This is a genomic window from Sphingobium jiangsuense (assembly GCF_014196495.1).
In the GTDB taxonomy this organism is placed as follows: Bacteria; Pseudomonadota; Alphaproteobacteria; order Sphingomonadales; family Sphingomonadaceae; genus Sphingobium; species Sphingobium jiangsuense.
The window spans coordinates 53,997-157,045 of the sequence record NZ_JACIDT010000011.1 but is presented as its reverse complement, the minus strand read 5'-3'; the positions used below and the strand labels follow the sequence as shown (position 1 = coordinate 157,045).

102 protein-coding genes and 1 tRNA gene (1 of these 103 only partly in view) are annotated in these 103,049 nt (G+C 67.6%); 37 read left to right on the top strand and 66 right to left on the bottom strand.

Annotated features, from left to right (window positions below; translation table 11 throughout):
- Positions 1–401 precede the first annotated feature (401 nt).
- Genes GGR43_RS15635 through GGR43_RS15620 form a run of 4 tightly spaced genes read left to right on the top strand, consistent with a single transcriptional unit; the run spans position 402 to position 3,962 of the window.
- Positions 402–1,025 (top strand): nuclear transport factor 2 family protein, encoded by a 624-nt coding sequence (locus GGR43_RS15635; RefSeq protein ID WP_188072916.1) that lies wholly within the window; start codon positions 402–404, stop codon positions 1,023–1,025.
- The gene (locus GGR43_RS15630) at positions 1,022–1,924 is read left to right on the top strand and encodes a DUF8021 domain-containing protein (RefSeq protein WP_246343799.1); all 903 of its coding nucleotides are present in this window, start codon (positions 1,022–1,024) and stop codon (positions 1,922–1,924) included. The genes GGR43_RS15635 and GGR43_RS15630 overlap by 4 nt, the downstream gene beginning before the upstream one ends.
- Entirely contained in the window at positions 1,921–2,724 is an 804-nt protein-coding gene (locus tag GGR43_RS15625) for an SDR family oxidoreductase (RefSeq protein ID WP_188072915.1), read from the top strand. The genes GGR43_RS15630 and GGR43_RS15625 overlap by 4 nt, the downstream gene beginning before the upstream one ends.
- Complete coding sequence (locus tag GGR43_RS15620) at positions 2,721–3,962, top strand: MFS transporter (RefSeq protein WP_343054503.1); 1,242 nt, start codon at positions 2,721–2,723, stop codon at positions 3,960–3,962. Before GGR43_RS15625 ends, GGR43_RS15620 begins: the two co-directional genes overlap by 4 nt.
- A gap of 57 nt (positions 3,963–4,019) precedes the next feature.
- Here GGR43_RS15620 and GGR43_RS15615 read toward each other — a convergent pair whose 3' ends face one another.
- The 4 genes from GGR43_RS15615 to GGR43_RS15600 all read right to left on the bottom strand — a co-directional run bounded on the left by GGR43_RS15615 (position 4,020) and on the right by GGR43_RS15600 (position 9,355).
- Positions 4,020–4,466 (bottom strand): hypothetical protein, encoded by a 447-nt coding sequence (locus GGR43_RS15615; protein WP_246343797.1) that lies wholly within the window; start codon positions 4,464–4,466, stop codon positions 4,020–4,022.
- Between the two features lie 83 nt (positions 4,467–4,549).
- Positions 4,550–6,940 carry a TonB-dependent receptor gene (locus GGR43_RS15610; RefSeq protein ID WP_188072914.1) on the bottom strand — a complete coding sequence of 797 codons (2,391 nt, stop codon included), beginning with the start codon at positions 6,938–6,940 and terminating at the stop codon, positions 4,550–4,552.
- Between the two features lie 255 nt (positions 6,941–7,195).
- The gene (gene nov2, locus GGR43_RS15605) at positions 7,196–8,680 is read right to left on the bottom strand and encodes a lignostilbene-alpha,beta-dioxygenase NOV2 (RefSeq protein ID WP_188072913.1); all 1,485 of its coding nucleotides are present in this window, start codon (positions 8,678–8,680) and stop codon (positions 7,196–7,198) included.
- A gap of 123 nt (positions 8,681–8,803) precedes the next feature.
- Positions 8,804–9,355, bottom strand: a complete 552-nt coding sequence (locus tag GGR43_RS15600) for a TetR/AcrR family transcriptional regulator (protein ID WP_188072912.1) — start codon at positions 9,353–9,355, stop codon at positions 8,804–8,806.
- Positions 9,356–9,454: 99 nt separating this feature from the next.
- Here GGR43_RS15600 and GGR43_RS15595 point away from each other — a divergent pair, with 99 nt between their 5' ends.
- Positions 9,455–10,501 (top strand): aromatic ring-hydroxylating oxygenase subunit alpha, encoded by a 1,047-nt coding sequence (locus tag GGR43_RS15595; RefSeq protein ID WP_188072911.1) that lies wholly within the window; start codon positions 9,455–9,457, stop codon positions 10,499–10,501.
- A 60-nt stretch (positions 10,502–10,561) separates the two neighbouring features.
- On the opposite strand, the gene GGR43_RS15590 is transcribed toward GGR43_RS15595, so the two are convergent.
- The 3 genes from GGR43_RS15590 to GGR43_RS15580 are packed head-to-tail and all read right to left on the bottom strand — an operon-like array spanning position 10,562 to position 15,340.
- On the bottom strand, positions 10,562–12,193 hold the full coding sequence (locus tag GGR43_RS15590) for a GMC family oxidoreductase (protein WP_188072910.1): 1,632 nt from the start codon (positions 12,191–12,193) through the stop codon (positions 10,562–10,564).
- A gap of 16 nt (positions 12,194–12,209) precedes the next feature.
- On the bottom strand, positions 12,210–14,399 hold the full coding sequence (locus tag GGR43_RS15585; RefSeq protein WP_188072909.1) for a PQQ-dependent dehydrogenase, methanol/ethanol family: 2,190 nt from the start codon (positions 14,397–14,399) through the stop codon (positions 12,210–12,212).
- 26 nt (positions 14,400–14,425) lie between these two features.
- Complete coding sequence (locus GGR43_RS15580) at positions 14,426–15,340, bottom strand: SDR family oxidoreductase (RefSeq protein WP_188072908.1); 915 nt, start codon at positions 15,338–15,340, stop codon at positions 14,426–14,428.
- A 107-nt stretch (positions 15,341–15,447) separates the two neighbouring features.
- Between GGR43_RS15580 and GGR43_RS15575 the strand changes: the two genes are divergently transcribed.
- A complete protein-coding gene (locus GGR43_RS15575; RefSeq protein WP_188072907.1) occupies positions 15,448–15,942 on the top strand; it encodes a nuclear transport factor 2 family protein in 495 nt (164 codons plus the stop codon).
- Positions 15,943–16,159: 217 nt separating this feature from the next.
- On the opposite strand, the gene GGR43_RS15570 is transcribed toward GGR43_RS15575, so the two are convergent.
- From GGR43_RS15570 to GGR43_RS15540, 7 genes are all read right to left on the bottom strand, one after another.
- Positions 16,160–16,693 carry a hypothetical protein gene (locus GGR43_RS15570; protein WP_188072906.1) on the bottom strand — a complete coding sequence of 178 codons (534 nt, stop codon included), beginning with the start codon at positions 16,691–16,693 and terminating at the stop codon, positions 16,160–16,162.
- Positions 16,690–17,109, bottom strand: coding sequence for a c-type cytochrome (locus GGR43_RS15565; RefSeq protein WP_188072905.1), 420 nt, complete (start codon positions 17,107–17,109; stop codon positions 16,690–16,692). Before GGR43_RS15565 ends, GGR43_RS15570 begins: the two co-directional genes overlap by 4 nt.
- Positions 17,106–18,668 (bottom strand): FAD-binding oxidoreductase, encoded by a 1,563-nt coding sequence (locus GGR43_RS15560; protein WP_188072904.1) that lies wholly within the window; start codon positions 18,666–18,668, stop codon positions 17,106–17,108. The genes GGR43_RS15565 and GGR43_RS15560 overlap by 4 nt, the downstream gene beginning before the upstream one ends.
- Positions 18,669–18,682: 14 nt before the next feature.
- Positions 18,683–19,456 carry an SDR family NAD(P)-dependent oxidoreductase gene (locus tag GGR43_RS15555; RefSeq protein ID WP_188072903.1) on the bottom strand — a complete coding sequence of 258 codons (774 nt, stop codon included), beginning with the start codon at positions 19,454–19,456 and terminating at the stop codon, positions 18,683–18,685.
- A 295-nt stretch (positions 19,457–19,751) separates the two neighbouring features.
- Positions 19,752–21,464, bottom strand: coding sequence for an acyl-CoA dehydrogenase family protein (locus tag GGR43_RS15550; protein ID WP_223177475.1), 1,713 nt, complete (start codon positions 21,462–21,464; stop codon positions 19,752–19,754).
- A 100-nt stretch (positions 21,465–21,564) separates the two neighbouring features.
- Positions 21,565–22,425 carry a p-hydroxycinnamoyl CoA hydratase/lyase gene (locus GGR43_RS15545; RefSeq protein ID WP_188072901.1) on the bottom strand — a complete coding sequence of 287 codons (861 nt, stop codon included), beginning with the start codon at positions 22,423–22,425 and terminating at the stop codon, positions 21,565–21,567.
- A gap of 113 nt (positions 22,426–22,538) precedes the next feature.
- Positions 22,539–23,990 carry an aldehyde dehydrogenase gene (locus GGR43_RS15540; RefSeq protein WP_188072900.1) on the bottom strand — a complete coding sequence of 484 codons (1,452 nt, stop codon included), beginning with the start codon at positions 23,988–23,990 and terminating at the stop codon, positions 22,539–22,541.
- 93 nt (positions 23,991–24,083) lie between these two features.
- Here GGR43_RS15540 and GGR43_RS15535 point away from each other — a divergent pair, with 93 nt between their 5' ends.
- Positions 24,084–24,539: a MarR family winged helix-turn-helix transcriptional regulator gene (locus tag GGR43_RS15535; RefSeq protein ID WP_188072899.1), complete on the top strand. Its 456-nt coding sequence runs from the start codon at positions 24,084–24,086 to the stop codon at positions 24,537–24,539.
- Between the two features lie 11 nt (positions 24,540–24,550).
- Here the strand turns inward: GGR43_RS15535 and GGR43_RS15530 are convergent, their stop codons facing one another.
- From GGR43_RS15530 to GGR43_RS15510, 5 genes are all read right to left on the bottom strand, one after another.
- Positions 24,551–26,107 carry an MDR family MFS transporter gene (locus tag GGR43_RS15530; RefSeq protein WP_188072898.1) on the bottom strand — a complete coding sequence of 519 codons (1,557 nt, stop codon included), beginning with the start codon at positions 26,105–26,107 and terminating at the stop codon, positions 24,551–24,553.
- Positions 26,108–26,217: 110 nt separating this feature from the next.
- Positions 26,218–26,949 carry a GntR family transcriptional regulator gene (locus GGR43_RS15525; RefSeq protein WP_188072897.1) on the bottom strand — a complete coding sequence of 244 codons (732 nt, stop codon included), beginning with the start codon at positions 26,947–26,949 and terminating at the stop codon, positions 26,218–26,220.
- Positions 26,950–27,005: 56 nt separating this feature from the next.
- Complete coding sequence (locus GGR43_RS15520) at positions 27,006–28,403, bottom strand: aminomethyl transferase family protein (RefSeq protein ID WP_246343794.1); 1,398 nt, start codon at positions 28,401–28,403, stop codon at positions 27,006–27,008.
- 164 nt (positions 28,404–28,567) lie between these two features.
- Positions 28,568–29,362 carry an amidohydrolase family protein gene (locus tag GGR43_RS15515; protein ID WP_188072895.1) on the bottom strand — a complete coding sequence of 265 codons (795 nt, stop codon included), beginning with the start codon at positions 29,360–29,362 and terminating at the stop codon, positions 28,568–28,570.
- A 22-nt stretch (positions 29,363–29,384) separates the two neighbouring features.
- Positions 29,385–30,656 (bottom strand): Rieske 2Fe-2S domain-containing protein, encoded by a 1,272-nt coding sequence (locus GGR43_RS15510; RefSeq protein ID WP_188072894.1) that lies wholly within the window; start codon positions 30,654–30,656, stop codon positions 29,385–29,387.
- Between the two features lie 164 nt (positions 30,657–30,820).
- Between GGR43_RS15510 and GGR43_RS15505 the strand changes: the two genes are divergently transcribed.
- Positions 30,821–31,105, top strand: coding sequence for a hypothetical protein (locus tag GGR43_RS15505; RefSeq protein WP_188072893.1), 285 nt, complete (start codon positions 30,821–30,823; stop codon positions 31,103–31,105).
- A gap of 21 nt (positions 31,106–31,126) precedes the next feature.
- Here GGR43_RS15505 and GGR43_RS15500 read toward each other — a convergent pair whose 3' ends face one another.
- From GGR43_RS15500 to GGR43_RS15475, 6 genes are read right to left on the bottom strand one after another with little or no spacing between them, the layout of a single operon-like run.
- Entirely contained in the window at positions 31,127–31,417 is a 291-nt protein-coding gene (locus tag GGR43_RS15500) for a YciI family protein (protein ID WP_188072892.1), read from the bottom strand.
- A 44-nt stretch (positions 31,418–31,461) separates the two neighbouring features.
- Positions 31,462–32,127, bottom strand: a complete 666-nt coding sequence (locus GGR43_RS15495; RefSeq protein WP_188072891.1) for a 4-carboxy-4-hydroxy-2-oxoadipate aldolase/oxaloacetate decarboxylase — start codon at positions 32,125–32,127, stop codon at positions 31,462–31,464.
- 5 nt (positions 32,128–32,132) lie between these two features.
- The gene (locus tag GGR43_RS15490; RefSeq protein ID WP_425502233.1) at positions 32,133–32,801 is read right to left on the bottom strand and encodes an RraA family protein; all 669 of its coding nucleotides are present in this window, start codon (positions 32,799–32,801) and stop codon (positions 32,133–32,135) included.
- Between the two features lie 10 nt (positions 32,802–32,811).
- On the bottom strand, positions 32,812–33,471 hold the full coding sequence (locus GGR43_RS15485; RefSeq protein WP_188072890.1) for an RraA family protein: 660 nt from the start codon (positions 33,469–33,471) through the stop codon (positions 32,812–32,814).
- 35 nt (positions 33,472–33,506) lie between these two features.
- Positions 33,507–34,499: a DODA-type extradiol aromatic ring-opening family dioxygenase gene (locus GGR43_RS15480; protein WP_188072889.1), complete on the bottom strand. Its 993-nt coding sequence runs from the start codon at positions 34,497–34,499 to the stop codon at positions 33,507–33,509.
- Positions 34,499–35,572, bottom strand: coding sequence for an amidohydrolase family protein (locus GGR43_RS15475; RefSeq protein ID WP_246343792.1), 1,074 nt, complete (start codon positions 35,570–35,572; stop codon positions 34,499–34,501). Before GGR43_RS15475 ends, GGR43_RS15480 begins: the two co-directional genes overlap by 1 nt.
- A 128-nt stretch (positions 35,573–35,700) precedes the next feature.
- On the opposite strand from GGR43_RS15475, the gene GGR43_RS15470 reads away from it, so the two are divergent.
- The 3 genes from GGR43_RS15470 to GGR43_RS15460 all read left to right on the top strand — a co-directional run bounded on the left by GGR43_RS15470 (position 35,701) and on the right by GGR43_RS15460 (position 38,884).
- The gene (locus tag GGR43_RS15470; RefSeq protein ID WP_188072888.1) at positions 35,701–36,849 is read left to right on the top strand and encodes a WD40/YVTN/BNR-like repeat-containing protein; all 1,149 of its coding nucleotides are present in this window, start codon (positions 35,701–35,703) and stop codon (positions 36,847–36,849) included.
- Between the two features lie 20 nt (positions 36,850–36,869).
- Complete coding sequence (locus tag GGR43_RS15465) at positions 36,870–38,087, top strand: acyl-CoA dehydrogenase family protein (protein ID WP_188072887.1); 1,218 nt, start codon at positions 36,870–36,872, stop codon at positions 38,085–38,087.
- Positions 38,088–38,212: 125 nt separating this feature from the next.
- The gene (locus GGR43_RS15460; RefSeq protein WP_188072886.1) at positions 38,213–38,884 is read left to right on the top strand and encodes a GntR family transcriptional regulator; all 672 of its coding nucleotides are present in this window, start codon (positions 38,213–38,215) and stop codon (positions 38,882–38,884) included.
- A 7-nt stretch (positions 38,885–38,891) separates the two neighbouring features.
- Here GGR43_RS15460 and GGR43_RS15455 read toward each other — a convergent pair whose 3' ends face one another.
- Positions 38,892–39,731: an amidohydrolase family protein gene (locus GGR43_RS15455; RefSeq protein WP_188072885.1), complete on the bottom strand. Its 840-nt coding sequence runs from the start codon at positions 39,729–39,731 to the stop codon at positions 38,892–38,894.
- 224 nt (positions 39,732–39,955) lie between these two features.
- Between GGR43_RS15455 and GGR43_RS15450 the strand changes: the two genes are divergently transcribed.
- From GGR43_RS15450 to GGR43_RS15440, 3 genes are read left to right on the top strand one after another with little or no spacing between them, the layout of a single operon-like run.
- Positions 39,956–41,164, top strand: a complete 1,209-nt coding sequence (locus GGR43_RS15450; protein WP_188072884.1) for an MFS transporter — start codon at positions 39,956–39,958, stop codon at positions 41,162–41,164.
- Between the two features lies 1 nt (position 41,165).
- A complete protein-coding gene (locus tag GGR43_RS15445; protein ID WP_188072883.1) occupies positions 41,166–42,278 on the top strand; it encodes a zinc-dependent alcohol dehydrogenase in 1,113 nt (370 codons plus the stop codon).
- Positions 42,279–42,309: 31 nt separating this feature from the next.
- Positions 42,310–42,990: a GntR family transcriptional regulator gene (locus GGR43_RS15440; protein WP_188072882.1), complete on the top strand. Its 681-nt coding sequence runs from the start codon at positions 42,310–42,312 to the stop codon at positions 42,988–42,990.
- Here the strand turns inward: GGR43_RS15440 and GGR43_RS15435 are convergent.
- The 4 genes from GGR43_RS15435 to GGR43_RS15420 all read right to left on the bottom strand — a co-directional run bounded on the left by GGR43_RS15435 (position 42,972) and on the right by GGR43_RS15420 (position 46,943).
- Positions 42,972–44,375: an MFS transporter gene (locus GGR43_RS15435; RefSeq protein ID WP_188072881.1), complete on the bottom strand. Its 1,404-nt coding sequence runs from the start codon at positions 44,373–44,375 to the stop codon at positions 42,972–42,974. The two genes, GGR43_RS15440 and GGR43_RS15435, sit on opposite strands and share 19 nt — an antisense overlap.
- Positions 44,376–44,442: 67 nt before the next feature.
- The gene (locus GGR43_RS15430; RefSeq protein ID WP_188072880.1) at positions 44,443–44,943 is read right to left on the bottom strand and encodes a nuclear transport factor 2 family protein; all 501 of its coding nucleotides are present in this window, start codon (positions 44,941–44,943) and stop codon (positions 44,443–44,445) included.
- Positions 44,944–44,974: 31 nt separating this feature from the next.
- Positions 44,975–45,724, bottom strand: a complete 750-nt coding sequence (locus GGR43_RS15425) for an SDR family NAD(P)-dependent oxidoreductase (protein WP_188072879.1) — start codon at positions 45,722–45,724, stop codon at positions 44,975–44,977.
- Positions 45,725–45,839: 115 nt separating this feature from the next.
- Entirely contained in the window at positions 45,840–46,943 is a 1,104-nt protein-coding gene (locus GGR43_RS15420; protein WP_188072878.1) for an aromatic ring-hydroxylating dioxygenase subunit alpha, read from the bottom strand.
- A gap of 175 nt (positions 46,944–47,118) precedes the next feature.
- Between GGR43_RS15420 and GGR43_RS15415 the strand changes: the two genes are divergently transcribed.
- The gene (locus GGR43_RS15415; protein ID WP_223177474.1) at positions 47,119–47,874 is read left to right on the top strand and encodes an SDR family NAD(P)-dependent oxidoreductase; all 756 of its coding nucleotides are present in this window, start codon (positions 47,119–47,121) and stop codon (positions 47,872–47,874) included.
- 27 nt (positions 47,875–47,901) lie between these two features.
- Complete coding sequence (locus GGR43_RS15410; protein ID WP_188072876.1) at positions 47,902–48,786, top strand: MBL fold metallo-hydrolase; 885 nt, start codon at positions 47,902–47,904, stop codon at positions 48,784–48,786.
- A 4-nt stretch (positions 48,787–48,790) separates the two neighbouring features.
- Here GGR43_RS15410 and GGR43_RS15405 read toward each other — a convergent pair whose 3' ends face one another.
- The 4 genes from GGR43_RS15405 to GGR43_RS15390 form a co-directional block, all read right to left on the bottom strand.
- Entirely contained in the window at positions 48,791–49,339 is a 549-nt protein-coding gene (locus GGR43_RS15405; protein ID WP_188072875.1) for a nuclear transport factor 2 family protein, read from the bottom strand.
- A gap of 21 nt (positions 49,340–49,360) precedes the next feature.
- Complete coding sequence (locus tag GGR43_RS15400; RefSeq protein WP_188072874.1) at positions 49,361–49,963, bottom strand: DoxX family membrane protein; 603 nt, start codon at positions 49,961–49,963, stop codon at positions 49,361–49,363.
- A gap of 76 nt (positions 49,964–50,039) precedes the next feature.
- A complete protein-coding gene (locus GGR43_RS15395; protein ID WP_188072873.1) occupies positions 50,040–52,280 on the bottom strand; it encodes a TonB-dependent receptor in 2,241 nt (746 codons plus the stop codon).
- Between the two features lie 339 nt (positions 52,281–52,619).
- A complete protein-coding gene (locus GGR43_RS15390; RefSeq protein WP_188072872.1) occupies positions 52,620–53,426 on the bottom strand; it encodes an SDR family NAD(P)-dependent oxidoreductase in 807 nt (268 codons plus the stop codon).
- Positions 53,427–53,557: 131 nt separating this feature from the next.
- Here GGR43_RS15390 and GGR43_RS15385 point away from each other — a divergent pair, with 131 nt between their 5' ends.
- Positions 53,558–54,016, top strand: coding sequence for a MarR family winged helix-turn-helix transcriptional regulator (locus tag GGR43_RS15385; RefSeq protein WP_223177473.1), 459 nt, complete (start codon positions 53,558–53,560; stop codon positions 54,014–54,016).
- Positions 54,017–54,112: 96 nt separating this feature from the next.
- On the opposite strand, the gene GGR43_RS15380 is transcribed toward GGR43_RS15385, so the two are convergent.
- On the bottom strand, positions 54,113–54,649 hold the full coding sequence (locus tag GGR43_RS15380) for a hypothetical protein (RefSeq protein WP_188072871.1): 537 nt from the start codon (positions 54,647–54,649) through the stop codon (positions 54,113–54,115).
- A gap of 338 nt (positions 54,650–54,987) precedes the next feature.
- Here GGR43_RS15380 and GGR43_RS15375 point away from each other — a divergent pair, with 338 nt between their 5' ends.
- Positions 54,988–57,447, top strand: a complete 2,460-nt coding sequence (locus GGR43_RS15375) for a TonB-dependent receptor (RefSeq protein ID WP_223177472.1) — start codon at positions 54,988–54,990, stop codon at positions 57,445–57,447.
- Positions 57,448–57,729: 282 nt separating this feature from the next.
- Here the strand turns inward: GGR43_RS15375 and GGR43_RS15370 are convergent, their stop codons facing one another.
- From GGR43_RS15370 to GGR43_RS15355, 4 genes are all read right to left on the bottom strand, one after another.
- Positions 57,730–58,380: a hypothetical protein gene (locus GGR43_RS15370; protein WP_188072869.1), complete on the bottom strand. Its 651-nt coding sequence runs from the start codon at positions 58,378–58,380 to the stop codon at positions 57,730–57,732.
- Positions 58,380–58,880, bottom strand: coding sequence for a nuclear transport factor 2 family protein (locus tag GGR43_RS15365; protein WP_188072868.1), 501 nt, complete (start codon positions 58,878–58,880; stop codon positions 58,380–58,382). The genes GGR43_RS15370 and GGR43_RS15365 overlap by 1 nt, the downstream gene beginning before the upstream one ends.
- 37 nt (positions 58,881–58,917) lie before the next feature.
- On the bottom strand, positions 58,918–59,424 hold the full coding sequence (locus GGR43_RS15360; protein ID WP_188072867.1) for a DoxX family membrane protein: 507 nt from the start codon (positions 59,422–59,424) through the stop codon (positions 58,918–58,920).
- Between the two features lie 193 nt (positions 59,425–59,617).
- Positions 59,618–60,940, bottom strand: a complete 1,323-nt coding sequence (locus GGR43_RS15355; protein WP_188072866.1) for an MFS transporter — start codon at positions 60,938–60,940, stop codon at positions 59,618–59,620.
- 106 nt (positions 60,941–61,046) lie between these two features.
- Here GGR43_RS15355 and GGR43_RS15350 point away from each other — a divergent pair, with 106 nt between their 5' ends.
- Complete coding sequence (locus GGR43_RS15350) at positions 61,047–62,240, top strand: multidrug effflux MFS transporter (RefSeq protein WP_188072865.1); 1,194 nt, start codon at positions 61,047–61,049, stop codon at positions 62,238–62,240.
- Positions 62,241–62,303: 63 nt separating this feature from the next.
- On the opposite strand, the gene GGR43_RS15345 is transcribed toward GGR43_RS15350, so the two are convergent.
- From GGR43_RS15345 to GGR43_RS15330, 4 genes are all read right to left on the bottom strand, one after another.
- Positions 62,304–63,356, bottom strand: a complete 1,053-nt coding sequence (locus tag GGR43_RS15345) for a Rieske 2Fe-2S domain-containing protein (RefSeq protein ID WP_188072864.1) — start codon at positions 63,354–63,356, stop codon at positions 62,304–62,306.
- A gap of 268 nt (positions 63,357–63,624) precedes the next feature.
- The gene (locus GGR43_RS15340) at positions 63,625–64,596 is read right to left on the bottom strand and encodes a nuclear transport factor 2 family protein (protein ID WP_188072863.1); all 972 of its coding nucleotides are present in this window, start codon (positions 64,594–64,596) and stop codon (positions 63,625–63,627) included.
- Entirely contained in the window at positions 64,593–65,195 is a 603-nt protein-coding gene (locus GGR43_RS15335) for a nuclear transport factor 2 family protein (protein WP_188072862.1), read from the bottom strand. Before GGR43_RS15335 ends, GGR43_RS15340 begins: the two co-directional genes overlap by 4 nt.
- Positions 65,196–65,299: 104 nt before the next feature.
- Positions 65,300–65,788, bottom strand: coding sequence for an Lrp/AsnC family transcriptional regulator (locus GGR43_RS15330; RefSeq protein ID WP_188072861.1), 489 nt, complete (start codon positions 65,786–65,788; stop codon positions 65,300–65,302).
- A 115-nt stretch (positions 65,789–65,903) separates the two neighbouring features.
- Here GGR43_RS15330 and GGR43_RS15325 point away from each other — a divergent pair, with 115 nt between their 5' ends.
- Entirely contained in the window at positions 65,904–66,860 is a 957-nt protein-coding gene (locus GGR43_RS15325; protein ID WP_425502230.1) for a DMT family transporter, read from the top strand.
- On the opposite strand, the gene GGR43_RS15320 is transcribed toward GGR43_RS15325, so the two are convergent.
- The 3 genes from GGR43_RS15320 to GGR43_RS15310 form a co-directional block, all read right to left on the bottom strand.
- Positions 66,827–67,456: a class I SAM-dependent methyltransferase gene (locus GGR43_RS15320; protein ID WP_188072860.1), complete on the bottom strand. Its 630-nt coding sequence runs from the start codon at positions 67,454–67,456 to the stop codon at positions 66,827–66,829. The two genes, GGR43_RS15325 and GGR43_RS15320, sit on opposite strands and share 34 nt — an antisense overlap.
- A 78-nt stretch (positions 67,457–67,534) precedes the next feature.
- Positions 67,535–68,440: an NAD(P)H-hydrate dehydratase gene (locus GGR43_RS15315; protein WP_246343790.1), complete on the bottom strand. Its 906-nt coding sequence runs from the start codon at positions 68,438–68,440 to the stop codon at positions 67,535–67,537.
- Positions 68,437–69,204 carry a histidine phosphatase family protein gene (locus GGR43_RS15310; protein WP_188072859.1) on the bottom strand — a complete coding sequence of 256 codons (768 nt, stop codon included), beginning with the start codon at positions 69,202–69,204 and terminating at the stop codon, positions 68,437–68,439. Before GGR43_RS15310 ends, GGR43_RS15315 begins: the two co-directional genes overlap by 4 nt.
- Positions 69,205–69,392: 188 nt before the next feature.
- Between GGR43_RS15310 and GGR43_RS15305 the strand changes: the two genes are divergently transcribed.
- Complete coding sequence (locus GGR43_RS15305) at positions 69,393–69,905, top strand: hemerythrin domain-containing protein (protein WP_188072858.1); 513 nt, start codon at positions 69,393–69,395, stop codon at positions 69,903–69,905.
- A 134-nt stretch (positions 69,906–70,039) separates the two neighbouring features.
- Here the strand turns inward: GGR43_RS15305 and GGR43_RS15300 are convergent, their stop codons facing one another.
- The 3 genes from GGR43_RS15300 to GGR43_RS15290 form a co-directional block, all read right to left on the bottom strand.
- Entirely contained in the window at positions 70,040–70,225 is a 186-nt protein-coding gene (locus tag GGR43_RS15300; protein ID WP_188072857.1) for a hypothetical protein, read from the bottom strand.
- Between the two features lie 83 nt (positions 70,226–70,308).
- A complete protein-coding gene (locus GGR43_RS15295) occupies positions 70,309–70,506 on the bottom strand; it encodes a hypothetical protein (RefSeq protein ID WP_188072856.1) in 198 nt (65 codons plus the stop codon).
- 76 nt (positions 70,507–70,582) lie between these two features.
- On the bottom strand, positions 70,583–71,032 hold the full coding sequence (locus GGR43_RS15290; RefSeq protein WP_188072855.1) for a hypothetical protein: 450 nt from the start codon (positions 71,030–71,032) through the stop codon (positions 70,583–70,585).
- A gap of 104 nt (positions 71,033–71,136) precedes the next feature.
- Here GGR43_RS15290 and GGR43_RS15285 point away from each other — a divergent pair, with 104 nt between their 5' ends.
- Positions 71,137–71,811, top strand: a complete 675-nt coding sequence (locus tag GGR43_RS15285; protein WP_188072854.1) for a spermidine synthase — start codon at positions 71,137–71,139, stop codon at positions 71,809–71,811.
- Here GGR43_RS15285 and GGR43_RS15280 read toward each other — a convergent pair whose 3' ends face one another.
- The 4 genes from GGR43_RS15280 to GGR43_RS15265 all read right to left on the bottom strand — a co-directional run bounded on the left by GGR43_RS15280 (position 71,812) and on the right by GGR43_RS15265 (position 76,349).
- The gene (locus GGR43_RS15280) at positions 71,812–72,381 is read right to left on the bottom strand and encodes an rRNA large subunit pseudouridine synthase E (RefSeq protein ID WP_188072853.1); all 570 of its coding nucleotides are present in this window, start codon (positions 72,379–72,381) and stop codon (positions 71,812–71,814) included.
- Between the two features lie 6 nt (positions 72,382–72,387).
- Entirely contained in the window at positions 72,388–73,539 is a 1,152-nt protein-coding gene (locus GGR43_RS15275) for a cupin domain-containing protein (RefSeq protein ID WP_188072852.1), read from the bottom strand.
- Between the two features lie 93 nt (positions 73,540–73,632).
- Positions 73,633–74,244 carry a class GN sortase gene (locus tag GGR43_RS15270; protein ID WP_188072851.1) on the bottom strand — a complete coding sequence of 204 codons (612 nt, stop codon included), beginning with the start codon at positions 74,242–74,244 and terminating at the stop codon, positions 73,633–73,635.
- Complete coding sequence (locus GGR43_RS15265; RefSeq protein ID WP_188072850.1) at positions 74,241–76,349, bottom strand: marine proteobacterial sortase target protein; 2,109 nt, start codon at positions 76,347–76,349, stop codon at positions 74,241–74,243. The genes GGR43_RS15270 and GGR43_RS15265 overlap by 4 nt, the downstream gene beginning before the upstream one ends.
- Before the next feature lie 178 nt (positions 76,350–76,527).
- Between GGR43_RS15265 and GGR43_RS15260 the strand changes: the two genes are divergently transcribed.
- Complete coding sequence (locus GGR43_RS15260; RefSeq protein ID WP_188072849.1) at positions 76,528–77,256, top strand: helix-turn-helix domain-containing protein; 729 nt, start codon at positions 76,528–76,530, stop codon at positions 77,254–77,256.
- 23 nt (positions 77,257–77,279) lie between these two features.
- Here the strand turns inward: GGR43_RS15260 and GGR43_RS15255 are convergent, their stop codons facing one another.
- Positions 77,280–78,011 (bottom strand): arylesterase, encoded by a 732-nt coding sequence (locus GGR43_RS15255; protein WP_188072848.1) that lies wholly within the window; start codon positions 78,009–78,011, stop codon positions 77,280–77,282.
- Positions 78,012–78,028: 17 nt separating this feature from the next.
- Here GGR43_RS15255 and GGR43_RS15250 point away from each other — a divergent pair, with 17 nt between their 5' ends.
- The 3 genes from GGR43_RS15250 (at position 78,029) to GGR43_RS15240 (ending at position 81,673) form a co-directional block, all read left to right on the top strand.
- Positions 78,029–78,718, top strand: a complete 690-nt coding sequence (locus tag GGR43_RS15250; RefSeq protein ID WP_188072847.1) for an ABC transporter ATP-binding protein — start codon at positions 78,029–78,031, stop codon at positions 78,716–78,718.
- Positions 78,718–81,249 (top strand): ABC transporter permease, encoded by a 2,532-nt coding sequence (locus GGR43_RS15245; RefSeq protein ID WP_188072924.1) that lies wholly within the window; start codon positions 78,718–78,720, stop codon positions 81,247–81,249. Before GGR43_RS15250 ends, GGR43_RS15245 begins: the two co-directional genes overlap by 1 nt.
- Before the next feature lie 82 nt (positions 81,250–81,331).
- Positions 81,332–81,673 (top strand): antibiotic biosynthesis monooxygenase family protein, encoded by a 342-nt coding sequence (locus GGR43_RS15240; RefSeq protein WP_188072846.1) that lies wholly within the window; start codon positions 81,332–81,334, stop codon positions 81,671–81,673.
- Positions 81,674–81,790: 117 nt separating this feature from the next.
- On the opposite strand, the gene GGR43_RS15235 is transcribed toward GGR43_RS15240, so the two are convergent.
- A tRNA-Leu gene (locus GGR43_RS15235) sits at positions 81,791–81,877 on the bottom strand.
- A 148-nt stretch (positions 81,878–82,025) separates the two neighbouring features.
- Positions 82,026–82,895: an MJ0042-type zinc finger domain-containing protein gene (locus GGR43_RS15230; RefSeq protein WP_188072845.1), complete on the bottom strand. Its 870-nt coding sequence runs from the start codon at positions 82,893–82,895 to the stop codon at positions 82,026–82,028.
- Between the two features lie 166 nt (positions 82,896–83,061).
- Here GGR43_RS15230 and ftsE point away from each other — a divergent pair, with 166 nt between their 5' ends.
- From ftsE to GGR43_RS15205, 5 genes are read left to right on the top strand one after another with little or no spacing between them, the layout of a single operon-like run.
- Complete coding sequence (ftsE, locus tag GGR43_RS15225; protein WP_188072844.1) at positions 83,062–83,802, top strand: cell division ATP-binding protein FtsE; 741 nt, start codon at positions 83,062–83,064, stop codon at positions 83,800–83,802.
- Positions 83,799–84,728 carry a cell division protein FtsX gene (locus GGR43_RS15220; RefSeq protein ID WP_343054500.1) on the top strand — a complete coding sequence of 310 codons (930 nt, stop codon included), beginning with the start codon at positions 83,799–83,801 and terminating at the stop codon, positions 84,726–84,728. Before ftsE ends, GGR43_RS15220 begins: the two co-directional genes overlap by 4 nt.
- Complete coding sequence (locus tag GGR43_RS15215; protein ID WP_188072843.1) at positions 84,725–85,255, top strand: YdcF family protein; 531 nt, start codon at positions 84,725–84,727, stop codon at positions 85,253–85,255. Before GGR43_RS15220 ends, GGR43_RS15215 begins: the two co-directional genes overlap by 4 nt.
- Before the next feature lie 17 nt (positions 85,256–85,272).
- Positions 85,273–86,010 (top strand): lysophospholipid acyltransferase family protein, encoded by a 738-nt coding sequence (locus tag GGR43_RS15210; RefSeq protein ID WP_425502237.1) that lies wholly within the window; start codon positions 85,273–85,275, stop codon positions 86,008–86,010.
- A 14-nt stretch (positions 86,011–86,024) separates the two neighbouring features.
- Positions 86,025–86,771, top strand: coding sequence for a prephenate dehydrogenase (locus GGR43_RS15205; RefSeq protein WP_188072841.1), 747 nt, complete (start codon positions 86,025–86,027; stop codon positions 86,769–86,771).
- Positions 86,772–86,783: 12 nt separating this feature from the next.
- On the opposite strand, the gene hisC is transcribed toward GGR43_RS15205, so the two are convergent.
- Positions 86,784–87,899 (bottom strand): histidinol-phosphate transaminase, encoded by a 1,116-nt coding sequence (gene hisC / locus GGR43_RS15200; protein ID WP_188072840.1) that lies wholly within the window; start codon positions 87,897–87,899, stop codon positions 86,784–86,786.
- A 202-nt stretch (positions 87,900–88,101) separates the two neighbouring features.
- Here hisC and GGR43_RS15195 point away from each other — a divergent pair, with 202 nt between their 5' ends.
- A complete protein-coding gene (locus GGR43_RS15195) occupies positions 88,102–88,740 on the top strand; it encodes a PilZ domain-containing protein (protein ID WP_188072839.1) in 639 nt (212 codons plus the stop codon).
- A 36-nt stretch (positions 88,741–88,776) separates the two neighbouring features.
- Here GGR43_RS15195 and GGR43_RS15190 read toward each other — a convergent pair whose 3' ends face one another.
- Positions 88,777–90,357, bottom strand: coding sequence for a peptide chain release factor 3 (locus GGR43_RS15190; RefSeq protein ID WP_188072838.1), 1,581 nt, complete (start codon positions 90,355–90,357; stop codon positions 88,777–88,779).
- 144 nt (positions 90,358–90,501) lie between these two features.
- Here GGR43_RS15190 and GGR43_RS15185 point away from each other — a divergent pair, with 144 nt between their 5' ends.
- Positions 90,502–91,044 (top strand): hypothetical protein, encoded by a 543-nt coding sequence (locus GGR43_RS15185; protein ID WP_188072837.1) that lies wholly within the window; start codon positions 90,502–90,504, stop codon positions 91,042–91,044.
- A gap of 36 nt (positions 91,045–91,080) precedes the next feature.
- On the opposite strand, the gene pheT is transcribed toward GGR43_RS15185, so the two are convergent.
- The 5 genes from pheT to rpmI all read right to left on the bottom strand — a co-directional run bounded on the left by pheT (position 91,081) and on the right by rpmI (position 96,144).
- Entirely contained in the window at positions 91,081–93,474 is a 2,394-nt protein-coding gene (gene pheT / locus GGR43_RS15180) for a phenylalanine--tRNA ligase subunit beta (protein WP_188072836.1), read from the bottom strand.
- On the bottom strand, positions 93,471–94,580 hold the full coding sequence (gene pheS / locus GGR43_RS15175; protein ID WP_188072835.1) for a phenylalanine--tRNA ligase subunit alpha: 1,110 nt from the start codon (positions 94,578–94,580) through the stop codon (positions 93,471–93,473). The genes pheT and pheS overlap by 4 nt, the downstream gene beginning before the upstream one ends.
- A gap of 96 nt (positions 94,581–94,676) precedes the next feature.
- The gene (locus tag GGR43_RS15170; RefSeq protein WP_188072834.1) at positions 94,677–95,297 is read right to left on the bottom strand and encodes a LysE family translocator; all 621 of its coding nucleotides are present in this window, start codon (positions 95,295–95,297) and stop codon (positions 94,677–94,679) included.
- Positions 95,298–95,562: 265 nt separating this feature from the next.
- Entirely contained in the window at positions 95,563–95,925 is a 363-nt protein-coding gene (gene rplT / locus GGR43_RS15165; protein ID WP_188072833.1) for a 50S ribosomal protein L20, read from the bottom strand.
- A gap of 15 nt (positions 95,926–95,940) precedes the next feature.
- A complete protein-coding gene (rpmI, locus tag GGR43_RS15160; protein ID WP_007689506.1) occupies positions 95,941–96,144 on the bottom strand; it encodes a 50S ribosomal protein L35 in 204 nt (67 codons plus the stop codon).
- 234 nt (positions 96,145–96,378) lie between these two features.
- On the opposite strand from rpmI, the gene GGR43_RS15155 reads away from it, so the two are divergent.
- Positions 96,379–97,314 (top strand): 1-phosphofructokinase family hexose kinase, encoded by a 936-nt coding sequence (locus GGR43_RS15155; RefSeq protein ID WP_188072832.1) that lies wholly within the window; start codon positions 96,379–96,381, stop codon positions 97,312–97,314.
- A 10-nt stretch (positions 97,315–97,324) separates the two neighbouring features.
- Here GGR43_RS15155 and hisN read toward each other — a convergent pair whose 3' ends face one another.
- Positions 97,325–98,110 carry a histidinol-phosphatase gene (hisN, locus tag GGR43_RS15150; protein ID WP_188072831.1) on the bottom strand — a complete coding sequence of 262 codons (786 nt, stop codon included), beginning with the start codon at positions 98,108–98,110 and terminating at the stop codon, positions 97,325–97,327.
- Between the two features lie 97 nt (positions 98,111–98,207).
- Between hisN and GGR43_RS15145 the strand changes: the two genes are divergently transcribed.
- Positions 98,208–98,450 (top strand): hypothetical protein, encoded by a 243-nt coding sequence (locus tag GGR43_RS15145; RefSeq protein ID WP_188072830.1) that lies wholly within the window; start codon positions 98,208–98,210, stop codon positions 98,448–98,450.
- Positions 98,451–98,496: 46 nt separating this feature from the next.
- On the opposite strand, the gene GGR43_RS15140 is transcribed toward GGR43_RS15145, so the two are convergent.
- Positions 98,497–99,432, bottom strand: coding sequence for a ribose-phosphate pyrophosphokinase (locus GGR43_RS15140; RefSeq protein WP_188072829.1), 936 nt, complete (start codon positions 99,430–99,432; stop codon positions 98,497–98,499).
- 159 nt (positions 99,433–99,591) lie between these two features.
- Here GGR43_RS15140 and GGR43_RS15135 point away from each other — a divergent pair, with 159 nt between their 5' ends.
- The gene (locus GGR43_RS15135; RefSeq protein WP_188072828.1) at positions 99,592–101,262 is read left to right on the top strand and encodes an NAD+ synthase; all 1,671 of its coding nucleotides are present in this window, start codon (positions 99,592–99,594) and stop codon (positions 101,260–101,262) included.
- Positions 101,259–102,626 carry a glutamate--tRNA ligase gene (gene gltX, locus GGR43_RS15130; protein ID WP_188072827.1) on the top strand — a complete coding sequence of 456 codons (1,368 nt, stop codon included), beginning with the start codon at positions 101,259–101,261 and terminating at the stop codon, positions 102,624–102,626. Before GGR43_RS15135 ends, gltX begins: the two co-directional genes overlap by 4 nt.
- Positions 102,627–102,688: 62 nt before the next feature.
- On the opposite strand, the gene GGR43_RS15125 is transcribed toward gltX, so the two are convergent.
- Positions 102,689–103,049, bottom strand: the 3' portion of a protein-coding gene (locus GGR43_RS15125; RefSeq protein ID WP_188072826.1) for a nitroreductase family protein. The gene runs 224 nt beyond the window's last position; the window shows 361 of its 585 coding nt (coding positions 225–585); its start codon lies off the right edge, out of view; it ends in the stop codon at positions 102,689–102,691.

The following is a 103,049-nucleotide window of genomic DNA, read 5'->3' as shown; positions in this document are numbered from 1 at the left end:
CGCGCCGCCGCCACCGCCCGGTCCATGTCCTGCTCGTCCGCCTCGGCCACATGGCCGATCACTTCCTCGCTGTTAGGCGATACCAGCTCGATCATGCGTCCGCTCGCGGCCTCAACCCACAAACCCCCTATGTAAAGCCGATCCGCATGACCAACCTCTATCCCTGATGGCGTCATCCTATATATCCTCTCTTGCTGCGAGACGGGACGGCGCGGCCGGTCCCTGCTTCCTTCATGACCATCATATTAACGTCCGTTACTATTATGCGCAACGTCCCGCGGCAAAATTTTGTGCGGGCGGCTTTACGATCCGGCTCCGTCATTTATAACATGTGTTACGATCAAGCCGCGATCCGACACAATACGGACACCATCTCACCATCATCCGGCCGAGGAGAGAACATGCCGATGGAACAGGAACTGGACGCGCTGCGGCGGGAAGTCGCCGCGCTGCACAGCGAAGCCCGCGCCGCGAGCGACCATATCGCGATCTGCAACCTTCAGGCCGCCTATGGCTATTATGTCGACAAGGGCCTGTGGGACGATGCGGCGGACCTGTTCGCGCCGGACGGCACGCTGGAGATCGCCGGGCGCGGCGTCTATATCGGGCGCGAGCGGGTGCGGCGCTATCTCCATGCGCTGCCCGCCCATGGCCGGGGCACGCTGTTCAACCATATGCAGTTGCAGCCCGTGATCCATATCGCCCCGGACGGCGAGACGGCGCAGGCGCGCTGGCGCACCTTCATCCACATCGCCTTTCTCGGCAAGGAAGCGCGCTGGGGCGAAGCGACCTATGAGAACGCCTATCGCCGCATCGACGGCACCTGGCACATCGCGAAGCTGCAAGGCTTCGTCACCTATTATTGCGAGTATGACAAGGGGCTGAACCATGGCGGCGTGCCGCTGCTGCGCCGCACAGACGGGCTGGAGCCGGACCTGCCGCCGACCCATGACTATGAAGCCTTTCCGGAGGTATTCATCCCGCCCTTCCATTATGAACACCCGACACGGGGGGCGGGCCGATGACCGCGATGCGCAACGCCCGCCCCGCCCCGCACAGCCGGGAAAGCCTCTATGCCGCGCTCGACGGCTGGCTCGACGCGCTGCTCGCCCGCGATCCCTCCCGCGCGCGCTGGGCGCCGGTGGTGCGCAACAGCGAGAACAATGTCGCGCTGCATGTCGGCGACGGGCTCTGGAACACCGTCACCGGGCGCGGGGACTATGACCTGCGCTTCGCCGACCCGCTGACCGGGCAGGTCGGCCTCTTCACCAGCTTCATCGAGACGAACGACGAATCGGGCGCGGCGGTGCGCCTCGGCGTCGATGCGGGCGGCGCGATCGCCGAGGTCGAGCTGGTGATCGTGCGCCAGGCGGACGAGGCGCTCAAATTTCCGAACCCGCGCTTCTACCGCAAACCGGTGCTGGAGGAGATCGTCCCGCCCGAAGAGCGCATGAGCCGCGAGCGCCTCATCAGCGTCGCCAATGGCTATTTTTCGACGCTGGAGCGGAATGACGGCCAGCTCTTCACCCGCTTCCACCCCGACTGCAACCGGGTCGAGAACGGCACGCAGACGACCAACAACCCGGATTTCATGCTGCCCATCGCGAAGCTGGGCTGCGAGGAGCAGTTCCGCACCGGCTGGTATCGCTATGACGACCGGCTGCGCGGCCGCCGTTTCCCGCTGGTGGATGTGGAGCGTGGGCTGGTGCTGGCGCACGGCTTCATCGATCACAGGGGCGCGCTCACCGATTATGAGCTGACCGACGGCACGCGCGTCGAATCGCATATCCGCCGCCCGCACAGCTTCTACCTGTCGGAACTGTTCAAGATCGAGCGGGGCGCGATCCGGCAGATCGAGGCCGATTTCATCACCGTGCCCTATCATATGCCCTCCCCCTGGGACGCGCCGGAGTGGCGGGCATGAGCGCGCGCCTGGACGGCGAGGTCGCCTTCGTCACCGGCGGCGGGCGGGGGCTGGGGCGCGGCATGGCTGAGGCGCTGGCGCAGGCCGGGGCGGCGGTCGCGGTCACCGCCCGCTCCGTCGGCGAGATCGAGGCGACGGCGGCGGCGATCGAGGCGGCGGGCGGCCGCGCCATCGCCATCCGCTGCGACGTCACCGACCGCGCCAGCGTCGAGGCCGCCTTCGCGCGCACGCGCGAGCAGTTGAGCGCGCCGACGCTGCTGGTCAACAATGCCGGGGTGCAGGGGCCGCTCGGCCCGATCGGCGATGTCGACCCCGCCGGCTGGTGGGCCGCGCAGCAGGTGCATGTGCTGGGCGCGCTCCACTGCATCACCGCCGCGCTGCCCGCGATGCTGGCGGCCGGGCGCGGGCGCGTCATCACCGTCGCCTCGCAGGCGGGGACCTTCGTCGCGCCCAATGCATCGGCCTATGCGATCGCCAAGGCGGCGCTGATCCGCCTGACCGAACATGTCGATGCCGAGCGGCGGGCGGCAGGGATCCGCGCCTTCGCGATCCAGCCCGGCACGATCCTGACCGACATGTCGGCGCAGACGCTATCCTCCCCCGATGCGCGCAGCCATGCCGCGCCGCTCGTCGCGCTGCTCGAAAACGTGACGCCGGAGGCGAGCGAGGCGGCGATGCGCAAGTTGCAGGCGCTGACCGTCGATCTGGCGAGCGGGCGCTTCGACGCGCTCGCCGGGCGCTATCTCGACGTCGACTGGGATCTGCCCGCGCTGCTGGCGGCGGAAGGCGGCGAGGCGTGACCGCCACCGCCCTCCCGGCGTCCGGCGCGGCGGAGCGCTTCACCCCGCGCACGCTGCTCAGCCTTCTGCTCTGCGCGCTGGTGATGGTGATCGACGGCTATGATCTGGCGGCGATGCCGCTCGCCGTGCCGCATGTGACCAGGGCTTTCGATCTGCCGCCCGCCGATTTCGGCCTCGCCCTGTCCGCCGTGCTGCTGGGCCTGGGGCTGGGCGCGGTGCTGCTCGCGCCGCTGGGCGACCGACTCGGCAGGCGGCGCGTGATCGTGCTGGGCGCGGCGGTGCTGGGGCTGACGATCCTCGGCGCGGCGAGCGGCACGACGGTCGCGGAATTCGCGCTGTGGCGGCTGGTCAACGGCATGGCGCTCGGCGCCTGTCTGCCCAATGTCACCGCGCTGACCGCCGAGCTGGCGCCCGCCGACCGGCGCGCCAGCACGCTGACGGTGGTGTCGCTCGGTATCTCGGTCGGCGCGATCCTCGCCGGGCTCATCGTGCCGCCGCTGGTCGCGCTGGCGGGCTGGCGCGCGATCTTCACCATTCCCGGCGCGCTGACGCTGCTGCTGGCGGTGGCGCTGCGCCTGTGGCTGCCCGCCGACGCCCCGCGCGGGGAGCGGCCCGCCAGCCCCGGCAAAGGCGCGATCCCGCTCGCCCGGCTGCTGCGCCCGCCGCTGCTCTGGCCGGCGGCGGTCTTCGCTTTGCTCTACGGCATCAACGCCTTCGCGCTCTATCTGGTGACGAGCTGGCTGCCCACGCTGCTGCCGCAGGCGGGCTTCGCGGTGGATGCCGCCGCGCGCTATCTCTCGCTCCAGCAGTTCGGCGGCTTCGTCATCGGCCTGATCCTCGCCCGGCTGCTCGACCGCGGCCATGCGGTGAAGGCGCTGGCGGGCACCTATGCGCTGATCGCCGTCGCCTTCACGCTGTTCGGCGTGGTGAAGCCGGACGCGATCGGCTGGGGCGCGCTGATCCTGATCGCGGGCGGCGGCATCAGCGGCGCGCATCTGGCGATATTGGCGGTGGCGACGGGCTTTTTCCCGCGCGAGCTGCTCTCCACCGCCATCGGTTTCGGCGTCGCGGTGGCGCGGATCGGGGCGATCGGCGGGCCGCTGCTGGGCGGGGCGATCATCGGCGCGGGGATGAGCGTGCCCGCCTTCTTCCTGATCGCCGCCATGCCCGCCCTCGCCTGCCTGGCGATGACGGCGCTGATCCCGGTGGCGCAGCGATACGGCCGCGCCGCCGCATGAAAAAAGCCGGTCCGACCATCGCCGGACCGGCCTTTTTCCATCCTTCCTCGCCGAAAGTCAGTCGCCGCTGTCCGGTGCCGGGCTTTCCGGCATGAGGCGATATCCGAAATCGCGTCGCCCCTTCCACGCCGTCAGCATCGGCCAGTAATAGGCGCGATAGGGCCAGAGCAGCGCCGCGTTGAACAGGATGGTCAGCGTGCCGAACACGACCTCCACCACGCCCCATTCCAGCACGAAATTCCAATAGGCGATGACGATGGTGAGCGGTACCGAGGCCGCCGCCGCCAGCGGCATCGCCCGGTCGGCCAGCACCGCCACCGCGATGGCGATCTCGGCGACCTTGATCCAGGCGAACAGGCCGCTGTGGATCAGCGCCAGCGTGAATTCCTGCCCCAGCGGCGTGTTGCCCAGCGGCTGGAGATTATAGGGCAGGAAATATTCGATGCCCGAAAACAGATACCAGCCGCCATAGACGATGCGGCTGACATGATAGAGTGGCTTCATGGTCCCGATCCCCGATTTGTGTCTCGAAAATGAAAATGCCCCGAAGCACGGGCTCCGGGGCATTGGACGACAGGTGATTGCGATCAGAAATTGCGCTTCAGGGTCACGAACCATTCGCGCGGACGGCCCAGAGCACCGGTGTTGAGGCCGTAATTGCCGACATTCTCGCTCTTGCCGACATAATAGAATTTGTCGAACAGGTTCGTCGCGCCCGCGCTCAGCTCCCAACTGCTCTCGACATCGCGATAGCTGACACGCAGGTTGAACAGGCTGCGCGCCTCGATCTGGTTGTCCGCATTGTTGACCGAGTTGAAATAGAAGCTCGACTGATAGTTCCAGTCCAGACGCGGTGTGATCGAACCGGCATTGCCCAGATCGACCCTGTATTGCAGGCCGGCCGAAGCCTGCCAGCTCGGATTGAACGGGGCCACCATGTCCAGCGTGACGCCGGTGGTGGGATCGACATCGGTATATTTGAAGTCCAGATAGCCGACCGACGCGTCGAACATCAGGCCATCGACCGGCTGGGCGCTCAGTTCCGCTTCGAACCCGAAGACCTCGGCATTGCCCGCATTGGCGGGCATGGAGCAGGTCGAGCTCGCCGTTTCCGGGCAGAAATAGCGGTTGATCTGAAGGTTCTTGTAATCGTTGAAGAACACAGCGCCGTTGAGGCGGACCTTGCGGTCCAGCAGGTCGGCCTTGAACCCGGCCTCATAGGCGTTCAGCGTTTCCGGGTCGAAGGTGGTGATCTGGTCCACCGTATAGGGACGCGGGTTGATGCCGCCACCCTTGTAGCCGGTGGAGAACTGCGCATAGACCATCAGTTCCGGGCTGAAACGGTAATTGGCGCCGATACGGTAATCGACCCGGTCGCCCTTGTAGGTGCCGGTCTCGCCGTCCAGACCCGCCAGCAGCCAGTTCATGGTCAGCGGGATGCCCGACGGCAGCGAGCCGTCCAGATTGCGGCGGGAGAATTGATAGGTCTTCTTGTCGTCGGTGTAGCGGATGCCGCCGATGATGTTGAAATCGGGCGCCGGATGCAGTTCGACATGGGCGAAGACGGACTTGCTCCTGTTCGTCACCGGATCGTTGAGCAGGAAGTCGAACAGCGGCGAAATGATCTGGTTGCGGCCGGTCTGGAGATCGTCGGCGTCATAATAATAGCCGCCCACGGTGTAATCGGCGAAATCGCCCACCTTGCCGCTCAGCCGCAGTTCCTGCGTGAACTGCTTGTGGCTGTAGCTGAACTGCTGAAGCACGACGTTGAGCGGCGAACCGTCGAGATCGATGCCGCTGGTGCCGCTCGCCTTGCGATAGGAGGTGATCGACTTCAGGCTGAGCGTATCCGACAGCGCATAGTCGATGGAGCCGGAAATGCCGTAGCTCTTGGCCGTGCTGCGGGGGCTGGACACGAAGTCGCCGGGCTGCACCTGATAGGGGGTGCCGAACACGGTCGTGTAATTGCCGCCCGAAACATAGCTGGCATAGCTGGTATAGCTCTTCGATCCAGTGATGAAGCGGCTGTCCATCGGCACGCCGCCATTGGGATCGGCCGCGTCATAGCTGCGCACCGCCGGGTTGTTGGCGTAGATCAGCTTGGTCGCGACCTGTTCCGAATTATTCTGCGCATAGTCGCCGATCAGGTTGATTTCCAGCGGCGAGCCGGCGGGCGCATAGCGCAACGCGGCGCGGATGCCCTGCACGTCGATGCCGCCCTCGGTGCCGGTCTGGCAATCGGTGCCGCCGCGCGTCGACGCAATACCTTCGCCCGGATTGACGCAGCCATAATCGAGCAGCTTCATAAAGCCGTCGGTACGCTTCGAAACGCCTGAAATACGCGCATAAAGGCCGTCGGCGATGGTGAAGCCCGCGCTGGCGCGCAGGTCGAGCCGGTCATAGGAGCCGGTGCTCGCCTCGACGAAGCCGCCGCCATTCTCGTCCGGCTTGCGGCTGAACAGCTTGACCGAGCCGCCGATGCTGTTCTTGCCCGCCAGCGTGCCCTGCGGCCCGCGCAGCACCTCGACGCGGTCGAGGTCGGTCAGGTCGAGAATGGCGCCGAAGGTGGTGCCGTAATAGACATCGTCGATATAGATGCCGACGCCCGGCTCCAGCGCGAAGTTGGAGTCGTTCTGGCCGACGCCGCGAATATAGGCCTGCACCGCGCTGCCGTTGAGGCCGGTCGCCGCCGTCAGGTTGACGTTGGGCGCCACGCCGGTGAGGTCGGTGACGCTTTGCAGGTTCTTCGCCTCCAGCGTTTCGCCGGTGGTCGCGGTGATCGCGATCGGCGTGTCCTGAAGGCGCTGGCCGCGGAACTGCGCGGTAACGACGATATCCTGCATGCCGACGGCCGAAGCCGCCGCGTCATCGGCCTGCGCGGCTTCCTCCTGCGCATGAGCCTGCATGGAAACAAGGGCGAACGCGACCGCCGCCCCTGCGACGCTCCGTCCGAAATAAGTCTTTAGACCGGCATTCATTGTATCTTATCCTCCCACCACGAAACGGGCTGCGCGGAACGAGCGGACCCATGCCTTGCGAACCGCTTCGCAAGACCCCCGATCCTGGGACAGGAGGATACCCCCGGCCCCTCTCCGTTCAGCCGAAATGGCCTGATAGCGGCTCCCGTCGAGCCCTTGTCTTTGGAGGAGGACGCCATGGTTGACGGCGCCCTCTTCTCCCTTCGATCCTAACGATCGTTACAACTGTGTCAAGCCGTCTCGATGCATCATCGATCAGGCCGCGACTTCTTTTTGCCGTGCGCGGGCGCGGGCCAGCTGGTCGGCGGAAACCCACGCGCCATGGACCTGCGCCCGCATCGGCAGCGGCATCGGCACGCGGGCGATCGGCCCCTTGCCGATGTCGCCCGCCTCCACCACCCAGAGTTCGGAGCGAAAGCCATCCTCGCCCGCGCGGCGATCGACCATGGCGAGCAGCCAGCCGTCATGGTCCGGCGCGGAGGAGGGGACATGCACCGGCTCGTTGATCGCCATCTCCGGCTCCAGCGCCATCATGTCGAGCCGGCCATTGCCCGGCTCGACCCGGAAGAGCGCGTTGAACGCCACGCCGACCGGCCCGCCCGGCAGCGGCGGCCCGCCCTGCGGGTTCATCGACAGATACCAGGCGGCGCGATAGGCGCGCCCCTGATCGGCGTCGCGCAGGCGCGGCATGTCGCCCGGCGGGCCGATAATGCGCGACTCGAAGCTCTCCCCTTCCTTCGACATGTCGAAAGTCCAGCGGGTGAGGCCGCCCTGTATCTCCTGTTGCGCGCGCTGCACACCGCCCGCCTCGCGCATGAAACCGAAGGCGTTGGTGTCGGACAGGCAGAGGTCGAGATGGATGAAATCGCCGTCATCATAGGCGTTGACCAGATGGAAGGCGGAAACGCCCTTCGGCCCCTTGAACCAGCGCATCTCCTCGACCTTGCCGTAGCGCGGCATGATGCCGACCCAGCTTTCCAGATCCTGCTGATGCGCCCAGTGCGGTCCGCCCGCCTTCAGCCGGTCGAGATCGGCGGTGGTCGGGAAGATCGGGAACAGCGCATAATGCTCGGTGATCGCGAAATCGTGGATGGTCGAGCAATAGGGCTGCCGGAACCATTGCTCCGACACCAGATTGCCGTTCCGGTCGGCGATGCAATAGGCGACGTCGGTGGTGGCGAGGCCCCCCGCCTCATAGCCGAAGAAGAACATCTCCCCAGTCTCCGGGTCGACGCGCGGATGGGCGGTGAAGGTTTCGGATTTCAGCGCGCCATAATAATCCCACCGCCCGATGGTTTCGAGCGTTTCGGGGTCGATCTCATAGGCGAGGCCGTCCTCCTTGGTCATGAACAGGCGGCCGCCGTGCCAGACCGGCGTGGTGTTGGCGACGGTGCGATCCTTGCCCGCGACGGCGGGATCGTCGGTGAACGGGTTGCGATATTGGCCGAACAGCGCGCGGCGCGCCTCCTTCTCCAGCCGGTAGCGCTCCGTCTCGACATAGCGGATCGCATAATCGACCGTGCCGCCGTGGATCGAGAATTTGGCGACCATGCCGTCGCCGGACAGGACGATGTCGTCATCGAACATCGGCGCATGCGCGGGATCGGGCACGGCGCGGAAAAAGGCGCCGTCTATCTCCGCCGGAATTTCGCCGACGACATCCAGATTGCGCGCGGACCATTCGATGCCCACCGGCGTATTGAGGCCGGTGAAGTGAATGGTCCGGGGGAAATTGGGCATTTCTCGCTCCTCTCCTCATTCATTGGCCGCAATAGTAACAATCGTTATTGTTATTGCCAAGAGGCCGATGCGGAAAAGGAGCGTCATTTGCCGGAAAGTGCGGCGGAAATGTCGCAATCGGGTTTAGCCGGGAGGTTCCATCTCCCGCACAAAGCCATCCACCATCGCGGCGAGGCTGGCCTCCACCGCCTGTTCGACCGGAATCAGCGCCTCGATCGCCGCGCCCTTGGGGCCGGTGACGAACCCCGTCCAGCCGGTCACCAGCGCCTGCACCGCCGACTGCACGATCATGCCGCGATCGACCGGCAGCCCCATCGCCGCCAGCCGCTCCGTCAGGGAGGCGACGGTGCTGTCCTGCACCTCCTCCTGCGGCGGCGCATAGGCGATCAGCTTCGCGATATCGCGCGTTTCCCGCTGCTTGCGCCAGAGCGCCCGGCCGAAGTCGAGCATCCAGCGCCGCCAGTCCGCCCCGTCCGGCACGGCTTCCAGCGCGTCGCGGAACAGGCGGTTGGACATCAAAGCGAGCAGCATCTGCTTGTCGCCGACATGGCGGGCCAGCGACGGCGCCTTCGCATCCAGCCGGGCGGCGACGCGGCGCAGCGACACCGCCTCCAGCCCTTCCTCGCGCAGGATGGCGATGGCCTCCGCGACGATCATCTCCCGATTCAGTTTCATGGCGCCCCTTGTCGCAAGGCGGCGGCGATGTTTCCAGCCCCTCTTGCATCAAAAAGCTTACAGTGTAAGTTTCTGCGGAAGAAGAGAGGAGACGAATCGATGTATCCATTCACCCAGGGGTCGTTCGCGGTGCGCAACGGCTGGTATGTGGCCGCCTTCGCGCGGGACGTGACGCGCGATCTGCTGGCGCGCACGATCCTCGGCCAGCCGGTGGTGCTCTACCGCAAGCAGGACGGCACCGCCGTCGCCGTGGGCGGGCGCTGCCCCCACCGTCATTATCCGCTGGGTGAAAGCTGCCTGAAGGGCGACAGCATCGAATGCGGCTATCACGGCATCGCCTTCGGCCCGGACGGCCAGTGCACGAAGGTGCCGTCGCAGGCCCATGTGCCGCGCAGCTACCGCATCCCCACCTATCCGCTGGTCGAGCATGGGATATGGATGTTCATCTGGATGGGCGAGCCCGACCGCGCCGACCCCGCGCTGCTGCCCGACCTCGCGGAAATCGGCGCGGACGGCGGCGGCATGATCCTGCGGCCCTTCTATTCCGAGCATGTGAAGGGCCGCTATCAGCTGCTCAACGACAATCTGCTCGACCTCACCCATCTCGCCTATCTGCATGCGTCCAGCATCGGCACCGAGGACAATGCGTCGGTGCCGGAGGAGCTGACACGCGAGCCGGGCGTGCTGCGCAGCCGCCGCCACATCCGCGACGCCGCGCCGCCGCCGGTGGTGCGGACCTTCCATGGCGAGGATATCGAGCGGATCGACCGGGTGGTCGGCATGGATTTCTACCTGCCCGGCTTTCACGCCGGCATCGGCGACATGGCGGTATCGCGCAGCAACCCGGTACGCGGGGGCGAGCAGCTCAACCGCAGCCGCGTCTATCATGCGGTGACGCCGGAAACGCCGACCAGCTGCCATTATTTCTTCGCGATGGCGGCGGAGGACGAGGCCGGGCTGGACCGGATGGACGCCTATCTGCGCCCCGTCATCGCCGAGGACAAGTTCGCCACCGAGGAGATCGAGAAGATGCTGGCGATCGTCGGCGAAAACCCGGAGGAGCTGCTGCTCAGGAGCGACCGCAACGCCGTCGAGGGGCGACGGATGCTGCAACAGATGATGGACGCCGAACGCGCGCCCGCCTGAGGCGGATCGGGGGCGGGCCTGTGGAACCTGAGACCCGCCCCCGCCCTTCGACCGCATGGCTCAATTGCGGCGAAGGGCTTTCAGCACATGGTCGGCGCCCTTGTCGCCGATCATGATCGCGGTCGCATTGGTGTTGCCCTGCGGCAGGCTGGGCATGACGGAGGCGTCCGCCACCCACAGCCCGTCGAGGCCGATAACCTTGAGGTCGGGATCGACCACCGCCATCGGATCGTCCGCGCCGCCGATCTTCGCGGTGCCGACCGGATGATAGAGCGGAATCGACGCCATCCGCACATAGTCGCGCAGCTGCTCCGGCGTGGAGAGGGCCGCGCCGGGGCGCACCTCGCTCTTGACGAAGCGGGCGATCGGCGATTGCGCCATGATGCCGCGCGCGATGCCGATGCCCTCGACGATCTGCTCGACATCCTCCTCGTGCGAGAGCTGCTGGTGGAAGATGGCGGGCGGCGCGAACGGATCGTTGGAGCGCAGCTCGATATGGCCGCGATGGCCCGGCCGCATCAGCCCGATCAGCGTCGAGACGGCGGCATCGTTGCGCAGCACCAGCCGGCCCCGCTCGTCGAAATCGAAGGCGAAGGCGGCGAAGCTGATCTGGAGATTGGGCGCGGGCAGGCCCGGCCGCCCGCGCACGAACGCCTGCGCATGGCCGATGGAGGTGGTCAGCGCGCCCTTGCGCGCCAGGGCGAATTGCAGCACCTGCCACGCCCCGCGCAGCCCGTGCGCGTCGTTGTTGAGCGTGTGCGTGTCCCTGATGCCGTTGACCAGATGGGTGCCGACATGATCCTGAAGGTTGCGACCGACGCCGGGCAGGTCGTGCACCACCGCCACGCCCTTGTCGCGCAGATGCGCCGCCGGGCCGATGCCGGAGAGCATCAGCAGGCGTGGCGTGTTCATCGCCCCCGCGCTCAGCACCACGCCCTGCTTCGCGCGCAGCACCCTGTCCTGCCCGTCCTGGCGATAGGCGATGCCGGTCGCCTTGCCGTCCTCGATCAGGATGCGCGTCACCTGCGCCTCCAGCAGGATCTGTGGCGCATTCCCGCCCTTGCGCCCCTCCAGATAGCCGCGCGCGGTCGAGCAGCGCAGGCCGCCGCGCTGCGACACCTGCACATAATCGACGCCCTCGGCCCGCTCGCCGTTGAGGTCGGGCGAGCGCTCGATGCCCGCCGCCTGCGCGGCCTCGATCCAGCTTTCGGTGATCGGGTAGCGCGCGCGCCCTTCGGAAACCGCGACCGGTCCGCCGGTGCCGCGCCACGCATCGGCGCCGCGCTCATTATCCTCCATGCGGCGGAAATAGGGGAGGACCGACTGATACTCCCAGCCTTTCGCGCCCAGCTCCGCCCAATGGTCGTAATCCCAGCGATGGCCGCGAATGAACATCATGCCATTGAGCGCGCTGCCCCCGCCCAGCAGCTTGCCCGCGGGCCAGATGTCGGCGCGGCCGCCCAGCGACGGGTCCGGCTCGACCTGATAGCACCAGTCGAAATCGGGGTTCTGCACCACCGCGCTGGTGAGCGCCGGAATGCGCGAGCGGTAATGGCGGTCGGTCCGCCCCGCCTCGACCAGCGTGACGCGCACGCCCGCCTCGGCGAGGCGCCCGGCCATGGCGGCCCCGGCGGACCCGCCGCCGATGACGATGATGTCGGGCGTTTCGGGGGTATCGGAAATTTCGGGCATTAAAGGGATTCCCCGGTCAGAAATTGGACAATATGGCGAGGCTGGGCGCATCGAGCGGCTTGCCCTCGGCCTTGAGCTTCAGTTCGCGCGCGCGCAGTCTGCCCTGCTCGTCGATCAGCCAGGCGTGGATCGCATCGGCGTCGGCGGGAGAGAGCAGGTCGTCCCAGCGCGGCATGCCGTTGGGCAGCAGCAGCCCTTCCAGCACGATCTGGCGGAATGCCTGATGCGTGCCCGGCTCCATCCGCCGCAGGTCGGGCGTGGCCGAGCGCAACTGGTTCGCATGGCAGATCGCGCAATTGGCGAAGAACAGCCCCTGCCCCTTCGCGATCGTCGCCGGGGTGGCGCCCGGCAGCGGCGGCGGCGGGGCAGCGGCGACCTCCAGCGGCGGCAGCGGGTCGGGCTTCGCCACCGGTCCGCCGTCGAGGCGGAAGACGAGGATGCGGTTGGCGTTGCCATGGCTATAGGCCGCCGAATAGCGCGGCACATAGGCCCAGCCGCCGCCGCCGAAGCCGGTCGCGACCGCCACATATTGCACGCCCTTGACGCGATAGGTCATCGGCGCGGCCATGATCGAGCTGCCGGTGTCGATTTCCTTCAGCAGCTTGCCGTTGTCGGCATCGCGCACGACCAGCTTGCCGCCGATGGTGCCGTGGAACAGCAGGCCCGATTGCGTCGCCAGCATCCCCATCCGGTCCTGCCAGCCCTCGGCCGAAACCGACCAGCGCGCCTTGCCGGTCAGCGGATCGATCGCCCGGATTTCGGAGCTGTAGGGCTTTTCCTTCACCCATTGCCATTCGCGCAGTTTCTTCACCTGCTCCTGCACCGGCGGCGGCAGGGTCGGCAGCGCGGCCTCCAGATCCGGCGTGAAGATGAGGCTGGTACGGATGTTGAGCGCCTTGGGCCGCCGCGTGTCGGGCGTGCCGTCCGACGGCGGCACGAACATCAGATTGCCCATGTCCAGCACCGCCGCATAATAGAGGTTGCGGCCCGGATCATAGGCGGGCGGATACCAGTTGCGCGCGCCGGGCGAGCCGGGAAAGACGATCTTCGGCCCGTCGTTCCAATAGTCGGAGCCCTTGGGATTCATGCGGGGGCGGCCGGTCTTCAGGTCATAGCCGTCGGTCCAGCTCGTCCGCACCAGCGGGTTGATGCGCAGCGGCTTGCCGGTTTCGCGGTCGATCACGAAGAGGAAGCCGTTCTTCGGCGCGTGCAGGATCACCGGGCGGCGGGCGCCGTCGACCTCGATATCGGCCAGCACCATCGGCTGGGTCGCGGTATAGTCCCACCCGTCCTGCGGCGTTTCCTGATAATGCCATTTCATCCGCCCCGTCTTCGCGTCGAGCGCGACGATCGAGGAGAGATAGAGATTGTCCCCGCCGCCGGGCGAGCGGGTGCCGACCGAATAGGGGCCGCCATTGCCGACGCCGATATAGACGGTGCCGAAGCGCGGGTCGTAATTGATCGCATCCCACACCGATCCGCCGCCGCCGATGTCCCATCGGCTGTTCGCATCCCATGTCCCGACCGCCTGCTCCAGTTCCGGCGTTTCCTGCGGGCCGAGCTTCGGGTCGCGGGGCACGGTGAAGAAGCGCCACGCCTGCCCACCGTCGGACAGGCGATAGGCGGTCACATAGCCGCGCACGTCATATTCCGCCCCGGCATTGCCGATCACCACCACGTCGCCCGCCACCTCCGGCGCGCCGGTGATGGTGTAGCCGCGCGTGCGATCGGTGATCGTGTCCGCCTTCCACGCGACCTTGCCGGTCTTCGCGTCGAGCGCATAGAGCCAGCCGTCGAGCGTGCCGACCAGCACCTTGCCCCGGCTGACGGCGACGCCCCGGTTCGCCTGGTCGCAGCAGGCGGCGCGGTTGGCCTGCATGTCGACCTCCGGCTCGAAGGTCCAGAGCGGCGCGCCGGTCGCGGCGTCGAGCGCGTAGACGCGGCCGAGATTGCCGCTGGTGTACATCACGCCGTCGACGACGATCGGCGTCGCCTCCTGCACCCGATTGGTGCCGAGGTCATGGGACCAGGCGAGGCCGAGCCTGCCGACATTGCCCTTGTCGATATCGGTCAGGCGCGAAAAATGGCTGCCCTGTACGTCGCCGCCGCGATAGGGCCAGTCGTCGCCCGCGCCCGCGTCGCCCGCCTGCCCCCCGCCCGCCAGCGAGCAGCCGCAGAGGGCGGCGGGGGCCAGCAGGAGGGTCATTATCCTTTTAAAACGAAACGCCTTCTTCACAGCGGCCACGCCGCCTTGTGCCGGATCATCACCTCGCGCAGCGACACGGGCCTGTTGCCGGTGATGCGCTCGACCGCGTCGGACAGCCGGTTGAAATAGCCCTCGCGGATCGACTGGCCGAAGGTCACCATGTCGTCGCTCGACCACGGGATCGGCCCGTCGGGCACGATGTCGGACGCATGGCGCGGCACGCCGAGCGAATCGAAATAGGCGATCATCCCCTCGTCATCGACCTGCTCGACGGTGATCGGCTTGCCGGACAGCTCCGTCACCATCGCCATCGCTTCGGGGATGGAGATCAGTTCCGGCCCGGTCAGCGTATAGGCTGTGTTGCCGTGCCCGTCCTGCGTCAGCACGCCCACCGCCGTCGCGACGCAATCGTCGCGGCTGACGAAGCCGACCTTGCCGTCGCCGCAATTGTCGGGCTTATGCCCCATCTGGATCGCCGGGATCGCCATGGCGAGCGCGATCGCCTCGGCATATTGGCTGTCGCGCAGATGCGTCCATTCCGCGCCCGACGCCTCGATGATCTCCTCGGTCGCGCGATGGTCGTGCTTGACGATGGCGGGGTTGCCCGGCTCGTCGGCGGCGATCAGCGAGGTGTAGACGATGTGGCGCACGCCCTGCGCCACCGCCGCCTCCACCGCGTTGCGATGCTGGCCGACGCGCGATCCGACCCGCGCGGTGCTGATGAGCAGCATGCGCTCCCCGCCTTCCATCGCGGCGGCGAGGGTGGCGGGATCGTCGAAATCGGCGGCGCGCACCTGTGCCCCGCGCTCGGCGAAGGCCTGCAATTTCGCGGGCGTGCGCGACAGGAAGATCAGGTCCTGCGGGGCGCACCGCTCCAGCAGCATTTCGGCGGCGGCACGGCCGAACGAACCCGACGCGCCTGTTACGATGATCTTTCCCATGCCATCCTCTCGTCAAATGTCCCCGGCCCTTGCATCGCCGGCTTGCCGAAAATAATAACGACTGTTACTATTGCGTCAATAGACACCCTGTCGGAAGAGGATAAGAAGTGACCCTGCCCATCGAAGACCGTCTCGCCCTGCAAGACCTGATCGCCGCCTATAGCTGGGCGCTGGATACCGGCGACGTGGAGGGGCTGGTCGCCTGTTTCACGCCCGACGCCCGCATGGTCGAGGAAGTGTTCGACGACCCGGACATCTGGGAAGGGCATGAGGGCATTCGCGGCATCGCCGAACATTATCGCAACGCGGCGGGCTTCCCCGGCCGCCAGCATCATGTGACGCAGATCCAGTTCATGCCGCAGCCGGACGGCAGCTGCAAGATGCGCAGCTTCGCCTTCGTCACCGAATGCGAGGGCGAGCCGCCCTATCTGCTGCGCTTCACCGGCTGGTATGACGACCATGCGGTGAAGGGCGAGGACGGCCAGTGGCGCTTCCACCGCCGCACCGTGCGCCTGTGGGACGGCGAGGTGCTGAAGAACTTCCCCGGCCGCGGCCAATGGGTGCCGCGCAAGCGCCCGGAGTCGCTGATCATCAAGCGGTGAAAAAGACAGGGCCGCCGGATCGTGGGATCGGGCGGCCTTTTCTTTGGGTCATCAATCCTCCCCTCTCCTTCAGGGGAGGGGACCGAGGGGTAGGGTGGCGCCGCTGGACGCAAATGCCGGATTTCGAAGCGAGACCCCGCCCCAACCCTCCCCTGAAGGGGGGCTTGATGCCGGCTTCCTGCCTAATTTGTCGCCAAAAAACGCGGCGGCAGCCCCTTCACCCCCGCTTGGTCAGTACCCAGCTCATCGCAGGCTCGACGGCACCCCGTCCCTTCTCCGCGCCGCAGCGTTCCACGCCACCGATCGCCAATTCGGCAAAGGCTTCCGGCCAGCGGCTGCCCGCGATGCCCGCCACAGTGGCGATCGCCGCCGCGCCGGGCTGGCAGTCCGGGGTGATGCCGCCATCGGCGCGATGCTGGATGAGCGCGATGGCGCGATAGCCCGCTTCGCGCGCGACCTCGCCCAGCAGCAGCTGGTCGCTGTGCCGGGTGACGCCGTAGAGCGCCGCCGGTTGCCCGGTCAGCAGCGCGCGCATGAAACGGATCCGGTCCCCCTCCAGCGCGATCGCGCGCCCTTCCAGCCGCGCGGCATGGGCGGCGAAACGGCGGCCCGCCGCCAGCGAGGGGTCATGGAGCAGCACCGTCCCCGCCGTCGCCCGCGCCGGGACGGAAAGACCCGCGCCCGCCAACAGCGGCAGCGCCGCCGCGCCAGCCGCGCCCATCACGAAAGTGCGCCGGGAAATCGCGGTCATTGCGCGCCTCCGTTATCCTGGGCATTGCCCTTGGAAAGATAGTCCGCGATCTGCTGGAGATCGGCGTCGCTCACCTCGCCGCGCGGGACGGCGGGCATGTTGCCGATGCCCATGCGCGCGGCCTGAATGACCAGTTCGGGCGTCAGGTCGGTGCGCTTTTCCAGCAGCGGCTCGTCGCTGCGGCGGGCGAGCAGGCCCGCGCCCATGCCGCCGGGGCCATGGCACATCGCGCATTTGGCGAGGAACAGCTTCTCGCCCGGCCCGGCATCGGGGCGGGAGGAGACGGTTTCCGGCGCGGGCGGCGGCGGAGGGCCTTCCCGCTTCGGCGCCGCGGGCGCATCGCCCTTGCCGCCCGAACAGGCCGCCAGCGCCATCGCCGCGCCCAGCGCCAGGGAGAGGAAAAGCCGGTGCGTCATGCCGCACGCTCCTTCGCATAGCGGCCGGGCCAGATGCCGCTCTTGCCCGGCGCCAATATGCCGTCCGGGTCCAGCGCGTTCTTCACCTGCTCGTTGAGGCGGCGCAGCGCATGGCCGTTGAAATCATAGGTCGCCTCGACCGCGTCCATATAATCGAGATGGGTGCGATACTCGCCATAGCCCTGCGCCTTCGCATCGGCGATCAGCGTGCGGATGAACGGATCGACGCGCTGCATCATTTCCGGGTCGTCCTTGTCGAGCAGGATCGCGTTGACGTTGATGAGGTGCCGCTCGCCGAAGGCGAAGCTGGCCTGATAATCCATCCCATATTCCTTGTAGCGGTCATAGGTGCGCCTGAACTGCGCCATCGCGGCGGAACCGGATTGCGGCAGCACCGGGGAAAAGCCGATATGCCCGCCGCGCCCGCCATGCCAATTGGCGTTCTGCATCGGGAAGGTCAGCGGCGTGCCGGTCCAGCCGGTCGCCTCCAGCGGCTCGCCGCGCTTCCATGTGGTCGGCACGACGCTCATCGGCTTCAGCCGGTTCATCGCCTCCTCAAGGATCGCATAGGCGGCCTTGTTCACCGATTCCCGCCCGTAGAGGCGCAGGCTCACGCCCCACCAGCCGACGTTGAACTTCTTGCGGATCGCAGCGATCACATCGTCGGAGAGGGCGCCGGGCTTGTCCGTCCACTGGTCGCGCGTCGTCACCACGGCGGCGGCGCGCAGCCAGTTGCCGATGGTGGGCGACTGCTGCAACAGCCCCTCGCGCCGCAGCGGCGCGATCGCGTCGATCAGCGGGCCGAGATCCTCCGGCTTGTCGAATTCCAGGTCCATGCCCATCAGCGATTCCGGCTCCGGCATCAGCCACAGGCCCATCTTGGTGACGATGCCGAAATTGGACTGGACGAACAGCTGGTCCCAGCACGGGCCGAAGCCGTAGCGGTAAAGCTGCCATGTCGGCGAATTGCTGAGCGCGCCCATGCCGGTGCGCACGACCATGGCGTCGGGCATCACCACCTCCATGCCGCAGATGCGGGAGGTGTGCTCGCCATAGGGGGTATAGCCGACGCCCCGGTCGAGCGCGTTGCCGACCACCGACCCCCAGCTGTTGCCCGGCACCGACAGCCAGTGCTTCATCCCCTTCGACTTCAGGAAATCATAGAGATCGTAGAAGCTGACGCCCGGTTCCAGCAGCACGGTGCCGTTTTCCTCGTCATATTCGATCTTCTGCATGCGCGAGAGGTCGAGGATGACCGACCCCGCCAGCACCGGCGCGGAGCCGCCATAGCCCAGATTCTTGCCCCGGCTGATCGGCCAGAGCGGCACCTTGTTCTCGCGCGCGATGCGCACGATGCCCTGAATCTCCTCGACCGTCGCGGGCGCGACCGCGCCAGCGGGATGATGGCCTTCGTCGCGGACGGCGAACTTGTCCTGATAGCTCGCCTGATCCTCTTCGGTGAAAAACACGTTCTGCGCGCCGAGCAGGCTTTCAAAGCTGCGGCGGGCGGCGGCCAGCGCGGCGGCGGCAATGGGGGAAGGGGTGGTTTCTGTTGCCATGTCTCACATCTTCGTCAAAGGGCGCCGCCCGCGCTCCAGCGGGTGCGGGCCGGGGGCCGCGTGGCCCCGTCCATGCGGATGACCTCGCCGTTCAGCATCGGGCTGCCGATGATCGTCAGCGCGAGGTCCGCGAATTCCTCCGGCCTGCCCGGACGGCGCGGAAACTCCACGGTTTCGAGTAGTTCGTCGACCAGCGCCGGGGGGATGGTGGCGGTCAGCGGCGTTTCGAAAAAGCCGGGCGCTATCGCCATGCAGCGGATGGCGTGGCGGGAAAGGTCGCGCGCCCAGACGAGCGTGAGCGCCGCCAGCGCCGCCTTGGAGGCCGCATAGGGCCCCATGCCCTCCTGCCCCTCGAACGAGGCGATGGAGACGGCGTTGAGGATGATGCCGCGCTCGCCATCCGGCCCGTCGGGCGCGTTCGCCATCATGCGATGGGCGGCAAGGCGCGTCACATTGACCGCGCCCAGCAGGTTGACGTCGATCACATGGCGAAAGGCGGCCATGTCGCCCGGCCCCTCCGGCGTGGCGATGGGTTCGATGCCACCGATCCCGGCGCAATTGACGCAGATGTCGATGCCGCCCAGCGCGGCGGTAGCACTGTCGATCGCGGCCTCGACCTCGGCATCCCGCGTGATGTCGCAGGGGAGGGAGAGCAGGCCCTCATGGCGCGCGCGCTGGCGATCCAGCACCGCGACCCGCGCGCCCGCAGCGGCGAGCGCCAGCGCTACCGCCTCGCCCAGGCCGGATGCACCGCCCGTGATTATCGCCCTCTTGCCCCTCGGTTCCATCGCACCTCTGCCGCGCCGCGCATCGCGGCCGCCTGATTTTATTAACGATCGTTATAGTTCCATCGGCGGAGAGCTTTGTCAAGGGCATGGGAAAAAGGAAAAAGCCCGTGGCGGGACCATGGGCTTGATCGGAAGCGGACCCAGGAAAACCGTTCGGACCGGGCCTGTCGAAGGGTTGCCTTTCTCTTGGAGCAAAGAAGGACAGGGCTTCGACAAGCTCAGCCCGAACGGAGTGAGAATCTGCTTCCCCTGTTAAATTCGCGGTCCGCGCGGAACGGAATCGTCAGGGAAAGCCTCAGCCCGCCCGTGCGAAATCGTCCAGCAGCGCCGCGCCCGCGCTCGCCCTGCGCGCTTCCAGCGCCGCCCGCGCGGGCAGGGTGCGGAGCCAATAGCGCCCGCGCGCCGCCAGCCGCTCGCGCACCGGATCGCCCGCCGGGTCGCCCGACAGCCCCGCCAGCCGCAGCGCGACCCAGCCGGTGGCGGCGAGCGAGGCCAGTTGCAGATAGGCATAGGCGCCCGCCTCCGCATCGGCGGGCGCGGCCTCCTTCATCCAGCCCGACACGCGCAGCAATTCGGCGACCGCCTCCTCCAGCGACGCGGCGGAAGCGGCGTCGGGCGAGGCGGCGATGTCCGCGCGCGCGGCGCGAACGAAGGCGTCGAGCGCGCCCGTCTCGTCGCGCAGCAGGCGGCGGTACAGCAGGTCCTGCGCCTGCATCCCGCTCGTCCCTTCATAGATGGACAGCACGCGGGCATCACGCAGATGCTGCTCCGCCGCCCATTCGCGGGTATAGCCCGCGCCGCCCAGCACCTGAATCGCCTCACTGGCGGAGGCGAAGGCAGCCTCGGCGGCGAAATTCTTGGTGATCGGCAGCAGCCAGCCGAGCAGCGCGCCGGCCTCCGCCCGCGCCGCCGCATCCTCCTCCCGGTCGGCCAGATCGGTCAGCAGCGACACCAGCAGCGTCAGCCCGCGCACCACCTCGCCCCGCGCGGCCAGCTCCATCAGCTGGCGCCGCACATCGGCATGATGGTCGATCGTCACCGGCGGCTGGTCGGGCCTGCCGCCCTGCCTGCGCTCGGCCGCATAGCCCCAGGCGAGATCGCTCGCCGCATTGGCCAGCGCCGCGCCCTGACTGCCCACCGAGATGCGCATGCGAATGATCATCGTGAACAGCTGCGGCAGGCCGCGATGCAGCGTGCCGATCAGCTGCGCCCGCGCCTCCTCGAAACCGAGGCAGCAGGTGGGCGAGGCGTGCAGGCCCAGCTTCTCCTCGATCCGGCGCACGACGACGCCGTTGGGCTGACCATCGATGGCGGACGGCACGAGGAACAGGCTGAGCCCCCGCGTCCCCGGCGGGGCGTCGGGCGTGCGGGCGAGCAGCATATGGCCGATCCGGCCGGTCAGGTCCTGATCGCCGAAGGTAATCCACATCTTCTCGCCGGTGACGCGCCACCAGCCGTCCTCGCCCGGCCGGGCGACGGTGCGGATGCGCGCGACGTCGGACCCGGCGTCGGCCTCCGAAATGCAGATGGTCGCGCCCCATTGGCCGGAGACGATCGGCGCCAGCCATTCCGCCTTCATCGCCTCGTCGGCATGATCCTCCAGCAGCCGCGCGGCGCAGCGCGAGGACGTCGCCAGCATGCCGAAGGCAGGCGAAGCGCGGTTGAACAGCTCCTCGCAGGCGCTGTGCAGCACCAGCGGCAGGCCCGCGCCGCCGAATTCGGCAGGCGCGTTGAGCGTCGGCCAGCCGCCCTCGACAAAAGCGTCCCACACCGCCTTGTGCCCCGGCGCGGTGCGTACCCGGCCCTCTTCCATCCGGCACCCGGCGGCATCGGCGGCGCGGCCGAATGGCTCGATCACCTCCTGCGCGAAGACGCCTGCGGCGGAGAGGATTTCGCCGACCGTCGCCTCGTCCAGCCCGGCATCCGGCATCAGTTCATTCAGCCGATCCCAGCCGGGAAGCGCCGCCAGATGCGCGCCGATCGACTCCACCGCATTATCGAAACCCAACGGTCCTGCTCCTGCTCTGCTTCCAGGGACGAAGCCCCGCCTTCGCATGACGAAGACGGGGCCTGTCGATCCGGTGAGGCGGACGCGCCCGCGCCGCGCCTTACGCCTTCTGCTTGGTCTTGTCGTAGGCGCCAAGACCGGGCTTGTAGCTCTTGTCGTCGATGAACTGCTTGATGCCTTCCTTGCGGCCCTCATTGTCGAAGCTGTTGGCCGCTTCCTGCGCGCGGACGAGGAAATCCTCGGCATTGTCGTAGGTCATTTCGCGCACGCGGCGGATGGCGTCCTTGGTGGCCTTCAGCGCGACCGGGTTCTTGGTCAGCAGCACCTTCGCCACCTCGGTCACGCGATCCTTCAGCCTGTCGAGCGGCAGCGCCTCGTTGACGAAGCCCCATTCGGCGGCTTTCCTGCCGTCGACATTCTCGCCCATCAGCGAATGATACATGGCGTTGCGGAAGTTGGTCAGCTCGGTCGCCACCTTGGCCGCACCGCCGCCGGGCAGGATGCCCCAGTTGATTTCGCTGAGGCCGAATTGCGCCTCTTCCGCCGCGAAAGCGAGGTCGCAGGCGAACAGTGGGCCATAGCCGCCGCCGAAGCACCAGCCGTTGACCATCGCGATGGTCGGCTTCTGGTACCAGCGCAGGCGGCGCCACCAGCCATAGCTTTCCCGCTGCGCGCCGCGCGTGCCCTTGAGGCCCTGCGCCTCGGTCTCGCGGAAATATTCCTTGAGGTCCATGCCCGCCGTCCACGCGGTGCCCTCGCCGGTCAGCACCAGCACGCCGACATCCTCGCGAAACTCCAGCTCGTCGAGCACGCGCATCATCTGGCGGTTGAGGCGCGGCGACATGCAGTTGCGCTTGTCGGGGCGGTTCAGGCTCACCCATGCGACACCGTCTTCCACGGTATAGGCGACGGTTTCGATTTCGACGGGATCGACACCGTCCACATGCAGAAATTGGGTCATGCAAATTGTCCTTTTTGAACCGTTCGCCCTGGGCTCGTCGAAAGGCTGCCCTTCTTTTCAAAGAAGAACAGGGCTTCGACAGGCTCAGCCCGAACGGGGAGGTAATGGAAAAATCAGATTGGATAGTGGCCCGGCTCGGTCTCCATCGTGATCCAGCGCAGTTCGGTGAAGCTCTCGATCCCGGCCTTGCCGCCGAACTTGCCGTAGCCGGATGCCTTGACGCCGCCGAAGGGCATCTGCGCCTCGTCATGCACGGTCGGGCCGTTGATGTGGCAGATGCCGGACTGGATCTGCCGCGCGACGCGCAGGCCGCGCGCGGTGTCGCGGGTGAAGACCGAGGCGGAAAGGCCATATTCGGTGTCGTTGGCCAGCTCGATCGCATGCGCCTCGTCCCGCGCGCGCACCACCGCGACCACCGGGCCGAAGCTTTCCTCGCGGAACAGCTTCATGTCGGGCGTGACCTTGTCGACCACATGGGCGGGCATCAGCACGCCGTTCGCCTCGCCCCCATTGGCGAGCACCGCACCGGACGCCACCGCATCCTCGACCAGCCCCTGCACATGGCCGACGGTCTTGAGATCGACCACCGCGCCCAGCGGCGTCTTGCCCTCGCGCGGGTCGCCCACCGCCATGGTCGCGACCTTGGCGCGGAACTTCTCGACAAAGGCGTCGGCGACCGCATCGACGACGATGATGCGCTCGGTCGACATGCAGATCTGGCCCTGGTTCATGAACGCGCCGAACGCCGCCGCCTTCACCGCCTCGTCGAGATCGGCGTCGTCCAGCACGATCAGCGGCGCCTTGCCGCCCAGCTCCAGCACCACCGGCTTCAGATTCTCGGCGCAGCGCTTCGCGATGATCCGGCCCACGGCGGTCGATCCGGTGAAGTTGACCCGGCGCACCGCCTTATGGTCGATCATCGCGCCGACCACCTCGCCCGCATCCTGCGGCGCATTGGTGATCAGGTTGACGATGCCGCCGCCGAAACCGGCCTCGACGAAGGCCTCGACGATGAGGCCATGGGTGCGCGGGCATTGCTCCGACGCCTTCAGCACCACGGTGTTGCCGCAGGCGAGCGGCACCGCGATCGCGCGGGTCGCGAGGATGATCGGCGCGTTCCACGGCGCCATCGACAGCACCACGCCCGCCGGCTCGCGGATCGCCATGGCGAGGCAGCCCGGCTTGTCGGACGGGATCACCTCGCCGCCTATCTGGGTGGTGAGGCCGGCCGCCTCGCGCACCATGGAGCTGGACAGCATCAGGTTGAAGCGCGCCCAGCCCTCGGTCGCGCCGATTTCCTCCATCATCGCGTCGATGAACGCATCGGCCTTCGCATCGAGCGCGTCGGCCGCCTTCATCAGCAGCGCGCGGCGGGCATTGGGCCCCTGCGTCGCCCAGCCGGGGAAGGCGGCCTGCGCGGCATCGACCGCCGCCACCGCATCGGCCACGCTCGCCGCGACGGCGCGGGTGGCGACCGCGCCCGTCACCGGGTTCACCCGCTCGAAATGCGCGCCCGACTCGCGCGCTTCGCCGCCGATGGAAAGAGAAATACTGATACCAGACATTGCCAATCTCCCGATTATTGTTATGATACATAACTATCAAGCCGACGCGTTGCAATATGAAATTGATCGGCCCGTCAGCGACGGATATGGGAGATGACGATGGACACACCCGCCTCTTCGGCCCCGCTGGCCGATCCCATGGCGCATCGGCTGGGCTATTTGCTGCGCCGCGCCTCCTCGACGATGATGGCCGATCTGGGCGGCGCGCTGACGCCGTTCGGGGTCAGCCCGGTCGAGGCGACGGTGCTGGCGGTGATCGGCGCCAATCCCGGCTGCACGCAAAGCGACATCGCCCGGCTGCTCGGCATCAAGCGCGCCAATATGGTGCCGATCATCGCGCGCCTAGGCGCCGAGGGGCTGGTGGAAAAGACGCCGATGAACGGCCGCTCCAGTGCGCTGCGGCTGACCGCCGCCGGGGAAAGCAGCCACCGCGCGGTCGAAGAGACGATGGACCGGCACGAGGCCCGGTTCGAGGCGATGCTGGCCGGGCACGACATCGCCGAACTGCGCGCGACGCTGATGCTGATCATCCAGCCGCAGGAAGACTAACGTCCGGGCCGCTATCCGTGCGGCGGGTGATCGCGCAGGCGCACCTGCGGCATCATCAGCGCGATGGCGAAGCCCGTGCCCACCACCAGCAACGCCAGCGTGAAACCGTGGGTGACGGCGGCGGCGACGATATCCTGCACCGGCGCGGGCAGCACCAGCGCGCCGCCGTTCCCGCCCTCCGCCGCCACGGCCTGCAACTGGTCGAGGCTGGCGCCGGGCATCACCTGCGCCAGCCCGGTGCTGAGCCGGTTGGTCAGCGCCGTGCCGAACAGCGCGACGCCGATGGTCGAGCCGATCTGGCGGAAGAACTGGCTGGAGCTGGTCGCCACGCCCAGCACCTCGCGCGGCACCGCATTCTGCACCGCGAGGTTGAACAGGCTCTGCCCCGGCCCCAGGCCAATGCCCAGCACCAGCATGCGCAGCGACAGATCGACCCCGCCGGTGGACGCATCCATCCGGCTGAGCAGCCAGATGCCGATGAAGGTCAGCGCCATGCCCGACAGGATGACCGGCTTGTAGATGCCGGTCTTGCTCACCATCCGCCCCGCGAGCGAGGAGCTGACGATCAGGCCGATCATCAGCGGCAGGGTCGCAAGGCCGCTGGTGGTGGCTGGAACGCCTTGCCCCAGCTGCATGAACAGCGGCAGGAAGGCGATCGTGCTCATGAACGCCATGGCGAGGAAGAAGCTGGCGAAATTGGCGGTGGTGAAGGTGCGATTGCGGAACAGGCTGAGCGGCAATATCGGATCCGCCGCGAACCGCTCCGCGACGATGTAGAGCACGAGGCCGGCGGCGGCGGCGCCGAACAGCGACAGGATCAGCGGCGAATCCCAGGCATGGTCATGCCCGCCGAAGGTCAGCGCCAGCAGCAGCGGCACCACCGCCGCGACGATCAGCACCGCGCCGATGAGGTCGATCCTGCCCTTCGCCTGATGCGCCAGATGCGGCATCCTGGTCAGCACCAGGAACAGCGAGACGAGGCTGAGCGGCAGGTTCACGTAGAACACCCAGCGCCAGCCCGCCACCACATGCCCGGCGATCTCCACCGTGCCATGGTCGGTGAAGAAGCCGCCGATCACCGGGCCGATGGCGCTCGCCAGCGCGAACACCGATCCGAACAGCCCGCCCAGCTTCGCCCGCTCGCGCGGGGAATAGACGTCGCCGATGATCGCGAAGGCGGTGGTGAACAGGCCACCGCCGCCCACCCCCTGTATCGCGCGGAAGAGGATGAGCTGCGTCATCCCGTCGCCCACCACGGGCAGCGAGCCGAACTCGCCGGAAAGGCCGGAAAGCCACGAGCCGATAAGGAAGATCGCGATGCTGGCGAGCAGCATCGGCCTGCGCCCGTAAAGGTCGCCCAGCTTGCCCCAGATCGGCACCGACACGGTGGAGGTGAGCAGATAGGCGGTCGTCACCCAGGAATAGAAGGCCAGCCCGTGCAGATCGGCGATGATGCGCGGCATCGCGGTGGCGACGATCGTGTTGTCGAGCGCGGACAGCAGGAAGACGATCAGCACGGCGGCCATCGTGATCCTGCGCTCGGCGGGGGTGAAGCGGGGTGCGTCCATGGAAATACTCGCGGGGCCTCCGAAGGGAGCGGACGTTCTTTCCGTCCGGAGGAAGTCTGTCAAGCGGAGGACGCGGCGCGGCGGGCGGCTCGCCTGCGCCCCGACCTGCCTCAGCCCCGCTTTTCCGGCCGCTTGCCCCTTTTGCGGGCAGGCGGCGGCGCGTTCCCCTCGTCGCTGCCCTTGCGGCGCTCGAACATGCTGACGCGTTGGTGGTTGGCATGGTCGCGCAGCAGGAACTCGGCGCGGAACGCATCCCGGTTGCGGATCGCCTCGACGACCGCATGATGGCAGCCATGGGCGCGGTGCAGCAGGTCGAAGGCGCGCCTCAGGCCGATGCGGTCGAACACGATCACCGACGGCGCGACGAACGGCACGACGTTCAGCCGCTCAATGAACTGGGCGAGCATCGGGATGCCGCACGCCTCCACGATGATGCGATGGAACCGGGCGTTCATCAGCCCATATTGATGCTCGTCCTCCAGATCGAGATGGCGCTTTTCGAACAGCCTGTCGCCCTCGGCAAGGCAGTCGTCCAGCGCCGCCAGCACCTCCGGGTCGGCGCCCTGCTCGGCCAGCTTGCGCGCGGCCCATCCTTCCAGCAGCGCGCGCAGGTCGAGCGCGTTGAAGATCTCCTTGTCGCTGAACCGGGCGACCGCGAAACCGCGCTTGCCCACCGGCGTCAGGAAGCCTTCCGACGCCAGCCGGGGCAGCAGGGTGCGGATGGGCGTGCGCGACACGCCCAGCCGTTCCGACAGCCCGATCTCGGTCACCCGCTCTCCGGGGGCCAGTTCCTCGCGGAGGATCATCTCCTTGAGGATGTTTTCCAGCGATCCGTTGTTCATCCCGCGCAGATGGACAGGCTCGGCCCGGCGAAGTCAATGCTCAATGCGCGCGCCCGTCAGGCCGGGACGCGGGGCGGAGAGGCCGGGCGGGCGGACTGCGGGCGATAGCCCTCGCGGACATGCGCCTCCACCGGGCTGGGGGCGATGCGCGCGCGCACTATCGCCTGCCGGTGCCGCTCGACCAGCGGACGGCGCGTTCCGCCGTCCGGCTCGCCCCAGATCACCTCGACCTCGCCGCCCGTCTGCGCATGGCGCTCGTCGATCAGCGCCAGCGAAATCCAGCGGCGCAGGTTGGAGCTGTAGACCACATAGGTGGAAAAGCCGATCCGCTCGCCGTTCAGCATCACCGCGTCGAACGGGAAGGTCGCATAATAGGCCGCCGGGGCCTCCATGAACTTGCACCGCGCGTCGCCCTCCTCGAATTGCGAGCGGAAGATGGCGACGACATCCTCGATGTCCCAGACCAGCGTGACCTTGCGCAGCCGGGGTTCGTCCCGCCGGGCGAGCAGCGCGTCGCGGCCGACGAACTCATGGTCGAAATCCACGAAGTCATAGCCGCAGTCCCACGGGGTGACGTAATAGTCCTCGATCCTGTCCGAAACGTAGCTGCCGCCTAGCGACGCATTGCCCTCGAACGAGGCGGCGGGCAGCCATTCGCGATAGCCGGCGAGCTTCGGGTCGTTGTAGATGGCGGGCAGGACGGAGGCGAACCAGCCCGATTCCGTGCTCGCGGTCGAATAGGCGCGGCCGCCGCCCTGCACCAGGCCGAGGTCGCGCCCCGCCTCCAGTATCGCGGCGCGGACTTCCTCCGCCTCCGGCGCTGGGCCCCAGAGTTCGAGGCCGGGCGCGGCCGCCATACCGTGCTTGAGCGCGCGCACGCGGCGTCCGGCGATGGTGATCTGCCCCATGGAAAAGAAGCGGATGTCGTCGATCGGCCCGCCGTTCAGCTTTTCCAGTAGCGCCCAGGCGTTCGGCCCCTGCACCTCGAAGCGGTAGCTGCGGCGGCCGCGCCCATTGTCGAGGCTGCGCTCGTCGCGCTCCACCACCACGTCATAGCCCCAGTTCAGCGCGTTATATTGGATCCAGTTCGGCACATGCGGACGGCCGACCAGGTTGACGCGGAAATCGTCGAGCCCGAACAGGATCGCATCGCCGATGACATGGCCGTCATGGTTGCAGGCGACGAACTGCTTCGCCTTGTTGCGCCGGAAAGTGCGGAAATTGTTGATACCGAAATCCGCGAACAGGCGGATGGTGTCGAGGCCCTCGATATAGAGGTCGGTCATATGGTGCGACTGGTCGAGCAGCACGGCGGAACGCGTCCATGCCTCCTGCTCGTCCCGCCAGTTGGAGAATTCGGGCGCGACAGGGAAGACATATTGGCCGATCGGCGATGTCCGGAGCATCTCCAGCGCCCCTCCGGCGCGATCCATTTTCTCCTGCAGGCTGGTCATGGGCATCCTCTCCTTCGCTGTTGCCGGTGGTGCGCCGACCATAGCGAGGGAAAGGGCGGATCGCAATAATTGGATCCAATTTATCTATTATTGGCGAATATCTGCCCCATTCAGTCCGCCAATGCATCCATTTTCCCGGTGGGATAACGACGAATCGGCGGCTGCTACAAGCGGAAGATCGTCCGCGCCGTCTCGCCCATGCAGGGGCCGACCGCATCGGGCCAATACTCGGCGAGGAAAGCGCGGGTCCATTCCAGCGCATTGGCATAGCCCTCGCGCGCGGCGACCGGGGGGAAATCGCTGCCCCACATCAGCCGTTGCGGCGTGAAAGCGCGCAGCACCGCATCGAGCAGCGGCCGCACCCCGTCGAGGTCGAGCGGCACCGGCGCAGCGTCGAGATCGGGCAGGCGCGGCGCGAGTTGCCCCAGCCCCGGCAGCTTCACCGCGATATTGGGATGGCGCGCCAGATCGCACAGCGCGGGCAGCGCGGCGTCGCGGTCGCCCGCATCGGGCCGCGCCAGCCCGCCCAGATGTTCGAGGAGGATCGGCAGCCGGGGGCAGGCGGCGGCGACCTCGGCCAGCTTGCCGTCGATGAAGCCGGCCACCGGGCCGACCAGCGACACGCGCAGCCCGGCCCGCTCGGCCGCGCGCCACGGCGCCAGCGGGTCCTCGCCCGCGGCGCGCCATGCCGCGCGCAGGCGCAGCCCGGCCGCGCCGCTTTCGGCCGCCCGCTCCACCGCCCCCACCGGGTCGGCCGCCCGCGGATCGACGGCGCCGACGAAGACGAAGCGGTCCGCATGCGCCCGGCACGCCGCCTGCATCTCGGCGCTGTCGGTGCTGCCCAGCATCTGCACCAGCACGGCCTTGTCGACGCCGCACCGGTCCATGGCGAACAGCAGGGTGTCGACCGGCTCGTACCAGCGGGACGAGGCGTGGCAATGGGTATCGACCACCATCATGGCGCGCCTGCCGTCCTCAGGATCAGGCGGCGCTGGACAGATGCGGCTGCAACTCGGCGGGCAGCGGCATCACGTCCTTCCAGCTTTTCTCCTGCATCGGAAAGACGAAGGTTTCCGCGGTGATGGCGTTCCAGTCGAGATTGGCCTGCGGGATCTGGGTCAGCTTGCCGGTCGCCTCGATTTCCCGCGCGGCCTTCAGCATCAGCCGCCGCCAGGCGACCACCGCCATGTCGGTGCGGCCCAGATGCTCCTTCGTCCGGTCGGCGATCCTGCCCATCGTCTCGCTGACCGCATGGTCCTGCGCGGCGATGCCGACGATGCCGGACATGTTGGTGGTGCGCATCATCTCGCGATCCTGATTATACCATTGCTTCATGCCGACGAGCTTGAAGAAATTCTCGTCATGCCGGGTGCCCGCCTCGGCGATGCGGTGCTCACGGTCGATCGGGTGGGTCTCGTCGTAGAAGAACTGGATATGCCAGGTCGTCACGTCGTCGCGCGGCACGAAGGCGTTGATGAGGCGGCGGTTGCGGCGGAAGACCGGCGCGTTGCCGCCGTCGGGCGGGATGAAGGTCCAGAAGGGCAGCGGCACCTGCGTGATGCGCGCATGGCCCAGCCCCTCGTCCTTGCGCACCGCGCAATAGCGCAGGCCGTAATTGGTGAATTCCACCTCCAGCTTGGGCCGCAGGTCGCGCTCATGCGGATATTTCGCTTCCTCGCCCCAGGGGCTTTCCCGGTGCAGCACGCCCGCATGGGCGGAATCGATCGCGCCCTCGATCGCCTGCGCATAATTGCATTCGTAGATGACCTTGAACGCCTCGCAATGCCCCTCCGGCATGTCGAACCACGGGAAATGCGGAAAGGCCGGTTCCTCTTCCTTCGGCCCCATATAGGTCCAGATCATGCCGCCCGCGACGCGCGTGGGATAGGCTTTCACCCGCATCGCCTTCGCCAGCGTCGCGCCTTCCGGCTCGGCCGGGGTATCGGTGCACTGGCCGGTCACGTCGAATTTCCAGCCGTGGAACAGGCAGCGCAACCCGCATTCGCCGTTGACGCCGAGCGCCAGCGAGGATCCGCGATGCGGGCAATGCTCGTCGAGCAGGCCGATCCGCCCCTCGCTGTCGCGGAACGCGACCAGATCCTCGCCCAGCAGGCGGATGCGCACCGGCTTGCCGTCCTTTTCCGGCAGTTCGCTTTCCAGCAGCGCGGGCATCCAGAAGCGGCGCATGAGATTGCCCATCGCGGTTCCGGGGCCAATGCGCACCAGCGTCTCATTATCTTCATGCGAGAGCACCGACGAATCTCCTTTTGTTAGTCAATTATGTATTCTATAACAGTAGGCGAATGACTTGTCACTAGAGTGATTGCGAAGCAGGCGGAATCGCCTGCTGACTCGGAAATCACGGGAAACAACGCCTTGAGGGAAGGCCGGAAGGGCCGCAAATGCAGGAGAAAAGCGTGGACCTGGACGATATTCACGATGTCGACGATTATTCGGACGCCACCCTTCGGGCGATGATCGACCGGCTGGAGCGCTCCACCACCGAGGAACAGTTCATCTATCGCGAAACCGAGCTGGACGAGATGTGGCGGCTCGTGGACATCCGGCTGATACAGGCCGAAGGAGAGGAGCGGGCGGCGCTGCTCGTCCTCAAGGAGGCGATCATGCGCGCGCACGATCTCGTCGGCATGGAGGGCAAGCCGATGGACGCCGCCCGGCTGCTGCGCGCGCTCGGAAGATAGGACGATGGCGCCGCCCGTCCTTCAGGCGGGCGGCGCCATCGCCGCGATGCGCATCGCCTGTATCGACTCCAGTTCCAGCAGCCCGGCCGCGACGAAGGGATCGCTGGTCGCGATCCGCTCCGCCGCGCCGCGATCCTCCGCGCGCAGGATGATGACGCTGCCGACCGGCCGCCCCTCCTCGTCCAGCAGCGGCCCGGCCAGCGCCAGCGCCGCGCCCAGCCCCTTGCGATAGGCGATATGCTCGCCCCTCTTCTCCTCGCGCAGTTCGTTGCTGCCGGTCTGCCGGTACTGGATCAGGAAATAGTGGGTCATAGGTCGTCCGCCTGCCGCCAAAAGTTGATGAAAGAAGGGAGCCGTCAGCGCAGCCCGTAGATGTCGAGCGTGGTTTCCCCGGCCATCAGCCGCGCGCATATTGCCAGTTCGTCCGCATCGCGCCGCTCGGAGGCGAGGATCACCTCGCCCGCCCGCGCCTGCGGGACGATGACGACGCCGTCATTGTCGCCGATCACCAGATCGCCGGGATGCACCACCAGCGACCCGAACAGCAGCGGCGCGTTGATCCAGCCGATCGCGTCCCTGTCCTTGCCGGTGCCGCGAATGCACTGGCCGCGCGCGAAGACGGGGAAGCCCACCTCGCCGAGCAGCAGATAATCGCGCACGCCACCGTCGATCACCAGCCCGCCCAAGCCCCGCGCCTTCGCCGCCGTCGACATCACCTCGCCCCAATAGCCATGGTCGAACGCGCCGTTGCAGTGGACGACCAGCACGTCGCCCGGCCGCGCGGCGCAGATCGCATGGTGCAGCCACAGATTGTCGCCGGGCGGCGAATGGACGGTGAGCGCGGGGCCGCAGACGCGGAAATGCGGGTGCACCGGCTTTATCTGCGGCGGCATCACGCCGATCTTGCCGCCTGCCTCGTGCACGGTGGCGGCGGAAAGCGCGCGCGCCCGCTCGACCAGATCCGGCGCGACCCGGTCGAAGCCGTCGGCGCGGATGCGCGATGTGGGATCGATCCCCGCCATCGCGCTCAATCCCGCCGCGTCTGGAGCTGGTGATATTTGAACTGGCGCCGCGCCTCGTCCAGCCGCATGCCGCCGCGCACGGCGGCGCGGATATGCTCCTCCGCCGCGTGAATCTCCTCGGCGGCGGCGAGCACCGCCTCCTCATGCCCGCGCGGGATCACCAGCACGCCGTCGGCATCGCCGCGCAGCAGGTCGCCGGGGCCGACGCGCGCGCCGCCTATGGTGACGACGCAGTTCATCTCCTCGACCTGCACCCGGTCCTTGCCGGTGCGCATCCAATGGTCCTTCGAAAAGACCGGATAGCCCAGCTCGCGGCAGAGGGCGACGTCGCGGTTGATGCCGTCGATCACCGTGCCCGCCAGCCCGCGCCGGTGGGCGATCTCGGTCAATATGTCGCCCCAGATGGTCGCGTCGGTGCGCCCGCCATTGTCGATCACCACGACATGCCCTTCCGGCACGTCGTCGATATAGTCGCCGACCGTTCCGGGCGGATTGGCGGCTGGGCCGCAGCGCATGGTGAACGCGCGCCCGGCAAAACGGAAGGAAGGGTCGCGGCCCTTGATCTCATAGCATTGGCCGACGATGCCGAGCCGGTCGAGCGCGTCGCTGATCGTCGCGGTGTCGAGCCGCGCGGCGCGTGCGACGTTGGTGTCTTTAGGGGGGCCTTCCATCATTCTCATTCTCTCACTGCTGAAGCATATGTTCGTAATTGCCGCCCATCACCTCGCTGATCGGCGTGCCGGCGAGGATCGCCTTGGCCATCGCCGCCTCGCGCGCGACGATCTCCTCCGCCGCGTCGAGCACCCGGTCGATGTCGGCGGGGTGGATGAACAGGCAGGCGCTGCCGTCGGCGACGACATAATCGCCCGGCTCGACCGTCAACTCGCCGATGGCGACCGGGCCGTTGGTTTCCTTCTCAACCACCCGGCCCCGCGCGGTCAGGCAGGTGGTGCGGTTGGTGAAGATCGGGAAGTCATAGCCCTGCGCCTCGTCGATATCGCGCACCGGGCCGTCGGCGATCACCCCGGCGACGCCGCGCACCTTGGCGCCCAGCGTCAGCAGGCCGCCCCAGCAGCCCGCCTCCACGCCGGTGCGCTGCTCGACCACGATCACGCTGTCGGGACCGGCCAGCTCGATCGCGGTGGTGCCCAGATGGCGAGGCGGCCCCGGCGGCGGATCGCCGGTGCCCAGCCGCACGGTCACGGCCCTGCCGGCGATGCGTCCGCTGCCGGAACGCTGCCGCAGGGTCGTGACCTGCCCCCTTATCTTCAGCCTGTCCATCGCATCGGAAACCGCGCAGCAATCCAGCCTGCGCAGCCGTGTCACTTGAGGGTCAGCGGTCATTCGTCTTTTCCTTGTTCCTTGTCGCCCCCGGCCGCTCAGCGCCAGCAGACGAAGCCCATCGCGTTGCCGGTGCCCGCCTCGCTGCGATAGCAGGGGACATAATCGAGGATTTCCGGCTCCAGCCCCAGATCGGCCATCATGCCGGCGAGCGGGATCCAGTTCTTCAGCTCCGACGTGCCGTCCTGAAACACCGCCTCGCCCAGATCGGCGACCCGGCCGATGTCGCGCGCGCGGATCGCGTCGAGGAACAGGCGGTCGATCTCCTCGTCGATGACGAAATGGGTGAGGCCGCCCGACGCGAACACGGCGACGCGGGCGTCGCTGTCCCATTCCTCTATCCCGCGCAGGATAGACTTGCCGAAATCATAGCAGCGCCGCACGGTCGGCTGGTTGGGCGGGTAGAAGGTGTTGACCAGCACCGGCACGCTCGGCACCGGCCGGTCGCGCATGATCCGGCGATAGACGAAGCCGAAGGCATGCGGCGTCTCCGGCTTGGGCAGCGCCTTCATCGCGGCGACGTCGAAGCCGTCCCGCATCGCCCGGCCGATGATCGCGCGCGCCAGATCGGGTTGCCCCGCATAGACCGCGCCGCCGCTGGGGATGTAGCCGGGCAGCGACTGCTCGATGCCGGGCGGCAGTTGCGCGAGGCGTTCGGGCGGGAATTCGTAATTGGTGATCGCCTCGCCGTGGAAGACGGCGAAGGCCGGGATCAGCCTTTCGTCGAATATCTCCATCTGGTCGTTGCCGATGATGACGGCGACGTCGATCCGCGCCTCGGCGAAGAGACGCGCCAGTTCGTCCAGCGCCGCCTGGCAACGCGCCTGATGCGCGGCCATCGCCTCCGGCGTCACCTGCCGGTCGAAGCCCTGCCCGGCGCGCTCGGCGACGAGCTGCTCGAACCGCCAGCTGCCGCCGCGCCAGGCATGGTCCACCGCCTTGTCGAAGGCGAGGCGCGAGGCCCATTGCTCCGGACTGGTGACCAGCATCGGCCCATGGCTGGTGCCGATGCCCATGACGATCCGCGCCATTATTCCAGCCCCTCCAGATTGAAGACCCGGATCGCGTTGCCGGAGAGTATCTTGCGCTTGTCCTCGTCGCTCAGCCAGTCGAAGCCCTTGATGAAAGGCGCGATATGATCAAGCGTGTCGCCGGTTTCCGGGTCGACGGCGGACCCGACGCCGGGGCATTCGGCGCCGAACAGGCAATTGTCGACGCCCACGGTCTTGATCAGCAGGCGCAGCGCCTCCTCGCTGTAGAGCGCGGTGTCGAAATAGAGCTGGCGCAGCTGCTCGTAGAAATTCTCGCCCCGCCGCAGCGCCGATGCGTGGAAGCGCCCGGCATGATAGGGAATCGCCCCGCCGCCATGGCTGACGACGATCTTGAGCGTCGGAAAATCCTTGAACACGTCGGAATGGATGAGGCCGTAGACGGCGGTCGTCTCATCGAGCAGGAAGTTGAGCGTATAGGGGGAGCGTTCCGAATGGGAGGTGGCGCTGTGGATATGCGCGGGGACGTCCAGCTCGCACAATTTCTCGTAGAGAGGATACCAGTAGCGGTCGCCCATCGCGGGCGGCTCGGTGCCGGGGCGGTTCTCGAACGGGTCGGGGTTGAGCAGACAGCCCTTGAATCCCAGCGTCCTGACCGCGCGCTCCAGCTCCGGCAGCACCACCTCGACCGGATCGCCCGCGACCTGCGGCAGGCCCGCGACGCCGAAGAAACGGTCGGGAAGCAGCTTCACCGTGCGGGCGATGATGTTGTTGGTTTCCTCGGTGAACCAGTGGACCAGCTTGCCCGGCTTTTCCGAATGCATCTGCTGGAACGGCCGGGGCGAAAGCAGCTGGCGGTGCGTGCCCGCCCTGTCGAGCATGTCCAGATGGCCGCAGGGCGCCATTTCCTTCTTGTTCGCGAAATGGAGCAGTTCCTCGTCGCTCACCTCCGGAAATTTGCGGCCATGTTCGCCCCGGTGCGACAGCAGCAGCGATTTATAGACCCAGAGCGCATCCGGCGCGCTGACATGGCCGTGACAATCGACGATCAAGGGATCGGCCAAGGGATCGGGCGACGGATTCGCGGCGTCTCCGGGCACGGCGTCTGCTGGCATGCTTGAATTTCCCCTCTTGCATTGGATACATAAATGTATAACAATCTTGCCTAAGAGGTCAATATCCGCTTCGCCGATAATATTCGCCTCGGTCCACCGGCATTCGGCGCGGAGAGGGAGGGTTTTTGATGCTTGCGTTATTGTCTTGCAACGGCGGCGTGGTGACGGAAGGCGACGGCCCGCCGACGCGCCTGCTGGCCGCGACGCTTCACGGCATCCATATTTTCGAGCGCGCGCCCGGCGGGGACTGGCGGCTGACCGGCCGCAAGCTGATCGACCATCATATCAGCGCGCTGGCGCTGGAACCGCGCTCCGGCCTGCTGTTCGCGGGCGGCCATTATGATGCGGGCCTATGGGTCAGCGACGACCGGGGAGAGAGCTGGGCGCCGTGCAACGAGGGGCTGGAAAGCCGCCACATCTATACGCTCGCCGTGCAGCAGCGGCCCGAAGGCGCGGTGCTCTGGCTCGGTACCGAACCGCCGGTGCTCTACAAATCCACCGATCTCGGCCGCAGCTGGCAGGCGCTGCCCGGCATGCTGAAGGTGAAGAACACCGATAAATGGACCTTCCCGCCCCCGCCCCATGTCGCCCATGTGAAGAACATCGCCTTCCACCCGGCCCGTCCCGACGACATCTATATCTGCATCGAGCAGGGCGCGCTGCTGAAATCGGCCGACGGCGGCGAGAGCTGGGACGAGGTCACCGGCTATGAATCGGGCGAGGATTTCTTCTACAACGACAATCATCGCGTGCTCTTCCGCCCGTCCGACCCCGACGATTTCCTGATGAACGGAGGCGAGGGGCTGTATCGCTGCCGCCATGGGCAATGGACGCACCTGACCACGCGCGACGATCGCATCGGCTATCCCGACGCGATGTTCCTCGACCCGCGCGACGAAAACGGCGTCATCATGGGCGGGCCCCAGAATGCGCCGCGCAAATGGCGCGAGCAGGATGTGCCGATGGCCGACCCGACCGTGCTCTACAGCGCGGATGGCGGCGAGACATGGGCGCCGCTCGGCACCGGCCTGCCGAAGATCACCGGCAATATCGAGGCGATGGGCATGCATGTGCGGCCCGATGGCTTCAGCCTCTATGCCGGGACCGCCACCGGCGAGATATTCCACAGCGACGATTGCGGCGCGCACTGGTCGCTGCTGGCCGATCGGCTGCCGCCCATTTCCAAGGGCGGGCATTATCGCTGGTTCCTGTCGGACGAGCGGCGGGCCGAGATCGAGGCGGAGCTGAAGCAGCAGGAAATCGCCGCGCAAGGCTGAGCGGCAGGAAAAGGATCATCATGGCTACGAATCTGAAAATCGGCGCGGATCGCCCCCGAATCGAAAGCAGCGCCGACGCGCTGGCCCACATCCGCGCGCTGCTGCCCGGCATCGCCGAACGGGCGCGAGGCGTCGATGCGGACCGCCGCGTGCCGGAAGAGACCATCGCCGAAATCAAGGCGACCGGCCTGTTCAACATCGTCACCCCGCGCGAACTGGGCGGCAGCGAGCTGGGCTTCGCCGATCTGGTGCGCGTCACCGCCGAGATCGCCGCCGTGTGCGGCTCGACCGGCTGGGTCTATGGCGTGCTGGCGGGGCACAGCTGGCTGCTCAACCTGTTCCCGGCACAGGCGCAGGAGGATGTGTTCGCCGATCCCGACGCGCTGATCGCCACCGTGTTCCGGCTGGGCGGCACGGTGGAGGCGGTCGAGGGCGGCTATCGCCTGACCGGCGGGGACGGCCGCTTCTGTTCCGGCATCGACTTCGCCGACTGGGTGATCATCGGCAACGGGGTGACGCGCGCCGACGGCAGCTTCGAACCGCGCTTCTTCGTCGTGCCCCGGTCCGACATAGAGGTGGTGGACGACTGGTTCACCATCGGCATGCGCGGCACCGGCAGCCGCACCATCCGCATCGCCGACGCGTTCATCCCGGCCCATCGCTCGGTGGCGCTCGCCGACATGCTGAGCGGCAATTCCCCCGGCGCGCAGCGGCACGAACGCGCCGTCTATCACATGCCCTTCGCCGACATCGCGCCCTTCTCCATCATCGGCGCGCCGATCGGCATGGCGAAGGGCGCGATCGCCGCCTTCGCCCGGCAGCTGGGCGAACGGCTCGACGGCGCGGGCGATGTCGAGATCGGCGAGCAGGCGGCGACCTATGCGCGCATCGCCGAGGCGGCGGCGGATGTGGACGCGGCGCTGGCGCTGGTCGTCAGCGATGCCGAGGCGATCGACCGCGCGCGCACCCCGGCGGACATCACCCCGCTGGAACGGGCGCGCATCCCGCGCGACTGGGCATGGGCGGCGCAGACCTCGCGCTATGCCGCGTCGCGCATCTTCGAGGCATCGGGCGGCACCGGCATCTATGACGGCCATGCGCTCCAGCGGGTGTGGCGCGACGTCAACAGCGCCGCGCAGCATTTCGCCTTCACCTGGGACACGGCGATGGCGAGCTTCGGCCGCGCCGCCTGCGGCCTCAAGCCGTCCGAGTTCACGCTGCGCAACCGGCGCAAATAGCAGCGGCGCGGCGCGGAAGGGGCGGCACCGGATACGCCGGATTTTCGCCCTTTTTCTGTTCCCGCTTTCCAAATTGAGGAATTTTGCCTACATCATTGTCATACAACACCATATAGAGACTGAAAGTGGCAACCAAATTGGAAAAGCAGCCCGCAGACGCCGTTCCCTCGGTCATCGCCGGCAAATTGCGCACCCTGATCGCCTGCGGCCATTATTCCCCCGGCATCCGGCTGGGGCAGACCGAACTGGCCGAGCAATTCTCGGCGAGCCGCGTGCCGGTGCGCGAGGCGCTGAAGCTGCTCTCCGCCGAGGGCGTGGTCGAGCATGACCCCAATCGCGGCTTCTTCGTCGCCCGCTTTTCCGCCAGCGAAGCCCGCCAATATTTCCGCCTGCGCGACATGGTGGAGGATGAGCTGTTGAAGACGATCCGCTGGCCGACCGAGGCCGAGCTGGACGATTTCAGGGCCCGCGCCGAGGAGCTGGAGCGCCTGCTCAACGAGGGCAACCGGGCGGAATGGTGGTCGAGGCATCAGGATTTCCATCATGCGCTGTTCGACCTTTCGCCCAACAAGATCATGGTGCGCGAGGCGATGCGCTACTGGTCGCTGACGGATCGCTACCGCGCGCTGGTGCCGCTGCCGCGCCGCGCCTCGACCGCGCGCACCATCGTCAACAAGGCCGACCTCGTCGCCGCGCTGGCGCAGCAGGACACCAAGAAGCTGCTGAAGGTCCGGGCCAACAGGCGGCGCGCCTTCGAGGAGGAGGTGCTGTCCATCCTGGAGGACCGGGGACTGTAAGCGCCCCCTACAGGCCGTAGATGCGCGCGACATTGGCCTGAAGCAGCCGCTCGCGGATGTCGGCGGGGAAGCCGGCGACGGCGGCCCGGCCGCTCGCCGCCAGATCCTCATAGCCGCCCCTGGACTGGGTGACGTCCGATCCCCACAGCAGCCGGTCCGCCCCGAACAGCGCGAGATAGGCGTCCAGCACTCGCCCCGCGTCGATCCCCCGCTCGGCCAGATCGTTGAGCGGGATGGCGGTGAATTTCAGCGCAACTGAGCCACGCTCGCTGATCCGCCGCACCGGCGCATCGATGCCGCACTCGGTCGCGCTCTGAATCGGCGCGTTGGTCAGATGGTCGATGACCAGATGGGCGACCGGGTGGCGATCCAGCAGGCTTTCCAGCCGCTCCAGCCCCTCCTCGCGATTCCAGCCGAAAAAGTGGACGCAGACCGGCAGCGCGCAGTCCACCGCCGCCCGCCAGAAGCCGCCGGCATGCTCGCCGTCCAGCCAGCCGAAGCTCCGCTCGCCCAGCCGCGCCATCAGCCGGACGCCCGCCGCGCCTTCCTCGCGCAGCCGCCGGACGGCGGCGCCGCAGCCGGGATCGGCGGCATCGACGCCGCACACCGCCTTCAGCCTGCCGCCGCTGGCCCCGGCGGCGGCGAGGATATAGCGATTGTCGAAACCATAGATCTGGCCGCGCTGCACCAGCAGCGCCTTGCCCACCCCCGCGCCGTCCATTTCGCGCAACAGCCTTTCCGCCGTGAACGGATCCCGCAACCGCGCCGCGACCGCGGGATCGGCGGCGTCCATGGCCGGAAACGCCGCCAGATCGTCCGAAATCACATGCGCGTGGGAATCATACATTGAGCCTACCCCCTTGTCCTTCAACCTGCTTTTCTATTATGGTATTCATTATTGTTATACAATAGTGAATGATTCTTTTCCGAGGGGAGGCAAAACCCGCATGGTACCGGCATTTTTCAGCCTCCGTCCCGCCGCCGCCCCTTTTGGGCTTGTCAGCGAAGAGCGGAAATGCTGAATATTAAATTGTTAGGCATTATAGTCATAGCAAACTGAGGGGATCAAAGGTGCCGTCCACGACGCGGTCGCTCGCCATCGGCGGGGCAATATTGGGCAATCTCGTCGACGGCTACGGCGTCGTCGCCGTCGCCTTCATCGGCAAGGCGATCGAGCGGGTGTGGAACCTCGATCCCGCAATGCTGGGGCTGGTCTTCGCTTCCGGCCCGGCGGGGATGATGCTCGGTTCGCTTGTCATATCGCCCTTCGCCGACCGGTTCGGGCGGCGCAAGGTCACGCTCGCCTCGCTGCTGCTGGTGGCGCTCGGCATGTTCGGCGCGGCGGCGGCGGCCAATGTCACGCAACTGCTGGCGATGCTGCTGCTGACCGGCCTCGGCATCGGCGGCGTGCTCGCCACGCTCAACACGGTGGTGGCCGAAATCGCGCCGCCCGACCGGCGCAACACGGTGATGGCGATCTTCTCGGCGGGCTATCCGCTCGGCTCGACGCTGGCGGGCGGCCTCGCCATCGGCCTGATGATGACGCATGGCTGGCAGATCGTCTTCCTGCTCGGCGGCGCGCTGGCGCTGCTGGTGTTCCTCGTCAACCTCTTCACCCTGCCGGAACCGGCGGCGCGGGAAAACGGCGCGGCCGGGCCGCGCCCGCCAGCCACCATGCGCGCCCAATTGTTCGGCGAGACGCAGCGCGGCAACACCATCGCCATCTGCCTCGCCTTCTTCCTCAACATGATCAGCTTCTATTTCATCCTGCTGTGGACCGCGCGCCTCACCGTCTCGCTCGCGGTGCCGGAACAGGTCGGGGCGACGGCGATGACCATCGTCAACATCGGCAGCCTGATAGGGCCGCTGCTGTTCGGGCTGCTGGCCGACCGGCTCGGCCTCGTGCGCATCGCCAGCGTCTATTTCCTCGCCTTCAGCCTCGCGATCGCGCTGTTCGCCGGGACGACCGACGCCCTGTGGACGATCTACGCCGCCTCCGCCCTCGTCGGGCTGGTGATGGCGGGCGCGATGACCAGCCTCTATGCCAGCACGCCGCTGCTGTTCCCGGCGGAGGTGCGCGCGGCGGGCACCGGCCTGGCCATCGGCATCGGGCGGCTGGGCGCCACCGCCGGGCCGATCCTCGCGGGGCTGGCGCTGCAATTCGGCGCCGGGCGCTCCGGCCTCTACCTGCTGTTCGCGATACCGCCGCTGCTGGTCGCGTTCATCCTCTTGAGCGGGCGGATCAGGCCCGCCGTCACCTTGAAGCCCAGGGAGGCCTGATATGGGAGATTTACCGGTACGCGCCGCCGTCAAGGTGGACGTGGAGAAAACCGAGATCCGCGAATTCGAACGCCCCCGCATCGGCGCGGACGACGGTCTGCTGCGGGTGGAGGCGTCCGGCGTGGGCGGCAGCGACCCGGAAATGTACCGCAAGCCCGACAGCGCGCCCTGCATCATGGGGCATGAGAATGTCGGCATGGTCGAGGCATTGGGCGAGAACGCCGCCCGCCGCTGGGGGCTGAAGCCGGGCGACCGCATCGCCCTGCACGAATATCTGCCCTGCTGGCACTGCCACTGGTGCCGCCAGGGCGATTTCCGCCTGTGCATGGAGGCGGACTTCTTCAACGTGAAGGACCAGTTCAACACGCTGCGCTACGGCACCTGCAACGCCGATCATGCGCCGCATCTCTGGGGCGGCAATGCGCACTATATGTATCTCGCGCCCAATGCCGTCATCCACAGGATCCCCGCCGACATGGACGCGCGCCATGCGACGCTGGCCGTGCCGCTGGGCAATGGCGTGCAATGGGCGGTGCTGGACGGCGGCGCGGGGCTGGGCAAGACGGTGCTGGTCTACGGCCCCGGCCAGCAGGGACTGGGCTGCGCGCTGGCGGCCAAGGCGGCGGGCGCGGCGAAGGTCATCCTCTGCGGCATGACGCGCGACCGCGCCCGGCTCGACCTCGCGCCGCGCCTCGGCGCCGATATCGCGGTCGATGTGGAGCAGGAGGATCTGGAAGCGATCGTCATGCGCGAAACCGGCGGCCGGGGCGTCGACGTGGTGGTGGACACCACCGGCGACCCGACCGGCGCGATCGCCGCGCAGGCCGTCGCCCTCGCGGCCAAGGGGGCGTGGCTCAACCTCAACGGCCTGCGCCAGCAGATCCCGATCGGCGAGATCAAGAAACGCTATCTGACGGTGCGCGCGCCGCGCGGCCACAGCTATCGCTCGGTGGAGCTGGCGTTGCAGCTGATCGGGTCGGGCCGCTGGCCGGTCGACCTGCTGTGCAGCCACGATTTCGGCCTCGACCAGGTCCACGACGCGATTCTCGCCACCGCCGGGCGCGGCATGGAGGGCGCGATCCACGTCACCGTCAGCCCATGGCGAGACGCTTGACACATGCCCAGCTTTTCGGTGTGAACGTCGCATGACATCGCACGCCAGCATCGCCGCCGCTCCCGCCCCGGAAGGGGCCTTGTCCGACCGCATCGTGGACATCATCCGCCGGTCTATCCTGCGCGGCATGATGCTGCCCGGCCAGCACCTGACCCAGACCGGCCTTGCGGAGGACTATGCGATCAGCAAGGTGCCGGTGCGCGAAGCGCTCAAGCAGCTGCACGCCGAAGGGCTGCTCCAGCACGACCGCAACCGGGGCTATTTCGTCGCGAAGCTCTCCCGCTCGGAGGCGATGGAGCTGTACCGGATGCGCCGCTGGCTGGAGGGAGAGCTGCTCCGCACCGCGCGCTGGCCCACCAAGGCGGAGCTGAAGCGCATCAAGGGCTGCTTCGACATCATTTCCCGGCCCCGCACCCTCGCCAATCGGGAAAACTGGATGGAGGCCCTCACCCAGGCGCGGGAGCTGATGTTCGGCCTGTCGCCGCACAAGACGCTGCTGCGCGAGGCGATGCGGCTGTGGACGCTGACCGACCGGTTCCGGGCGCTGCTGCCCGACGATGCGTCGGTGACCGGCGAGAAGGCGATGTACGACGCGCTCGTCGCGCAGGATCGCGACGCGCTGCTCGCCGCCTATGAGAAGGACCGCGACAGGATCGAGCAGCTGCTGAGCGAGATGTTCGACATGATGCCGGGCTACTGGGCCGCCGACTGACCGCCGGGCTTCGCGCCCCGGCTGACGCTGCACAGGCCGGTCAGCGCGGTGAGTGCGGCCAGCAGATAGAAGGAGCCGCCGCTGGCGATCGCCCCGGCCGACAATACCGTCCCGGCGAGGATCGCGCCCATGCTCTGCCCGGTCAGCCGCGCGGTCGAGATCAGGCTGCCGGCCGAGGCGGCGCGGTCGCGCGGCGAATGGGCGAGGATGAGCCGCGCGTTCGACGCGGTGAAGCAGGCGAAGCCGAACGCGCACAGCGCCAGCCGCCAGTAGAAATCGGCCGCGCCGCCCCGGTCCATCTCCGCCAGCAGGCACAGCGCGAGCGTCGCCACCGCCATGCCCACCGTGCCGATCAGCCGCGCCGGTATCCGGTCGCTGAGCAGGCCCACGACCGGCGCCACCACCAGCGTGGTCAGCGGCCAGATCGACATGATGAGCCCGATCTGCGGCGTGGTGAAGCCGTGCAGCATCTCCAGCCGGAAGGGCAGCATGACGATCACCGCCATGCTCGCCATGAAGCACAGCACCGATCCCAGCGCGGACAGGCCCAGCACCGGCTGGCGCAGCAGGTCGACGGGGATGACGGGCCGTTCCCTGCGGCTTTCGCGGCGATAGAGGTTCAGGCCGAGCAGGATCGCCCCGGCGAGCAGCGCGACCCGCGCGACCGGATCGAAGCCGACATTGCCGTCCATCGCCCCGAACAGCATCGCCATGGTGCAGCCGTAGAGCAGCGCGGCGCCGAAATCGAAGCTGCCGCTGCGCCGGACCGGATCGGGCATGCTGCGCGACAGCAGCAGCGCGGCGAGCGCAAAAGGTACCGCGCTCGCAAAGACCATCGGCCAGCGCGCATAGGCGAGGATGGCCCCGCCCAGCGTCGGCGCGACCGAGGTGAAGACCGATACGATCATGCTGTTGAGCGCGAGGCCGCGCCCCAATATCCGCGCCGGATACACCTCCCGCAGCAGGGCGGAGGACACGCTGAGCGAGAGGGAGGCGCCGATCGCCTGCGCGAACCGCAGCATCAGCAGCGGGATCAGCCCCTTGACGAAGAAGCAGAGCAGCACCGAAACCGTCAGCAGCGACAGGCCGAAGCGGTAGACCGCGCGATAGCCGAGCCGGTCGCCCAGCGCCGCCATCGGGATCAGGCTGACGACGGCGACGAGCTGGTAGATGGTGACGACATGCACGGAGCTGGACGGGCTGATGCCCAGATCGCGGGTGATGGTCGGCAGCGCGACGGCGACGACCGCCCCGTCGAGAACGATCGCGGCGGTGGAAAGGCAGAGCCCGGCTATCGCCCAGTAGCGCCGGGGAACGGGCAGGCCCTCCTGCCCTTCGGGCGGCGCGTCCCGTGCACTGTTTCCGCTGACGCCGCCTTCCCGCACTCTCTTCCGCTCCCTGCCGTCGGCCTCCCCCTAACCGGCCCGCCGCGTCGCCGCAATGGAGGGAGGCTCAGAACATGCCGTGCCGGTTCGCGCTTTCTTCCGGCACCGGCTGCAACACGTCCCAATGCTCGATCACCTTGCCGTCCCGCACCCGGAAGATGTCGACCGCGGCGATCCCCTTCTCCCCCGGCTTGCGGACGATATGATGATGGACCACGCCCAGCTCGCCCTCGACGATGATGTTGCGGATGGTGCGCCTGGGAACGCCGCTCGACCAGTCGCGCTTGTCGAGATAGTCGATGATCGACTGGCGGTCGCCCGCCACATTGGGATCATGGTCGATCACGTCCGGGCTGAAATAGGCGAGCACCGCTTCCTTCGGCTTGCGCTCGTCTATCCCCATTTTCTCGAAGGCTTCGATCACCTCGCGGGTGCCGAGCGCGCGCTGTTCCACCGCCGCATAATGGGCGGCGCTGCGCGGGCCGGCCGAGGAGGTCGTCCAGAAGGTAAGCGCGACCGGCGCGGCGATGCCGGCCATGATCGCGAGCAGATGGGTGCCGGTCCGCATGATTTTCTCCGTCCTTTAAGTCAGTTTCCCCTCACCCCGCACGGACCATGCCGCCGTCGACATGCAGATTCTGCCCGGTGATGAATTCCGCGCCGTCGGTGCACAGGAACAGCAGCGCGCCGGTCAGGTGGCGCGGCTCCATCACGTGGGGGATGGGCTGCATCTGCGCGATCATCTGGAACATCTCCTCGCTGATCGCGCCGTCGGCGCCCGGCGTGCGCACCGGATTGGGGGCGATGGCGTTGACGGTGATGTTATATTTGCCGAACTCGGTCGCCGCCGCGCGCGTCAGCCCCACCACCCCGGCCTTGCTCGCCACATAGGGCGCGCCGTTGGGCGGCGCGGTGTTTGCCGAGGAGGAGGAGATGTTGACGATCCGGCCCCAGCCATTTTCCTTCAGCTGCGGCAGGAACGCCTGCATCGTCAGGAACATCGCGTCGAGATTGACCGCCATGGTCTTGCGCCAATAGGCGAGGCTGAGCTGTTCGAACGGCATCGGGTCGGGGTGCAGCCCGGCATTGTTGACCAGGATATGCGCGGGCCCGAACGCCTCGCGGCAGGCCTGGGCGAGCGCGGCGACATGATCGTCCGCGCTGATGTCGCCGACGACGCCGATCGCCCGTCCGCCCGCCGCGGTCACGCTGGCCGCCGTCTCGTCGCAGGGCAGGATATCGGCCGCGACCACCGCCGCGCCCTCGGCGGCGAGCGCGCGCACCATCTCCGCGCCGATGCCCCTGGCTGCCCCGGTGACGACAGCGACTTTTCCTTCCAGCGATTTCATGGTCTCTCCACCCGTTTTCTATCGGAGCGGGATATCATCCACCTCCGAAAATTGTCTACAGAAAAATTATACTATTTTGCGAGATGCAAGCCGCCAGCGGGGCCATGCACCGGCGCTATTCGGCCGCGACGGTCGCCCTGTCCGGCCCGCCCGGTCCGCCCTGCCCGGCCGCCCTTTCCTCTTCCGCGATCAGCTGCGCCAGCAGGCGGCGGGCCGAAACCGGCGCCGCGTCGGTCGCCAGCAGGATCGGGTGCAGCTCGTTGATGTCGCTCACCGCCCCCATGCGCCGCTGTACCTTCTCGATCATCGGCTCGTCCTGCCGCGCGAAGGCGAGGTCGAAGAAATCGAGCAGCGCCTTGTCGACCTCGGGATCGTCGCGACGCCGGTTGCGGCCGTTGACGAAGAAATAATGCGAGGTGAATTCGGTTTCCGGCGTGATGAAATGCAGCTGCGGGATATGCGCGCCTTCCTCCTTCGGCGTATCCACGACCCAGCTGCCCGCCGCGAAATCCAGCATCGCGGGCGGATGCCAGGTCATCGTGGATTCGGTGTGCACCGGCATATCCGCATCGAAGCCGAACAGCGCCTGGCTGGCGGCGGGGGCGGCCAGTCCGCTCCGCATCCGGTGGTTGACGATCGACCGGTCCCGCCGCTCCAGCTTCTGCGTCGTCGCGGCCAGCAATTCCTCGATGCTGTACTGCCCGCCCGCGAATTGCGGGTGGATATAGGCGGCATGGCTGAGGTCCAGCAGATTGTCGACCACCAGTTCATAATGGCCGCGCACATGCAGCAGGCCCTTGACGACGCTATATTCTTCCGGCCGTTCGAGAAACTCGACGCGCGGCAGCGCCTCCGGCCGGGCCAGTTCCGGGTCGCCCGGCCAAAGCCAGAGGATGCCGTATTTCTCCAGCACCGGCCAGGACCGCACCGACGCGGCCTTCAGCGGGCCGCCGCCCTTCATGTGCGGATTGTGCGTGCAGGCGCCGGTGCGGTCGAAGCGCAGGCCGTGATAGGGGCACTGGATGGTATCGCCCACCACCTGCCCGGAGGAAAGCGGCGCGAAACGGTGGGGGCAGCGATCCTCCAATATCGCGGCCCGGCCCGCCTCGTCGCGGAACAGCACGACATGATGGCCGAGCAGCTGCCGTTCGAGCGGAGTGTCGCCCACCTCGTCCGCATAGGCCGCCGCGTACCAGCAGTTCCGCAGATATTTCAGCATCTTCGCACCCGATTCCTGTCCTTTTCCCGTTTCTTCTCGCGCCAGATTGTTATATTAAATCGTATAACATTGTCAAGAAGCGGCGATTGATCCACTATCATATTGACTAACCATTTTGCAGATTATAGCCCTGCCTGAGACAAGGCCATTAAAACAGGGATATGGACGGGGAGTGATGACCGCAATGCAGAAAACCGCCATCGTCACCGGCGCGGCGACCGGGCTCGGCGCCGCCTATGCGCGGCGGCTGGCGCAGGACGGCTTTCGCGTCGCCCTGGTCGACATCGGCCCGACCGACGCCGTCGCCGCGCAGATAGAGGCGGCGGGGGGCAAGGCGCGCGGCTATGCCTGCGACCTGCGCGATCCCGCGCGGATCGCCGCGACGGTCGAGGCGATCGATGCCGAGATGGGCGGCGGCGACGTGCTGGTGAACAATGCGGGCGTCTATGATTTCACGCCGCACGAAAGCGTCGATCTGGAACTGTGGCGGCGCATCATGTCGCTCAACGTCGACGGCATGTTCCTGATGACACAGGCGGTCATCCCCGGCATGAAGACGAAGGGCTGGGGCCGCATCATCAACGTCGCGTCGAACAGCTGCTTCATTCCGCCCGCCGGCCTGACCGCCTATGTCGCCTCCAAGAGCGCGAGCATCGGTTATGTCCGCGCGCTGGCGGGGGAGTTGGGCCAATATGGCATCACCGTCAACGCCATCGCCCCCGGCCCGACCGTCACCGGCACCACGCGCGGCGCCTTCCCCGACGAGGAAAGCTTCCTTGCCTTCATGCAAGGCTTCGTGAAGGATCAGGCGGTGAAGCAGATCAGCTACCCGGAGCACAGCGCGCCGGTCGTGTCCTTCTTCGCCAGCGAGGGCGCCGCCTTCGTCAGCGGCCAGACCCTCGTCGTGGACGGCGGCCATGCGAAGCATTGAGGCGCGCGCAACAAGGATGCAGCGGACATGACGGCGATAACCCTCGGCGATCTCACCATCCACAAGATCGTCGAGATGGAAAGCGGGCTTCCCATGGCGATGGCGCTGCCCGGCGTCACCACGGCCGACCTCGCCCGGTTGCGCGGCTGGTATCGGGACGAGAGCCTGACGGCGAACCCGGCCGCGTCCGCCTTCACGCTCAGCGTGCACAGCTATCTGCTCCGCATCGGCGGCAAGACGGTGCTGATCGACAGCTGCAACGGCAACGGCAAGGACCGGTCGATCCCCTTCGCCCACCGGCTGGACACGTCCTGGCTCGACCGGCTGCGCGCGCTGGGGGTGGAACCGGAGGATGTCGACATGGTGATGTGCACCCATCTGCACGCCGACCATGTCGGCTGGAACACCCGGCGCGAGGGCGACCGCTGGGTGCCGACCTTCTCCAATGCCCGCTACATATTGGGGCGCAGGGACCATGCCTTCTTCAGCGAGCAGGAGCATGAGGCGTTCCACCGCGAGGCCTATCTCGATTCGGTGCTGCCGGTGGTGGAGGCCGGGCAGGCCGATATCGTCGATGAGGACAGCCTGGTGCACGGCGAGATCGGCAACGGCCTCTGGCTGCGCCCGGCCTTCGGTCATTCGCCCGGCTGCTGCATGGTAGAGGCGCGGCAGGGCGGCCCTTCCGCGCTGTTTTCCGGCGACGTCCTCCATCATCCGGTGCAGCTGGTGCGGCCCGACCTTCCCTTCTTCGCCGACTGGGACGGCGCGCTGGCAGCCCAAGTCCGCACCGCCTTGCTGAACGAGATCGCGGACAGCGACACGGTGCTGCTGCCCGCCCACTTCCGCGGGCGCTCGGCGGGCCATGTGGAGCGCGACGGCGATGCCTTCCGCTTCCGTTTCCTGCCGGAATAGGGGATCAGAAAGGCTGCCTGCCGTTCCAGCGCACCACCTCGCGCTTCTCGAACAGCCAGCCCGCGCCGGTGCGCACGCAATGGCTGACATAATATCCCATCGCGCGCAGATGGACATTGCCGCCCGCCGCGTCGCTTTCCGGCATCAGATAATAGCTGTAGATGCGGCACCGCTCGCCGTCATAGTCGCGGAACACATGATGGTCCGACAGATGCTGCCAGCCGCTGTCCCCGCGCATCTCCGCCGCCGTGGCGAGGAATGCCGCGAAGCCGGTGCGGCCGGTGGCGAGCGTCTTGCCGAAAACCTCCAGCACGCCGTCGGGCGTGAAGGTCGCCGCCAGCGCATCTGCCATGCCGGTGTCATAGGCCCAGGCATAGCGGGCCATCAGTTCGATCATGTCCAGCCGGTCCTCCGCCGGAACGGAGGCCCGCGCCCGTCCGCCCGCCGGGACGGCGGGGGCAGCGGCATCGGCCGAGGCGGCGAGGCCGATCAGCGGCAGTCCGGTGGCGCCCAGCGCCAGGTCCCGGCGGGTGAAGGATGAAGGGCTGGTCATGGCTAATCCTCCCGAAACGGATCAGGGGCGGGGCGGCAGGCCCGCGCCGAAGGGCAGCGGATGGGCGATATACTGGCCGATCATCACCAGCATCCAGCCGAGCATGACCGCGCCCAGCAGGATTGCCGCCACGCCGATCACTGGCCGGACCGGCCGGACGATCGACTGGAGCCTGTCGGCCAGATTGGGCGCGTCGGGCGGCAGCGGCGCCCCGTCGGCGGCGCGCAGCACCAGCATCGGACGATAGCTCTCCAGATGGACGAGCAGCAGATAGAGGTTGAGCGCCAGCGACCCAGCGCCCATCACCATGCCGCGCAGATGGGCGACGAAGAACACGTCGACGATGAAAACGGAAATGGTGATCGGCAGCACCGCCACCAGCATCAGGGGCGTCAGCAGGTTGAGCAGCAGCGCGATGCCGGTCAACAGTTCTATGCCCTTGACCATGTGGAACATGATGCCGTTCTCTATCATCGCCCCCACCACATCGGGCGGCGGCGCCATATGGGCGAAGTCCGAGATGCTGGGATAGGGGGTGATGATCTTGAACCACCAGTTGAGGCCGTTCAGCGTGTAGATGATCCCCATCAACAGCCGCGCGGCGACAGCCATTTTCTCCGTCATGCCATGCCCCTCACTCCCCTGCTCCGCCTGTCCCGGCCGCCGCCCGCGGGGCGGGCCGGGACAGGCGGAAGGCCGATCAGAAGGTCAGCCGCAGCCGGGCGCCATAGGTGCGCGGCGCGCCGATCTGCCCCACCACCGCGTCGCGCAGGTTATCCGACACGACGCCGCCCGAATAATAGACCTTGTTGCCGATATTCTTGACATAGCCGGTCAGCGTGACCGCCTTGCCCGGCGACACCCATTGCAGCGACGCGTCATAGACCTGATAGGCCGTCTGCCGCTCGATCGGCACGAAGTCGTTGGTCAGCCAATAGCTGGAGGTGAAGCGCATCTGCGCGTTGAAGCTCAGCTCGCCCATCGAATCCGCCAGCGGTATCGCCTGGTCGAACGACACATGGCCGGACCATTTGGGCGCGCGGACCAGTTGCTCCCCGCTATTGTCGATCGGCCCCGCCAGCGTGTCCACGATATAGGTGTTGTACTTGTTGTCGTTATATTCGACCTCGGCGGAAAGCTGCGTCGTCGGCGTGATCTGCGCCGCGACGGAGACGTCCGCGCCATAGAGCCGCGCACTCGCCGCGTTCTTGGTCAGCAGGATGACGCTGCCCGGAACGGAGCCGAAGCCGAGGAAGGTTTCCTGCTTGTCGGTATAATCCCAGTAGAAGCCCTCGATGTTCAGCTGCAGCCGGTTGTCCATGAAGCGGCTCTTGAGCCCGGCGGTATAGGCGGTGAGCTTTTCGGGCTTGTAGCTGTTGCTGGGCGCGATGTCGTTGTAGAAGCCGCCCGCCTTGAAGCCGGTCGCGACCGTCGCATACACCATGACCTGCGGGGCGACGTCATATTCGGCCCCGGCGCGGAAATTCACCGCCTTGTCGATCCGCCGCCCGCTGATGTCGGACGCGCCCGGCAGGTCCGCGATCGATCCGGTGATGGGCAGCGGGAATTCCGGGATCGGCCCGAACACCGGCGCGGTCGCCCCGCTCACGGTCTTCTTCTCCCAGGTGTAGCGGACGCCGCCGATCAGCCGGAAGCTGTCGCTGAGGCTGGCATTGGCCTCGCCGAACACCGCCCAGGTATCGTCGTTGCGCTCCGGCGCATAGGTCGGCAGCGCGAAGGTCGGCAGGATCTTGCTCTGATATTTGTCGTCGGCATCCTCGCGCGAGGCGAAGGCGCCGACGACCCAGCGCACCGCCGCGCCGTCCGCGGAGGAGAGCCGCCCCTCTATCGCATATTGGTCGCTCTTCATCTTGTTCCAGGTCGGCACGACCAGCGCCGCATAGGCGAGGTTCTCGAACCGGGCGCCGACATAGCTGGGGATCAGCGTCAGCGTGCCCCAGTCGAAGCGATGCTCGAAATTGACCGACAGGTTGAAGATGTCGATATCCTGGAACCCGTCGGTCCGGGGCTGCGTCACGCCGTCGGGGTTGGTCGCGGCGATGCGCGCCAGCGTTTGCGGATCGGTCGGCCCGGCCCACGGGTCGGATGGCACGGGAACGCTGGTCAGCGGCGGGGTGTCGCCGAACCGCCGCGCGATGACGCCCGCGTCGCTCTTGCCGCCGAGATGCGAATAGCCCGCCGTCACCAGCATCGACGTGTCGCCGCTGGCGATCAGCAGATGGGCACGGACGCTCTGCTTGATGTCGTCGCCATAGCCGTCGGAAAGATAGCCCTGCCGGTCCGTCACCTGACCGGCGACGCGCAACGCGACCACATCGCTGAGCGCGACGTTGAACGCGCCGGTGACGCGCTGGTTGCCGTAATTGCCGATCTCGACCTCGCCATAGCCGCTGGTGTCGAACCGGGGCTTGGCGGTGACGAGGTTGATCGCGCCGGACGACGCGTTGCGGCCGTAGAGCGTGCCCTGCGGCCCCTTCAGCACCTCGATGCGGTCGAGGTCGAAGAAGGCGCCCGACGCCTCGTAGGATTTGGGGAAATAGACGCCGTCGACGTTGATCGCCACCGCCGGGTCGGTCGCCGAGTTGATCGTGCGGTCGCCGACGCCGCGAATGGAGATCTGCAACTGCGGGCCGTTCGTCGCGATGGTGAGGCCGGGCGCCAGATTCTGGATCGCCGCCGCATTGTCCACCCCGCTGCGGACCAGTTCGTCGGCGGAAATCGCGGTGATCGCCCGCGATTCCTTCTGCACGCTGACCGCACGGCGGGACGCGGTGACGATGATGTCCTGCAACCCCTGCGCGCCGGATGCGGCCGCCGGGGCGCCGCTCTCCGCCGACTGGGCGAAAGCCGCGCCGCCCGTCAGGGCCAACGCCATCGCGACCGAAGAAACCAGTGTTGAAGCCTTATAGATTTTGGACATTATATCCCCTCTCCGCAATCCATCTCAATTATCTGTTATCGATTGACTTGCCGGCCCTGCTTTGGCCTGTCGGTCTGCTTCCCGGATATTTCCCTCATCGCTTCATATCCATGAAAACAGGTCGAAAACCGTGCCGAACAAGGCAGAACTACGGGAACGCCATCCTTGCCGGACATCCGATTCCCCGCTTTGTTGCTCCATGGTACAAATGCCCGCACCGGCAAAGATTGTCTACAAAAAAATTATACAAATTTGAGTACATTTTTCGCTAACATTGCTCCGTAGAGAGACGCGCCACGGGGCGCGGCGACGCCGGAAGGCCGCCGTTTTTAGCACTGTTCAGGCGTTTTCGGCGTCCAACTGGTAGCGCTCCGCGACATGATTGTGGGGCGGAGTCTTGCCCACGGCGCGCATCGCCGCATGGGCGCGGTCGTGATCGGCGGGGTCGGCCAGCCGGGGAAGGCAGACCAGTTCCGACAGCTCCAGCCCCGCCAGCGACGCCTTGACCAGCACCGCCGGGTCCATGACCATTTCCGGCGGGAACTGGTCGAAAAAGCCGCTTTCCTCCGCGCCGCCCAGCCCGGTCCTCGTCAGCCCCGGCACCAGCGCCTGGAAGCGCAGCCCCTGCGAGGCCAGTTCCGCGTCGAGCACATGGGTGAACTGGACGACGAACGCCTTGGTCGCCGCATAGACGCTCGCGCCCGGCATGAAGTCGAAGGCGAAGCCCGACGCGATGTTGATGACCGTGCCGCCCCCGCGCGCCAGCATCGCCGGGATGGCGGCATGGGTGAGGCGCGTCAGCGCGAGCACGTTCACCGCGATCATCCGCTCATGCGTGTCGCGCTGCTGCTCGACGAACAGCGAAATGTCGCCGATCCCGGCATTGTTGATGAGGAAATCGACGTCGCCGCCCGCCTCGATCCGCGCCTCCACCCGGCGCAGGTCGGCAGGGTCGGCGAGATCGGCGGGAAACAGCTCCACAGCGACGCCGTGCGCCTCCTCCAGCCGCGCCGCCAGCGCCCGCAGCCGGTCGACGCGGCGCGCGACCAGCAGCAGGTCCCGCCCGCGCCGCGCCAGTTCCTCCGCATAGGCCGCGCCAATTCCCGATGATGCGCCGGTAACCAGAATCTTGCCCTGCTCCGCCATCGCGGCCTCCCTCTTGATGTAATATTATATTGAATGACGATATAATATACAATTGTGACGCCGAAGGAAAGACCTAAACCGGTGCGCGCAATCCGCTTGAGAAGTGCGGCAGAGGGACGCTAGTTAGGGGGATGAGCAGCCTGCACATCATGCCCGGCCACCTGATCCGCCGCCTGCAACAGATATCCGTATCGCTTTTCGCCGCACGGATGGCCGAGGCGGGGCTGGACCTCACATCGGTGCAATATGCCGCGATGGCAACGCTTCACGACCATCCGGGGCTGGACCAGGGGACGCTCGCCGGACTGATCGCCTATGATCGCGCAACCATCGGCGGCGTGGTCGACCGGCTGGCGCAGAAGGGGCTGGTGCTGCGCGAAACCAGCGCGAAGGACCGGCGCGCGCGCATCCTGACGCTGACCGCCGAGGGGGAAAGGGTGTTGGAATCCGCCACCCCCTGGGTGGAGCGGGTGCAGGAGGATATCGTCGCCTGCCTGTCGGAGGAGGAGCGCCGCACCTTCCACGCCCTGCTGCGCAAGACGACCGACGCGGGCAACGACCTCAGCCGCGCGCCGCTGCGGCGGCCCTGAGCGAAGGCGCCCGCTATCGCTGCTTGCGCCGGTCGTGCAGCAGCGCGACAAGGACCATCAGCGTGGCCGCCGCGAAGGGGATGGCATCGAACATGTTCATGCGTCGGACTCCGCTTGCGCCACGCCGGACACGGGGCCGGATACGGGGCCGGATACGGGGTTTCGCCCCGCCGCGTTGCGCGCCTTGCGCCAGATCGGCGTATATTCGGCCTTCGCCGTCAGCAGCGGCAGGAAATAGGCCGAATAGGCAGCGATCAGGATCAGGTTGAGGAAAAGCTCCTTCGGCCCGGTGTAGAGCTGGCGCGGCATCGCATCGACGAAGGTGTTGAGGTAGAAGATCGACAAGGTGGTCGGCATCTCCATCACCAGCGCGAGCGGCACATAGAGGTTGAGCAGCAGCAGCACGCCCACCGCCACCTCGACCAGCTTGATCCAGAAGAACAATCCCACATCGTCCAGCGCGGCGACGAAGGGCGCGGCGGGCGACAGGTGGATCGCCGCCGGGGGCACGAGGTGAAAGAAATAGTTGAGCCCCGACACCAGCGAATGGACGCCGAAGGCGATGCGCAGCCACAGGATCGCATAGGCGGTCCAGCCGGACCTGCCCCCGTCCGTTCCGAAGAAATCCCACATCCTCTTTCTCCCCTCCTCGCCTTTTCGCCGGCGTTCCCTCCAGGCGGTTCGACCGATTCGATTGCGCGATAATTGCATATTATATTGAATACTATAATCGGCCACGCAAGCGAAAAGCAGGGCTGGCGATACGGAAGGAGGCGCGGGACCTCCCCATCCATGCGGCCGAAATCCGGGAAACGGATAGACCGAATGGCACGGAAAACAGCCGGAAATGCGGATTTTTAAACATTATTGACTAACTATATTGGATACTATTAGAGTAGACACCTGCCCGCACCGTCTGCTGAGCGGCCGTGCCGGGCCAAACGAAGCAATCACGGGGAGAGGAAGTTGATATGCGATCGTTGAAAACCCCTATCCGCGCCAGCCTGAAAACGGGCGCCGCGACATTCGGCCTTGCCACCGCCATCATCGCCACCGGCGCCTTCGCGCAGGACGAAACCGCACTGGCCGATCCTTCCGCCAGGGGCGGAATAGCCGACATCATCGTCACCGCGCAGCGCTATGAACAGAGCCTGCAGGACACGCCGCTGTCGGTCGTCGCGCTCAATGGCGACCAACTCGCCGCCGCAGGCGTGGACAGCCTCGACAAGTTCGACACCTTCATTCCCAATGTCAGCATCGGCGGCACGATGGCGCAGGGCAACGCGATCGCCTCCTTCGCCATTCGCGGCATCGGCGGCGCGCCGTCGGGCTTCGTCACGCAGGAAGGCTCGGTCGGCGTCTATGTCGACGACATATTGTTCGCCCGCCCCAACGGCGCGCTGCTCGACCTGCTGGATGTGGAGCGGGTCGAGGTGCTGCGCGGGCCGCAGGGCACGCTGTTCGGCCGCAATACGGCGGGCGGCGCGATCCGCTACGTCACCAAGCGGCCGGATTTCGCCGCCGTGTCGGGCAATGTGCGCGCCGCGATCGGCAGCTATCAGCGCCGCGACCTGTCGGCCAACCTCAACCTGCCGCTGGCGGATACGCTGGCGGTCCGCTTCTCCGCCTCGCAGAAGAACCAGGACGGCTATGTCACGCGCATCATCGACGGCGACCGGCTGGGCGACCGGAACTCGACCGTGATGCGGGCGCAGGCGCGCTGGCAGCCGACGCCGCGCCTCGATATCGAACTGTCGGCCGACACCATCCGCACGCATGACGACGGATCGCCGACGGTCATTGCCCGCTATGAGCCGACCGACCTCTACCCGACGGCGCTCTATTGCGTCGCGGTCAGCCCGACCTGCAGCGCATCCAACGTGACGCGGGGCGCGCAGGCGCGCGCGCTGGCACCCGCCGGCGCATCGCCGTCGGGATATACCAACGCGGCGGCCGACCTCGCCTATTTCCTCGGCCAGGCGGGCGGCCGCTACGAGGTCTATGGCGGGCTGGTGCCCGACACCAACCGGTTCAAGTCCTACGGGCTGGCGGGCACCATCGCCTATGAGCTGAGCGACACGGTGACGGCCAAGTCGCTGACCGGCTACCGCGATCTCGACCAGACCCAGAACCAGGATTTCGACCGTTCGCCGCTGCCGCTCTATGGCCTTAACGAGCGGATCGGGATCGAATATTTCACGCAGGAATTCCAGTTCACCGGCCAGTCCTTCGCCGACCGGCTGAAATGGGTGGTCGGCGCCTTCTATTATTGGGACAAGGCGGAGGATTACCGGCGGCGGCTGGGGTCCGGCTCCAACAGCAACAGCGCCTATGCCGACGACGGCTCGCTCTTCGTCAATCCGGCCGACGGGATCGGGCTGGGCGAGTTGGAGCAGAAGTTCATCACGACGAAGAGCATCGCGCTGTTCGGGCAGGGCAGCTTTTCCATAACGGACGGGCTGGTCGCGACGCTGGGCCTGCGCTGGAACCGCGACACCAAGGAATATACCGCCTTCCGCGAGGGCCGCGGCCGCATCGGCGGGGTCGCGATGGCGCATACGGTGAAGGACAGCTGGTCCAACCTGTCGCCGCGCTTCGGCCTCGAATATCACTGGAACGACGATGTGATGACCTATGTGTCGGCGGCCAAGGGCTTCAAGGGCGGCGGCTTCAACGACACGGTGGAAACCAACTGCGTCGATCCGCAGGTCTGCGGGCTGTCCAGCTTCGCGCCGGAAAATCTGTGGACCTATGAGGTCGGCCTGCGCTCGGATCTGTTCGACCGCAAGCTGCGCTTCAACATCACCGGCTTCTACACCGATTACAAGGACCAGCAGATCCAGTATATCGATTCCGCGCCGCCGCCCACGCAGTTCACCGTCAACGGCGACGCCACGGTCAAGGGCGTGGAGGTGGAGCTGATGGCCGCGCCCATCGGCGGCCTGCTGTTGCGGGCGAGCGGCGGCTATGTCCACACCCGCTATAATGACGACATATTGGGCATCAATTCCGGCATCGTGCAGATCGCCCGGACCACGCCCTATTTCCGCAGCCCGAAATGGTCGTACAGTCTCGGCGCGAGCTATAGCGTACCGGTATCCGACGCCGGCGAAGCCTCGTTCGACCTGAACTGGGGGTGGAAGGACAGCCAGGCCAGCACCGCCTCGCCGACCAACATGGTGATGCTGCCGTCCTACGGGCTGCTCAACGGCCGGATCGAATATCGATCCAAGGCGGGATGGAGCATCGCGCTGACCGGCAACAACCTGCTGGACAAATATTATCTCACCGGCGGCTTCGACCCGGCGGGCCCCGCCTCGCTCGATTCCCCCGGCCTGGGCGCGGGCAGGCACGATGCGGTGTTCGGGTTCGAGATGCTGGATCTGGGGCGGCCGCGCGAGGTCGGGCTGGAACTGAACTACCGCTTCTGACGCGAAGCGGCGGGATCATGGAGCGGCGGTCCTTGCGGGCCGCCGTTCTTTTTGGGCGGTCATGCTGTTTTGTGAACTCGCCGCAATGAGTGACGGTGGGCAGAAGTGGACCTTCGCCTTCAATCGTCATGCTGAACTTGTTTCAGCTCCATCAAGCTGCTCAATCCGGGGAAATGGCCGCTGAGCCGAAGGCCAGCGCAGCCAACCAGGCTCAGGGTGACGATCGGGGCTATATCAGCCCTTCCCCACACCGCCCACACGGGCAACGTTCCTTCACGCGCCTCAGCGCGGCGCCAGTACCGCGAGGCTGCTCCACGGGATCAGCCATTGCCCGACCATGCCGACGATCCAGACCGTCGACGCGCCGCCGATCAGGATCGACGCCCAGCGCAGCACCGCCATCGCGCGCGGGCAGGACCAGCCGCGATCCGGCACCGCCGCGTCCGGCGTGGGGGTGAAGAGCTGCCGGTAATTGCCGAACCATTCGATCATCAGATGGCCCTGCATCAGGAACACCGCGCCGCCGAAGAAGATCATGTCGAGAAAGGCCGCCCACAAATTGGCGCCCGTCACCTGCCCTGCCGCGAACCCCACCGCCGCGCGGCCGAACGGAATGGCGTCGAGCAGGAAGGTCGTCATCAGGATCGGGAAGGCCACGACGAGGATCAGCACCGCGAACCGGTTCGCGAGCAGCGCCACCCCGACCAGAATCTCGACGATCTTGGCGGCGCTGAACATCCATCCGGTCGCGATCATCGCGGCGATCACCTGATGCTTCATCGGCCCGCCGACCGGATCGAGGATGTTGGGGAAGGGCAATATCCGAAACCACCAGTTCAACCCCGACAGCAGGCACTGCACCCCCAGCACCCAGCGGACGATGACCACCGCCCGCGCGCCGTCGATATGCGCGATGCGCGCCGCGTCAGACATCAGAAGGCTCCATGGCGGTTGGGCGAGGTTTCGGGCAGCGGCTGGAGCACGCTCCAATGCTCGACGATCTTGCCCTCCTTCACGCGGAACATGTCGACCGCCGCGATCCCCTTCGTTCCCGGCTGGCGGACGAGATGATGATGCACCGCCACCATGTCGCCCTCGGCGATAACATGCTTGATCGTGCGCGTCGGCCCCGCCTTGTCCCAGTCGAGGGCGGAAAGATGATCGATGATCGACTGCCGGTCGCCCGCGACATTGGGATCATGGTCGATCACGTCGGGCGAGAAATAGCGCTCCACCGCCTCTTTCGGCCTGCGTTCGTCGATGCCCATCTTCTCGAACGCCATCACGACCTCCTTCGGTGTCGCCTGGCTTTCCTCCACCGCGGCATAATGCGCCTTGCTGCGCGGTCCATAGTCGGACGTGAACCAGAAGGTCAGCGCGACCGGCGCCGCGATGCCCGCCGCTATGCACAAGCCATGCACCCATGCTCGCATCGTCTTTTCCTTTTATTCGATTGGGAGATCGGCCGGATCAGCGCTCGTCGCGGCGGCGGCCGAACAGCTGGCGCAGCCCCCGATCGGTCGGGTCGCCATTGTTCATCACCAGCATCGGCAGGAACTTGTCGAGATGGCCGAGCGCGATCAGACCGTTGAGCAGGATGATGATAACCCCGACCGCATGGCTCATCGCATCGTCATTGGCGACGAGGTTGAGATGCGCGATCGACAGGGTGACGGGAAAGGCCGCGACCGCTGCCAGCGGCACGAAGCGGTTGGCAAGCAGCAGCACGCCGGTCACGATCTCCAGCGCCTTCACCATCACGAACAGGCCCGAATGGTTGAGCGCGGCGATCAGCTCATGCGAGGTGGACGACGACCCCGACGGCCGGGGGAAGAATTCGAGCCAGTGATTGGCGCCATGGGCGAGGAACCAGCCGCCGAAGAAGAACTGCACCGCATAGATGAAGATGGTGAAGGCCCGCCCCTCGCGCCGCGCGCCCGGTTGCCGGGCGCCTGCCCCCATGGTCATGTCCGTCATTCGTTCCTCTCCTCATGTCCCCCGGCGCGCCGGTCGCTTCACCCGCGCTCACCCGGTCAGACTGTTATCGTCAGACTGTTATCACATATTGAATATTATATGAGTATACGATATCGATGCGGGACGCAAGCCCGGCCGGAATGCAGAAAAGCCCGGCCCGCGCGGCAATGCAAGGCCGGGATGGCCCGGCACGTCACGACAGGGGCGAGGGCGCCAGCCGCTGGCGCCGGAGATTGAAACCGAGCATCGCCAGCCCCAGCAAAATCGCGCCGACGAGGAAGAAGCCCCATGGCCCATGCTGGCCGATGGCGAACGGCCCGACGAACCCGCCGAACATCGCACCGGATCGGCCGACCATGCTGCCCAGCCCAATGCCGCTGGACCGGACATGGGGCGGGAACAGGCTCGACGCGCCGGTATAAAGGGCGGTGACCAAGCCGTTCATCGTCATGCCCAGCAAGGACAGCAGCATGATGCTGACCAGCGGAAGGGACTGGAGCAGGTCGGGCGCGGGCAGCGTCAGGCCCAGCAGCAGCGCGACCACTATCCCGCCGCCGATCAGGATGTTGGTCGTCAGCCTCTCGCCGCAGTTCATGATCAGCCAGCCGGTGGCCAGCACCCCGGCGATGCCCGCCAGGCTGAAGATGGAGATGGAGGTGGCGGCCAGCGCATGGGGATAGCCCGACGCGGTGAACATCGAGGGCAGCCAGCCGAGCACCAGGCTCATCGTCAGATAGCCGAAGAAGAAGGCGGCGAACAGGCCCGCGACCGCGACCCGCCGCTCCGCCGCGAAGATGGTGCCGAAGGCGGCGAAGAACGGCACGTCTCCCTGCCGCGACCGGAACGAGGGCGCCTCCAGCGCCAGCGCCTTGAGCAGCGCGGCGAGCTTCTGCTCGTTGCCGCCGCGCAACGCGAGGAAGGCCGGGGATTCGGGCAGGAAGAAGACCAGCAGGAGCACGATGGCGATCGGCGCCAGCCCGCAGGTCAGGAACAGCCCTTCCCAGCCGATCGCCGGAATCAGCCATTTCGCCAGCAACCCGGCCAGCGCGATGCCGATCGGCGGGCACACCATCGACAGCGCGACGCACAGGCCGCGCCGCTGGGCGGGCATGCTTTCGGTCACCAGCGCGAGCGCGGGCGGCACGCACCCGCCCAGCCCCAGCCCGGCGATGAAGCGCAACAGCACCAGTTGTTGCGGGTCGCGTGCCAGCGCCAGCAGCATCGTCATCGTCCCGAACAGCAGCGCCCCGGCGATGATGACCGGTTTCCGCCCCCAGCGGTCCGCCAGCATCCCCACCACCGGCGCGCCGACGAAGGACCCGGCATGCCCGGCCGCCATCGCCAGCCCGAACGCCGACAGCGGCAAGTTCCAGTCGCCGACGATCGCGGGCAGCGCGACGGCAATGATCTGCATGTCGACCCCGTCGAATATGAAGATGAGCTGCAACAGCACCAGCAGCTGAACCTGCTTGGGCGTCCAGCGGGCGCGGCCGGAACCGGCGTCAGCATGACTCACGGCTTCTCTCCTTGAACCTCTCGGCATATTTAGTATACCATCATGTTATACGATTTATTGTATATCGCTTTTTCCCCGGCGCAACCCCCAACCAGCCAGAGGCCCGATGCTGACCCGTAAAGAAATCATCCTGCTGGCCACCTTCGGCGCGATCGCGCCGCTGGCCATCGACATGTACCTGCCCGCCATGCCCGCTTTGGCGGCCAATCTGGGCATTTCGGCGCGGCTGGCCGGGCAGAGCGTCTCGGTGTTCCTGATCGGCATAGCGGCGGGGCAACTGGTGACGGGTCCGCTGTCGGACCGGCTGGGGCGGCGGCCGATGATCCTCTCCGGGCTGGCGTTGTTCACCCTCGCCTCGCTGGTCGCCGCGATGGCGACCGCCTTCCCCGTGCTGCTCGCCGCCCGCCTGTTCCAGGCGCTGGGCGCCTGCGCGGTGATGGTATCGGGCCGGGCGGTGGTGCGGGACCGGCTCGACGCGCGCGAATCGGCGCGCCTCTTTTCCCTGCTCGCGCTGATCGGCGGCATGGCGCCGGTGCTGGCGCCGATGATCGGCGCGGGGATCATCCAGTTCGGCGAATGGCGCCTCATCTTCCTCGTCATGGCCGCGTTCAGCCTGCTGACGCTGCTGTTCGCCTTTCCCGTCCTCACCGAAAGCCGCTCCGCCGCCACCGCCGCCAATGCTCGGTTCGAGCATCCTTTCCGCAGCTATGTCGCGCTGCTGCGCAACCGCCAGCTGCTCGGCTATCTCGCCACGGCGGCATGCAACAGCGCGGCCTTCTTCACCTATGTCGCCAATTCCGCGACGGTGCTGATCGACGGATACGGCATGACGCCGCGCGCCTTCAGCATCCTCTTCGCCGCCAATTCGGTCGGCCTCGTCTGCGCCAACCAGATCAACCGGAGGCTGCTCCGCACGCGCATGCCCGCGCAGGTGCTGCGCCTGTCGGCCCGCAACGCGCTGGTCTTCGCCTCCGCGCTGCTGCTGTTCGCCGCAACCGGTGCGGGCGGCCTGCCGGTGCTGGTCGGCCTGCTCTTCCTCGTCGTCGCCAGCATCGCGCCGGTGCAGGCGAACACGATGGCGGGGGGATTGGGCGTCGATCCTCTGCGCAGCGGCTCCACCGCCGCCCTGTTCGGGGCGACGACCTTCACCGCGGGCGCGATCGCCTCGTGGATCGCGGGCCTCGCCTATCGGGGCGACGGCGGCGGGCTTGCGGTCGTCGTCGCCTTCTGCCTCGTCGGCTCGGCGCTCGCGACCTTCCGGCTGGTCGCGCGCGAGCCCGATCCCCAGCCCGCCGAATGAGGAAAGGGCGGGATCGCCGCCGCGCCCCGCCCTTCCCCGCCGCATCGATGCATGGCCCGGCCGTCAGGCGGCCACCGCCTCGCCTTCCTCTTCCTTCTTCAGCCGCCGCACGATGTTCATGTAGCGCACCAGCGGCCCGTCCATCCCCAGCGTCATCATCGGCCGGTCGGGGGTCTTGTCGATGATCTGCTGCTGCGCCTCGATGATCGCCTCGTCCTCCTGGAACGCCTCGCAGGCGATGTCGAACACGCGCTGCTTCAGCTCGGCGCGGCGCGCCCATGGCCCCACCGCGAAGAACAGCTTGCAGCGGCCCGGCGCCACCGGGGTGACGACCTGCCCGACCGAGCGTTCCAGAATCGGATCCTCGGCGGGGATGCCGTCGGCGCCGCAGCGCTGCTGCACGCCCGGCGCGTAGCAGCGGGTCCGCAGCGTGAACACGCCCGGCACGTTCACCTCGTTGATGACCAGATCGTCGGACGGCATGTCCGGCACATAGGGGTTCTTCTGCCGCCCCACATGCCAGCGTTCGATGTGCACGCCGCGCGCCAGGCGGGTGGTCACCGCCTGATGCTCGCCCTCGATCTGCATCTGGATGGTCTTGCGGTCCCCGGCGCCGAAGGTCGCCTCATGCACATAGGGCGCGTGCGACACGTCGAGCAGATTGTCGATCAGCAGTTGCCCCTCGGCCGCGATGTCCAGATGCGACGCGGTGATCGCGAACTCCTCGCTGTCGGGGCCGATGAAATCGGGGATCAGCGACGGGTCGGCCAGCGCGGCGTCGCCCATCCAGACCCAGACGCCGCCATGGCGTTCCTCCACCAGATAGCTGCGCACGCACACCGACGGCGGGATGACCGGCTGGCCGGGCAGTTCGGTGCAGGCGCCGTCGGGGCCGAACATGATGCCATGATACATGCAGCGTATGTCGTCGCCCTCGCGCCGCCCCTTGGACAGCGGCGCGGCCCGATGGGGGCAGCGGTCCTCGAGCGCGACGGCCTTGCCGTGGCCGGTCACATACACCGCCAGCGGCTCGTTCAAGATGGTAACGGCATGGACTTGCCCATCGGCGAAGTCGCTCCGCCAACCGGCAAGATACCAGCAATTGCGTAAATACATGCGATCATCCCTCCATTGCGGAACCGCGCCGCCGCTCCCCGGCGGGCCATCCCTTCTCGTTCACAAGCATGGGCCAGTTCCGACCGGTATTTCCCGTCTCGCGCTGGCCCTCTCCCGACACGCCGTCCAGCGCCGCACGGGCATCCGGACTCATTATTGTTAGACTATATTGGATACTATATCCGTATGATGCGGAAATGTCACCCCCTCTGTTGAACGGGGTGCGAAGGGCGCGGCGATCAGGCCATCGGCAGGGCTTCCGACCGTCTCACCACATGCCGTTGCCGTTGGCGGCCGTTTCGGGAATCGGCTGCTTCACGTCCCAATGGGCGCTGATCCGGCCGTCCCGCACCCGGAAGATTTCCACATTGGCGGTGCGCATCCCATCGGCATAGCGCGTCAGCCGGTGCATCAGCACGAAGTCCCCTTCCGCGATGATCCGCACCGGCCCCATCACCAGTTTGGCAGCGGCGTCCTTGTCGAGCAGCCGTTCCAGAAAGGCCAGCGCGCCCGCTTTTCCGTCCGCTATGAGCGGGCTGTGCTGCCGGTAGTCGTCCGTCAGCATCCGGTCGACCGCCTCCCTCACCTGTCCGCCGCGCAGCATGCGGTCATAGGCGTCCACCACCTCCAGGCTCCGGCTGCGGGAGGCGGCGCTGTCGGGCAGGCCGCAGGCGGGCGCGGCGATCGTGTCGCGCAGCGCAAGCGCGGCGGCATGATCCTCGCCCTTGCCGCATCCCATGCCGTTGTCATGCGCCATTTCGGCGGGAATGGGCTGGATCACGTCCCAATGCTCGACGATCCTGCCGTTCGCCACGCGCCAGATATCGACGAACACCCGGCCCCTGTCGTCCGGCCCGGTAAAGGCATGGTGATGCAGGGCGAACAGATCGCCGTCGACCAGGATCATGTTGTTGACATTGGCCCAGCCCGCGCTGCTTCCCGCGCGCTGCTCCAGCTGCGCGAAATAGGCGCGATGCCCCGCCAGCCCGTCCGCCATCATCGGGTTGTGCTGGATCAGATCCGGCGCGGCGAAATCGTCATAGGCGCGGCGGACATCGCGGTCCACGAACATGCGGCGCAGGAATTGCGTCGCGACAGCGCGGGTCGCCTCGGTCCGCGCGCGATGGTCGCTCTCCGCCCCGGCTTGCGCGTGGAGGGGCAGGAGCGGCACGGCCGCCGCCCCGACCGCCAGCGCCGCCAACGCAAGCCCCGGCACGAGGCCCCGCAGCCGCCCGATCATGACTTCAGGCCGTCGGCTTCGGCCCAGGGCAGCGGCTTCGACCATGGCAGCGCGGTCTTGTCCCAATGGGCGATGCTGAACCGGCGGAAGCGGAAGCCCTGCCCGGCGCGGACCAGTTCGCTGACGAAATAGCCCAGGCTGCGCACCGCATAGCCCTTCGCGCCGAGGTCATAGGCGAAATGCGTCGCATAGCTGTAGACCAGCCAGTTCGCGCCGTGGCAGCGATAGTGATGATGCGCCGCCTGATGCAGCCACAGCCCGTTTTCCCTCTCCCTTATGTCCAGCAGATAGGCGAACCAGTCGGCCATCGCCTTCTTGCCGCGATGCGGCTTGCCCATGCCGACGACGAGCGGGTCGTCCTCGACGAACAGCGAGAGGAAGAGCGCGACGTCGCTGCAATCATAGGACCAGACATAGCTGGTGAAGAGATCCTCGATCGCCGCCCGCTCCGCCAGCGAGGGGCCTTCGAGCGTTTCCCGCGCCGGGGCGCTGCCCGCCATCGCCGCCAGTGCGGCCGCGCCCAGCGGCAGCGCGGCCAGATGCCGGCGGCTGATCCCGGTTTCCTGCCCCCTGGGGGCCGCGTCATCCTCTTTCCTCATCCTCTCACCTCCGATAAATAGGATAATATTTTGTAGGCATTTTTCCGACTGCTGTCCATCCCCCCGGCGGACAGGCAGGATCAGGGCCGGCAGCGGCACCCCAGTCAGGGAATGACGATCGACGTGTCGGCCTTCACCCGGTCCAGCGCGACCAGCGTGCGGAAGCTCGCCACCCATTCATGGTCGGAAAAGAGGCTGCGGGTCAGCGCTTCGTAGGAGCGCATGTCCTGCGTCAGGATCACCAGCACGAAGCTGGTGCCGCCGGTGGTGTAATAGCATTGCTGCACCTCCGGCGTGGCGCGGAACAGCGCCTTGGCGCGGTCGATGCTCGCCGTGCGCTCGTCGCGCAGGAAAACCTCCACGATCGCGGTAACGCTCACCGCCAGCGCATCGGGATCGACCAGCGCCACATTGCGGCGGATCACCCCGGCCTGCTCCATCGCCGCGATGCGCCGCTGCACGGCGGCGGCGGAAAGATGGACGGCCTCGGCGATCATCCGCTGCGGCGTCTTGTTGTCCTGCTGGACGATGCGGAGGATTTCGCGGTCGAACGAATCGAGCGGGCGGGCGGAAGGAAGAGGTCGCTTGGCCATCAGCGAGTTTTTGTTGCATTTTGCCCGCCAATCAAGAGCGCACAACCCACATATGCGCTGATATGTCTCACCCGGTCATTCAAGCACGAAAGGGAAAGCGGTGCGGACAAGCCTGTTGGGACATGCTCCCCATGCCGGATCGACCCCGATGGGCGTGCTGTGCGGCATGGGCGCGGGGGCGCTGTGGGGGCTGGTGTTCCTCGCGCCGGAACTGGCGCGCGCGTTCAGCCCGCTTCAGCTGACGGTCGGCCGCTATCTCGCCTATGGCCTGCTCTCCGCGCTGCTGGTCGCGCCGCGCCGGCGGCGGCTGGTCGCGCTGCTGTCGCGCCGCGACTGGCTGGCGCTGGGCTGGCTCGCCCTTGCCGGAAACACGCTCTATTATGTGCTGCTGGCGACCGCGGTGCAGACCGGCGGCATCGCGATGACCTCGCTGGTGATCGGCTTCCTGCCGGTCGCCGTCACCATTATCGGCAGCCGCGACCGGGGCGCGGTGCCGCTTGCGCGCCTCACCCCATCGCTGCTGCTGTGCGCGGCGGGCGCGGTCTGCATCGGCTGGCAGGCGATCGCCGCGCCCGCCTCCGGCTCGGTGCGGGATCAACTGATCGGCCTTGCCTGCGCGATCGGCGCGCTCGCCTCATGGACGGCCTTCGCGGTCAGCAACAGCCGATGCCTCGCACGCCTCGACCGGGTGTCCGTCCACGACTGGAACCTGCTGATCGGCATCGTCACGGGCGCGCAGGCGCTGCTGCTGATCCCGGCGACGCTGGCGCTCGACGACTGGAACCGCGCGGCGGGCGACTGGGCGACCTTTGCGGGCGTTTCGATCGGCGTCGCGATCTTCGCCTCGCTCGCCGGGAACACGCTGTGGAACCGGATGAGCCGGCTGCTGCCGCTGACGCTGGTCGGGCAGATGATCCTGTTCGAAACGCTCTTCGCGCTGCTCTACGCCTTCTTATGGGAACAGCGCCTGCCGACGGCGACCGAGGCCGCCGCCTTCGTCCTCGTCGTGCTCAGCGTCGTCAGCTGCCTTTCGGCGCATCAGCGGGAACGGCGCGGACCTGTAGCCCAATAAAGGTGGCAAGGGGGGATGTTCCACCATTCGAACCCCTTGTCCACGCGGGCGAAATGCCGCGTGAGATGGGGGTGGACGGCCGCGCGCATCTGATAGGCCAGGAAATGCCCGCCCGGCCGCAGCAGCTGCGCGCTCGATGCGACGATAGCGGCTGCGGTTTCCTGCGGCAGGGTGGAAAAGGGCAGGCCGGACAGGATGGCGTCCGCCTGCCCAAGGCCGAGCCGCGCGGCGATCTGCTCTATGTCCGCCGCCGTCCCGGTGACCGCGCGCAGGCGCGGGTCGTCGATATGCCGCTGGAGATGGCGGGTGAATTCCCGGCTGGTATCCACGGCCAGCAACGTGGCGGAGCGCGGCAGGCGGGAGAGGATCGCGCGGGTGAACACCCCGGTGCCCGGCCCATATTCGATGCACAGACCGACCGCGCCCCATTTGATCGGCGCCAGCATGCGGCGAACCATCCTGTCGGACGCCGGAAAAGCCGAACCGACCTTCAGCGGGTGCTTGAGAAACTCCCCGAAGCTGATGCCCAGCGGCGAGGGAACGGGTTCGCTCGATATCGAACCGGCGGAATGCAGGGGGTGATCGGGTATCGCCATCTTCTCCTCACGGCAGTTGCTCTGGCGGCATGGAAATAGAATGGCCCCGGCCGCCCTTTGTTCCTGCACCCGCGAATTTCACGGGCATTTCGATCCTTCGTCGGCATGGCCGTTCAGCAGCCGGGGAATGAGGGGCAGCAGTTCGCGCGCGAGGAAGCCGACGCCGCCCATCGCGCTTTCCAGCCTGCGTCCCGCCTCGCCATGGACCCACGCGCCCCAGGCCGCCGCGTGCAACGGGGACGCGCCCCGCGCCGCCAGCCCGCCGATGATTCCGGCCAGCACGTCGCCCGATCCGCCGGTGGCCAGCCCCGCGCCGCCGCCCGCATAGCGCAGCCGCTCGCCCGCCGGACCGGCGAGCACGCTTTCCTCGCCCTTGAGCAGCACCACCGCGCCGAATTCGGCGGCGATGGCGGCTGCAACCGCCGGAGCGTCGCGCGCCACGTCTTCGGGCGGCAGGTCGGCCAATATGGCCATTTCGCCATGATGCGGCGTCAGGATCACCCGCCCGTCATGGCGCGCGATCAACGGGCGGAGATCGCGCGCGGCGGTCAGCGCGGCGGCGTCGAGCAGGATCGCCAGCGGCGCCTCCACCCCTTCGAGCACGCGCGCGACCAGTTCGTCGGTGCGGGTGCTGGCGCTCATCCCCGGCCCCAGGATCAGCATGTCGCAGCGGCTGGCCCGCTCGATCAGCAGCTCGGCCGCGCCCGCCGCAATCTCTCCATCGTCCTGCGCGGGCAGCGCGATCATCGCGGCTTCGGGCACGAGCACGCCCAGCGGCAGGGCGGCGGGGCGCACCGTCGCCATCTGGAGCTTGCCCGCGCCCGCGCGCAGCGCCGCCTCGCCGGTGAGGCGCAGCGCGCCGGGCACGAACTCCGCCCCGCCCGCGACCAGCACGCGTCCCCGGCCGTTCTTGTCGCAGCCGTCGTCGATCACGGGCAACGGGTGCGCGGCGAGCCAGTCGCGGTCGATCAGCATGTCGCTCATCCCCGCACGCCCTGGATCGCGTCGGGTGCGCGGGTGACCGGCGCGGCCTCCTCGCGCATCGGCGCGGTGACGTTGTAGCGGTGCAGCACCAGCGCGCCACCGTCGCCGCCCTCGGAATCGAGCCGATAGTCGGTGATCGCGCAATTGGCGACGTCCTGCGCACGGTCGATCGCCAATATCTCGGCCTCGGTCATGCCTTCGATGATATAGCGCATGCACAGCACGACTACCTGATGGGTGAAGAGGATCACCCGGCGGTCGGCATGGTGCAGCGCGATCGTATCGAGCACCGAGCGCAGGCGGAGGATGACGTCGCACCAGCTCTCGCCGCCCGGCGGCCGGTGATAGAATTTGCCGAGCAGCTGGCGCAGCGCCGCCTGTTCGGGCTGGAGATTGCGGATGCCGGTGACGGTGAGGCCGTCGAGGATGCCGAACTCCTTCTCCCGCAGCCGCTCGTCGAAGCAGATCGGGATATCCGGCGCGCAGCCGCCCGCCGCGCGGAACAGCTCCGCCGTCTGGCAGGTGCGCCTGTAGGGAGAGGACAGCAGCACCTCCGGCCGGTCCTCCTCCCGGCCGCTGGCGAACCAGTGGCCGAGCGCGGTCGCCTGCCGCCGCCCGGCCTCGCTCAGCGGCACGTCGGCATCGCGTTCGGAAAGGGGTATGCGGTCGATCGCGGACTGGGTCGCGGCATCGCGGGCGACATTGCCCGCGCTCTGCCCGTGCCGCACGATGATGAGCTGCCGGGGCCAGTGGATCGAGCGCATATCCTCCCTTTCCTGATGCTGCGGGCCCTGATGCGGCGGACCTTGTGCGAGGGGACCAACGGCCGAAGGCGCGGTTTCGATCCCCCGCCGCTCCATCCGTCCCGTTGCGAGCGGTTCGCAGGGAACCGGCGCCTCCCATGGACGGTTGCTGAGGAACCGGAGACAGGAAAGCGAAAGAGGAGAGCATCATGAAGACGAACGGGTTTACCGACGCGATCGCGCTGCTGAAGGCGGATCATCGCAAGGTCGAGCAATTGTTCGAGCAGTTCGAAAAGGCGCGGTCCGCGGGCCGGAAGCAGGATATCGCCCATGAAATCTGCACCGAGCTGAAAATCCACACGACGATAGAGGAAGAAATCTTCTATCCGGCCTTTCGCGGCAAGATAGAGGACCACACGCTCGACGAGGCCTATGTCGAGCATGACGGCGCCAAGGTGCTGATCAACGATATCGAGGCGGGATCGCCCGCCGACGATTTCTACGATGCGAAGGTCAAGGTGCTGTCCGAGGAGATCAAGCATCATGTGCGCGAGGAGGAGATGCCGTCGGAGGGCATGTTCGCCCAATGCCGCGAGACGGGCGTCGATCTGGTCGAATTGCGCGACCGGATGATGGCGCGCAAGGAAGAACTTCTGCGTCAGGCCAAGGCCGCCGGCCTGCCGATGGCCAAGCCCAATGCGGTGAACCTCATCCCCGCCTGAGCCGCCCGCAGGAACAACCGGACGAGGGCGGGAGAAAACCCCCGCCCTCTTCGGGGACGACCGATCGATGAATCGTGAGGAATGAAGAAACCGCCGGGCGCATATCCTGTGGACAGGGAAGCGGTTACCGGCGGCTATCGCCCTTTCAGGGAATCCGGTTGCGGGCCGTCGCCGCCTGCCGCCGCGTCGCTGTCGAAATCCTCAGGATTGCCGCCGCCTCCGGCGCCCGCGCCGCTGCCCTTCACCTCGCCGGAACCGGGCACCGCCCGCTTGCCGCGATTCTCGGCCGCTTCCCGGTCATGATCTTCCTGTTTCGCCATTTCCGTTTCCCGTGAAACATCCCGCCGGGCCTCGCGCGGCGGCGGCGCGTCCTGCAATTCCGTGGGCAATGCCGTGGAGCGCCTCAGCTTCCGCCCTGGATGTTGATGGGCGGCGCAAGGGGATTGGCGTCCTTGTCCTTGCCCTTTTCGACATGCTCCGCGGCCTCGTCGGAAACCGCGCTTTCATCGCCGCCCGGCGAGCCTTTTTCCGGCGGGGGAATATCGTTCCGGCCTTCCGCCGGATCCTGCGCGCGATCCTCGCGCTTGTCCTGCTGTTCCATGTCGCCCTCCTTGGACGTTCCATCGATCAACAAGCCGCGTCGCGAATCGTTCCCCGGTCCGTCCTCCCTGGGGCGGTCAGATCGCGTTCAGGTAAAAATCCTTCAGCGCGCGCGCATCGTGCAGGGCGTTGTGCGGCATCCGGCTGTTGGCGGCGGCGCTGAACCCCACGCCGTTGAACAGCTCCAGCCGCAGCCCGTCGAGCGCGATCATCTCGCCCGGACCGGTCACCAGCAGGCCGCAGAAATGGGCGAGGTCGTCCGGCCAATCCGCCACGATCAGCGGATCGCGGTCATTCGCCAGATAGGCCTCCAGATGCCGCGCCGCATCGAGACGGCTCAGCTGATGATCGACCCCCGGCGGCACGAAGCGGAGATAGGGGATCACATTCTGCGCCACCCAGGGGTGGATTTCCGCCGGCAGGGGAAGCGAGACGTAGAATTCCTGGTCGCCAAACTCCGGGATGAGCGCAAGGCTGATGAGGTCGCCGCCAAAGCCGTTGAATTCGGTATCGAGGAAATAGCGCATCTTTCCTCCTTTGACACCGCCCCTGCTTGCCGTAAACCCTCGCGGGCGGCGGAAGGCCGCTGGCGAAGGGCCGGTTGCGACGAACGGCCGGCAGGGGAAATCATATGCAGGCGCGCGAATATATCGGATCGGCCAGGGTACCCGGCGGGGCGGAACTCACCCTCTATCGTCGCGGCAGGGACTTCATGATCGTCCTCGACCGCAACGAGCTGATGAGCAGCCGGATGAGCGGATCGGAGGAGGCGCTCGCCACTCTCACCTGCGACCGGCTGCACGGCAGGGCGCGCCCGCATCTGCTGATCGGCGGCTATGGCATGGGCTTCACGCTGCGCGCCGCGCTGGCCCGGCTCGGCGGCGACGGGCAGGTCACCGTCGCGGAGCTGGTGCCGGAAATCATCGACTGGGCGCGCGGGCCGATGGCCGAGCTGGCGGCGGGCTGCCTCGACGATCCGCGCGTGCACCTCGTGCAGGCGGATGTGGCCGATGTGATCGGCGCGGCGCGGGAAAGCTATGACGCGATACTGCTCGATGTGGACAACGGGCCGGACGGGCTGGTGCGTCAGGCGAACGACCGGCTCTATTCGGCGCAGGGCATCGCGGCGGCGATGGCGGCGCTCAAGCCCGGCGGCATAATGGCGATATGGTCCGCCGCGCCGGACGCCGCCTTCGCCCGCCGCCTTGCCCGCGCCGGCTTGATCGTCGAGGAAGTCGCAGTGCGGGCGCGCAGCAACGGCAAGGGGCCGAGGCACGTCATCTGGTTCGCCACCAAAAGGGCGTGATCAGCGCGCGCCTTTCGGGCCGCTTGTCTCCGCCGCCACGCGCGACTCGCCCGGCGCGAGGCCGTCCAGCGTCCAGTCGCCGATGCGCCAGCGCACCAGCCGCAGCGTCGGGTGCCCCACCGCCGCCGTCATCCGCCGCACCTGCCGGTTGCGCCCCTCGCTGATCGTCAGCCGCAGCCAGCAGTCGGGCACGCTCTTGCGGAAGCGGACCGGCGGATCGCGCGGCCAGAGCGCCGGCGCCTCGATGCGCTCGACCCGCGCGGGCAGGGTCGGGCCGTCCTTCAGGCGTACCCCGCGCCGCAACCGCTCCAGCGCGGCCTCGTCGGGATCGCCCTCGACCTGCACCAGATAGGTTTTCGGCATCTTGAAACGCGGGTCGGCGATCCGCGCCTGCAACCGGCCGTCATCGGTCAGCAGCAGCAGCCCTTCGCTGTCGAGGTCCAGCCGCCCGGCCGGGTAGACGCCGGGCCTGTCGATGAACGACGCCAGCGTCGGACGGGTCGGGCCGGTGCTTTCATCGGTGAACTGGCAGAGGACGCCATAAGGCTTGTTGAAGAGGAGGAGGACCATCGCCGCTCACTCTCCGTCGTCGAACGCCAGGCTGCCCTGATCGATCAGCGCGGCGATCAGGGCGAGGACGGCGGGCGATGCGGCAAGGGCGGGATCGACCGTCAGGGCCGGGCCTGCGCACAGTTGCTCGGCCAGCGAGGCGGCATCGCCCGCGCAGTCGAAGCAATGGCCATCCACGAACAGCAGGATCGCATCCTCCCGCTGGCGGATGAAGGCAAAGCGGCTGGCCGGATTGCGAACCAGCGCCACTCGTTCGGCCAGCAACGCGCGCACCTCCTGCCGCCCGATCGGCTCTTCCGGCCGCCAGTCCGCCTCGGCATATTTGGGCTGGCTGGCATGGAGGCCGAACCAGCGGGCGAAGGCATCCCGGTCGGACAGCGCCTCCATCACCATCGCATGCAGCCGGTCGAGCGCGGGCGCGGCGATCTCGCCGGGGTGGGCCTGTATCGTCAGGTCGGGGTCGGCATAGCGGTCGTCCTCGGCCAGCGCGTCGGCCTGATGCCCGCACCAGCCCTCGACCAGCTCCGCGCGGGAGGGCGCGCGGAAGCCGATCGAATAGGTCATGCAGTCGTCGCCGACCGCGATGCCGTCATGCGCGAAGCCGGGCGGCACGTAGAGAATGTCGCCCGGTTCGAGGATCCAGTCGCCGGTCGCCTCGAAATCGCCGATCAGGCGCAGATCCTCATGCGGCACCAGCGGCGTCGCGGCATCGCATCGCGGCCCCACGCGCCAGCGCCGCCTGCCCAGCCCCTGCACAAGGAACACGTCATATTGATCGTAATGCGGCCCGACCCCGCCCCCGTCGGTGGCGTAGCTGACCATCACATCGTCGATGCGCCAGTCCGGCACGAAGCGGAACGGCTCGATCAGCGCCGCGACATCGGACGCATGATGATCGACCGCCTGCACCAGCAGCGTCCACGGTCCGTCGCCCAGTTCGCCGAAACGGGCTTCGGGCAGCGGACCGGATTCCATCGCCAGACGATCCCCGTCGCGCGTGACAAGGCGCGCTTCCACGCCCTCCTCACAGGCGAGGCCCGCCAGTTCGTCGGGCTCCAGCGGATTGCGCCATACGTCCCACGGATTGCGGATCAGCAGAGGGCGCTTCTGCCAATAGCCGTTCAGGAAAAGGCCGGCGTCGAAATGGGCGAGCTTCATCCCCCGCCCATGCGCCGATCGGCGGCGGCTGTCAAAAAAGGCTTTGGCCTGTCCGGCCTCCGGGGCCGCCGCCGAAGCCGGTTGGACACGGTTTCATCGAACGGGGACACCATCCGGCATCTGCCGCTCGGCCCAGACGATATAGCGGAGCGGCCCCCGCTCGATCGCGTCGAAAGGATAGCAGGTGGTGAGCGCCAATAGCGGGCGGGACGGGTTGGCCGGATAGGCGAAGCGGTCCCAGCGGGCGATGGCCGCGCCGGTGATCCGGTACCGGCTGATTGCGCCGCTGATCGATCGGACCTCGACCACATCGCCGGGCCGGGCCCGTTTCAGGAAGGCGAAATGGGTGTCGCGGTGGGCGGCCATGATCGTGACCAGCGGCTTGCCGGGCAGCAGCGTGGGGCCGAAGGCCATGGCCTGCCCCGATCCGCCCGACAGCACCACCTCGCTGACGCCCAGGCGTGGCAGGGTGATGCGGGCGACAGGGGCGGTATCGGCCCAGGGCCATGGCTTGACCGGCCGGTGCCCGGCCAGACTGCGCTCGAAGGCGCGGTCGAGCAGGATTTGCGCGACCCACGCCTTGGCGGGGATGGCCGCGCCCCTCGCCATCAGGACGAGGCCGGCCGCGCAGAGCAGGGCCAGGAACAGCGTCGGAAGGACGCGCCCGATGGCGCGTCCCCCCTTGCGGATGGCGATGGCGGTCATGCGCGGGCCCTCCGGCGCCGGAAACCGAGACCGGCGAGGCCGATGAGCAGCAATGCCGCGCCCTGGCCGATCAGCGCGGTATAGCCGGCTGCGGTTTCGGGCAGGTCCATGGCCTCGGCCTGATCGGCGGGCCGGATGGCGCCGCCCCCGCCCGCGCCCGCCGTCCGGCCGCCGAAGAGAACATCGAAATCCCAGCCCGCGGGGAGCAGCAGCGGCAGTTCCTCGCGCGTCAGCGTCGCGCCTTCGGGCCGCGCCGGGGTTTCGTCGACCGCGACGAGGCTCGTTTGCGAAGTCACGATGCCATAGGCGAGGCCGAGCTGCGCGATGGCCTCGTCGGCGGTGGCCGCGTCGGTCTCCCTTGCCCAGCGGGCGGCCTCGACATCGGCGATGCGGCGATTGGCCCAGAGCTTCGCGACGGCGGGGCTGTCGATGGCCTCGCCCAGATCGACGGTCTGCGACCAGCGCCTGCCGCCGATCGTGCCGCTGACGGTCAGCCTGCCGCCGGACGCCTTGCCCTTGCCCAGCAGCACCAGCGGCTCTCCCGCATAAAGATCCGGCAGCTTGCGCGGGGTGAGGTCGAGAGACGCGCCCTCGACGCCGACCTTAAGGTCGCGGACCACCGGAGCGGTCAGGCGGTCGAGCAGCGCGGTCATCTTCGCGGCGACCTCGTTGCCGGTGCCGACATTGGTGAAGGCGCCCCGGCCCGCCTCGGCCATGCGGCGCATCAGATACTGGTTGGGCGCGGAGCCGATGCCGACCATGAAGATGCGGCTGCGGCCCGCCTTCGCCGCGATGGCGGCCATCATCTCCTTTTCGTTCGCGATATTGCCGTCGGTCAGGAAGACGATCTGGCGGACGGTTTCCGAATCGTCGGGACGGCTGTCGATCAGCGCCGATTGCAGCGCGGGCAGCATTTCGGTGCCGCCATTGGCCTCCAGCCCCCTGGTGAAGCGCCTGGCCAGCGCGATCTGTTCGGGCGTGGCGGGGACGCTGTCGTCGAACAGGCGGGTCATGGTGTCGTCGAAGCGGATGATGTTGAAGCGGTCCTGCGGGCGCAGCGTGTCGAGCGCATAGAGCAGGCTGTCCTTGGCCGCGTCCATCGAGCTGCCGCCCATCGAGCCGCTGTTGTCGATGACGAACACCATCTCGCGGGGCGTGGCGGCGGGCTGGCGCTCCTGCGTCGGCGGGGTGATGGCGGCCATGAGATAGTCCTCGCCGTCGAGGTTCTGGCGAAACAGGCCGACAGTCGGATCGGCGTCGGCCGAGCGCCAGCGCAGCTCGAAATCGCGGTCGGCGGGCACCTCCCCATCGGCGAGGCGGATGATGCGGTTCTGCTCGCCCTCCTGCTCGACCGCAATGCGGTGATAGGGGCTGATGAGATTGGCGGGCCTGAAGCCGGGGGCGAGGCGGACGGTGATCGACACCGGGTTCAGCCCCTTGCCCAGAGCGGGATGCGCGAGCGGAGCGGTGACGGCCTGCGCGTCGGCGGCGGGGACCTGCGCCGGGGTGTAGCGCGGGCCGACGACCAGCGGCAGGCGCAGCGCGAATTCGCCGCCGAGCTGGCGGACGGGGGCCTGATATTCGATGGCGATCAGCACGGTTTCGCCCGGCCCCACATTGGCGACGCTGGTGCGGAACATATTGGGGCGCTCGGCTTCGACGAGGCCCGCCTTCTTTCCTTCGTCGCGGGCTTTATCGTAGATCGCGCGGGCTTCCTCGCGGCGCTTGATATGACCGATGATGACGCGCTGGCCGACCACCATCTTCAGGCTGTCGACCGCGCCGTCATCGGGCAGCGGGTAGAGATAGGCCGCCTCCATCCACCGGTCGCCGGTGTTGCGGAAGGCCTGTGTCACACGGATGCGGGCGGTCTGGCCGCTGACGGTCACGTCCATGTCGGTGCCCAGCCGCAGGGCGGGCATGGCGGTGGCGACGCCCTTTCCGCGCAGCATCAGCGTGCCGCTGCCGATGGCGTCGGGGTCCGCCTCCGCATCGGCGGCGGTGAGGCGGCCGGTCAGGAAAATAAGGGCGACAAGGCCCAGAAGCAGCGAGAGGCCGAGCGCCAGTCGGCTGCGCGACCGGCGGGGGAAGAGAAAAACGGGCATGGTGCACTCCCTGAAAAAGCGGAGCCTTTCCATTAGGCCCGCGCCATGCCGGACAGCCATCGGCAAGCCATGCCGCTTTTTGCCGGAGCGGGCGGAGATGTGCGGCGCGCGCGAAGAGGCTTGACGGCTTGTGCGGTTTTGTGCGGAATTGTCCGGTATCTATTCAGGGGTGGGGCCGATGCAGGACGTGGACGACAGCTTTGCCGAGCGGCTGCGCGAGGAACTGGCGCGGCGGCGCATGTCGCGGCAGGCGCTGGCGGACATGGCGCGGATCAGCCTCTCCACGCTCGAAAAGGCGCTGTCGGGCAGCCGCCCCTTCACCCTGGCGACGGTGGTGCGGATCGAGGAGGCGCTGGGCACGCCCTTGCGCGGCGGCCCGCGAACCGATCCGGGCGCGGCGCGCGATCTCGCGCCCGATCATATGGGCGCCTACAGCCGCGCGGCGATCCGCTGGATCGAGCAGGATTATGTGACGCTGCGGGCCAGCTTCGGCACGCCGGGCGCGGTCATCGCCTATCGCACGCGCATGGAATGGGACGAAGCGGCGGGCTATCTGCGCTTCGCCGAAGCGGACCGGGCGGACGGCGCCTTCGCCCAGTCGGGCCATGTGTCGATGCCCAATCTGTCGGGGCACATCTATCTGTCGACCAACGAACAGGGGCAGCACCGGCTCGTCATCCTTGGCCGCCCCACGCGCGAGGGGCGGATGTTCGGCCTGCTGACGACCTTGCAGGTCGGCGCGGGATCGCAGCTCGTTCCCGTTGCCTGCCCGATCGCTTTCGTGCCGCAGATGCAGATGCCGGGCGTTCCGATGGGCGTGATCGAACCGGCCCGCCCGGAATATGCCGAGTGCCGCGGCATCCTCGACCGGGCGATGCAGGATGATTTTTGCCGCTGGCGGCAATGAAATGCGGTTGAATGACGGAAGTTCTAGCCGCCGTCAGGAGCTGATTCCGCCCGCAAAGCCCCGGCGACAAGCGGCGCGATTTTTCCCGCGACGATATCCACGCCGGCGGGATTGGGGTGGATGGAATCGGCCTGCATATAATCGGGGTTGCCGATCACGCCTTCAAGAAAGAAGGGATAGAGGGGCAGGCCGTACTCCTTGGCCAAGGCGGGATAGATGGCGTTGAACCGCGCCGCATATTCGGCGCCCATATTCGGCGCCGCCAGCATGCCCGTCAGCAGGACCGGCACCTGGCGCGCCTTCAGCATATCGAGCATCTCCCGCAGATTCTTCTCGCTCTGGGCCGGGTCGAGGCCGCGCAGCATGTCGTTGCCGCCGAGGCCGAGAAGCACGAGATCGGGCTTGCGGGGAAGGCCGTCGAGCGTGAAGGCCAGACGCTGCAACCCGCCCTGCGTCGTTTCCCCGGAAACGCCCGCATTGCGCACCTCGACCGCCTCGCCGCGCGCCTGCAAGGCCTTTTCCAGCTGGCGCGGGAAGCTTTCGTTCTGCGCCACGCCATAGCCCGCATAGAGGCTGTCGCCGAAGGCGAGCACCAGCTTGCGCTCCGCCATCGGCGCCGTGGCATTCGGCGCCGTGGCATTCTGGTCCTGAACGACGGAATCGGCGACGGTATTCCGCGCCGGATCACCCGAACAGGCCGCAAGCAATTGCGCGGCGGCCATATAGCCCGCATAAGACAGCCAGTTTCGCGCCATCGAGGTTTCCTTCATTCATGCACGGTTCGTCCAGTCCCCTTCCTATCGCCGTCGAAGCGCGCAATGTCACGCTGTCGCTTGGCACGACGGAGATTCTCAAGGGCATCGACCTGTCGATCGCGCAGGGCGAGAGCCTTGCCATATTGGGTCCGTCGGGTTCGGGAAAGTCCTCGCTGATGGCGATCCTCTCCGGCCTCGAACGCGCCAGCGGCGGAGAGGTTCGGGTCGCCGGGATCGATTATGGCCCGCTGGATGAAGATGGGCTGGCGTGGGCGCGGCGCGGGCGCGTGGGCATCGTCCTACAAAGCTTCCACCTGCTGCCGACGATGACCGCGCTTGAAAATGTCGCGGTGCCGTTGGAGATTGCGGGGCTGGCCGACGCCTTCGCCCGCGCCGCGGCGGAGCTGGAGGCGGTAGGGCTGGGCCACAGGCTGGACCATTACCCCGCGCAGCTTTCCGGCGGCGAGCAGCAGCGCGTCGCCATCGCCCGCGCGGTGGCGCCGGGGCCGGATATCATTTTCGCCGACGAGCCGACCGGAAATCTCGATGGCGGGACCAGCGGCACGATCGTCGACTTGCTGTTCGCCCGGCACGCGGCCAACCGGACCACGCTGGTCATCATCACCCACGACCCCGCCCTTGCCGAACGGTGCGACCGCATCATCGAGATACGCGACGGGCGGATCGTGGCGGACCGGCGGCCATGATGACGGGGCTGGGCTGGCGCGGATGCTGGCGGATCGCGCGCCGCGACCTGCATCGCGGCCTGCGCGGCCTGCGCCTGCTGTTTATCTGCCTGTTTCTGGGGGTGGCAACGCTGGCGACGATCGGCAACCTGACGACCGCCATCACCGGAGAGATCGCCGGCAAGGGCCGGATCCTGCTGGGCGGCGATGTCGAGATCGCGATGGCGCAGCGCGAGGCGAGCGAGCTGGAAAAGGCCGCCTTCCGCCGCACCGGGCAGCTGAGCGAGACCATCCGGCTGCGGGCGATGGCGCAGCATCCACGCGGCCGCGATGGCGCGAACGGGGGCGCCTCCGCCGTGCTGACCGAATTGAAGGGCGTGGACGGCGCCTATCCGCTCTACGGCACGCTGCTGCTCAACGGCGGCCCCGCCGGGGCGATGACCGCCGACGAGGTGGTGGTCGGCCAGGCGCTGGCCGACCGGCTCGATCTGCGGCCCGGACAGCATCTGCGCTATGGCGAGGCGGATTTCCGTATCCGCGATATCATCGCCGACGAGCCGGACCGGGTGGGGGAAGGCTTCACCCTGGGGCCGGTGGCGATCACCTCGCTGGAGGGGGTGCGCCGCACCGGCCTGATCCAGCCGGGCAGCCTTTATGAAAGCAAATATCGCATCCGCATCGCGCCCGGCGCCGATGCGCGCGCGGCGGGCGACGCGCTGAAGCGCGCCTTCCCCGCCGCCGGGTTCGAGGTCAAGGATCGCGATCGCGCCGCGCCGGGGACCAGCCGCTTCTTCGAGCGCATGGGCCAGTTCCTGACGCTGATCGGGCTGGCGGCGCTCGCCATTGCAGGGATCGGGGTGGGCAATGGCGTCACCTCCTATCTCGCGATCAAGCGCAACGGCATCGCCACGCTCAAGATATTGGGTGCGTCGGCGGGCGACATTTCCCGCATCTACCTGATGCAGATCGGCGCGGTGGCGGTACTGGCCACGGCCTGCGGTCTGGCGGTGGGCGTGCTGCTGCCGATGGCGCTGGTCGCGGGCGCGCGCGACATACTGCCGGTGCAGCCCACCTTCGCGCTGACGCCGGGGCCGCTCCTGATCAGCGCGGCCTATGGCCTGCTGATCGCCTTCATCTTCATCATGCCGCCGCTCGCCCATGCGCGCGTCCTGCCCGCCGCTGCGCTGTTCCGCGAAACCGTCGACCGGCAGCCGGGGATCGACCGGACGAGCCTGATCGCCGTGGGGCTCGCTTCGCTGGCCGCGATCGCGCTCGCGCTGGGGACGGCGCGGGAACCGCTCTTCGCCGCATCGGTGCTGGGCGGAGTAGGCGCCGTTCTCGCCATCCTGTTCGGCATCGGCCTGCTGGTGCGGCGGCTGGCGCGCCGGATGCCGTCGCCGCGCGCGCCTCTCGCCCGGCTGGCCATCGCCAATCTGCACCGCCCCGGCGCGCAGACCTCCGCGCTGGTGGTGGCGCTGGGGCTGGGCCTCACCCTCTTCGTCACGCTGGCGGCGATCCAGTCCAGCCTGAGCGCCGAGATTCGCAACACCGTGCCACAGACCGCGCCGGACCAGTTCGTGCTCGACATCCCCATCGCGCAGCAGCGCCAGTTTCAGCAGATCGTCGCGCGCGAGGCGCCGGGGGCGTCGCTCAACATCGTCCCTACCCTGCGCGGGACCATCATCGCCTATGGCGGCACCCGCGTCGCCGACCTTGCGGAACTGCCCAGGGATGCGTGGTTCCTGCGCGGCGAGCGTGGCGTCACCTACAGCGACACCCTGCCCGAAGGGTCCGATCTGGTGGAGGGCGCCTGGTGGCCGAAGGATTATGCCGGGCCGCCGCTGATCTCGCTGGATCGCGACGCGGCGAAGACGATGCGGGTCGGCATCGGCGACACTCTGGTCGTTTCCGTGCTGGGCCGCGAGATCGAGGCGCGGATCGCCTCGCTGCGGCAGGTCAAATGGGAGACGATGGGCTTCAACTATATCATGGTTTTTTCTCCCAACAGCCTGCGCGACGCGCCGCATAGTCTGGCGGCGACCGTCACGCTGGCGTCGAGGGGGTCGGAGGGGCAGCTCTCCCGCGCCTTGCTGGCGGCCTTCCCACCCATCTCCATCATCGCCACCAGCGAGGTGGTGGGGCAGGTGACGGTGCTGCTGGGGCAGATGGCCACCGCCATCGTGCTGGCCGGGTCGGTCGCCATTCTGGCGGGCATCGCGGTGCTGATCGGCGCCATCGCGGCATCCCGGCAGGCGCGCGCCTATGACAGCGTGGTGCTGAAGATGCTGGGCGCGAGCCGCTGGCAGATTCTGGGCAGCCAGGCGATCGAATATGCGCTGCTGGCGGCGGTGCTGGCGCTGGTTGCGCTGGCGCTGGGGTCGGCGGCGGCGTGGTTCGTGATCGTGCAGATCTTCGAATTCCACTGGTCGCCCGACTGGCTGCTGGTGCTCATGACATTGGGCGCGGGCGCGGTGCTGACGCTGGGGATCGGCCTGCTGGGATCGATACCGCTGCTGTCCGTGCGCCCGGCCCGCGCCTTGCGCGCGCTCTGATCCCGATCGGCCGGCGATCCGGCCTCCGACGAAACGATCCCCGCCTTACAGGCGTTCAGGAGGTGCATCTGAGGAGACAGCCATGTTTGTTGCCGTATATTGGTGGCGCGTCCATCCGGGCAAGGAAGAGCAGTTCCGCAAGGCGTGGCGGCGCGGCATGCAGCTCATCCGGGAACGCTACGGCAGCTATGGCTCCCGCCTGCACCGGGACGCCGACGGCCGCTTTGTCGGCTATGCCGAATGGCCGGACGAAGCGACCTGGCGCGCCGCATTCGACCGGAAAATGGTCTATGACGACCCCGCGACCCGCGCGGCGTTTCTGGATGCGATCGCCGAAGTGCCCGCCGATGCCGACCCCATATTCACCATGACCGTCACCGACGACCTGCTGCTTCGCTCGGCGGATGATCCGCCATCGCGATAGAGGTCACCCAACCGGGCGTTCCGGCATCTACGCATACCCCGAAATCGCGCAGAACCGCGCGGTTCTTCATACCTCTGTTTTATCTGGAAAATATCGTCCGGCACATGCCGGACTCTGTGGTGCGGTCGAGAAGACTCGAACTTCCACGGCCTTTCGGCCACAACGACCTCAACGTTGCGCGTCTACCAGTTCCGCCACGACCGCACATCAGAGTAGGAAGCCGGTCGACCCGGCACCTGGCAGGCGCTGGCCCTTAGCAAAGGGTGGAGGGGGTTGCAAGCGCCCTTATCCGTTTTGCGCGATTATTCGCTTTTTCGCGCCGCCCGTCCCACGCCCGCCGATGCCGGAAGGATCAGCGGCCGTCCTCGACGAAGGTGAGCGAGAGATTTTCCGCGTTCTTGGGGATGTCGAGGCGGCTTTCGCTGATGCTCGCCTCCTCCCCCGGCTTCAGCTCGGCCTTGTCGGCCTTGGTCGTCCAGCTGAACACCAGCCGGTCCTGCCGGTCGCGTAGCTGGACCTCGACCGGCGGCACCGACAGGGTGCGCGCGCCGCTGTTCACGATGCGGGCGCTGAACGCGAAATATTCCTGCCCGCTGGGCAGGCTGCGGCGCTCGGCGGGCTTGGCGAGGTAGAACAGCAGATCCGGCTCCCGCGCGTCGGAAAGCAGGCCCGCCTTCACCGCCCATTGCGGCGGCCCGAACAGATAGAGCGCCGTGCCCGCCCCCACGATGACGAGGCAGAAGACCAGCGCCGCATAGGTCCACAGCCGCGCCGGGTTGCGCCGGGGCTTGCGCGACGGCGAAGGCGCGATCAGGCTGTCGTCGTCCTCCACGCCGACAGGGGCGTCACGCCAGTCGGACCGGTGGGGAGGCCGGACCTGGGATATGTCCACCGCCCGCGCCTGCCCGGCGGGCGGGGGGTTCCCGCCGCCGCTGCCCGCGTCATAGCCCTGTTCCTCGGCTGCGGCGGCGATGGGATCGGCGGGCGCAGCGGAGGCCGCCGTCTCGTCGGCCGGGGTGGCATGTTCCTCGCGCGAGGCGGGCGCGGCCACCGCCGGGGCGGGCGGCGTCGGCGGAACGCTTTCCTCGCGCGGGGGCAGCGCGGCGCCCTGCTGGAACCAGCTATGCTTGCAGGCGGCGCAACGCACCTGACGGCCGTTGACGCCGATGGCCTCATCCGGGACGATGTAGCGCGTCGCGCAATTGGGGCACACGAGGATCATGCCATCTATTAAGCGCGCTCGCGACTCCGGCGCAAGCCACCACGAGCGGATTAACGTCGCGCGGGACGCGAACCGCCGCCAACCGCCCGCATCTACGGGTCTTTACGGGCGGCGGGCCTTGTGCGATGGACGGCAAGGGACAAAGCGGGGCCGGCTCTTAACGGATATGAACGCCATTATCGAGTTCGAGAATATCGGCCTGCGCTACGGGGCTGATGAGGAGGTGCTGTCCGATATCAGCTTCTCCCTCTCGGCGGGCGGTTTCTATTTCCTGACCGGTGCATCGGGCGCGGGCAAGACGTCGCTGCTGCGCCTGCTCTATCTGTCGCAGCGGCCGACGCGCGGCGTGCTCAAGCTGTTCGGGGAGGATGTGGTGATGATGCACCGCAACCGCCTGCCCGGCTTCCGCCGCCGCATCGGCGTGGTGTTCCAGGATTTCCGGCTGGTGCCTCACCTGTCCGCGCACGACAATGTCGCGCTGCCGCTGCGCCTCGCGGGCATGGACGAGCAGGAGATCGGCGGCCCGGTCGAGGAGATGCTGGCCTGGGTGGGCCTGGGCGAGCGCGCCGACGCACTGCCGGAATCGCTGTCGGGCGGGGAGCAGCAGCGGGTCGCCATCGCCCGCGCGGTGATCGGCCGGCCGGACATATTGGTCGCCGACGAGCCGACCGGCAACGTCGACCCGGAAATGGCGAAGCGGCTGCTCGGCCTGTTCGAGGCGCTGAACCGGCTCGGCACCACGATCGTCATCGCCACCCACGACCTGCCGCTGATCTCGATGATCGGCCATGCGCAGATGATGCGGCTGGACAAGGGACGGCTGATCGACCCGACCGGGTCGCTGCGCTTTCCCCCGCGCAACGAACCGGCGGCGCTGCTCGGCCGCGCCCTGGGCAAGCCGCTGTGACGGAGGAGGCGCGGCAGATGCGGGAGGCCGGGCGCTGGTCCGACCGGGCGGCAAGGGCGGCGCGCAGCCGCTGGCTGCCCGAAGGGCGGCGCGGGCCGATGCCGTGGATCATCGCGATCATGATGTTCCTGACCATCCTCGCCGCCGCCGCCGTGCTGTCGCTGTCCCATGCGCTGCGGCAGATGCATGGCGAGCTGCGCGGCGGCTATACGGTGCAGATCGTCGAGGCGAACCCGGCGCTGCGGGCCGACCAGACGCGGCGCGTCGCGGCGATGCTGCGCGCGGAAAAGGGCATAGGCGGCGTCGCCGTCGTGCCGGAGGCGCAGCTTCGCGCACAGCTCGAACCGTGGATCGGCACCGACAGCCCGCCCGAAGAGCTGCCGATCCCGGCGATGATCGACATGGAGGCCGCGCCCGGCACGCCGCCCGCGCGGATCGACGCGCTGGCCCGCCGGATCGCCGCCATCGCCCCGTCCGCGCGGATCGACGCGCATGAGCGCTATCTCGGCCCGGTCGAGCGGCTTATGCGCGCGCTGATGTGGCTGGCCGCCGGGCTGGTCGCGCTGATGGTCGGGGTGACGGCGGCGGTGGTGATGCTCGCCGCGCGCAGCGCCCATGCCACCCATCGGGCGACGATCGACATCATGCACCTGCTCGGCGCGACCGACATACAGATCGCGCGGCTGTTCCAGCGGCGCATGGGCATGGACGCGATCTTCGGCGGGACGATCGGCCTCGCCGCCGCCGGGGCGATGCTGTGGCTGCTCGGCACGCGGATGAGCGCCATCGACGCGGAGCTGGCGGGGCTGGTGCGCCTGCCGCTGCCGCTGATGCTGCTGCTTCCCCTCATTCCGCTGGGCGGCGCGCTGCTGGCGATGCTGACCGCGCGCATCACGGTGCGCCGCGCGCTGGAGCGCACGCTATGATCTCGCGCTTCGTCGCCTTCCTGCTGCTGCTCTACGCCCTCGGCTTCGCCTGGTTCTCGATCTGGCTGCCGCAGCCGCTCGACCTGCGGACCACGGACGCCATCGTCGTGCTGACCGGCGGCGCGGGGCGGATCGACCGGGGGCTGACGCTGCTGCGCGACGGCGCGGCGAAGAAGATGCTGATTTCCGGCGTCGACCGCTCCGTCCGCCCGCATGAGCTGGCGGTGCGCTACAAGGCGCCCGACACGCTGTTCGACTGCTGCGTCACGCTGGGGCGGGAGGCGATCGACACCCGCTCCAACGGCATAGAGACGGCGCACTGGCTGGAAAAGCGCGGCTACGACACGGTGCGCCTGATCACCAGCGACTGGCACATGCGCCGCGCCGCCTTCGAGCTGCGCCAGGCGCTGCCGGAGGACATCGTGCTGGTCTATGACGCGGTTCCCACGCGCCCCAGCCTCGCCATGCTGTTCAAGGAATATAATAAATATCTGCTGCGCCGCGTCGCCGCGCTGGTCGGCATCTGATCCCCGCCATGGCCACCCTGCTCGTCTTTCTCCGCTCGTCGCTGTTCGCCGTCGCTTTCTATACGTCGTCGGTACTGCATGTGCTGACCGCGCTGGCGCTGACGCCCTTGGGCGGCGGGCCGCTGCGCCGCATCGTGCTGAGCTGGTCCGCCACCCATCGGCTGCTGTGCCGCTGGATTCTCGGCCAGAAGGTCCGCGTCGAGGGCGCGGTGCCACAGGGGCAATATTTCTATGTGTTCAAGCATGAATCGATGTTCGAGACGATCGACCTGCTGCAACTGGTCGAGCGGCCGGTGATCGTCGCCAAGCAGGAGCTGCTCGACATTCCCGGCTGGGGCAAGCTCGGCCAGCGCTTCGGCATGATCGGCATCCGGCGGGCGACGGGCGCGGCGGCGCTGCGCCATCTCCAGCGCCAGACGAAGGAGGCGCTCGCCGGCGGGCGGCCGATCTGCCTGTTCCCGGAAGGGACGCGGGTGCCCCATGGCGAGCGGCCGCCGCTGAAGGCCGGGTTCGCCGCCATGTATCAGCTGCTCGGCCTGCCGGTGGTGCCGGTGGCGGTGGACAGCGGCCGGGTGTCCCCGCGCCAGAGCTTCCTCAAGCGCCCCGGCACGGTCACCTATCGCATCGGCCCGGTCATCCCGCCCGGCCTGCCCCGCGCGCAGGCCGAGGCGCTGGCTCATGCGGCGATCAACGCGCTCAACCCTCCCCTGCCCGGCGAGGAAGCGGGCGGGGATGGACATTCCACGCCAGCATGATAGGCCCGGCCGCCATGAAAAGCCTCGCGATCATCGGGTTCGGCGAATTCGGCAGGCTGGCGGCGACGGAGCTGGCCGGCCGGTTCGACATCGGCGTGCATGACCCCCATAAGGACGCCGCCGCCATCGCCGCGCAGGGCTTCCGCCCGCTCTCGCTGGAAGACGCCGCGCGCAGCGACGTGGTGGTGCTGGCCGTGCCGGTGCAGGCGATGGAGGAGGTGATCCGCCGCATCGCGCCGCTGGTGCGCCCCGGCGCCACCGTGGTCGACGTCGCGTCGGTCAAGATGCTGCCGGGCCAATGGCTGGCGCAACATCTGCCCGAGACCGTGCATGTGGTGCCCACCCACCCGCTGTTCGGGCCGCAGAGCGTCGCGCGCGACGGCCTTGCCGGGCGCCAGTTCGTCATCTGCCCGCTGCGCGGCGACCAGCATCTGAAGGTCGCCGCGCTGGGCCGGGAAATGGGCCTGCGCGTGCGCATCACCACGGCGGAGGAGCACGACCGCGAAATGGCGTTCGTGCAGGCGCTGACCCATTTGATCGGCCGCACGCTGGTCGGCATGAACATTCCCGACGAGATGCTGAAGACGCAGACCTACCAGCATCTGCTCGACCTGACCGGGCTGATCGGCGGCGACAGCTTCGAGTTGTTCACCGCGATCCAGACGCTCAATCCCTATGCGCACGAGATCGCCGGAGAGTTCGTCACCCGCGCGGCGGACCTGCTGGCGCAGGTGCATGGGGAAAAGCCGCAGACAGATTGAAGCGCGACAGCCTCAGACTGTCTCGGCCATGTCCCGCAACAGCCGCGCCACGTCGCGCATCTGCGCCTCGGTGCCGATGGTGATGCGCAGCGCGTCGGGCAGGCCCTGCCCCGGCAGCCAGCGCGTCGCATAGCCCGCCTGCATCAGCCCCTGAAAAGCGCGCTCGGCCGTCAGCCTGCCCTTGAACAGCACGAGGAGGAAATTGGCCTTGCTCGGCACCGCCGACAGGCCGTGATTGCCCATGCCCTCCACCTGCTCGGTCAGCCATTGCCGCCAGCGGCTGTTGTGGGTGCGACTCGCCTCCACCCATTGCGCGTCGGCGATGGCGGCGGCGGCGGCGGCCTGCCCGGCGGTGGTGATGTTGAACGGCGCACGGATGCGGTGCAGCGCCTCGACGATCGGCGGCGCGGCATAACCCCAGCCGATGCGCTCCGCCGCCAGCCCGTATATCTTGGAGAAGGTGCGCGTCACCAGCACGTTGGATGCGGTCTTCGCCAGCTCCAGCGCGCCGTCGTCATCCTCCGCGTCGAGATATTCGGCATAGGCCTGGTCGATCACCAGCAGCACGTCCGTGGGCAGCGCCGCGTGCAGCCGCGCGATTTCGCCACGCGGCGTCATCGTGCCGGTCGGGTTGTTGGGATTGGCAAGGAACACCACCCGCGTCCGCTCGCTCACCAGCGCCAGCAGCGCATCGACGTCGGTTCCATAGTCCTTGTCCGGCGCCACCACCGGCGTCGCGCCGACGCGCCGCGCGGCGATATCGTAGACCGAGAAGCCGTAGCGCACATAGAGCACCTCGTCCCCCGGCCCGGCATAGGCGCTCGCGGCGATGTGCAGCAGCTCATCCGACCCGGCGCCGTAGATGATCCGCGCCGGATCGAGGCCGTGCACCCGCGCGATCGCCTCGCGCAGCTTCGCCGCGCCGGGATCGGGATAGGTCGCCAGATCCGCGCTGCCCTCGGCGAAGGCGGCGCGCGCCGCCGGGCTGGTGCCGAGCGGATTCTCATTGGCGGACAGCTTGACGACCGGCCGGCCGTCGTCGCTGGCGGCCTTGCCGGGAACATAGGGGGCGATGGCGGCGATCCAGCTCTTGGGCGCCGGACCTGTATCGGACTGGGGAGCGTTCATCGCGCCCCCTTACAATTTTCCTCGCCCCAACGCAAAGGAAGAGGCGGCCCACGAATGCCGCCGCCTATCCTGCTGTATCGGCTGGAAAAAAGCAGATTAATCCCATTTTTACCCTGTCCGCAAACCAGTCCGGCAACTTTTGGGCGCAAGCTCTGCCCTGGGACTGAGCGAGGATTCGGAAAAAGGTTTTCCAGGGGAAGTCATGCTGCACAGCAAAATCACGCAGGAAGAGGCAACGCCCGTCGCCGAGGGGCAGGTCGAGGACCGACGCGCCTCGCAGCGCTACGTCACCGTGCTCAAGGTGGGCCGCGCCGTGGTGGACGGACAGGACCAGCTGTGCCTGGTGCGCAACATGTCCCGCGACGGCGCCAAGCTGGACCTGCGCGGCACGGTGCGGACCGACCAGAAGATCATGATCGAGCTGCGGTCCGACAAGGTCGTGACCGGCACCGTGCGCTGGACCGGCGATCATGTCGCGGGCATCGAATTCGACGAGCCGGTCGACGTGCAGGACATGCTCCAGAGCCGCCCGACCCGCAGCGTGCTGCGCAAATTGCCGCGCGCGCCCCGCTTTCTGGCGGCGGGCCGGGTGCTGCTGGAGCTGGAAGGCGGCGGCAGCATCGGCGGCTCGATCGTCAACATCTCGCTGCACGGCCTCTGCCTCGAAACGCAGGAAGTCGCGCGGATCGACGATGTGGTGGTCGCGCGGGTCGACGGCCTGCCCGCCCGGCGCGGCACCGTCCGCTGGGTCCGCAACGGCATGACCGGCCTGCATTTCGACATGCCGATGGGCTTTTCCGAACTGGCCCGCTGGCTGGAAACGCACCAGCCCAAGCTCTGACAGGGCGGCTTCCCCGCCCGACCCGGCCTTGCGCCTTCAGCGTTCCTTGGTGGCGCTGAAGGTCAGGTCCGGGTTCTTATCCTGCTGATAGCCGACATCCCACGCGCTCTTCGCCATATAGACGGGGTTGCCGTCGCGGTCCTTCGCCAGATTGCCCCGGTTATAGTCGGCGAAGTTGCGCAGCGCGGCCTCGCTGCCCGTCAGCCAGCGCGCGGTGTCGAAGGGCGAGGCTTCCAGCACCGCCTCGACCTTATATTCGGCCTCCAGCCGCGAGATCAGCACGTCGAGCTGCAACTGGCCGACCACACCGATGATCGACTGGCTGCCGATCTCCGGATAGAAGACCTGGATCACGCCCTCTTCCGACAGGTCGTCCAGCGCCTTGCGCAGCTGCTTCGTCTTGGTCGGGTCGCGAAGCGCGACGCGGCGCAATATTTCCGGCGCGAAATTGGGCAGGCCGGTGATGCGCACATCCGCCTTCTCGCTCAGCGTGTCGCCGACCCGCAGCGTGCCGTGGTTGGGGATGCCGATGATGTCGCCGGGAAACGCCTCGTCGGCCAGTTCGCGGTCCTGCGCGAAGAACAGGATCGGCGAGTGCACCGCAATCGGCTTGCCGGTGCCCGACGGGGTGAGCTTCATGCCGCGCCGGAACTTGCCCGAACACAGCCGCATGAAGGCGATGCGGTCGCGGTGCTGCGGGTCCATGTTCGCCTGCACCTTGAAGATGAAGCCGGTGACGTCGGACCGGTCGGGCGAGATCGGCGCGGGCTCGGCAGGCTGCTCGCGCGGGGGCGGCGCATGGGCGGAGATCGCGTCGATCAGCTCTGTCACGCCGAACAGCTTGAGCGCGGAACCGAAGAACACCGGCGTCAGGTCGCCATGGCGATAGGCGGCGAGGTCGAACGGCTCATAGCCCGCCTGCGCCAGCTCCCCTTCCTCGCGCAGCCGCGCCAGCCCCTCGGCGGAGATCGCGTCGGCCAGCTTCGGGTCGTCAAGGCCGGAAAAGGTCGCGCTCTTGCCCTCATATTCCTTCGACGGGCCGCTCGGCTGGCGCAGCGTGCCGGTGGCGAAGTCGAATATACCCTCGAACTGGCCGCCCATGCCGACCGGCCAGTTCATCGGGCACACGTCGAGCGCCAGCGCGTCGGCGACCTCGTCCAGCAGCGCGAAGGGATCGCGCCCTTCGCGGTCCACCTTGTTGACGAAGGTGATGATCGGCACGTTGCGCAGGCGGCACACCTCGAACAGCTTGCGCGTCTGCGGCTCTATGCCCTTGGCGGCGTCGATCACCATCACCGCCGAATCGACGGCGGTCAGCGTGCGATAGGTGTCCTCCGAAAAATCCTCGTGCCCCGGCGTGTCGAGCAGGTTGAACATGATGACGTTTCCGTCGCGGTCGGCGCGCTCGAACGTCATCACCGAGGAGGTGACGGAAATGCCGCGCTGCTGCTCTATCTTCATCCAGTCGGACCGGGCGCGGCGATTGGCCCCGCGCGCCTTCACCTCGCCCGCCAGATGGATCGCGCCGCCTTCCAGCAGCAGCTTTTCGGTCAGCGTCGTCTTGCCCGCGTCCGGGTGGGAGATGATCGCAAAGGTGCGGCGGGAGGCTGTGGTCACGGATCTGGCTTTCCTGGATGAAGGCGGCGGGGCGATGGTCGGCGTCCGCCGCATCGCGGCCTATAGGGAACGGGAACCGCCTTTCGCAAGTTTTCCTGATGACGGCCGGCATTTTTGGCCGGTATTTTGGGAAGGAAAAGGAAGATGACGGCACAGAGGGGCCTCTGGGCGGCCTTCGCGCTTCTCGCCGGGTCGACGGCGGCGGGACCGGCCTATGCCCAGCAGGAGGAAAAGGCCCAACAGCAGCAGGAGAAGAAGGACGAGAAGAAGCAGGACGACACGCTGGACAAGGCGGGTTCGATCGCCAGCCAGCCCGTCCGCGACGTCGGCATCGCCCGCACCAAGATCCCGCCGCTGCTGGGCGAGGCGGCGAAGAATCCCTATGCCCCGCCGAGCGGCAAGAAATGCGCGGCGCTCATCGCCGATATCGGCGCGCTCAACGAGATATTGGGGCAGGATTTCAGCGCCAACGAGCAGGAAAACGAGAATCGCGCGGGCAAGATCGCCGAGGCGAGCGGCAAGATGATCGTCAACTCGCTGATCCCGTTTCGCGGGCTGGTGCGCGAAGTGACCGGCGCGGCCCCGGCGGAACGGCGGTTGCAGGCGGCGGTCAGCGCGGGCATCGCCCGGCGCGGCTATCTGCGCGGCCTCGCCGAATCGCGCCGCTGCAAGCTGCCTGAGGCATAAGGGAAAGGACGGGCCGCATTGGCCCGCCCCTTATTCTCACCCGCGCAGGGTGCCGCCCAGCTTCCCGGCCGCCTTCACGACCGCCGCGCTGATCGCCGACAGCTCCTCTTCGGTGAAACTCTTCTCGCCCGGCTGCAGCGTCACCTCGACGGCGAGCGACTTCATCCCCGGCTCGACGCCCGCGCCGGTGAAGACGTCGAACAGGCGCGCATCGACGATGGCCTTCTTGTCCGCGCCGCGCACGGCCCGGACCAGCGCATCGCCCTCCACCCCTTCGGGCACGAGGAAAGCGAAGTCGCGCGTCACCGATTGCAGCGCGGGCGGCGCATAGGGCGCGCGCATGAAGCCGCTCCTGCGCTTCTGCGGGATCGCGTCGAGGAAGATCTGCACCGCGACCACCGTGCCGGAGAGGTCGAACCGCTTCGCCAGCGCCGGATGCAGCACGCCATATTCGGCCAGCACCGCCTTGGGGCCGAGCCGCAACGTGCCGGACTGGCCGGGGTGGAAGCTCGCGCCCGCCTCGCCCATCATCTGGAGGTTCGCCACCGGCGCGCCCGCCGCCGCGAGCAGCGCCAGCGCCTCGGCCTTGGCGTCATAGGCGGTGAAGGGCTGCGCCTTGCCGGTCGCCCAGCCGCGCGGCGTCCTGTCGCCGGCCAGCACGATGCCGACCGTCAGCCGCTCGTCGCTGCTGCCGTCGGCGCGGCGGAAATAGCGGCGGCCGACCTCGAACAGGCGGATCGAGGGCGCGCCGCGATCGGCATTGCGCCGTGCCGCCGAGAGCAGGCCGGGCAGCAGCGAGGGCCGCATCACCTTCAAGTCCTCGCTGATCGGGTTGGCGAGCGTCCAGTCGCCCCCGCCCACGGTCTCGGCTTCCTTTTCGGAGATGAACGACCAGTTGATCGCCTCATTGAGCCCGCGCGAGGCCGCCATGCGGCGCACCCGGCGCTCCATCAGCTGCTCCGGCGTCGCAATCGGCTTCGCAACGCCCGGCGCGCGCGGCAGCGGCGTCGAGGGCACATTGGCGAGGCCATGGATGCGCACCACCTCCTCGACCAGATCGGCCGGGCCGTCGATATCGCGGCGCCAGCTCGGCACGGTGACCGACCAGTCGGCAGCGACCGCGAAACCCAGCTTTTCGAGGATCGCCTTCTGCGCGTCCGCGCTCACATCGACCCCGGCGAGCGACAGGCAGCGCGCCGGATCATAGGCGACGATCTTCCGCTCGACCGGCGGCCGGCCCGCCCGCGTCGCCTCGCTTGGGCTGCCGCCGCACAGCGCGACCACAAGGCGCGTCGCGATATCCAGCCCCTCGTCGAGGAACGCCGGATCGACGCCGCGCTCGAACCGCGCGCGCGCGTCGGAGGTGAGGTTCAGCTTCTGCCCGGTGCGGGCGATGCTTTCCGGCGTGAACCAGGCGCATTCGATCAGCACGTCGGTAGTGCCGTCCTGCGCGCCCGAATGCTCGCCGCCCATGATACCGCCGATATCGTGCGCGCCAACCTCGTCGGCGATCACCGTCATCGTCGGGTCGAGCGTGTAGCTCTTGCCGTTGAGCGCCAGCACCTCCTCGCCCGCCCTGGCCTTGCGCGCCACCAGAGCGCCCCTGAGGCTCGCCATGTCATAGACATGGAGCGGGCGGCCGAGGCCCAGCATCACGAAATTGGTGATGTCGACCAGCGCGCTGATCGGCTTCTGCCCGACCGCCTGCAACCGCTGTTGCAGCCATTCGGGCGACGGGCCATTCTTCACGCCGCGCACCGCGCGCGCATAGAAAGCGGGGCAGCCCTCTTCATCCTCGACGCGCACGTCCGGACCCGCGCCCTGCGGCGCCAGCGCGGGCAGATGCGCGACCACCTCGTCGAGCGGACGCAACCGGCCCAGCCCCTTGGCGGCGAGATCGCGGGCGATGCCGCGCACGCCCATGCAATCCTGCCGGTTGGGCGTGATCGACAGATCGATCACCGGATCGTCGAGCCGCGCATAATCGGCGAATTTCGTGCCGACCGGCGCGTCGGCGGGCAGCTCGATGATGCCGTCATGATCCTCGCCCAGTTCCAGCTCGCGGGTCGAGCACATCATGCCGTTCGATTCGACGCCGCGAATCGCCGCCTTGCGCAGCACCATGCCGTTGGCGGGCACCGTCGCGCCCTCGACGCCGAACACGCCGATCAGGCCCGCGCGCGCATTGGGCGCGCCGCAGACGACCTGAAGCGCACCATTCCCGGCGTCCACCGTCAGCACCTGAAGCTTGTCCGCCTGCGGATGGGGATCGGCGGTCAACACCTTCGCGACGAAGAAGCCTTCGAGCTTCTCCGCCGGATTCTCGACGCCCTCGACCTCCAGCCCGATATCGTTGAGCGCGGCGAGAATGGTTTCGAGACTCGCCTCGGTCTCCAGATGCTCCTTGAGCCAGCCCAGCGTGAACTTCATGCGCCCACTCCCCCCGAAAGCGTCGGAATATCGAGTGCGGAGAAGCCGTAATGGCGCAACCAGCGCAGGTCGCCGTCGAAGAAAGCGCGCAAATCGTTCATCCCATATTTCAGCATCGCCAGCCGGTCGACGCCGGTGCCGAAGGCGAAGCCCTGCCATTTTTCCGGATCCAGCCCGCACGCCTCGATCACCTTGCGGTTGACCATGCCGCTGCCCAGCACCTCCAGCCAGCCGCCATTCGCGTCATCGCCGCTGCCGCCGATCACGCGCTGGCCATTCACCAGCGTATAGCCGACATCGACCTCGACCGACGGTTCGGTGAACGGGAAATAGCTGGGGCGCAGGCGCAGCACGATGTCGTCGCGCTCGAAAAACGCCTTGAGGAAGGTTTCCAGCGTCCATTTGAGGTGGCCCATATGGATGCCCTTGTCGATCACCAGCCCCTCGATCTGGTGGAACATCGGCGTGTGCGTCGCGTCGCTGTCGCTGCGATAGACGCGGCCCGGCGCGATGATGCGGATCGGCGGTTCCTGCCCGGAAGAAACCACAGACTCCATCGTGCGGATCTGCACCGGAGAGGTATGGGTGCGCAGCAGCATTGCCCGGCCTTCGGCATCCGCGTCCGGGAAATAGAAGGTGTCGTGCATCGCGCGCGCCGGGTGGGTTTCCGGGATGTTGAGCGCAGTGAAGTTGCGCCAGTCGTCCTCGACCTCCGGCCCGCTGGCGACCGCGAAGCCGAGGTCGGCGAAGATTTCCGCCAGCTCGTCCATCACCTGGCTGACCGGATGCACCGACCCCTGCGGCACCGCATCGACGGGCAACGTCATGTCGAGCCGCTCGCTCGCCAGCCGCGCGTCGAGCGCCGCCTGTTCCAGCGCCGCCTTGCGCGTGGCGATGGCGTCGGTCACGCCCTGCCGCAGGTCATGGATCGCCGGGCCGCGCTGCTGCCGCTCCTCCGGCTTCATCGCGCCCAGCGTCTTGAGCAGCGCGGTGATCACCCCCTGCTTGCCCAGCGCGCCGACGCGCAGTTCCTCGACCCGCTCCAGCGTGTCGGCCCGTTCGATATCGGCCAGCAATCCGGCCTTCAATGCTGTAATCTCGGTCATGCTCTTCCCATGGCTTTGGGGAGGAAAGGTTCGCGCTCTCCTCTAACGAGAGGACCGGCGCGTGAAAAGGGCCTGTGAAAAGGGCCGCCGCATGCCCTAGACGCGCGCGCCAAGCAGCGCGCCGCCGAAACCGACGAACAGCGCGCCGGTCAGCCGGTTGAACAGCCGCCGCCGGTTCGCGGGCGCCAGCCAGCGGGCCAGCGAGCGGCCGCCCAGCGCATAGGCCGCGTACCAGAAGCATTCGATCAGCAGGAAGCTGCCGATCAGGATCGCCAGTTGCGGCGCGAAGGCGCGGGCGGGATCGATGAACTGCGGGAACAGCGCGGCGGCGAAGACGATCAGCTTCGGATTGGACAGGCCGGTGACGAGGCCGGCGCCGTAAAGCGCGCGCCGCGAGCGACGCGGCGGCGGCGCCATTGCCCCATCGGGCGCGACCTCGGCGCGCCACGCCTTCACCCCCAGTCCCAGCAGATAGGCGACCCCGGCATAGCGCAGCAGGTCGAACAGATGCGGCCAGGCCCGGAGCAGCGCCCCCAGCCCCATGGCGGAAGCGAGCAGGCACAGCAGCACCGCGCTCAGCAGCCCGCCCATCGTCGCGGTGGCGCGGCGCGGGCCGTAATGCAGGCTCTGCACCATCACATGCAGCATGTTCGGCCCCGGCGTCGCGGAAATCGCGAACACCAGCGTCACATAAAGCCACCATGCAGAGAGAGCCATTGCCTGTCCTTCCAGCTTGCAAATGGGTGTCGAAGCGTCGCTCTGGTTGGGGTACCGCCCTAGCCTCAACCGTTCGGGCTGAGCTTGTCGAAGCCCTGTCCTTTCTTCTAGCTCCAAGAGAAAAGCGGCCCTTCGACAAGCTCAGGGCGAACGGTTGTTGATGTCAGTTCTGCCCAAAAGCGGCAGCCCATCCGCCACCCCAAACCGCAAAAGAAAAGGGCGCCGGAGTTGCCCCCGGCGCCCTTCCCGAAAAACATGCCTGCGATCAGGCGGCGGGGAGAGCCGCGCGGGCCTGGGCGACGATGCCCTTGAACGCTTCGCCTTCGTGCATCGCAATGTCGGCCAGCACCTTGCGGTCCAGCTCGACACCCGCCAGCTTCAGCCCATGCATGAACTGGCCATAGGTCAGCCCTTCCAGACGGACGGCGGCGTTGATGCGCTGGATCCACAGGGCGCGGAAGCTCCGCTTCTTCACCTTGCGGTCGCGATAGGCGTACTGGCCGGCCTTCTCGACGGCCTGACGGGCGATGCGGATCGTATTCTTGCGGCGGCCATAATAGCCCTTCGCCGCCTTCAGAATGCGATTATGCTTGGCGCGGGTGGTGGTACCCCGTTTGACGCGTGCCATGGTTCCGTGTCCTCCTTATTTCAGGCCGTAGGGCGCCCAGAGGCGGACGTGCGCGACGTCGGCATCGGACATGACCGAGGTGCCACGGTTCTGGCGGATATATTTCGCATTGTGGCTGATCAGGCGGTGACGCTTGCCAGCGACGCCGTGCTTGACCTTGCCGGAAGCGGTGAATTTGAAGCGCTTCTTCACACCGCTCTTGGTCTTGAGCTTGGGCATTTTCGTCTCCTTGATCTGGACGTTGCGGACAGACTCGGCAGCCCTTTTGGCCGGCCCGTCCCTCACAGACTCGCACCGCTTGCGCATCGCGAAGGCGCGCCTATAGGGCGGAAGGCGCGGGAAAGCAAGCGCAAGCGACGCGAAAAGCCCGATATTGGCTCCCGATGTTGCCACAGCTCCGGCTTTTGGCGATGCTGGCCCCGATCCGGAACGAACCAACCGCACGGGAACCGCATGAGCCAGCCCATCCTTACCCTCACCCTCAACCCCGCGATCGACGGGGCGTGCGAAACCGATGTGGTGCGCCACACGCACAAGCTGCGCACCAGCAACGAGCGCTATGACGCGGGCGGCGGCGGCATCAACGTCTCGCGCGTGCTGGCGCGGCTGGGCAGCCCGACGATCGCCTGCTATCTCGCGGGCGGCTTCACCGGGCAGCTGCTCGACCAGCTGATCGAGGCGGCGGAAATACCGCATCTGTCGATCCCCATCGGCGATGCCACGCGCATTTCCCATGCCGTCTATGAGCGCTCGACCGGCCGCGAATATCGCTTCGTCCCCGAAGGGCCGCATATCCGGGAAGGCGAATGGCGCGCGGCGCTGGACCGGATAGGCGAGGCCGATTTCTCGATCCTGGTCGCCAGCGGATCGCTCGCGCCGGAATTGCCGGAGGATTTTTACGCCCGATTACAGGATATTACCGAGCAAAAGGGCGTTCGGATGGTGCTCGACAGCTCCGGCCCGGCGCTGGAGCGCGCGGTAATGGCGGGCGGCCTCTGGATGATGAAGCCGAGCCGGGGCGAGTTCGAGGCGCTGATCGGGCGCAAATGTACCGATATCGACGATATGGGCCGGACTGCGCAGGGGCTGGTCGCGCGAGGGGCGGCGGAAATCATCGTCGTCACCCTCGGCCATGAAGGCGCGCTGCTCGCCCATGCGGGCGGCACACTCTGCCGCAAGCCGCCGCAGGTCGAGGTGCAGAGCGCGGTCGGCGCCGGGGACAGCTTCGTCGCGGGCATGACCCACCGGCTGGCGCAGGGCTGGACGCCGGAGCGCGCCTTTCTCTACGGCATGGCGGCGGGCACGGCGGCGGTGCTGACGCCGGGCAACGACCTGTGCCATCCGCAGGATATAGAGCGCCTGTTCGCGGAACTGGAGAAGGGAGCGTAGCGCCTCCCTCTCAATGCCCCTCATGCCCGGCGTGCAGCGCCTCCAGCACGTCGTCGAGGCGCGCGGGGTCGCCCAGCGCCACCACATTGCCGTCGCTGTCATGGGTCAGCGGGTCGCCGTTCCAGTCGCACATGCGGCCGCCAGCCCCCTCCACCACCGGCACCAGCGCGGCGAGATCGTGCAGCTTCAGCCCGGCCTCGATCACCAGATCGACATGGCCGCTCGCCAGCAGCGCATAATTATAGCAGTCGCCGCCCCACAGGGTGTCGCGGCAATCCCGCGCCAGCATCGAGAAATGCTCGCCGGTGCAGCCGGGGAAATATTGCGGCCCGGTGCTCGCCACGATCGCGTCGGCCAGCTGGCGGCAGCGGCGGGTGCGCACCGGGCGGCCGTTGAGCGTGGTCTCCTGCCCGGTCAGCCCGGCCCAGCGCTCCTTGGTGATCGGCTGGTCGATGATGCCCAGCACCGGCCAGCTCGCCTGCGTCAGCCCGATCAGCGTGCCGAAGATCGGCCGCCCGGCGATGAAGCTGCGCGTGCCGTCGATCGGGTCGAGCACCCAGACCCGTTCGGCCTGCTCGCGCGTCGCGCCATATTCTTCACCGATGATGCCGTCGGCGGGACGCTCCTTCTCCAATATCGCGCGCATTGCCGCTTCGGCCGCGCGGTCCGCCTGGGTGACGGGCGAATCGTCGGATTTGAAATCCGTTTCGTAGCGGGCGCGGAAAAAGGGCCGAATCGCGTCGCCGGCGGCATCGGCCAGGCGCTGGGCAAGCAGGAGATCATCGTGGAGGCTCATGCCGCTTCCTTGGGCGAGGCGCGCGCGGCGCGCAAGGGGGCCGCGCTAAATATCCGCGCTTTCCGGCCGTTCTTCCAAGCGGAAGGGGAATGGGACCATGACGGCGCTAAGCTGGATCATCGCGATCGGCACATTTCTGGGCGGGCTCGCCGCGCAGCACGACCTGCCCTCGCCCGTCGCCGGAAATCTGGCGCTGATGCTGCTGGGCGCAAGCCTGCTGACCTGCCCGGTGCTCTGGCGCATTCCGACGCTGGCCGATTGGCTTACGGGACGCATGCGGGCGATGGCCTGCCTTGCGCTGTTGCTAACGCTGCCGCTCGCGCTGATCCCGGCAGGCTGAGTCTCTCGCCGCCCGATGTTCCACGTGGAACATCGGAGCGATCCCGTCAGTCGAACAGGCTGGAAACCGAGCTTTCGTCGGCGATGCGCTTGATCGCCTCGCCCAGCAGCGGCGAGATCGGCAGATGGCGGATCTTCTCCGCCGCCTGCACCGCGTCGGTGCCGAGGATGGAATCGGTGATGACCAGTTCCTTGAGCTGCGACGCCTCGACCCGCGCCACCGCCCCGCCCGACAGCACGCCGTGGGTGACATAGGCGACCACCTCTTCCGCGCCCGCTTCCCGCAGCGCGGCGGCGGCGTTGCACAGCGTGCCCGCCGAATCGACGATATCGTCGATCAGGATGCAAAAGCGCCCCTTCACATCGCCGATGATGTTCATCACCTCGGATTCGCCGGCCCGCTCGCGACGCTTGTCGACGATGGCGAGCGGCGCGTTGTCGAGCCGCTTGGCCAGCGCCCGCGCGCGCACCACGCCGCCGACGTCGGGCGACACCACCATCATGTTGCGATCGCCGAAGCGCGCCTGGATATCGGCCGACATCACCGGCGCAGCGAACAGATTATCGGTCGGAATGTCGAAAAAGCCCTGGATCTGCCCGGCATGCAGATCGACGCAGAGCACGCGGTCGGCGCCCGCGACGGTGATCAGGTTCGCCACCAGCTTGGCCGAGATCGGCGTGCGCGGGCCGGGCTTGCGATCCTGCCGGGCATAGCCGAAATAGGGCAGCACCGCAGTGATCCGCTTGGCCGAGGCGCGTTTCAGCGCGTCGATGCAGATCAACAGTTCCATCAGATTGTCGTTGGTCGGATAGCTCGTCGACTGGATCAGGAACACGTCCTCGCCGCGCACATTCTCATGCACCTCGACGAACACCTCCTCGTCGGCAAAGCGGCGCACGCTGGCATTGGTCAGCGGCATTTCCAGATATTCAGCGATCGCCCTGGCCAAAGGCAGGTTGCTGTTGCCAGTCATCAATTTCATGAAAATGCCCTTTGTACCGCTTCAGTGACGCCGGATATGGGCGTCCCTTTAGCGTTCATGGCGCAAAGTGCAACGCTTTTGGCCGAATCTTCCCTCGCATCGGCCTGAACCCGCCAAGAAAGCTTTTGCGCGGACCGAAAATATTCTACCAGCCTGCGGATGACCCAGTCCTTCTCCACGGCTCTCACCATAGCATTGGCCCAGACGACGCAGGCGGTCGGCGACCTTGCGGGCAATGCCGACGCGATGCTGCGCTGGCGCGAAAAAGCGGGGCAGGCCGACCTCATCGTCTTTCCCGAATTGCAGCTGATCGGCTATCCGCCCGAGGATCTGGTGCTGAAGCCCGCGCTGGTCGAGCGGGCGGGGCAGGAATTGCTGCGCCTCGCCGACGCCACCAAGGATGGCGGCCCGGCGATGCTGGTCGGCACGGTGATCGCCAATCGCGGCATATTGTTCAACGCCGTCGCGCTGCTGGACGAAGGCGAGATCAAGGCGGTGCGGCTGAAGCGGGAACTGCCCAATTACGGCACCTTCGATGAGAAGCGCCTGTTCGCGCCCGGCCCGCTGCCCGACCCGATCGACTTTCGCGGCGTGAAGATCGGCGTGCCGATCTGCGAGGATATCTGGTATCCGTTCGTCTGCGCCCATCTGGCGAGCCAGGGCGCGGAAATCCTGCTGACGCCCAATGGCAGCCCCTATGAGATCGACAAGGACGAGCGGCGCATCGCGCAGGTCTGCGCCGCGCGGGTGCGGGAAACCGGGCTGCCCGTCGCCTATCTCAACCGCATCGGGGGGCAGGACGAACTGGCCTTCGACGGCGCCTCCTTCGTGATGAACGGCGACGGCGTGCTAGTCCATCAGTTGGCCGACTGGCGCGAGGAGCTGCGCCTCACCCATTGGGAGAAGCAGGAGGACGGCCGCTGGCGCTGCACGCCCGGCGCCCTCGCCCCGCTAGCCCCCTATCCTGAGGACGTCTACAGCGCGATGGTGGTCGGGCTGCGCGACTATGTGGAGCGCAACCGCTTTCCCGGCGTGGTGCTGGGCCTGTCGGGTGGCATCGACAGCGCCCTGTCCGCCGCCGTCGCGGTCGACGCGCTGGGCGCGGACAAGGTGTGGTGCGTGATGATGCCGTCGCGCTTCACCAGCGAGGAAAGCCTGGAGGATGCCGAAGCCTGCGCGCGCATGCTGGGCGTGCGTCTCGATACGGTGGCGATCGAACCGGCGGTCGGCGCGTTCGACACCATGCTGGCCGAGATCTTCACAGAGCGCGGACGCGACATCACCGAGGAGAATATCCAGTCGCGCATTCGCGGTGTCACGCTGATGGCGATCAGCAACAAATTCGGCCATATGCTGCTGACCACCGGCAACAAAAGCGAGATGTCGGTTGGCTATGCGACCATCTATGGCGACATGGCGGGCGGCTATTCGGTGCTGAAGGACGCCTACAAGACCACGGTGTTCGACCTGTCCCGCTGGCGCAACGAGGCGAAGCCCGCGCTCGGCCTCGGCCCCGACGGCCCGGTGATGCCGGAGCGCGTCATCACTAAGCCGCCCACCGCCGAGCTGCGCGAGAACCAGAAGGACGAGGACAGCCTGCCGCCCTATGAGGTGCTCGACCCGATCCTGCACGGTCTGGTCGAAAGCGAGCTTTCCGTCGATGAGCTGGTCGCGCGCGGCTTCGAGCGGGATGTCGTCGCGCGGATCGAGCGGCTGCTCTACATCGCCGAATATAAAAGGCGCCAGTCGCCGCCGGGCGTGAAGCTGGGCAGCCGCAATTTCGGCCGCGACCGCCGCTATCCGATCACCAACGCCTTCCGAACCTCATGACCAGCCCTTCCCTTCCCCCAGTCGCCTCCGTCGTCACCCGTTTCGCGCCCTCGCCCACGGGGCAGCTGCATGTCGGCAATCTGCGCACCGCGCTGCACAACTGGCTATGGGCGCGGCGCCATGGCGGCCGGTTCCTGCTGCGCATGGACGACACCGACGCGGAGCGGTCGACAGCGGAATATGCCGAGGGCATCCGCGCCGATCTGGCCTGGTTGGGCCTTCACCCCGATGGCGAGGTGAAGCAATCGGATCGCTTCGCCCTCTATGAAGCGCGTTTCGCGGAGCTGGTCGCGGCGGGGCGGCTCTATCCCTGCTACGAGACGGCGCAGGAGTTGGACCTGAAGCGCAAGGTGCAGCTGGGCCGGGGCCTGCCGCCGGTCTACGACCGCGCCGCGCTGCGCCTTTCCGAGGCGGAGAAGGCCGCGCTGGAGGCGGACGGCGTGAAACCGCATTGGCGCTTCCGGCTCGATCATGACAGCCTGATCGGCTGGACCGATCTGGTGCGGGGCGAACAGCATTTCGACCCCGCGCTGTTGTCCGATCCGGTGGTGCGCCGCGCGGACGGCAGCTGGCTCTACATGCTGCCTTCTGTAATCGACGATATGGAAATGGGCATCACCCATGTCGTGCGCGGGGAAGACCATGTCTCCAACACCGCGACGCAGTTGCAGATGTTCACTGCACTCGGCGCGCAGCCTCCGGCCTTCGCGCATGAGGCGTTGCTGACCGGCAGCGAGGGGAAATTGTCCAAGCGCCTGGGCTCGCTCGGCATCTCCGCCTTTCGCGACAGCGGGATCGAGCCGATCAGCCTGATCGCGCTGCTGGCGCGGATCGGCACCAGCGATCCGGTGATCGCGGTGACGGATGCAGCGCCGCTGGTGGAGAGTTTCGACTTCGCCCATTTCGGCCGCGCGCCCGCGCGGTTCGACGAGCAGGAACTGGCGCTGCTCAACCAGAAGATCGTCCACCAGCTCGATTTCGCTGCCGTCCAGTCTCGCCTGCCCGGCGGGATGGACGAGGCGGCATGGCTGGCCATCCGACCCAATATCGAGACGGTTTCCCAGGCCGCCGACTGGTGGCGCGTGGTCACCGGGCCGATCGCCCCCGTTCCCACAGAGGCGGAGGATAGGGATTTCCTCGCCTGCGCGCTCGCGCTTGCGGAAATGCAGGTCTTTGACGAGGCAATCTGGCAGAAGCTGACCGACGCCCTCAAGCAGGAAAGCGGCCGCAAGGGAAAGGCGCTGTTCCTGCCCCTCCGCCGCGCGCTGACGGGCTTTGATCATGGGCCGGACATGAAGCAGCTTCTGCCGCTGATCGGACGCGAGCGGGCGATTGAGCGCCTGCGGGCGGCAATCGCCGGATAGGCTCAGAGGCCGGAAACGCGGAAGAAGCGGGCGCGCAACGGGCTGCGCGCCTCTGGAGCGCCTCAGCCTTCGGTCATCACGCCGTGGAAAATGCTCTGCTCTATCGGGCGGCGGGAACTGGGCGTTTCGCGCTGCCGCAATTCCTCCGGCAAGTCGGATTTCCGGCCGGGATAACCCAGCGCGACAGCCGCCTCCATGCGAAAATGCTCCGGCGCCTTGACGATGGCGCGGGCGCGGTCGAAGTCCACCCCGGCCATGCCATGCGTTATCAATCCGCGACTGGCCGCCTGCAACGCCAGCGCCATCCACGCCGCGCCCGCGTCAAAGCTGTGGCTATGGGACGGGCGCAACTCGCCCCTATATTCCATCATTGTATCGGACAGTACAAATATCAGTGCCGAGGCGTTCTTCGCCCAGAGCTGG

Coding starts and splice junctions, on each gene's coding strand:
- GGR43_RS15155 (WP_188072832.1), top strand. CDS start 96,379: ATGAGCCAGCCCATCCTTACCCTCACCCTCAACCCCGCGATCGACGGG.
- GGR43_RS15240 (WP_188072846.1), top strand. CDS start 81,332: ATGTTTGTTGCCGTATATTGGTGGCGCGTCCATCCGGGCAAGGAAGAG.
- GGR43_RS15595 (WP_188072911.1), top strand. CDS start 9,455: ATGTATCCATTCACCCAGGGGTCGTTCGCGGTGCGCAACGGCTGGTAT.
- GGR43_RS15320 (WP_188072860.1), bottom strand. CDS start 67,456: ATGGCGATACCCGATCACCCCCTGCATTCCGCCGGTTCGATATCGAGC.
- hisN (WP_188072831.1), bottom strand. CDS start 98,110: ATGAGCCTCCACGATGATCTCCTGCTTGCCCAGCGCCTGGCCGATGCC.
- gltX (WP_188072827.1), top strand. CDS start 101,259: ATGACCAGCCCTTCCCTTCCCCCAGTCGCCTCCGTCGTCACCCGTTTC.
- GGR43_RS15305 (WP_188072858.1), top strand. CDS start 69,393: ATGAAGACGAACGGGTTTACCGACGCGATCGCGCTGCTGAAGGCGGAT.
- pheS (WP_188072835.1), bottom strand. CDS start 94,580: ATGACCGAGATTACAGCATTGAAGGCCGGATTGCTGGCCGATATCGAA.
- GGR43_RS15625 (WP_188072915.1), top strand. CDS start 1,921: ATGAGCGCGCGCCTGGACGGCGAGGTCGCCTTCGTCACCGGCGGCGGG.
- GGR43_RS15600 (WP_188072912.1), bottom strand. CDS start 9,355: ATGAAACTGAATCGGGAGATGATCGTCGCGGAGGCCATCGCCATCCTG.
- hisC (WP_188072840.1), bottom strand. CDS start 87,899: ATGAACGCTCCCCAGTCCGATACAGGTCCGGCGCCCAAGAGCTGGATC.
- GGR43_RS15310 (WP_188072859.1), bottom strand. CDS start 69,204: ATGCGCTCGATCCACTGGCCCCGGCAGCTCATCATCGTGCGGCACGGG.
- GGR43_RS15145 (WP_188072830.1), top strand. CDS start 98,208: ATGACGGCGCTAAGCTGGATCATCGCGATCGGCACATTTCTGGGCGGG.
- GGR43_RS15565 (WP_188072905.1), bottom strand. CDS start 17,109: ATGACGCACCGGCTTTTCCTCTCCCTGGCGCTGGGCGCGGCGATGGCG.
- GGR43_RS15195 (WP_188072839.1), top strand. CDS start 88,102: ATGCTGCACAGCAAAATCACGCAGGAAGAGGCAACGCCCGTCGCCGAG.
- GGR43_RS15425 (WP_188072879.1), bottom strand. CDS start 45,724: ATGAAATCGCTGGAAGGAAAAGTCGCTGTCGTCACCGGGGCAGCCAGG.
- GGR43_RS15265 (WP_188072850.1), bottom strand. CDS start 76,349: ATGCCCGTTTTTCTCTTCCCCCGCCGGTCGCGCAGCCGACTGGCGCTC.
- GGR43_RS15610 (WP_188072914.1), bottom strand. CDS start 6,940: ATGAATGCCGGTCTAAAGACTTATTTCGGACGGAGCGTCGCAGGGGCG.
- GGR43_RS15365 (WP_188072868.1), bottom strand. CDS start 58,880: ATGCGAGCATGGGTGCATGGCTTGTGCATAGCGGCGGGCATCGCGGCG.
- GGR43_RS15345 (WP_188072864.1), bottom strand. CDS start 63,356: ATGTATTTACGCAATTGCTGGTATCTTGCCGGTTGGCGGAGCGACTTC.
- GGR43_RS15270 (WP_188072851.1), bottom strand. CDS start 74,244: ATGACCGCCATCGCCATCCGCAAGGGGGGACGCGCCATCGGGCGCGTC.
- ftsE (WP_188072844.1), top strand. CDS start 83,062: ATGAACGCCATTATCGAGTTCGAGAATATCGGCCTGCGCTACGGGGCT.
- rplT (WP_188072833.1), bottom strand. CDS start 95,925: ATGGCACGCGTCAAACGGGGTACCACCACCCGCGCCAAGCATAATCGC.
- GGR43_RS15340 (WP_188072863.1), bottom strand. CDS start 64,596: ATGATCGGGCGGCTGCGGGGCCTCGTGCCGGGGCTTGCGTTGGCGGCG.
- GGR43_RS15455 (WP_188072885.1), bottom strand. CDS start 39,731: ATGTATGATTCCCACGCGCATGTGATTTCGGACGATCTGGCGGCGTTT.
- nov2 (WP_188072913.1), bottom strand. CDS start 8,680: ATGCCCAATTTCCCCCGGACCATTCACTTCACCGGCCTCAATACGCCG.
- GGR43_RS15405 (WP_188072875.1), bottom strand. CDS start 49,339: ATGACCAGCCCTTCATCCTTCACCCGCCGGGACCTGGCGCTGGGCGCC.
- GGR43_RS15615 (WP_246343797.1), bottom strand. CDS start 4,466: ATGAAGCCACTCTATCATGTCAGCCGCATCGTCTATGGCGGCTGGTAT.
- GGR43_RS15480 (WP_188072889.1), bottom strand. CDS start 34,499: ATGGCGCGGATCGTCATGGGCATCGGCACCAGCCATGGGCCGATGCTG.
- GGR43_RS15475 (WP_246343792.1), bottom strand. CDS start 35,572: ATGCCAGCAGACGCCGTGCCCGGAGACGCCGCGAATCCGTCGCCCGAT.
- GGR43_RS15585 (WP_188072909.1), bottom strand. CDS start 14,399: ATGACCCTCCTGCTGGCCCCCGCCGCCCTCTGCGGCTGCTCGCTGGCG.
- GGR43_RS15410 (WP_188072876.1), top strand. CDS start 47,902: ATGACGGCGATAACCCTCGGCGATCTCACCATCCACAAGATCGTCGAG.
- GGR43_RS15295 (WP_188072856.1), bottom strand. CDS start 70,506: ATGGAACAGCAGGACAAGCGCGAGGATCGCGCGCAGGATCCGGCGGAA.
- GGR43_RS15380 (WP_188072871.1), bottom strand. CDS start 54,649: ATGTGGGATTTCTTCGGAACGGACGGGGGCAGGTCCGGCTGGACCGCC.
- GGR43_RS15465 (WP_188072887.1), top strand. CDS start 36,870: ATGGCTACGAATCTGAAAATCGGCGCGGATCGCCCCCGAATCGAAAGC.
- GGR43_RS15395 (WP_188072873.1), bottom strand. CDS start 52,280: ATGTCCAAAATCTATAAGGCTTCAACACTGGTTTCTTCGGTCGCGATG.
- GGR43_RS15335 (WP_188072862.1), bottom strand. CDS start 65,195: ATGAGGAAAGAGGATGACGCGGCCCCCAGGGGGCAGGAAACCGGGATC.
- GGR43_RS15525 (WP_188072897.1), bottom strand. CDS start 26,949: ATGAACAACGGATCGCTGGAAAACATCCTCAAGGAGATGATCCTCCGC.
- GGR43_RS15520 (WP_246343794.1), bottom strand. CDS start 28,403: ATGACCAGCCTGCAGGAGAAAATGGATCGCGCCGGAGGGGCGCTGGAG.
- GGR43_RS15135 (WP_188072828.1), top strand. CDS start 99,592: ATGACCCAGTCCTTCTCCACGGCTCTCACCATAGCATTGGCCCAGACG.
- GGR43_RS15400 (WP_188072874.1), bottom strand. CDS start 49,963: ATGACGGAGAAAATGGCTGTCGCCGCGCGGCTGTTGATGGGGATCATC.
- GGR43_RS15300 (WP_188072857.1), bottom strand. CDS start 70,225: ATGGCGAAACAGGAAGATCATGACCGGGAAGCGGCCGAGAATCGCGGC.
- GGR43_RS15140 (WP_188072829.1), bottom strand. CDS start 99,432: ATGAAATTGATGACTGGCAACAGCAACCTGCCTTTGGCCAGGGCGATC.
- GGR43_RS15205 (WP_188072841.1), top strand. CDS start 86,025: ATGAAAAGCCTCGCGATCATCGGGTTCGGCGAATTCGGCAGGCTGGCG.
- GGR43_RS15280 (WP_188072853.1), bottom strand. CDS start 72,381: ATGGTCCTCCTCCTCTTCAACAAGCCTTATGGCGTCCTCTGCCAGTTC.
- GGR43_RS15350 (WP_188072865.1), top strand. CDS start 61,047: ATGCTGACCCGTAAAGAAATCATCCTGCTGGCCACCTTCGGCGCGATC.
- GGR43_RS15445 (WP_188072883.1), top strand. CDS start 41,166: ATGGGAGATTTACCGGTACGCGCCGCCGTCAAGGTGGACGTGGAGAAA.
- pheT (WP_188072836.1), bottom strand. CDS start 93,474: ATGAAGTTCACGCTGGGCTGGCTCAAGGAGCATCTGGAGACCGAGGCG.
- GGR43_RS15590 (WP_188072910.1), bottom strand. CDS start 12,193: ATGCCCGAAATTTCCGATACCCCCGAAACGCCCGACATCATCGTCATC.
- GGR43_RS15250 (WP_188072847.1), top strand. CDS start 78,029: ATGCACGGTTCGTCCAGTCCCCTTCCTATCGCCGTCGAAGCGCGCAAT.
- GGR43_RS15630 (WP_246343799.1), top strand. CDS start 1,022: ATGACCGCGATGCGCAACGCCCGCCCCGCCCCGCACAGCCGGGAAAGC.
- GGR43_RS15430 (WP_188072880.1), bottom strand. CDS start 44,943: ATGCGGACCGGCACCCATCTGCTCGCGATCATGGCCGGCATCGCCGCG.
- GGR43_RS15230 (WP_188072845.1), bottom strand. CDS start 82,895: ATGATCCTCGTGTGCCCCAATTGCGCGACGCGCTACATCGTCCCGGAT.
- GGR43_RS15530 (WP_188072898.1), bottom strand. CDS start 26,107: ATGGACGCACCCCGCTTCACCCCCGCCGAGCGCAGGATCACGATGGCC.
- GGR43_RS15315 (WP_246343790.1), bottom strand. CDS start 68,440: ATGAGCGACATGCTGATCGACCGCGACTGGCTCGCCGCGCACCCGTTG.
- GGR43_RS15215 (WP_188072843.1), top strand. CDS start 84,725: ATGATCTCGCGCTTCGTCGCCTTCCTGCTGCTGCTCTACGCCCTCGGC.
- GGR43_RS15245 (WP_188072924.1), top strand. CDS start 78,718: ATGACGGGGCTGGGCTGGCGCGGATGCTGGCGGATCGCGCGCCGCGAC.
- GGR43_RS15495 (WP_188072891.1), bottom strand. CDS start 32,127: ATGGCGGGGATCGATCCCACATCGCGCATCCGCGCCGACGGCTTCGAC.
- GGR43_RS15330 (WP_188072861.1), bottom strand. CDS start 65,788: ATGGCCAAGCGACCTCTTCCTTCCGCCCGCCCGCTCGATTCGTTCGAC.
- GGR43_RS15185 (WP_188072837.1), top strand. CDS start 90,502: ATGACGGCACAGAGGGGCCTCTGGGCGGCCTTCGCGCTTCTCGCCGGG.
- GGR43_RS15360 (WP_188072867.1), bottom strand. CDS start 59,424: ATGACGGACATGACCATGGGGGCAGGCGCCCGGCAACCGGGCGCGCGG.
- GGR43_RS15515 (WP_188072895.1), bottom strand. CDS start 29,362: ATGATGGTGGTCGATACCCATTGCCACGCCTCGTCCCGCTGGTACGAG.
- GGR43_RS15560 (WP_188072904.1), bottom strand. CDS start 18,668: ATGGCAACAGAAACCACCCCTTCCCCCATTGCCGCCGCCGCGCTGGCC.
- GGR43_RS15285 (WP_188072854.1), top strand. CDS start 71,137: ATGCAGGCGCGCGAATATATCGGATCGGCCAGGGTACCCGGCGGGGCG.
- GGR43_RS15535 (WP_188072899.1), top strand. CDS start 24,084: ATGACGATGGACACACCCGCCTCTTCGGCCCCGCTGGCCGATCCCATG.
- GGR43_RS15540 (WP_188072900.1), bottom strand. CDS start 23,990: ATGTCTGGTATCAGTATTTCTCTTTCCATCGGCGGCGAAGCGCGCGAG.
- GGR43_RS15545 (WP_188072901.1), bottom strand. CDS start 22,425: ATGACCCAATTTCTGCATGTGGACGGTGTCGATCCCGTCGAAATCGAA.
- GGR43_RS15570 (WP_188072906.1), bottom strand. CDS start 16,693: ATGACCGCGATTTCCCGGCGCACTTTCGTGATGGGCGCGGCTGGCGCG.
- GGR43_RS15260 (WP_188072849.1), top strand. CDS start 76,528: ATGCAGGACGTGGACGACAGCTTTGCCGAGCGGCTGCGCGAGGAACTG.
- GGR43_RS15375 (WP_223177472.1), top strand. CDS start 54,988: ATGCGATCGTTGAAAACCCCTATCCGCGCCAGCCTGAAAACGGGCGCC.
- GGR43_RS15635 (WP_188072916.1), top strand. CDS start 402: ATGCCGATGGAACAGGAACTGGACGCGCTGCGGCGGGAAGTCGCCGCG.
- GGR43_RS15420 (WP_188072878.1), bottom strand. CDS start 46,943: ATGCTGAAATATCTGCGGAACTGCTGGTACGCGGCGGCCTATGCGGAC.
- GGR43_RS15385 (WP_223177473.1), top strand. CDS start 53,558: ATGAGCAGCCTGCACATCATGCCCGGCCACCTGATCCGCCGCCTGCAA.
- GGR43_RS15170 (WP_188072834.1), bottom strand. CDS start 95,297: ATGGCTCTCTCTGCATGGTGGCTTTATGTGACGCTGGTGTTCGCGATT.
- GGR43_RS15255 (WP_188072848.1), bottom strand. CDS start 78,011: ATGGCGCGAAACTGGCTGTCTTATGCGGGCTATATGGCCGCCGCGCAA.
- GGR43_RS15580 (WP_188072908.1), bottom strand. CDS start 15,340: ATGGGAAAGATCATCGTAACAGGCGCGTCGGGTTCGTTCGGCCGTGCC.
- GGR43_RS15275 (WP_188072852.1), bottom strand. CDS start 73,539: ATGAAGCTCGCCCATTTCGACGCCGGCCTTTTCCTGAACGGCTATTGG.
- GGR43_RS15440 (WP_188072882.1), top strand. CDS start 42,310: ATGACATCGCACGCCAGCATCGCCGCCGCTCCCGCCCCGGAAGGGGCC.
- GGR43_RS15415 (WP_223177474.1), top strand. CDS start 47,119: ATGACCGCAATGCAGAAAACCGCCATCGTCACCGGCGCGGCGACCGGG.
- GGR43_RS15370 (WP_188072869.1), bottom strand. CDS start 58,380: ATGTCTGACGCGGCGCGCATCGCGCATATCGACGGCGCGCGGGCGGTG.
- GGR43_RS15490 (WP_425502233.1), bottom strand. CDS start 32,801: ATGATGGAAGGCCCCCCTAAAGACACCAACGTCGCACGCGCCGCGCGG.
- GGR43_RS15390 (WP_188072872.1), bottom strand. CDS start 53,426: ATGGCGGAGCAGGGCAAGATTCTGGTTACCGGCGCATCATCGGGAATT.
- GGR43_RS15555 (WP_188072903.1), bottom strand. CDS start 19,456: ATGGAACCGAGGGGCAAGAGGGCGATAATCACGGGCGGTGCATCCGGC.
- GGR43_RS15485 (WP_188072890.1), bottom strand. CDS start 33,471: ATGACCGCTGACCCTCAAGTGACACGGCTGCGCAGGCTGGATTGCTGC.
- GGR43_RS15500 (WP_188072892.1), bottom strand. CDS start 31,417: ATGACCCACTATTTCCTGATCCAGTACCGGCAGACCGGCAGCAACGAA.
- GGR43_RS15470 (WP_188072888.1), top strand. CDS start 35,701: ATGCTTGCGTTATTGTCTTGCAACGGCGGCGTGGTGACGGAAGGCGAC.
- GGR43_RS15290 (WP_188072855.1), bottom strand. CDS start 71,032: ATGCGCTATTTCCTCGATACCGAATTCAACGGCTTTGGCGGCGACCTC.
- rpmI (WP_007689506.1), bottom strand. CDS start 96,144: ATGCCCAAGCTCAAGACCAAGAGCGGTGTGAAGAAGCGCTTCAAATTC.